The organism is Pedobacter sp. 22226 (genome assembly GCF_052045455.1).
Lineage (GTDB): Bacteria > Bacteroidota > Bacteroidia > Sphingobacteriales > Sphingobacteriaceae > Pedobacter > Pedobacter jeongneungensis.
The window spans coordinates 115,344-230,686 of sequence record NZ_JBQEPB010000012.1 but is presented as its reverse complement, the minus strand read 5'-3'; the positions used below and the strand labels follow the sequence as shown (position 1 = coordinate 230,686).

The following is a 115,343-nucleotide window of genomic DNA, read 5'->3' as shown; positions in this document are numbered from 1 at the left end:
AGGCTTATAATTATTTGGCTGTTTTTGAACGACCTAAATCACCTAAGTTCACCTGAGAAAATAACTGACGTTTATTACTAATGTGCTGCAACAGCCGAATCAGCTGAAGCTTCGATTTCAGTAGTGATAAACTTTCTGCCGATTAATAAACAAAATAAAGCGATAAATGCGGCCGCTGTCATAACCAAAGGCATAGGTACCACTGAATGTTCACTAAATAAACTTACCATTACTGAGGCCAATGCACCCAATCCCATTTGCAGGGCACCCATTAATGCAGATGCGCTACCTGCATTTTTGGTGAAAGGCGCAAGTGATAAAGCAGCAGCGTTTGGATTAATTAATCCTAAGCAGGCCAGAAATAATGCGATAAAACCAATGGTGGAATATAAGTTTAGCCAGTTATTTAATGCGAAAATTAAAAAGATCAGACTGAAAACACATTGTGCAATTAACGCCCAGGTTACGATTTTTTTGCTGGTAAACCATTTTAAAATGAGACTATTTACCTGACTGGAACCAATAAAAGCTACCGATAACAGGGCGAAGATCCATCCGTAACCTGTTTTGCTCACTTCGTAAATCTTCATAAATACCTGCGGAGAGGAAGATACATAGGCAAATAAACCAGAAAAAGTAACCGAGCTGATTAACGCATAAGTATAAAACTGAGGTTCTTTTAAAACCGTATAAAAATTGGTTAAAATTGGCTTTGGCTTTAAAGAATAATTCGGATCGGGTTTATAACTTTCCGGTAATTTGAATATAGAAGCCAATAACATTAAAATAGCCATTAAACCTAAAAATACGAATACATATTTCCAGCCTAATGCCGAAATTAAGTATCCGCCAGCTGTTGGGGCCAGCATTGGTGAAACGGCAATTACCAGCATTAAAGAGGCAAATACTTTCGGACTTTCTTCAACAGAGAACAAATCCCTAACCATCGCTACAGATGCTACGGCCGTGGCACAACTCCCGATGGCCTGTACAAAACGCAATACGATTAACTGATTTACATCCGTTACAGCCAGACACAAAAATGAGGCGAAAATATAAAGAGCCAGGCCAAAGTATAATGGTTTTTTTCGGCCAAATTTATCCAAAAGAGGACCATACAATAACTGGCCGGCAGAAATCCCGATAAAAAAGCTCGATAAAGAAAGTGCTACAGTAGATTCGGTGCTTTTTAAATCTTTTGCAATATCCACAAAACCAGGTAGATACATGTCGATTGAAAAGGGGCCAAGTGCAGCCAGCGAGCCCAAAATAAGGATCAGGAAAAAGTGTTGTTTTTTAGCCATGAAGTTTACCAGAATTTGATGGCGCAAAGATTGGGAGATTTAAGTTGTTAACCTATTTTTAGCGTCGAACGATTGTAAAAATCATCATTTTATGTTGAACTAATTTCGCAGTAGGGCACAAGCGTAATCTTTGTGTTATTAATGCTAAAAATAGAAGCCTCATCACGCTAAAATCTGTGATTTATTTATAGATTTATACTCTATGACTTTTAAGACAAAAGAAAGCCGTTTACTACTCATTCTGGGTAGCTTTTTCGTGGCAAATGCCATACTATCCGAATTTATAGGTGTTAAATTATTTAGTGTAGAGGAAACACTGGGCATTAAAAAGTTCGATATCAACTTGTTGGGCGTTCCCAATCTGTCATTTGTAATGTCAGCAGGCGTATTAACCTGGCCCATTATTTTCATCATGACTGATATTATAAATGAATATTTCGGTGTAAAACAGGTTCGTTTTTTATCTATTCTCACTTCCATTTTAATTGCATTTGCCTTTTTGGTGGTTTGGGGATCGATGCATTTAAGTGCGGCCGATTTTTGGGTGCATCAAAACATCAATGGCGAAGACCTCAATATGAATAATGCTTTTGCAGGGATTTTCGGTCAGGGGATGTGGATTATAGTAGGTTCCATTACCGCTTTCATCATCGGTCAGCTGGCAGACGTTTTAATTTTTCACCGGATTAAGAAAATCACCGGCGAACGCGCCTTATGGTTGCGTGCTACCGGATCAACACTGGTTTCTCAACTGATTGACAGTTTCGTGGTAATTTTTATTGCCTTTTATTTAAACCCTCAATACCATTATAGCTGGAAAATGGTTGCCGCTATTGGTCTGGTTAACTATACCTATAAGTTTGTAGTAGCAATTTTAATGACGCCGATTTTATATGTAGTACATACCATTATAGACGGATATTTAGGCAAAGATCTGGCCCACAAACTGATTAAAATGGCTGGCAGAGGGTAAAAATTTAACCAAATATGATAAATTATGAGATTAAAAATTTTAATGCTTTTTGCTGTGCTTTCGTTATGGTCTTGTGCCAATAAAAAAGAGAATAAAAAGGGACTGGCTATTCAGGGTACCTGGCAATTGATTTCGGCCACCACTATTGATAAAGGAAAAAGTGAAACCACTGACTATTCAGGAAAGCTAAAAATGATTAAGATGTTTAACGATAGCCATTTCGCTTTCCTGAAGCATAGCCTTGATCCCAAAGATACCACCAGTTTTGACGCAGGTGGAGGAACGTTTATTTTAAAAGGAGAGGATTACACCGAGCACCTGGAATATTATAAAAACAAAAACTGGGAGGGAAAAACATTTAATTTTAAATTAGCCATCCATCAGGATACCCTGATACAAAAAGGAATTGAAAAGGTTGAAGCAGCAGGGGTGGACCGCGTAATTATAGAGAAATATATCAGGGTAAAACCTTAACTTTTATAAGTTCTGAAGTTAAGATATTTTGTTTTAAAATCAATCATATTGTTGTTTGTTTTTAAAACATTTCCTATTTTTGTGTTATGGGAAATGAATTATCTAAAAAGGAAATAGGTGAGCGTATTGCCAATCTACGCTTAAAAAATGGCTTCTCTCAGGATGATCTTGCAAAAAGCATTGGCATTTCACGTCCATCACTAACCCAGATAGAGTTAGGTAACAGAAGTATAAGTTTTATAGAAATGCATAAACTATCGATGGTTATAGGCTTTTCTCTCGATGATTTTGCATCCGCCAATTTTTACCATAATCAACATTTAAAATTACCCAATCAACCGGAAGAAGCTATAATTGAAGAACGTATTTCTGTACCTACCTTAAATATAAATAAGTTTAAAAACGTGCTGCTTTATATCTTGGAACGTTGTTCTGGCAAACCCAATGTTGGCGAAACAGTGCTGAATAAATTATTATACTTTTCTGATTTTAATTATTACGAATTATACGAGGAGCATTTAACTGGTGCCAATTATAAAAAGCTTCCATACGGCCCTGTTCCGCAAAAATTAGATGCTGTCATTGAGCAGATGATTGATATGAAACAGGTCGAAATAATCAAAACCGATTACAGGGGCTTTCCTCAAAAACGCTTTGTACCCCTAGAGAAAGCAGATTTAACCAAACTTAAAGCAAGCGAAAAGGATGTGATAGATAAAGTAATCGATCAGATGAGCGATTGGTCGGCCAATGCCATAAGCGATTATTCACACAAAGATTTGCCTTGGGAAGTAACAGAAATTGGTAAGGATATTAGTTATGAACTGGCATTTTACAGAGAAGTACCTTATTCGGTTAGAGTTTACGATGAAGATGATAATTAGCCTATGCATTATGATTCGTTAACGGAATTTAACAGAGATTTAAAATTCCTCTTGAAAAAATACAGGACATTAAATGACGACCTTGAAATAGTAAAGGGGATTTTAAATACCCGACCAAATGAACAACCACCTTTCAGTTTCAATATCGATAATTTAGGCATAACAACTTGTGTCATTAAAATCAAAAAGATGGCTTGTAAATCATTGAAAGGAAAAGGAGTAAACTCAGGATTGAGATTGATCTATGCTTATTATGCTGAGGAAAAGAAAATCATATTTGTTGAGCTTTATCATAAAAATGATAAGGCAAATGAAGATAGGGATAGAATTTTAGCCCATTTTAAATAAAACGCAAAAGGTCAGAATCGCTCCGACCTTTATACTTAACAACAAAACAAATAAAAAAATTAACCCTAAAAATAAATTATAGGCTTGCCAGCTCTGCGGCAAAAACATTTTCACTCAATTGCTCTTGTTTATAAATCTGTCTTCCGGTATAAGCAACAAAAACAGATTGATCTAAAAGCAAATCGCGGTTTTTTATCAAACTTTCCAGTTTAACTGTTCCAACCACATATTTATAGCTGCTGGCCGAATAACGCTCGCTAATGTTATCAAATTCCAACAGCGTAATCAGATCTTCATCTGCGTAACGCAGATAAACTTCTAAAAGAATTTCTTCAGTATGTTTTACCCCATTTTCTGAATGGTATTTTTTATACTCATAACGATAATCGTAACGTAGTGCTGCAATATCAGATAATACTGCTGCACCAGTAGGGTGGCCACCTGCACCTTTTCCATAGAAAAACTGTTTATCTGCAAAAGCTGCCTGTACGGCAACTGCATTGTATTCGTTTTCTACATTATAAAGAAAATCATCTTTAGCTACCAGTTTTGGCAATACATAAGTCACAATATCTTTAGTATTTACCTTGCGTGCTGTTGGAACCAGCTTAATTTTGAAATTTTTCTCGCGGGCATATTTAATATCGTGCTGAGAAAGGTTCTGGATACCGATATTTAATATCGCATCAGGATTTACAAACAAACCGTAAGCATGTGCAGTAGCAATGGCCAGTTTATATTTCGGATCGTAACCTCCAACGTCCAAAATAGGGTCGGTTTCTGCAAAACCTAAATCCTGTGCCTCTTTTAATGCCGAATCGTAACTTTGGTTTTCGTTAAATATTTTCGACAAAATATAATTAGATGATCCGTTAAAAATACCGCTCAAGGCATGGAATAACTCATTGTCGTAATATTCCTCCAGGTTACGGATAATCGGAATACTGCCACAAACCGCACCTTCGTATAACAGGGAGGTGCCATATTCCTGCTGTAAATCTACCAGTTCTTTTAAATGTGTAGCGATCATCTTTTTATTTGCTGATACCACATTTTTACCATTTTTTAAAGCAGTAGTTACAATTTCGTATGCCGCATTAGCATCATTGATCAATTCTACAATAGTATTGATCTCTGTATTATTCAATATTTCGTTACGATCAGTAGTAAACAGATCTTTATTTAAGGTACGCTTCTTCCTTGGATCTTTTATCGCAATTTTAATGATCTCGAGGTTCAGGTTCTGACTTTGGATAATGTCCAATAAGCCCTGTCCCACAACCCCGAAACCAAATAAACCGATTTTTAAATTCTTACTCATTGTTATAAAGTGATTATACAGATAATTGGATTACACCGATTTTAGCTGTTGTTGTTATTTGTACCACAGATTCTGTTATGCTCGTCTATGGTTTTTTTTTATATTAATTCTTTAGTCTTTTAAACTTCGCCTTTTACCTTAAGCTGTATGCTGTAACTTAATAATTTTTTTATCCCGACTTTCCTTGATAAAATTTCCGATTACGTTGGTCAGGGCATCTGTTTCGATCAGGAAACCATCATGTCCATAGTCAGAATGTAATGCAGTAAATGCTGCTCCGGTAATATGATCAGCCAGATATTTTTGCTCAGAAATTGGGAACAGCACGTCATTTTCTATACCGATAACCAGAGTATTTGCGGTGATCAGTTTTAAGGCATCGGCAATGCTTTTGCGGTTGCGCCCAACATTATGGCTATCCATTGCTTTTGTTAAATAATAGTAGCTGTAAGCGTTAAAGCGGTTGATCAGCTTTTCCCCCTGATAATTCTGATAAGAAGATGACCTGAAATTGTCCGTTTTATCATTTACACTTTCCACCTGGGTACTGCCATAGGCGTTATACGTTCTGTAACTTAAAAGCGCAATACTACGGGCTGTTTTTAAACCTTTGCTACCGCCATTTGGTTGATTGGCATAGAAAGTCCTGTCGGTTGTAATGGCTAAACGCTGACTTTCGTTAAAAGCAATTCCCCATGGAGAATGAGCGGCATTTGTAGCAATTAAAATCAGGTTTTCAATTTTATTCGGCTCCGAAATGCTCCATTCCACAGCTTGTTGTCCGCCTAAAGAACCACCGATTAACAGTTTGATGTAACCGACACCCAAATGCGCAGCCAATAACTGATGTGCCGAAACCATATCGCGGATGGTAAACTGCGGAAAGGAAAGGTAATAAGGCAAACCATTTACCGGGTTGGTATTTAACGGGCTTGTAGTTCCGTAATGTGATCCTAAAACATTCGCGCAAACAATATAATGCTCTTCAGGATTAAACAAGGCATTTTGCCCGAATAATCCGTCCCACCATTCAAAAACATCCGCGTTAGCAGTAAGTGCATGGCAAACCCAAATCACGTTATCCTTATTTGCATTTAACTTACCATAAGTTTGATAGGCAATCTGCAGGTTGCGAATTTTTTTTCCACTTTCTAATTTAAACTGTTTATTATAATGATATGTAGACGCAAAATTCCCCGAAGTGGATTTTACGTTATCGTTTTTACTGTTATGCATTTTGTAATGTTGTTGTTAAAAAAGCGCTTTGAGGGCAAGAATCTAGGCTAATAAACTTTCTGTAGGAACCTTGGCGTTAATGGTTGCAAATGCCTGTTCGAAATCGGCTTTAATATCGTCGATATGTTCAATACCAACCGAAACCCTTAAAGCATTTGGTTTTACACCTGCCGCCAATTGTTCTGCATCGCTTAATTGCTGATGTGTGGTTGCAGAAGGTTGAATAATCAAGGTTTTGGCATCGCCCACATTGGCCAGGTGCGAAACCAGTTTTAAACTATCGATTATCTGTGAGGCATTTTCTTTACTTCCTTCTAATTCAAAAGATAAAACAGCTCCAAAACCGTTGCTTAAATATTTTTTAGCCAGGTTGTTGTATTTGCTGCTGGCTAAGCCCGGGTATTGCACTTCTTTAACCAGCGGATGGTTTTCTAACCAGGTGGCCAGTTCTAAAGCATTATCTACATGGCGTTGTACACGGAGCGATAACGTTTCTAATCCCTGTAATAAAAGGAATGAATTGAAAGGTGATAGGGCAGGACCTAAATCCCTCAGGCCTTCTACGCGGGCACGGATAATAAACTGGATGTTGCCGAATGGGCCACCGATGCCGAACACATCGCTGAAAACCAAGCCGTGATATCCTTCTGAAGGTTCAGAAAACTGAGGGAATTTTCCATTGCCCCAGTTATAATTTCCGCCATCTACAATAACACCGCCGATGCTTGTTCCATGTCCGCCAATCCATTTGGTTGCCGATTCTACTACAATATTAGCGCCGTGCTCCAATGGTTTAAACAAATACCCTCCTGCTCCGAAAGTATTGTCGACCACTAAAGGAAGGTCATATTTTTTAGCTATTGCTGCAATTTTCTCAAAATCGGGCACACTGAAAGCCGGGTTACCAATGGTTTCGAGATAAATGGCTTTTGTTCTATCGGTGATTTTACTTTCAAATTCCTCTGGCACATCCGGATTTGCGAAATCAACATGGATGCCCAGGCGCTTAAAAGCCACTTTAAACTGGTTGTAAGTTCCACCGTAAATGTGAGAAGAAGAAACAATACTGTCGCCAGCTTCTAAGATATTATTTAAGGCAATAAATTGCGCAGCCTGACCTGATGCAACCGCTAAAGCCGCTACACCACCTTCTAAAGCGGCAATTCGTTTTTCGAAAACATCATTTGTAGGATTCATAATCCTGGTGTAGATATTTCCAAACTCTTTTAAGGCAAATAAATTGGCGCCGTGCTCAGCGTTATTAAATCCATAAGAAGTTGTTTGGTAAATTGGTACAGCTCTTGAACCTGTAGTTGGATCTATTTCCTGACCTGCGTGTAATTGTAAAGTTTCAAATTTATATGATGTTGACATGATTGCTGTTTTATTTGTTGAACAATTAGATAGGGCGGTTTAGGCTGATCCTAAAACCTGGCAGGGCGTATCCCGATTTCCGGGACCTTCCAGTTTGAAAAAAACAAAAAAGGAAGATTTTTATATTACTGTATGCAACAGCACATACAGGTAACCATACGCATATCGCAACAAATAAAAGAAACAGAAGATTGTACTACTTTTTCTGGGTTTGCACTGGGCTCGCTTAGCGATTGAAGATTTAATGTTTTCATCAGTTCTAATTTATATCTCCGGATAACACCGTGTTATCCGGTCAGGAATTGGCACCTTCTCTTTCTGAGGGTTGCCAGTGGGTCATCGAGCCAGTCTCTCGCCACTTCTTTATAAATCAACCCGTGAAGATTGACTTTTATTCAGCTTTCCGCCAAATAATATTTCAAATGTCTGAATTTAATTTTAATCCACAAAATAAAATTTTGATTTTACATTAACAATCTAATAATGAGCTAATTATTTTTATGTTATGTTTGCGGTTTAAAACTTTTAATATAAATTAACACTTAATATTCTAAGTTTGTGCATCCTATCTAAATTGTAACTTCATGAAAAACACAAAATCCCTATGTTTAGGACTGTTATTTGTTGTAACAGGTTTAAGCAATGCCAGCGCTCAATTTGGCGGCCTGAAAGATAAATTATTAAAAGTAGGTACAGCCCAGGGCGCTAAAGCCTTAGGTATTGACAGGTTTTTAAAGCAGCCTGCCGCCATTACCACCAGTTTTGAAGATGTAAACAGGGAAGGCGAGAAAATGCCGGATTTTATTACTGCTTTAAAATTAAAAGCCCAGCCTTTATATTTATTGCCTAAAAATCCTGATGGTGGTTTTATACTTTGTGAAGGCTTGTACGAAATGACAAACAAAAGCTATTGTTTAAAAGCCGGAACCTTTGCGCCATCAAAGGGTGATGGTTACATGTTTGCCCCGGTTTTGGGTCCGAAAGAGGAAATTGTGGTTTCCATATTAAAAAGTGCAGAAAAACATCCCGAAGTAGAACAGCACGATATACAAGCGTTACTTTGGACGATTATTGCCAAAACAAAATTTGCTGATTATAACGGACAGGTTAAAGTAACCGCCATCAAACTATTAACAACCAAACAGCTTACTCAATTAGAAGGAGGTGCTTTGGGTGTTCTGCCTTTTGATGTAATGGAAAAAGCAAAAGATCAGTTGCCATCGGGTGTGAGGGCTGTTTTTGAGGCAGAAAACAATATACGCCAATTGGTAGCTTCAGGCAATTATACTTATGCTGATCTGGAGAAATATGCTATTGTTGCCGGCATGGCGCCACCAAGGAGCGATGTGCCAAGTGGCATCTGGACGAAACACCCTGACGGCTATTATGTGCGTTATTTCCCTTCAGGATATTCGATTACAAAAGTTCAGGTTTATGTGCCAAAAGAATTACTGGCTAATGGAACAAAACTGATTTATGATGCTGCAGGAGATATTGCCTGCCCGGCGAATACAGGTTCGCAACGTTTAGCGCAAACCAATGAGCCACTGGAGGCAAATTATTCTTTAAAGCTGATTACGGTTTGTAATCCAAAATAGATTTTAAAAATAATTAGTCATTGCGAGGCACGAAGCAATCTTACAACGATCGCTAGTTGCGGGTGCATTAAGATTGCTCCGTCGGCTGAAAAAGCCTTCCCGCAATGACGAAAAATTTTCCTTTCTACCCCAGCGCCTGTGCTAAATCCGCAATAATATCATCAACATGCTCTAATCCAACAGAAATACGGAGCAGGTTTTTAGGTGTTGTACTATCAGGTCCTTCTACCGAATAACGGTGTTCGATTAAACTTTCAACACCACCCAGGCTGGTGGCCTGCGCAAATAACTGAACTTTATTCACCACTTTGTGTGCGGCTTCAACATCTCCTTTAACCAGGAACGACATCATGCCGCTAAAATCTTTCATTTGTTTTTTTGCAATTTCGTGCTGAGGGTGACTTTCCAACCCGGGATAAAAAACAGCTTCTACATTTGGATGCTGGTTTAAATATTCGGCAACCTTTTTTCCATTTTCACAATGGCCTTTCATGCGGTAGGCCAGGGTTTTAATACTTCTTGTTAATAAAAAGCAATCGAAAGGGGCAGGAACTGCACCACCGGTTTGCTGTATATTTTTGATTCGTTCCCATAATTCATCTTTTTTTGCGGTTACTAAAATTCCACCAAGTACATCACTATGTCCGCCTAAATATTTGGTACTGCTGTGCATTACAATATCGGCGCCCAATAAAATCGGGTTTTGTAAAATAGGAGAGGCAAAAGTACTATCGCAAACCAAAGGAATATTTTTAGCTTTAGCTATTTTGGCAATTGCTTCTATATCCGTAACTTTTAATAAAGGATTTGAGGGTGTTTCGATCCAGATTAACTGCGTATTCGGTTTGATGCTGTTCTCGATCAGATTTAAGTCTGTTTGATCTACAAAATCAAATTCCAGGCTCTCGTTAAAAATAGTGAGCAACTGTTTTTTTATTCCCCAGTACATGTCATCGGGCGCAATAATGTGGCTGCCGGGTTTTAAAGCCTGAAACATGGCCAGTCCGCAGGTATTGCCGGAAGAAAAGGCTGCTGCATCTTCGCCATATTCTAATTTGGCTACAGTGTTTTCTAAAGCAGACCGGTTTGGATTACTTACCCTGCTATACATGTGTCCGCCCGGATAGCCACCATCTTCTCCACGAAAAAAAGTTGTGGTTAGATTAATGGGTGGGGTAACATCACCTGTAGCAGTTTTTAAAAGATTAGAGGCGTGAATAGCAAGGGTTTCAGGTTTCATGATAATTTATCGTGGTATGAATAATATTGGGATACAATTTAATAATTTGCCGCTAATTTAAGGTTCGTAATGGTTTTGGCAAGATTTATGTAACAAGTTTGTCGAAATTTAATTAAACAAAAAATGAAAAGATTATTTATAGCTATCGCAATAGCATGTTCTACTTTAGTAATGTTACAAAGTTGTAATACCGCAAAAAGGGTAACTGCTGGTGTTACGGGTAGCAGAGGTACAGTTGTTCGCGACTGGGTAGTTAGTAATGTAGCTTTAGAAGGTTTGCCTGATGGCGCTGTACAAGGCTTATTTGGCGAAAAATCTTACAAATGCTTTCAGGGAAGTACGTGGCATTTAACCAACAGCGGTAATGGCTCTTATACTTTACCGGCATCGAGCGCCTGTGGTTCTGTAATGCAAACTATTTTCTGGTCGGCAGCTCCTAAAGATCAGACTTTCCAGTTCAAAAAAATATTTGAAGGCGATAAAGCTAAAAACGTTGCCGAAGGTTACCGTTTAGTTTTAACCGATCTTTCGAGCACACAGATGATCTTAAAATCACCAATTGAATTTGGCGGCAGAACTGCAAATATCATTTTAACATTTGTGCCTGAAGCAAAATAATTTAATTTACCTGTGAAAAACATAACAGAGCACTTCTGAAAAGAGGTGCTTTTTTGTTATGCAAAGGCGTTTGCCACGGATGCTCAGATTTACACTGAGTTGTTTTTTTTCGAAGGTTTAGTTTCTATTGTACATATACAAAAATAAAATCCGTGCTTTTCCGTGTCTCCGTGGCCAAATGCAAAGTAAGGTACTTTATAAAAAACACAACATCTGTCTTTATCCGTGTTCATCAGTGGTTAATTAATATTGCCACTATTCAAAAATCGCGGTTTGTTACAAGAAAATGATTTTCAAATCGCCTCATTATTGTATTTTTGTTCAAAATAAATCAGGAATGAATACAACTGAGCAAGTTGAAAAAATATTAGCTGATACCAATTTATCAACTGAATTACAAAACATAGCACACAAAGTTCTTCATGGAGAGCGGATTACATTTGACGAAGGCGTATATCTTTACGAACATGCCGAACTGGGTTACCTCGGTATCCTGGCAAATTTTATCCGGGAGAAAAAACATGGCGATAAAACTTATTTCAATCGAAACTTCCATTTAGAGCCGACTAATCTTTGTGTTTACGACTGCAAATTCTGCTCTTATTCGCGTTTAATCAAACAAAAAGAAGAAGGCTGGGCTTTAACGATGGAGCAAATGCTTGATATTGTTAAAAAATACGATGGTGAGCCCGTAACCGAGGTACATATTGTTGGAGGCGTGCTTCCGCAGTATGATGTAGCTTTTTATTCCGCTTTGTTCACAGCGATTAAACAACATCGTCCTGATTTACACGTAAAAGCATTAACACCTGTAGAGTATCATTATATCTTTAAGAAGGCTAAAATCGATTACGCAACAGGTATGCGTTTGATGAAAGAAGCCGGACTGGAATCGATACCAGGTGGTGGCGCAGAAATTTTCCATCCGGAAATCAGAGAGCAGATAGCCAAAGATAAATGTACCGGTCAGCAATGGCTGGATATACATGAAGAGTGGCACAAACTGGGTATGAGAAGTAATGCGACTATGCTTTACGGACATATTGAAAAATTTTGGCACCGTGTAGATCACATGGAAAAACTCCGCGAACTGCAAGATCGTACTGGTGGTTTCCAGACGTTTATTCCTTTAAAATTCAGAAATCAACATAACCAGATGAGTAATGTGCCAGAATCATCAGTAATTGAAGATTTGAGGAATTACGCCATTGCCCGTATTTACATGGATAATTTTGATCACATTAAAGCTTATTGGGCAATGATCAGTCGCGAAACAGCACAGTTATCTTTAAATTATGGCGTTGATGATATCGACGGTACTTTAGACGATACCACCAAAATATACTCTATGGCTGGCGCAGAAGAGCAAACGCCTGCAATGAGTACTAAAGAACTGGTTAATCTGATTAAACAAGTAGATAGAAAAGCAATAGAACGCGATACTTTATATAATGTGGTGACCGATTTTGAAAACGTTGTTTTCGAAGAAGAGAAAAAGCCTCAATATTATAAGCTGCCAGTAGTGAATTAGTGATTGAATTAGAGAATGACTGAATGAGAATGAGGATATTGAGCGTTAAATTTAACATTCAATCACTCAAAAATCCCTCATTCAATAATTAGTTAGATGAAGGAAATATACATCATACGCCACGGCGAAACGGAACTTAACAGACAAGGCATAGTACAGGGCAGAGGTATAAATTCTGACTTAAATGATTTGGGCAGGGCACAGGCCGAAGCTTTCTACCAAACTTATAAAGACATTCCCTTTGATAAAATTTATACTTCCGATTTAAAACGTACCTGGCAAACCGTACAAAAGTTTATTGATTCGGAATTACCATGGGAAAAACTTTCGGGACTGGATGAACTGGCCTGGGGTGTTTGGGAAGGAAAACCCAATACTGAAGATGCCCGCGATGCTTTCCGTGAGATGTTGCAAAGTTGGGAGAATGGTGATTATACTGCACATTTTGAAGGTGGCGAAAGTGTTCAGGATGTGTACGAGCGTTTAAAACAGCCTATGGAAGTGTTAATGACCAGACCAGAGGAAAAAACAGTGCTTTTATGCATGCATGGCAGGGCAATGCGTGTTTTCCTTTGTTTATTATTAGACAGGCCATTAAGCCAGATGACCGAATTTCCACATCAAAATACAGTGCTGTATAAAATGGGTTTTGAAGATGGAAAATTTACCGTGCTTGAATTTAACAGTGCCGTGCATTTAGATGGCTTAGTAATTGAATAAATTTATGCTGTCATGCTGAGAAACGAAGCATCTGTTTGTTGATAGGAGATACCTGTAAGGAGCAGTAATAGTCGACAGGTATATCGCGACAAAGCTGCAGATTCTTTCTGCCGTCAGAATGACAATAAAACATAACACCTTGAATAAGATTAAAATATCGGCTGTTGCTTACACCAACACCAAAGCTTTTATATACGGATTAACACATTCGGACATTATAAATAAAATTGATTTAAGTTTAGATATCCCTTCAGATTGCGCAGCCAAAGTTATTAACGGTCAGGCCGATATTGGTTTGATGCCGGTTGCTGCCATTCCTTTAGTACCTAATGCAAATATTGTAGCCGATTACTGCATTGGTAGCGATGGAGGTGTTAATTCAGTATTTATTTTTAGCGATGTTTCTGCTGAAGAAATTAAGACGGTAAGACTGGATGCCCATTCGCGCACATCAAACAATTTAGCTAAAGTATTGCTTAAGTTTCATTGGAAAAAAGCAGTTGAGTTTACAACTGATCCTACTTCAAAAACAGATGCTTTTGTTTTAATTGGCGACAGAACTTTTGGTAAAAAAGATGATTTCGCCTACGCTTACGATATGGGCGAGGAGTGGAAAAACTTTACGGGATTACCTTTTATGTATGCTGCATGGGTGGCCAATAAAGAAATTTCACAGGAATTTAAAGATGAGTTTAATGCTGCTTTAAAATTTGGTTTAAATCATAGAAAGGAAGTTTTGCAGGAATTACCAGCATCACCAAACTTCGATCTGGAAGATTATCTGTACCACAGGCTTCAGTTTGATGTAACAGAGGACCGCAAAAAAGCATTGAATTTGTTTTTGGGGTATATTGAGCAGTTATAAAATAGAATCGCTTTTTACAGAATCAAATCCTAAATTAGCCTAAAATCCTTTTTACAATGTTTGATGAATTAGAGATTATTCCTGTTGATTTGTTAGAGGCCTATTCTTTACAGATTGACGATGATCTGCAGGAAAAATTCGATCGGTTAAAGGATGCAGAAATATCGACAAGTGAATTTAGCTTTTACACATCAGTATCGTCGGTATATTCGAGCAAAATAGAAGGGGAGAATATAGAACTTGATTCTTATATCAAACATAAAAGGTTTGGTATTGAATTTTTACCGGATTATACAAAGAAGATAGATGACTTATATTTTGCCTACGATTTTGCCAAAGATAATCAGATAAACGTTAATAATATTGCCAAGGCTCATCAGTTATTGAGTGAACATATTGTGGCCAAAAATTATCAGGGTAGGCTAAGAAACCACAATATGTATGTTTCTACTCCAGATGGACGCATAGAATATGTAGCTGTAGGTCCAATAAAACTTGCCGAAGAAATGGAAAAGTTATATCACGACTTAACTTTGTTGTTAGCGGTAAGATTAAACATTAAAGAAATCTTCTTTTTTGCCTCCTTGATTCATTTGGTATTTGTGAAAATCCATCCGTTTAACGATGGGAATGGTCGTACAGGTAGATTGTTGGAAAAATGGTTTCTTTCGCAAAAACTCGGTGAAAAAGCCTGGTTTGTTCAATCAGAGAAAATGTATTATGAAAATCATCAAACCTACTATCAAAATTTAAGGGTTTTAGGTTTAGAATATGAAGAATTAGATTATTCGGGAGCATTGCCATTTTTATTAATGCTGCCTAAAGCATTGTAATTGTCTATGCTTAAGTAAATTAATAGGAAGATATGTCAACATCGTTTTATAACAAAAAAGCAATCTAATCAGATTGCTTTTTTGTTACAATTTTTATTTAATTGATATTTTCGAAAAGGAGGGATTTGTTACATTAGATTTCCCGACTTCGCTTCACTTCGCTCGAAATGACGGTTTTGATTAGGTAGTCATCTTGGTAAGCCTGGCTGCAATTAATAAAGAATAAACTAATGGCTTTTCATCTTCCCGGCTACTTTTTCAAGCGTACTTTTTAATTTGCTAAGCGCACCTGTAATGGCTAAATCGTAAGTATTACCCAGGTTCGAAACTGCTATTGGTTCTTTACCGGTAATTCTGGCTTCTAATAAACATCTTTTATCATCCAATCCTTCTTTACTGCCATTTTCATCAGATAAATGAACTTCTAAGCGGGTAATTAAATCGCTATACCTGCTCAAACCTTCTGTTAACTGGCTTTGGATTTTTTCGTCGTATTCCTGGTGTATCGTTAAGTTTTTGTCGGTGTTAAGTTGGATCGTCATAATTAAAATATTAGGTTAAATTTATATTAAGTTAACAGTTCTAGGGTCAAAACGTTTTAAAAATACTGTGAATTTTAATTAAGGGGCTCGGCGTATAATTGTCTTCCCCAAAGTTGTATATCTGCAGCCAGCATATAAGGGTTTTCAAAAAGTAGGTCAATTTCCTTACTTATTTCTTTAATTGCATTTACATCTGTTGTTCTGATTCGAGTTTCATGATTAAATTGAGTACCACTCTGGGTAAAGTTTAGTGAGCCTATATATGCTATCTGGTCATCAATTAAGTAAATTTTACTATGAATTATAGATGTTTTTTCGTTCGCTATGTAAACTTTAAATGGAAATAGCTGTGTATAATAGTAAGTGTATATCCGCAGTTTTTTTATTTTGGTTTTATATAAGCTTTGGATTAAAAAAAGTATAATAATAGGCGTAAAACAAAAAAACACTTTAGTATCCCTGAAATAATAAGCCAAAACAATTAATAAAGCTATTAAACTAAAGCCAGCATAGGAAAGTTGGCTTGTAAAATTGATCCACTTATCTCTGATTTTTTGCTTCTCAATATTAGTATTTCGATTTTGAATAATCAGTTTGTAGATATTTTTTTCACGATAGCCATAAAAGTCTTCTATATTATTTGTTGTTATTAATTTGATGTCAATGTTGTTGTTTTTTAGGTAAATCAATTCTGAAATCAAATAAGGTGATAGAAAAGGGGAGACTATCTTAACTGAACGCTTTGCAGCTTTCATATCATTAATGAGCTTTTTGCCAGCTCCGCTTCCAATATAGATATCACAAAGAGCGTTATTGTAAAACATATTTAAAATAGGGGAATAGTTTGATTAGATTTATAAATTTTTATCCCTATTAAGATAAATTTAAGAAAATTTCCTTTATTTTTATTAAAGTCTAACTTTTGGGTTATTAAGGTTTTATTAGAAACATGCCATTGTTTATAAACCTGATTGAAATGAAAAGCCCGTAAGTGAGGAACGAACGCGGACTTGTAATGAAAAGCAGGACTGCAGCCTCCGAAATGAACAGAACCCCTCATTTTCTAATCGTGGTTAACTGTATAAATCGATTAATTGGTTATAAAACTATTGTTAATGTTTATTGAAAGATTAATCATTGATTATTAATTCTTAGGTTACTTGTTTAACTATATAAACAGGTTAACTGTGATATCCTACAATTAACTGATTAAACAACTCATTTTTTTTAACTTTTCAACAAAACAGCCGTAAAATGCATATTCGTGTTATCTTTATGGCTTTTGTAAATTAATTTCAGTTTTGGCTAAAGACACGAATAAAGAAACCCCTTTGATGCAGCAATACAACGCAATTAAAGCGAAGTATCCGGGCGCACTTTTACTATTTAGGGTTGGCGATTTTTATGAAACCTTTGGCGAAGATGCCATTAAAACGGCTCAGATTTTAGGTATTGTACTTACCAGAAGGGGCACGGGACCAAATGGCGGTGCTTTAGAACTGGCAGGCTTTCCGCACCATTCGCTGGATAATTATCTGTCTAAACTGGTTAGGGCAGGGCAGCGTGTAGCCATCTGCGATCAGCTTGAAGATCCTAAAACCACAAAAACCATTGTTAAACGTGGTGTAACAGAGCTGGTTACGCCAGGTGTAGCTTATGGTGATAACATTGTAAACCAAAAATCTAACAATTTCCTGGCCTGTGTTTACTTTGATAAAACACAACTGGGGATTTCATTTTTAGATATTTCTACCGGGGAATTTTTAATTGCACAGGGCAATAGCGACTATATAGATAAACTTTTGCAGGGCTTTAAACCTACGGAAGTAATTTTTCAAAAATCGAAGCGACAAGCCTTTACTGAGAACTTCGGCGATCGCTTTTATACTTTTGGTTTGGATGAATGGCCTTTCACCACCGATTTCGGTAATGAAACCCTGATGAAACACTTTGAAGTTTCTTCGCTTAAAGGTTTTGGTGTGGAGCGCCTGCAAAGCGGGATTGTAGCTGCTGGTGTGATTTTACATTATTTAGGTGAAACTGAGCATCGTAACTTGCAGCACATCAGTTCAATAGGTCGCATTGAGGAAGACCGTTACATGTGGTTAGATCGTTTCACGATCCGCAACCTGGAATTGGTGAATTCGCCGAATGATAATGCGGTAACACTTTTCGATATTCTGGATCATACCTGCACGCCAATGGGTGCACGTTTGCTGCAAAAGTGGATTATTATGCCTTTAAAAGAGCTCAAACCAATTCAGGAGCGCCTTGGAATGGTGGAGTATTTTGTTGGACATGAGGAGTTACAGGGTGAGTTTTTAAATAATATTAAACAGATTGGCGATTTAGAACGCTTGATCTCCAAAGTAGGTTTACAACGCGTTGGTCCGCGGGAATTGGTGGCTTTAAAAAGGGCTTTATACCACATCGAAGCGGTTAAAAAACTGGCTGCTGATTCTAAAAATCCTTTCCTGATTAAAATTGCGGATCAGTTGAATCCATGTTTAGCCATCAGGGATAGAATTGAAAGAGAGCTGCAACCTGAACCACCGGCATTACTGATTAAAGGAAATGTAATTGCAGATGGCATTGACGAAGATTTAGACCGCCTCCGTAAAATTGCTTTTGGCGGTAAAGATTACCTGGTGCAGATCCAGAAACGTGAGGCAGAAGCAACCGGCATTCCATCGTTAAAAATAGCGTTCAATAACGTTTTTGGTTATTATTTAGAAGTTACCCATACCCATAAGGATAAGGTGCCTGAAGGCTGGATCCGTAAACAAACGCTGGTAAATGCCGAGCGCTACATTACGCCTGAGCTTAAAGAATACGAAGACCAGATTTTGGGTGCTGAAGAAAAAATTCAGGCAATTGAAATCCGTTTGTATAACGAACTGATGTACGAAACCGCCAGTTACATTAAACCGATCCAGCTTGATTCTTTTTTAATTGCCCAATTGGATTGTTTGTTATGTTTTGCGCAACTGGCCGCCAAAAATCATTACAATAAGCCAAAAGTTACCGAAAATAAGGTGCTTGATATTAAAGGTGGCCGACACCCGGTAATTGAGAAGCAATTGCCTGTAGGACAGGAATATATCACCAATGATGTTTATCTGGATACTGATAGTCAGCAGATTATTATGATTACCGGACCAAACATGGCGGGTAAATCGGCTATTTTAAGGCAAACAGCCTTAATTGTGCTGATGGCGCAAATGGGGTCTTTCGTGCCTGCAAAAGATGCTGAAGTAGGTTTGGTAGATAAAATTTTCACGCGTGTGGGGGCTTCTGATAATATTTCTTCGGGAGAAAGTACATTCATGGTCGAAATGAATGAAACGGCCAGCATTTTGAATAACATTTCGGATAATAGCTTGATTTTACTGGATGAGATTGGCCGCGGGACAAGTACCTACGATGGTATTTCGATAGCCTGGGCCATTGCAGAGTTTTTGCATCAACACCCAACATCAAGGCCTAAAACGCTTTTTGCCACCCATTACCACGAATTAAATGAACTGGCGAATACCATGCCGCGCATTAAAAACTTTAATGTTTCGGTAAAGGAGATGACCAATAAAGTGATTTTTTTACGTAAACTGGTTCCGGGTGGAAGCGAGCACAGTTTTGGTATCCACGTGGCAAAAATGGCTGGTATGCCTCCAAAACTGATTGGGCGGGCAAATGAAATATTAAAAAAGCTGGAAATTGACCGTACTGAAGGACAGAGCATTAAAGACAGCATTAAAAAAGTGCAGAATCAGGCTTATCAGTTGCAGATGTTTGCCATAGATGATCCTGTTTTGGTTAAAATCCGCGATACCTTAAACAACCTAGATGTAAATGCCTTAACACCCGTAGAGGCTTTGCTAAAATTGGACGAAATACAAAGATTGATTAAGAATTAAGAACGGTATAGGGTTTAAGGCGAAAGGTGAAGAACCGTAAAGCTAAAAGAAATAACACAATAGAAATTACCTTAAACCTGAAAATTTAAGATAATACAGGATTATGAATGTAATGCGATAGCAATTACCTTATACCCTAAGCCTTATACCTTAAGCCCAAAAAGTTAATATAAGAATGGCAACACTATGGATATAACCTTAAACTTTACGCCCTATACCTTCCGCCTCAAAAACATTCTTTATTTAATAGCGCTGGTTGCCTTCTTCTCTTCTTGCGGTACGCGTAAATATACCGTTAAAAGCGATACCAAAGCTGCTAAAGCGGCTGATGCCATGGCCAATTTAAAAAGTAAGCAGCTTTATCGTTTCATAACCGACTGGACAGGAGTGAGGTACCGTTTTGGCGGGTTGGATAAAAGCGGGATCGATTGTTCCGGTTTTGCTTTTTTATTGGAGAAAGAAATTTATGGCATTATATTACCCAGAATTTCACGTGATCAGGCTAATGCAGTAAGAAGAAAAGATATTGATAATTTAAAAGAAGGCGATCTTGTGTTTTTCTCTTTTGGCGGCAATGATGTAGATCATGTAGGCGTGTACCTCAATAATGGTTTTTTCGTTCATGCCAGTACCACACGGGGTGTAATTGTTGATGATTTGACATTACCTGCTTACCAAAAGGTGTTGGTGAAATCAGGATCAGTGAATTAATTCTTGTCGTCATATCGCTGGAGTGCAACGGAATGGAGAAATCTATAATATAGATTTCTCCATTCCGCTCCCGATGAAAAATCGCGGAGCTACAGTCGAAATGACGAACTTGTTAATAAAAACAAAGTTTATCATTTTTCGTTATCAATTTATGCGTACACTTTTCATAATTTGCTTATCTTTAATTACTTATTCTGTTAATGCACAGGTAAAACTGCTCAAACTGGATGATTTAGACAAGCGCATTGCCAATGGAAAAGATACTACTTATGTGATCAATTTTTGGGCTACCTGGTGTTCGCCATGCGTGGCAGAGTTGCCAAATTTCGAGAAATTACGTTTAGCCAATTTAAAAAAGCCTGTTAAGGTTCTTTTAGTGAGTTTAGATTTTAAATCCAAACTGCAAAAGGACGTAATTCCATTTGTAGAACAGCATAAAATTAATGCGGAGGTATTTCTTTTAAACGAACCCGATCAGCAGCAATATATAGAAAGGATCGATAAAAAATGGTCTGGAGCTATACCGTCTACGCTGTTCGTAAACAAAAAAAACAGACGATTTTACGAAAAGGAATTTACTGAAACGGAACTGGAAAATACTTTGTTAAACTTAAAATAGATCGCGATGAAAAGATTGATTTTTATGGCTTTTGTGCTCATTTCAGAAGTTGCACTGGCCCAAACCGAAGGTTATAAAGTTGGTGATGTGGTTAAGGATTTCTCCTTAAAAAATGTAAATAACAAAAACGTTTCGCTCGCCGATTATAAAGACGCCAAAGGATATATTGTGGTTTTCACCTGTAACACTTGTCCGGTTGCCAAAGCTTACCAAGCCCGTGTAGCGGTATTAAACACCACTTATGCAGCCAAAGGTTATCCGGTTGTAGCCATCAATCCTAATGATGCAGGTGCCGTTCCGGATGAAAGTTTCGAAAAAATGCAGGCTTTGGCTTTCGAAAAGAAGTTCAATTTTCCATATCTGTCAGATCCTGATCATGTGGTTACCAAACAATTTGGGGCCACCAGAACACCGCATGTTTTTGTGCTCAACAAAACCGGTAAAGTAAATGTAGTAGAATACATCGGTGCCATTGATAATGATCCGGAAGAGGCCAATAGTACCAAAATCGACTATGTTAAAAATGCAGTAAACGAATTGTCGGTGGGTAAAAAGCCTGCAATTGCATCTACCAAGGCTGTTGGCTGCAGTATCAAATGGAAAAAGGGCTAAACATAGCTTAACCACCACTGCCGGTGCGTTTCCTTATATTTTTTAAACCAACGGCATGGCAAATAAAGCGAAGCCACCACACCAAACCATATTAAATAAACAATTGGCAAACTAAAACCAAAGGCTACAGGCCTGAATAAAAAGGGCACCTGTACAATTTCTTTGGCGCTATGCCCTGTAGCAAAAAATGCAATTACAAGGATGGTATGCAAAAGATAAAAATGGATAATGTAGTAAAAAAAGGGTACTGCACCATAAACAGAAGCTATTTTAGTAAACCGATTATTCAGTTTTTCAGTAAAAGCTAAAATTAGTACCGCCGGACCTAAAGTCATACATGTATATTGCAAGGAAGGTGGATATTTACTTACATTAAAAAATGACAGTACATTTTTAAACAGGTCATGATATTCTTTTCGCGGTGCGGGATCGCCGTAGCTATTGATTAACCTTAAAGCGATAAATAGTAATACGGTTAATGAGCCGGTAATGAGCAAATTCCGCTGTCTGCGTTCTATATTATAGTTTTTGTTAAACCAGACACCAATTCCATAGCCCAAAAACATAATGCCCGTCCATGGGAGGATGGCATAAAAAACACCCACCAAATGAGTGGCAGATAACGGTACAACCGTTCCGGCTGCAGTGAAGAATACTTTTAAAATTAACCCGGTCGTTTGGTTTTCTGGCGCAGGGAACAAGTTGAAAATATTGTGTCCAAATACCAAAGCAAAACCTGAAATCAGCACAATTTGATAAGAAATACGGCTCATAAGCGCCAAAAAGACCATACTCCAGCCAATAGCCCAAATTACCTGTAAAATGATGAAGTTGTACTGCAGGTTAAAAGTTAAACCGAGTGATACAACTGCAATTTCTATAAAAACCAACCATAATCCCCGCTTTAATAAAAACAAGCTTGCTTCTGCCCGGGTTTTATTCTGAGCAGATAAATAAGCAGATAAGCCGGAGAGAAAAACAAAAGTAGGTGCACAAAAATGTGTAATCCAGCGGGTAAAGAATAATATTCCGGTTGTGGTATCAGGATTTAGCGGATCTCCCGTCATCGCATCAATATGGAAAAAATCACGCGTATGGTCCAGTGCCATAATGATCATCACAAGTCCCCGCAATATATCTATAGATAAAATTCGTTTCGAGCGGTTAGGGAGTTCAGCATTCATGGTAATCGGTTTGGTTTCTTAAAGATAGGAATTCATAATAATTTTTAGCTACTTTATAGGCTTCAAATGAGTTAAGGTAATAACTAAACGTGTTCTGGTTTGATAGTCAGGAAAATCGATTTAGGAATAACCTAATTGACCTTAATGATTTTGATGTTCCAAAAATTATAATAATATTTGTTAAGCGCTAACCGAATAAAATCTTCTCTATATTATTGAGAGCAATCAATACAGACAGGTTTCGGTTATTAAAAAGAACCAAATTATCATAACACATCATAATGAAAAGAAGAACATTTATACAAAACACAGGCCTTTTAGGGGCAGGGGTTGTCGCATCGAAATTTTCTTTTGCGGCTAATCTCGCACCAGAATTCCCTGTGGTACGTGTGGCTGCAGCAAAAAGACATTTCCAGAGCAAAGCGGTTGATGCCGCCATTAAAACTTTCCAGGCGAACGTTAAAAACCCAGAACTGGCCTGGTTGTTCGAAAATTGTTTCCCCAATACTTTAGATACCACGGTTTATTATGCAGAAAAAAATGGCCGGCCAGATACTTATGTGATTACAGGTGATATTGATGCCATGTGGTTGCGCGACAGTTCGGCACAGGTTTGGCCTTACCTTCAGTTTGTAAATGAAGATGAACCGCTAAAAAAACTGATTGCCGGTGTAATTATCCACCAAACACAATGCGTGTTAAAAGATCCTTATGCCAATGCTTTTTATGGAGATGCCACAAAGGTAGGTGAGTGGAAAACCGATAAAACGGCCATGCAACCGGGCGTACACGAGCGTAAATGGGAAATTGATTCTTTATGTTATCCCATCCGTTTGGCTTACCACTACTGGAAAAAAACAGGCGATAAAACACCTTTCGATGCCGATTGGAAAAAAGGAATCGAAGCGACTTTAAAAACATTTAAAGAGCAGCAGCGCAAGTCCGATAAAGGTCCGTATCATTTCCAGAGGGAAACCACACAACCTACCGATTCGTTGCCAATGGCCGGCTATGGTTTTCCGGTAAACCCGGTTGGATTGATCTGTTCGGCCTTCCGTCCGAGTGATGATGCCACCATTTTCCCTTTCCTGGTACCATCTAACTTTTTTGCAGTTTCAAGTTTAAAGCAGGCGGCAGAAATGATTAAAGCTTTGCAAAGTGATAAAACTTTAGAAAGTAACCTGTTAAATCTGGCTGACGAGGTAAATGCGGCATTACAGAAACATGCCGTTGTTAACCACCCAAAATATGGTAAAATTTACGCTTTTGAGGTTGATGGTTTTGGAAGTTCGTACCTGATGGACGATTCAAACGTGCCAAGTTTACTGGGATTACCTTATTTGGGCGCCATGAAAGTTGACGATCCTATTTATCAGAATACGAGGAAATTTGCGCTTTCTAAAGATAATCCTTATTTCTTTAAAGGTACTGCAGCAGAAGGAATCGGCGGACCGCATGCCGGACAGGATATGATCTGGCCAATGAGCATAACCATGCGTGCTTTGACTTCTAAAGATGATGCAGAGATTAAATATTGTATCGATACATTGCGTAAAACACATGCCGGCAAAGGTTTTATGCACGAATCTTTTAATAAAGATAATCCCGCCAACTTTACAAGGGCCTGGTTTGCCTGGTCTAACACTTTATTTGGTGAGTTGCTTTGGCGTACCTACCATGAAAAACCTGCTTTATTAAAAGCATAATCAGCAACAGCCATATTGATCAGTATTTACACGGATGCTACGCACCACAACTGATCAATATGGTTTTTCACTTTACATCATCTTCCGAGATTTTTACCTGTACTAATACCCAATTTGTTGCCATTAAGCCCGTTTATGTAAAACATATGTTAGAACATTGGGCTAAGTTTTTTATCAGGCAAAATATTTTGTAATTTGCTGAAAAAATCATCCAATCTTGCAACATCCTAATAAAATCATCCTTACTGACATAGAAGCAATAAACAAAATCCCTGTTGTTACCCAAATTCTGGAAATTGTTTGCAGAACTACAGGAATGGGTTTTGCTGCAGTGGCCAGGGTAACAGAAGATAAATGGATTGCCTGCGCCATACATGATGAGATAAATTTTGGCTTAGCTGTTGGTGGAGAACTCAATCTGGAAACGACCATTTGTAACGAAATCAGACAGCATAAAAAGCCTGTGGTAATTGATCATGTTGCCGAAGATCCTGAATTTGCAAATCACCATACGCCTTTGCTTTATGGTTTTCAAAGTTATATTTCGGTACCTATTACTTTAAAGAACGGCAATTTTTTTGGAACATTATGCGCGATTGATCCTAAGCCGGCACAACTAAAAAATACCACCGTAATAGGTACTTTTACCATGTTTGCCGATTTAATTGCTTTTCATTTAGATGCATTGGAGCAAATTGCCATTACAGAACTGGAACTAAAGAAGCAGCAGGAAGTTGCCGTTTTAAGGGAACAGTTTATTGCTATTTTAGGCCACGATTTACGAAATCCTTTAAATGCAATATCAAGCAGTGCGCAGCTGTTATCGCGTTTAAATTTAGATGAACGTGGTATCCGGATTGCCAAAATTGTGAAAGATTCTTCATTCAGAATGAACGGACTGATTGAAAATATGCTCGATTTTGCCAGCGGGCGTTTAGGTGAAGGAATTACCATTAGCAGAACGCCTGATGAAGATCTGGAGAAATTACTGATCCAGGTGGTGGATGAGCTGAAAACCATCTGGCCAAGCCGGAGTATTGAGGTGAAATTTAATTTTGATCATCCGGTTAATGCTGATGGAAAACGTTTGGCCCAACTTTTTTCTAACCTCCTGGCCAATGCCTTAAATTATTCTCCGGCCGATTCTACTGTAGAAATCACAGCTTTTAGCACAGGTGAAGAGTTTAATCTTTGTGTGGCCAATAAAGGAAAACAGATTCCTGCTGCTGCCATGGAGCGTTTGTTTCAGCCTTTTTCGAGAGGGGAAGTAGAACCGAGTCAAAAAGGACTGGGTTTGGGTTTATACATTGCTTCTGAAATAGCCAATGCGCATGATGGCACTTTGGATGTATCTTCTACTCCTGAAAAAACCTGTTTTACCCTGCACATTCCGTATAAAAAATGATAGCTGTAAACGATCAGTTGCCTACTTCTACACTATTGGAATTGAAGGTTGGCGATACAATTACCAGTGGAAATCAATCGGGCATTATTCAAAAAGTGGAGATAAGCGAAACAGATGAATTTTTAATGTTTCTGTTTCAATTGGAAAGTAACCACATTATGGTGAGAAAACTAAAGCAGGTGTGTTAGTTATTTTCGTTCATCATTTTTACCAAAATACAATAGAGTGGATAAATCTACAGTTAAATTCTTGATATAGATTTCTCCACTGAGGTCGAAATAACGTAATCTTTAAGGATAAACATTGCATATAGAGCTATGTTATTTAATCTCATAAAATTGGTCTCGGATCGAACAATACCTGAAAAGATTGTATTTTTTCATCCACTAATTTATACCAGCCGCATGAAAAGATGGTTTTTGCTCCCATATTAATATCGTACCAAAGGCAAACCTCATCCAGATCTGCAAATACTTTTTTAACATCGTACTTGAATTTCATCTTTTTCATGTCTTCAATGTAAACATCGGCGCCGTTTCTTTCGCCCATTACGCCTTTAAAGGTAATATCATCCTGCAGTTGCTGCCTGGCCAGTTCAAAATCTTCTGCATTTAATGCATTGATGAAATCTTGCACAACCACTTTTGCATTATGTTCAGTCAGTATTTTATTTGAAGTACTCATTGCATTCCTTTTTAATAAAAACGGAAATGTAAAAGAAAATGTTTGAAGAATTAATATGGAATGAATGAGTTTTTAATGATTGAATGTTGAAAATATGTAATGTTCGTTCCTTAATTCTGTCATTCTCTCATTCAATTATTCTCTCATTCAATCATTCTCTCATTCACTAATTTTATCCTTCAAAGCTATACACTTTCCCAGCCTGCGTTTTAAAGTTGTATTTAAAATCCTTTCCTGATTTTTCTTCTTTAATTCCTTTTGCTTTTAAAGCATTCGGACTTCTAACCACACAATCTTCACCAGATAAGGACTTGATTGATAGTTTGCTGATCTTGCCTTCTTTCCATTGTAAATTGGTGATTTCGAAATTCCCCCTTGCTTTTAAACCCTGAATGCTTCCTGTTGACCACTGATCGGGCAGGGCGGGCAAGAACTGTAATTCTCCTGTCTGGCTTTGCAATAACATTTCTGAAATGCCGGCGGTATAACCGAAATTTCCGTCAATCTGAAAGGGTGGATGCGCACAAAAAAGGTTCGCATAAATTCCGCCCCTTTATTGTAATCGGTACCTGAACCACCAACGGGAGTAATAAAATTCTGCAGGATTTTGTACGCATGATTCCCATCCTGTAATCGTGCCCAGAAATTCATTTTCCAGGCCATAGACCATCCTGTCGATTCATCACCACGGGCAGTTAAAGTTATCCTTGCAGCTTTTGCCAACTCGGGGGTTGTAATGGTGCTGATTTCCCTGCCGGGATGTAAACCAAAAAGATGCGAAATATGTCTGTGCTGATCTTTTGGATCATCGCGGTCGGTTTCCCATTCCTGCAATTGCCCCCATTTACCGATTTTCGGCTTTAACAAATGTGCTTTTAAGTCGGCGATGTGGTTTTTATAATCCTGATCAATACCTAAAATTTCGGCAGCTTCTATATAGTTTGTAAACAAATCGAATACAATCTGCTGGTCGTGGGTTACGCCGTCTTCTGCAGGGCCATGCTCCGGCGACCAGCCCAATGGCGACACTAAAGTGCCATCAGGCCTCCGTTTTAAATGATCATCCCAAAATTCAGAAATTTCTTTAATAATCGGATAAGCGAAATTTTTCAGATAATCTTTGTCTTTCGTAAAAGCATAGTGTTCCCAAAGCGCTTGTGCGTACCAGGCACTTCCGGGCGTATTCCATAAATAACTCATGCCCCCGAAAATATTATTTTCCGTTCTAACCGTCCAACCGCGTGTGTTTGGGTATTGTTTACGTGTGGCAACTGCACTCACCTCACGCATGCTGTTGATGTAATCGAGGTATGGAATATGGCATTCAGAAAGGTTAGTCGGTTCAGCCAGCCAGTAATTCATCTGGATGTTAATGTTGGAGTGATAATCGCTTCCCCAGGGTGGGGTATTGCTTTCGTTCCAAAGCCCCTGCAAATTGGCCGGCAAACCTCCTTGTCTCGAAGAGCTGATCAATAAATACCTTCCATATTGGTATATTAATGCTTCCAGGTCGAGATCAGGTGTTTTTTTATAATTGATCAGTCTCTGGTAGGTTGGCAAACTGTTATTCTTAACGCCACCTAAATGAAGGCTTAAACGGCTGAATAATTGCTGGTAATCCTGAATGTGGTTTTTTAGTAAGGAAGCATAATTTTTTGATGTTGCGTTTTTAAGGATGCGATCAATTTTTGGTGCTGGTTCTTCACCTTTCCATTGCTGTTCGCGTTTATTGCTATAATTGGTTGCTGCAGTAAAAATAATGGTGATTGCGTCTGCCTGATCTATTTTCAATTTTTCACCATTGTCATCTTTTATGGGATAACTTTTGCCATTTTCAATTTTAACCAGCGCAGTGGCCTGATAAGGCATACCGTTTGATAATTTTCCTGTAAACTGAATCTTGTTGCCATCCACTGTAATTTTACCCTGATGTGCATTTTTCAATCTTATGGCAGCCGAATAACTATTTTTATGATCTGAAGTAAACCTTAAAACCATTACTTTATCCGGAAAACTGCAAAAATATTCGCGTTTATAATGCGCTCCATTTTGGGTATAGCTTACGGAATGTACCGCATTAGTAATATTTAGCTCACGTTTATAGCCGGTAAAATTCTGGTCTTTCTGATCGAAATCGATAAAGAGATCGCCAAAGGCCTGGTACATGCCGCGGTCGTTTTCATCACCCGTCCAAAGAGTATTATCGTTAAACTGAATATGCTCATTGTTTACCCCTCCAAAAATCATCCCGCCAATGCGTCCGTTACCAATGGGGTAGGCTTCTGTCATCCAGTCTTTTGCCGGTTTATTGTCCCAGAGCAATAATTGGTTAGTTTGTTTATTCTGCGCAAAAACGGTATTCGAAAAACTAAACGCTAAACTTGAAATTAGCATCAAGTATATAACTTGCCTAAGTTTAAAAAGCATGGGATATTTGATTAGTATGTTTTCAAAGATATAGATAATCAGAGTGCGATTGCATCTCGATTATTGGCATTTTATTCAATTATTTAAGCATTGGTTTATAACAGATTAAGGGTTAATACTTAGACCCGGTTAATTAAGTTACCATCCTTTCGAGCGGAGTGCAACGTAATCGGGGAATCTATCCGGATAAATCTCTTTCCTGAATATTCTGGACGTTTCAGTCGGGATAACGCGTTTTGCGAATGGTAACTATTATGATATTTAGCAGCTGAATTTAATAGAATTTATATATTTGGTATTGCACACTAAATCGTTTTATGAAAATGAAATCGCTAACCAAATTTCTCTTCTTTATTTTATTTATAAATGTACTGGGCAGTTACCAGGCACGTAGCCAAAGCAAAACGTCTTTCACTAAATACGTGAATACCTTTATTGGAACGGCACCGCTAACTGATCCTAAAATATTGGGGTACGAGCTTCCTCAAGGCTGGCGCTCGTGGGCTGGTTTAACTTTTCCGGGCAGTTCATTACCGAATGCCATGGTGCAGTTGAGTCCGATTACCGAGTTTGGTTCTGGTGCAGGTTATGAATATGAGGATGATACCATTTATGGTTTTGCACACACTAATAAAGGTCACTGGAACCTTTGCAATATTCCCATTTTACCGCTTTCCAATCCTGGCGATAAATTTGGCTCAAAGTTTTCGCATAAAAATGAAAGTTCGGCACCGGGGTATTATCAGGTTTATCTTAATGACTATAAGGTAAATGTAAAGCTCACTTCAACTTTGAGGACAGGATATCACCAATATGAATACAAAAATAAGCACGACAGGCAGGTGCTCTTTTTAATGGGGAAAGCAAACAGTGGCGTTTCTACCTGGAACATCGAACAGGTGGGTACATCGGCTATTCAGGGTTTTCAGGGCGGAGAGAACATTTATTTTTATGCCACTATGAATGGTAAAATTGATAAGATTGATCAAAAAGATGCAGGCAAACGTTCGGGTTACGCCGTTGTCCACCTTGCGGATGGAAGCAAGGGGCCTGTAGAATTAAAAATCGGGCTGTCGTTTGTAAGCACAGCCAACGCTAAAGAAAATTTAGAAAAGGAAATTGGCAATAAAACTTTTGAGCAGATCCGTAATGAAGCTACTGCTCAATGGGAATCCCTTTTATCGAACATCCAGGTTAAAGGCGGCACGGAGAAACAGAAACAGATGCTGTATTCTTGTTTGTACCGGTCTTTTTTATGGCCGGCCTTGCGCAGCGATGTAAATGGTGAGTTTAAAGATGCAAAACGCAACATCATTAAAGGCAATTTTAATTATTATACGGAACCTTCGCTTTGGGATACTTACCGCAATAAAGATGTGCTTTTAGGTCTCATTACACCAAAGGTTACTTTGGATGTGATAAAATCGATGAAAGATGTAGGCGATAAAACCGGCTTTATTCCAACTTTTTTTCATGGTGATCACGGCGCTTCCTCTATTGCAGGAGCTTATTTACGGGGAATTGATGCTTTTGATGTAAGGGGAACTTATGAGATTTTATTACGCAATGCGAATGTGGAGGGTGGTGCACGACCATTTATAAAAGAATATATTGAGAAAGGTTATATCTCAGATCCTGATGTGAAAAATCCACATGTTGAAACGAAAGCAAAAGCGGGCGTTTCTAAAACTTTGGAATATTCTTATGATGATTACTCACTGGCACAGATCGCTAAAAAACTGGGCGACAGTACCAATTATCGCATTTTAATGGCAAGATCAAAGAATTATAAAAATATGTTCGATCCCGGCACCCGTTTTATGAGGGGTAGGTTAGATAATGGCGACTGGATCAAGCCCTTTAATCCGCAATACCCATATTATGAGTACATGTACAGGGAAGCGAATGCCTGGCAGGTATCGTTTTACGCGCCACATGATATGAAAGGACTGATTGAACTGTATGGCGGTGCAGCTGGCTTTGAATCGAAATTGGATTCGTTATTTACCTTGCCATGGAACCCTAAATACATTGCACGCAATGTGGAAACCATGATCGGGCAATATTGCCAGGGTAATCAACCTGATCACGAAGCGCCCTTTGCCTATACGTTTATCGGTAAGCCGGAAAAATCGCAAAAGATAATTGATAAAATCTTAAACGAACTTTATGGAATAGGAAGTGATGGTTTGGCGCTTTCGGGAATGGATGATGCAGGGGAGATGTCGGCCTGGTATGTATTTACCGCTTTAGGCTTGTATCCCTTTTCTGCAACTGATCCAAATTATATTGTTACCGCACCGCTTTTTGATGAGGTAAAATGGAAAACGAATACCGGTAAATTATTAACGATTAGCAAACCAGGCAAGGGCAGGGGCATTACTGAAATTAAAGTAAACGGAAAAATAAATCAGGGGTATTTTATTTCTCATGATTTGTTTAAGAATGGAGGTAAGGTTGTGGTTGATACGAAGTAGGTAGGTTATTCTATTGCGTTTTCTCTATGATGTCATCCTGAGGTACGAAGGATTTTTAAGTGTTTAGCACTTTTTTTATTACCCATCACACGGTCTTGCCTCGGCTCACCACTGCCGAGAGGATCTTTCTTTTGGCTTGGCCCAAAAGAAACAAACCTGAGCGCAGCGAAAGCATGCCTACCATTAAAAACAACCAACACAAAGGCATAACTAAAAGGCTTGCACCGTTTTTTATATGATTATTTTATTTTTATAGGTATAAAAGATTGCTACGCAATTCTTGAACTAATCTATCGAAATTCCCATTGCGGCAATATGGAGTCCCCGATGAAAAATCGGGACTGTATATTACCCTGGCCAGTGAGGTATTGAGGGGCTGCAAAAATTTCAATGCTTATTCCGGCGAAAATCTGCGAGGCCGGTAGCAGGGAGCACATAGCTTGGTGTATAAAATAATTCTAACACGGCGTCATTCCCGCGCAGGCGGGAATCCTAATGCTCGTGCCATTTTGCTATCCTTCCTTGTAAAACCCTGATCTTTCTTGCTAAATTGCATTTCAAAAAAACATCAAAAATACCATGACAAAAGAAACCAGAAAACCAGAATTTTGGGAGAAAGCTTTTGATGAAAAACAAGAAATGTGGGGCCTTGAGCCGGCCAAATCGGCAATTTTGACTAAAGATTTTTTCGTTCGTGAAGCTGTAAAAAATATCCTGATACCCGGTATTGGTTATGGACGTAATGCACAAATTTTCAGGGAGAATGGAATCGAAGTTACAGGCATCGAGATTTCTAAAACGGCTATCGAAATGGCCAGAAAACACTATGGAGATGCTATGCTAATTTATCACGGTTCGGTAACGGAAATGCCATTTGATGATAGGCAATATGATGGGATATTTTGTTATGCCTTAATCCATCTGTTAGGTAGCGGGGAAAGAAAAAAACTGATTAATGATTGCTACAACCAGCTATCAAATGGCGGTTACATGGTTTTTACCGTCATTTCCAAAACAGCTAATACTTATGGAAAGGGGAGATTGATTAGCAAAGACCGCTACGAAATATTTGAAGGGGCTCAGTTATATTTTTATGATACGGAATCCATAAAAACCGAATTTGGTAAATACGGATTGTTTGAAATCGCTGAGGTTGAAGAAAATCAGCCTTTTTATTTAATAAAATGCAGGAAGAGTTTTAGTGACAAATAAATTAATTGACCAATTGCGAAACTTTCCGGGATTACACTCAAAAGGATTATAAAAACGAATTCAGCGGCTATCATCTCCATTAAATTAACTTAGACCTAATTTTAGGTTTTATAAAGAGAAATACATTGAGGTTTGATTCTGTTTTTTCTTAAAAATGATGTTATTGCTTAATATTTATACAAAAGTTGACAATACCACCATAACAATTTGAAATATCACATAGAAAATTGCAAATTGCGCTTAAAAATCATTCGATGGGCAGAAAAATAACCGACGGACCTTTAAGAAATAAAGAAAGAACGAAACAAAAACTGATAGATTCGCTTGGTGTCATTCTCATCGAAAATGGTTTTAAGGGTTTAAATGTAATGCAGGTGGCGGCCAAGGCTAATGTAGACAGAAAACTGGTTTACAAATATTTCGGAGGGCTGGAAGGATTGGTAAGAGAGTATCTTTTCACAAAAGATTACTGGAGATTTAGTGATGAACAGACTGCGCAGGTAATTGAATTAACTAAGGCTGATGCCGGAAAGAAAATGGCGTATCAGCTGCTTGAAGATCAGTTAAATGCTTTAATGGCAAATGAAGAGATGAGGAAAATTGTTACCTGGGGACTTTCTGAAGATTTTGAGCCATTGAAAGAGCTTAACCGTGAACGCGAAGAAGTAGGCGAAAAGCTCTTTGCAGCTGTGTATGATAGTCATTTTAAAGACAGCGATAAAAATATAAGGGCCATTGAGGCCATCCTGATTAGCGGAATATATTACCTTTCGCTGTATGCTCAAACCAACGGAACTTTTTGCGGCATTGATGTGAAGGCGGAACAAGGGCAGGAGGAAATAAAAAGATCACTTAAACAGATTATCGACTGGGCTTATTCTTAGGGCTAATCGAAATACATTAAGCCATTAAATTTGACCGGCTAAAAATATAAATATGTCTATCACTACTGAAAGCGAAAAAACAGGAATGGAACAGGCAAGCGCTGCTGTGGCCATTACCCTTAAAAAGATGCGTGAATTTGCCAAACCGGGCATTTCGACAAAAGAACTGGATGAGTATGGCGGCAAATTGCTGGCAGAGATGGGCGCACGCTCTGCACCCTTTTTAACTTATGGTTTCCCCGGATATACCTGTATCAGCATTAATGAAGAAGCTGCACATGGTGTTCCGTCAGCAGATAAAATCCTTAAAAACGGCGATCTGATCAATATTGATGTATCGGCAGAATTAAATGGATTTTGGGCTGATAATGGCGGTTCTTTTATTGTTGGCGAAGATATTTATGGTCATGGCCGGTTGGTAGAAACCTCAAAAGAGATATTGAAAAAAGCGATCAGTAACATTAAAGGCGGTGTGCGGATATCTGAAATCGGGAGATTGATCGAAACTGAAGCCAAAAAGGCAGGTTACACTGTAATCAAAAACCTCACAGGCCATGGCATTGGCCGCAATCTGCACGAAGCACCTCATGAGATTGCCAACTACTGCGACCGGTTTAACATTACCCGTTTTAAAAAGAATTCGGTGGTTGCGATAGAGACATTTATTTCCACCCAATCAACCATTGCAGATACACAGGCTGACGGCTGGACCTTATGCGGTAATAAAGGAGGCTTTGTTGCGCAACATGAACATACCATTATGGTAACAGGAGGCGAGCCCATAATATTTACAGCAGAAAACGGCATTTGGGATTAGTGGCTAATGCCTGAAGTAAAATTGTCATTTAAACCGCAGTGGAGAAATCTTTTAACATCGCTTAAGATTTTCTCCTGAGTTAACTTCGGCCTTTTTTGCCCAACGCGGGTGGCTTATCCTGCTTAACGCAGCCGAATAGCGCTTTCTTTAGAACCTACCGGCTCGCAATTTTTTTATTAAAGGTAGTGGAAAGGCACAGGCATTGCATTCCAGAAATTGACCTTACCGGCTTAAAAACTAAACGGAGAAACAGTGTTTGGGCCTGGCCGGAAACCAATTAAACTAATTCCTGCAGCAGGATCATAATGCTATACTTGATATTAATCACTAAGTTTTGCAGAAATTTCTTTCAGAACATTTATACTAAAAGTATGTCTGCCTTCAAGCCAGCGCTCAATTTCTAACGGATTAATATCTACCACAACAGAGAGGTCATTTTTGGTAAGTCCTTTGTCTGCAAGTGTTTTTGCCGTTTTATCTGCAATTTCAACATTCGCCCGTGCAAGTTCCTCAATGGCCGGATTTCCGGTTTCTTCCAGCCAGATGGATACAAAATCGTTTTCTTCCATTCGATGTTATTCCTTTAATATTAAGCAAATTCAACACGTTTAACACCGTCAAATTTATTTTCGGGCGAAAGTAAGCATATTCATCCTGAAAATCCAATCGGGATATAAATATTGTATTATAATCTTCCCTGGAAATAACAAAGTCCGGAAACCACTCCGGACCTTTTATTTTAACTCAATTGCTAACCAAATATATGATACCGCAAATACAGGAGGCCAGTGTTACGCCATTGTTATATGGTCATGAATTCATAAAAGGGTTGGCTAAAATCTTTGGATTTTTGTATGGCTGTACATTTCCCGAAAACTGACAATGATTTGTACCGGATCATGCGCATTTGATAACATAAACTAAGCGGTAAGTTAAAACAGGTTGTCTTGCTTTGCGCTCATTAGCAAGATTAGATTTAAATGGAAAAAATACAGACAAAGATCAGCTTGGATCTCCAGAAATTCATTGACAAATTTGAACCCAACAAATTTAAACTGATGTCGAACGGGATTGAAGTTAGGGGAGTAAACGACATTCACCGTGCCATCGCCGGGGCAAAAGACCTCATTACAAGGCTACAACTTAATTTAATTGTAGCCCACAATGCAGAAATGTTAAGTTATCGTGGATTCGAGGTGAATAACATATAGTAAGTATCCCGGTAGTGCAAATTTCATTTGGTTTATCGTCATTCCCGCGCAGTCTTCAATCTTAATTACATAAAGTTTTTAGATTTCCACTCAAGTTGGGAATGACGATACTCTTTTTTCAATCCTTAATGCATAGTGCTATTAACTATGCCCGGCTTCAGCAATATATTCGGGATCAACCGGTGTAGAATCATCCCCGGGTGTGTTTTCCAGATAAGACTGCTCCACATCATTAAGATATGCTTTCAGTTGGGTAATTCTTGCTATAACTCCGGCTTTTTCCTCCGCGGTATGTTCCGGGGCGCCATCCATCGCTTTAACTGTATCTATGGCATAATCCATAAAAATTTTTACGTTCTCTGATAATAGTTCCTTTTTCATATTAATTCGATTTATATATTAAACTGATGTACTGAGATTTCCGATCGGGTTAATCTGCTGTCCAGGCCGAAACCGATCCGGCAGCAACCAAAAATTCTCCCCAACCATTTTCATCAATAATTACTTCAGCTTCAATATTGTTTAACCTGTCGCGGAAAACCCTTCCTGCAAAATGCTGGCCCATTTCCATGGCTTTATATCCTTCATCACCGTTAGAAATTAACACTGCTATACCCGAATTTTCATGTTCTTCATCACCCGATAAAGTCCAGCCGATGCAGTTGGGGTGATCGAAATAATCGCGCTGGGTACCATGCACTACGTTTTTTCTTAGCCCGAGCATGCTCTGTATTTCTTTTACCGGTTCGAGCACAATTTCGTGTTCATTGCCATCATTTCCTTTATCGCAATATTTGGCGCCATAAAGATCAGGATAAAAAATGCATGGATATCCGGTGTTGCGCAACAAGATCAGTGCATAAGCCAGCGGGCGGAACCAATGGTCTACCGTTTGCTCTAACGATTGTAAAGGCTGTGTATCATGGTTTTCAACCAGGGTAACTGCAAGGTCGGGTCTGGTTTCTACCAAAGTATTCTGAAAGATTTCACTCATGTTAAAGGCATTGCCTTCTTTTGATGCACGCGAAAAATTTCCTTGTAAAGGCGCATCAAAAAGCGACATGCGGCCTTCGGTGATATCGATGTATTCGAACAATGAACCCAAATCACCCGGCGACCAATATTCACCTACGGTAAACAGTTCTTTACCTGTTTTTTCACGCATATTATCCAGCCATTCGTTATAGAATAAAGGATCCATATGTTTAATCGCATCCAGCCTGAAACCATCGAATTTAATCGTTTCGTGAAGCCACTCTCCCCATTTTTTAACTTCCTCGCGTACATGAGGGTTCCGGTAATCAATATCGGTAAGCATCAGGTAATCATAATTACCGTTTTCTTTGTCTAAAACTTCCTGCCAGCCTTCGCCATATTGGTTTTGAATACTGAAAATAGCTGTTTCACCGGTTTTATTGTCAAAATCTACACCTGCAAAACACTGAAAATCCCACTCAAAAGCCGAATATTTTTTAGCCCTTCCCGGATAGGTAAACCTGGTGTAGGCCTCAATTTCATAAGGTTCAGAAATGAAATTGTTCCTGTTTTCGGGATCAACTTTTCTTACGGTTACCGTTTCTGTTTCATCGGCACCACCGAGGTGGTTTAGCACAATGTCCATATATACCTGTAATCCTGCTTCCTGTGCGGTACGTACACCTTCCAGCAATTCAGCCTTGGTGCCATATTTGGTCCTCACACTTCCTTTCTGATCAAATTCACCCAGGTCGTAAAGGTCGTAAGAATCATAACCTGTTGATTTTTCGCCATCCATGCCTTTGTGTGCAGGAGGAAGCCATAATGTATCAATTCCGAAAGATTTGAGTTCTGTTGCTTCGTCCTTTAATTTTTTCCAGAGCGAACCATCAGAAGGATAGTACCACTGAAAGTATTGTAGCATGGTATAGTTTTCCATATATTATAATAAGTTTATGGGGATACAACAGTAACTACCGCTTAAGGTTTGAAGATTGTTTAATCTGTTTATAAAAACAAAGGAAAATGGCCGTGGATATACAAAAAACGTTATCAAGAAAATTTTAAATTGCTGGTCCCTGCAAAATCTGTCACAACCATTTAAGTAATTTGGTGCAGAAAATTAATTTTAATATGGAACTTCAATAGTTTAAAAAGATTTTTAGTTACAGCCGTATATATACGCGCGAACGCTGTAGCGTTAAAAATCTTATACCAAAAATAACAACTCAACGGTTTAATGTATTCTAATTGTGAGTTGCTAATCAGGGCTTTACAAAAACTTTAACGCCTTTAGCTTCGTTTCTTAAATAACCACGGCGATTAAAAGCCGGTTTATAAAAGGAGTAGCCGAAAACCTCAAATAGAGTAGGCATTATTAAAATTAGAAACGTTATGAAACTTCAAGAGTTAAATTTAAACGAAATGAAAGAAATCAACGGTGGTGGTTTATTTGGTGGTAATGATTCGTCAAATTCAGGCGGTCTGTTAGGATCGATCGGAATTGGTAACCTGTTATCATTTTCAAACGAAACCCAGGACGGAGATGAATCGAGTAAAACCTCGTTCTCTTTAGGGAATAACATTGGCGGAAGCCTGGAAGGTTTATTTAAAAGCTTAACCAGCTAATTTGAATTGACAATTCTTTTATAAAAAAGGGACTTCTCCGGAAGTCCTTTTTTTATGTGTCAACATTAACGTTTTAAATAAGGTAATTGTTTTAATTAATTGACAACCAAATAGTTTATTGTATTCGTTGGTGTTGTTTAAAACAGCGGTTTAAGAAAATCTGATCGTTAAACTAATGCGTTTATTTATTAAATGGCTATGAAAGCCGAAATCAGGGGATGCTGAAAACCTGTAACAGAGTAAGCTAATTAAATCTATTTATTATGAAAATGCAGGAATTGAATTTAACAGAAATGAAAGAGATTAATGGTGGTGGTTTATTTGGAAGCAACGATTCGTCGAATACCGGCGGCTTGTTAGGATCAATCGGGATCGGTAACTTATTATCATTCCAAACCGCCAGTAAAGATGGTGATGAAGCCAGTGCAAGTTCGTTGTCAATCGGTAATAATATCGGTGGTAGCTTAAGTGGCTTATTCGATAGTTTAAGTAAATAATATATTATAAGCGTTGAAAAAGGAGGATAATCATTTATCCTCCTTTTTCTGTTGAATTTAAATCAGAATCATGGAAAATTTATCAGAAAAAGAACTGACCGCCATAAATGGTGGTGGATTATTTGATGGAAATACAGGCACAATGGCCATATCACTTACAGCTACAACCGATAGTTTGCTGAGCATTTCCTTTACAAGAGTTGATGGTGATTATAAAAGCACTACCACACTTTCTGCAGGAAACAATATTGGCTTAAACCTGGGTTTATTAGGTCAAATGAAATAATTGTTGTGCATTGTAAAAGCTTTTCTGCTATGCAGAAAACTAAACCGGCTCAAATGCGTATATAATTTTAGATATGGATAGCGATAAATATATATTTCCGAAGGAAGTGATTGAAAATACGGCTGAATACCATTTTCACACCCATAACTCGTACACTAAAGTTATATATCAGGTTATACTTGTGGTATTAATTGCTGCTTTTCTGGCCATGTTTCTGATTAAGGTTGATGTTAATGTTAAAAGTACAGGACTATTCAGGCCAACTGCAGAACGGAATGAAATAAAACCTTTAATTGCCGGCCGTATAGATTCGCTGTTCATTAAAGAAAACATGCATGTTAAAGCCGGCCAGGTTTTACTGACCATTAAAAAAGAAAATATCGAAAGCCAGGATGCCCTGAACCAGTTTCAGCAAACGGATGTTGAGGATCAATTACATGATCTTGGCTTACTGATCAACGCCTATAAACGAAACGACTGGTCGAAAAAACTTCCTTTAAAATCTGGCGTTTATGGTCAGCAGTATAGCTTATTTATGCAGCGGGTTACCGAGGCTAAAGCCCGTTATCAGCTGGCTTATAAAAATTACGACCGTTATGCATATTTATATAAGAGAAGGGCGGTTTCTGCATTAGAATATGATGAGGTTAAGCTTAAAAAAGATAATGTATTTAACGAACTTTCTTTAATTGGGGAGGAGCAGGGCAGCAAATGGCAAACCGAACTTAATCAGTTAAATATCCAGCGCCAGCAACTGGGCTCCCGCGACCGGCAGTATGAGGAAGAAAAGGAATTTTATACCATTAAAGCTCCGCTTACCGGAACCGTACAGCAATTAAAAGGCATTCAGCCGGGAAGTTCCATTTCGGCAAACGAAATTTTGGGAGAAATTTCTCCTGATTCAGGCCTCATCGCCGAAACCTATGTGCAGCCGAAAGATATTGGATTATTACGCGTAGGTACAAAAGCCAGGTTTCAGATTGATGCCTATAACTACAACGAATGGGGCATGGCCACCGGAAAAGTGGTATCCATTTCGAGCGATGTTTTTATGCAGAATGGCGCGCAACCTTTTTTTAAAGTAAGGTGCCTGCTAGATAAAAACAGTTTAAAGCTCCGCAATGGTTATATCGGTAAAATTAAAAAGGGCATGACTTTACAGGCCCGTTTTTTTGTTACCCGGAGAACACTTTTCCAGTTGCTTTACGATAAAGCAGACGATTGGTTAAACCCAAATGTAATTCCTCAAAGTAAAGAAAACCAGGTAACCGGCCTATGAAAACCATTAAACAATTTTTTCAGGCTTTAAGATCGGATAAAAAAGCGAAGAAAACCATTATTAAGCAACATGACGTTACCGACTGTGGTGCAGCATGTCTGGCTTCAATTGCCATTCATTATGGTCTGGATATGCCCATTGCACGTATCCGTCAGTATGCCTCTACCGATAAAAAAGGCACCAATGTATTAGGGCTGATTGAGGCATCGGCCCGTTTAGGCTTTTCGGCTAAAGGAGTAAAAGCCAGTTACGATAATCTTTTTACCATTCCGCTGCCCGTTATTGCGCATGTAAACCACAATAATATTGCACACTATATTGTACTTTATAAGATTACTGAAGCACATGTAGAAGTAATGGATCCCGCCTATGGCGAAATGCAGAAATTAACGCCCGATGAGTTCAGGCAAAAATGGACGGGTGTTTTAATTATGCTTTTGCCCGGAGATGATTTTACGGCAGGTACGGAAAGAATTTCGCTTGAAAAACGATTCATTTATTTGCTGATGCCCCATAAATCGGTTTTAATCCAGGTGTTGGTCGGCGCTATTTTTTATACCATACTCGGTTTATCAACCTCTATATTTCTCCAGAAAATTGTAGATAACGTATTGCCCGAGGGAAACACTAATCTCCTTAATTTAATGGGTACAGTGATGATTATCATCATTTTACTGCAGATTTTTATCAATTACGCGAAAACCCTTTTAACCATTAAAACCGGACAACAGATTGATGCCAGGTTGATTTTGGGCTATTACAAACATCTGTTAAAACTGCCGCAGTCTTTCTTTGATACCATGCGTGTTGGGGAGATTATTTCGCGGATGAACGATGCAGTTAAAATCAGGGCATTTATAAACGATGTGCTGGTTGGTTTTGCGGTAAATGTTTTTATCCTGATTTTCTCTTTCGCTTTAATGTTTACCTATTATTGGAAACTGGCGTTGATTATGCTTACCGTGGTGCCTTTGTATGCGCTGGTGTATTATGTATCTAACCGGCTGAATAAAACCACGCAGCGCCAGTTAATGGAGAAAAGTGCAGAACTGGAAAACCAACTGGTAGAATCGGTAAACTCGGTCAGTACGATCAAACGTTTCGGGCTGGAAAATTTTTCGAACCTTAAAACGGAAATCAGGTTTATTAACCTTTTAAAAACGGTTTATACTTCGGGTACCAATTCACTTTTGGTAGGCAATGCGAGTGGCTTTATCTCGAGTATTTTTTCGGTGATATTGTTATGGGCAGGTGCAAGTTTTGTACTTCAGAACATGATTACACCAGGTGAGCTTTTATCATTTTACGCCATAATTGGTTATTTTACTGGTCCGGTAATTAGTTTGATCGGGATGAACAAGGTTTTTCAGGATGCGCGTATCGCTGCCGACAGGTTGTTCGAAATTATGGACCTTGAGCGCGAAAAAACAGAAAACAGAACTGATTTAACGCCAGATATGATCGGAGATATTGAATTCAGGGATGTAAATTTCAGGTATGGCACACGCGTAACCGTGTTCGATGGATTTAACCTGCATGTGCCCAAAGGGAAAATTACGGCTGTGGTAGGGGAAAGCGGATCGGGAAAAACGACATTATTGTCGCTGCTTCAAAATATTTATCCGCTACAATCCGGCAACATTATGATCGGGGAGTTCGATATTAATTACCTCACCAACGAAAGTTTAAGAAAACTGGTAGCGGTTGTTCCGCAGGATGTGCATCTTTTTGCGGGCAATGTAATCGATAACATTGCTGTCGGAGAAATGGAACCCGACATGAAAAAAATTATCCGCATCTGTGCGCAACTGCATATTATGGATTTTATCGAACGGCTCCCTAATGGATTTGATACTTATCTGGGCGAAAATGCCACTAATTTATCAGGCGGACAGCGGCAGCGTTTAGCCATTGCAAGGGCCTTATACCGCGATCCCGAAATTCTGATTCTCGATGAGGCTACTTCTTCACTTGATTCTTCTTCTGAAGAGCATATCCATCATGCCATTTCTTTACTCAGGGAAAATGGAAAAACCATTATTTTAATCGCCCATCGCTTAAGTACTGTGGTAAATGCGGATAAAATTGTTGTATTAAAAGAAGGAAAATTAATAGAAGAAGGAACGCATCAACAACTTGTAAAGTTAAAAGGGATGTACACAGGTATGTGGCAAAAACAGTTTCCTGCTGTGGTAAATGTTTAAGGGGTTGAAATCTATAGCCACTAATTCTGTTTTTCTTAATGGCGCATTAAAATTTTTACAGGGAACAGCAGAATGTTGCCCATCAGATGATTTGAAAATTCCGCTAAATTGCTGCATGGTTTGGAAGTGGATAATGGGAAAACACAATTTTCTTTTTCGCCTGCTTATTTCTTCCCGTAGGAGCGGTAACGTTTAGTACGGTAATAAATTTTGTAGGGTCGCCGGTTGATTCGTACACCACCACTTCAGCATAATTGGGCTCCATAATTGCCTCCGAACTGTTTTTCAATACATCAAAGTTCTTGTTTCTCAACTGATTCAACAGGTATTCTTTGTCATGTACAAAGGGAATAAGGAGATTTGGCGAACGGCGCTGCATCCACTGATCGTTCAGCTCTGAATAGGGAATTTTAACCTGGCCGTTCCAGGCAACCGCAAGGGTACCTCCCGTAATTACCAGGAATTCACCTGCCCAGATTGCCCAAAGCAGAAGTCCTGAAATATTATCGCTTCCCTGAATCCGGAAGGTGCCGACTTCATTCAGGGCTACGATTTCCTTAAATAATATCCCGGGGTGAACAAATAGGAACCCCATATCCAATGCAAGTTGTCTGAGATCCGCCGTACTCTGGTTAAAGGTAAAACCCTTGCGGCTATACATTACTGCATCAAAGAAAACCCACTGAATGTAAAATGCGAGTAAACTGCATCCCGCTGCAATGGCCAGAGCAACCTTAAGGTTTCTGATTTTACCAATCCTGATGCCCTGATCGATTGCCAGGCCCAGGAGCATGCCGAGTAAAAATGCGCAAATGGCGATGAACCATATGTTAGGGATTAACTGAGAAAGAATAATATAAAAAAGCGGCAGCAAAACAGAGGCAATAATGCCGATGGCTATAGTAGTCAGGATGCCGGAGCCAGAGGCATGACCTGCGGGAATATATTTTTCTTCCATGTGAGTGAGTAATCAGATTTAATCTCAAACAGCCCGTGGTGTAAATTTGTTTTTTGTAAGATCTGTTGTAATGGTTTTTTATAAATTTTTTCGGTATTTATTTTGCTGCAGGCAATTTTTGACTAATGTGGAGATAACCGGATATAGCCATTAAACGCTGAAAATATATTGGAATATTTTTCTTTTAGCGTATTTTTATAAAAAAATCACCCATGAAAAAAATAATACTGGCCTCATTTCTAGTGATCAGCTTTTTTGCGGTACAAGCACAGACTTATCAGCCGGTTACCAGTAAAAACAAAACCTACCTGGCCACAGTTAAGGGGCTTTCTTATACTTATAAAAATGGAGTTGTTACCTTAAAAAATAACGGAAATTACGATCTTGGTACGGTTAGCATCATTGCTTCTTCCAAAACAGATATAAGTTTATTCGGAATTGCACTTTTTGAAGACGGGCTTGAAAAGGGACAGACAGCGCAATCGACCGTTTATTTTACCACAGGTGAGGGGAAAGATAGCCACGAAATTCCATTAACTGCGGTAGACCAGAAAAACCTGGTGTTCTCTTTTGATAAAGCGGTTAGGGCTGTCCGTTAGTTGTTGTTAAGATTAATCTAATCCTTATTTTTGCATGAAATTAAATGGCTAATTTATGCTAATACATGGATAATATATTTTCTGATAATGATCAGGTTGAGGTGGTTTCTACTTTTTCTAAGCTTGTAGATACAAATTTTAAGGGCGATACGAATGCAATTTGCTGGTACAGAAACCTGGCCGGAGATTTTAAGGAAATTGTTTCTAAACTTCAATTGAAAGAAGACCTGACCGAAATTACTGTAGAAGATCTCCATGCGCTGCAACTATCCGAAAAAGGTAAAATGGCCAGGGAAATTATATTAAATGATTTTAAATTGCTGGCAGATTTCGGGGCATCACCCACACTCAATTTAATTAAAAGTTACCAGCGTGATGAGGAACTGGATTTTATTTCAACAGATGTGTATTCTTATCATGTAGACCGTTCGCCGATTGGTTCTGATACTTTTTTATGTACGTATTACGGTGCCGCCAGTGAAATTATAGCTAACAATGAGGTTGAACAAAAAATTCTGATTCCGGAAATCCGGCAAAAACTTAAAGAACTGCATAACGGTAGGGAAACAGATTTTGAAAGCTTTTTAACCGAACATTATTTTGATTTGCATTATCAGCCAAAACCTGGTGCAAGGCATGTTACTCTTGGATTGGGCCATATGTGGAGGTTAGCGGTAGATCATCCTGAAAAACAGACTTTACCTTGCGTACACCGTGCACCTGCCGAAAAAAATGGTGAATACAGATTGCTCCTGATCTGTTAAATATTACGTTAAATCCCTTGTTGCCATGCGGGTTTTTTCACTGGAAAGTAATTTGTAGGAGATTTTTCTACAAAGCTTGCAACCGTTATATAAATTTGGCTGCCCATCCCGTTATAGGATCATCCTGTCTGTGGAAATTACCGGCAGCCATTTAATTTTAAACCTCAAAATATGAATTTCAACAAATTGGTCAGAATAAGCCTGGCCTCGCTCTGCATTACGGTTCTTTTAGCACCATCTCAGGCCAATGCGCAGGATAAAGAGAAAAAAAGGTTACAGGCAGCGGGTATTGTGCTGGATGATTTTGGAAAAATGAAGGAGTCTATCCCATCTTCGCTCCTTAAAGTTACCGAAGGGATCATTATTGTGCCCAAACTAATCAATGCCGGCTTTGTAGTTGGCGGTAAACGTGGCAGGGGAATAGCAATGGTGAAAAGGGAAGACGGCAGCTGGAGCAATCCGGTATTTGTAACCCTAACCGGCGGAAGCGTTGGTTTACAGGCTGGAATACAATCTGTTGAGCTGGTATTGGTTTTTAAGCACAGCAGCAGTATTACCGCTATAAAGAAAAGCAGTTTTACGCTAGGTGGTGATCTTTCGATTGCAGCCGGTCCGATTGGACGTAATTCTACCGCCAATACCGATTATAAACTAGATGCCGAGGTATATTCCTATTCGCGCAGCAAGGGGCTTTTTGCCGGGATATCATTAAATGGAGCTTCGCTTGAGTTCGATACGGCTGCAGATGCACTTTTTTACGGAAAGGGGATGGGCCCGGCAGAGATATTTGCTTCACAGGGTGATCCGGATGATGCCGTTACTAAAATAAAAGCATCCCTAACTTCTTTAAAATAACATATCAGAAAACTTCTGCCCGGCGCCGGTTTTTGAGAACCTGCCGGGATACTACTCATATTAAATAAGCAAATCGATGAAGAAAATAGGTTTTTTATCATTCGGGCATTGGTCTGACCATCCCACCTACCAAACGCGTACCGGGGGCGATACCTTACTGCAATCCATTGATTTATCTGTGGCAGCAGAAGAAATAGGTTTGGATGGCGCGTATTTCCGTGTGCATCATTTTGCACGTCAGCTGGCATCGCCATTTCCCCTGCTTGCTGCAATCGGGGCAAAAACAACTAAAATAGAGATCGGAACAGGTGTTATCGATATGCGCTATGAAAATCCGCTTTATATGGCAGAAGATGCGGGCGCTGCTGACCTGATTTCAGAAGGTCGCCTGCAGCTTGGTATTAGCCGCGGATCGCCCGAGCAGGTAATCGAAGGCTGGCGTTACTTCGGTTATGCGCCTGAAGATGGTGAAACCGATGCAGATATGGGCCGTAAGAAAGCCCTGGTATTTTTGGATAAATTAAAAGGCGATGGGTTTGCCGAGCCAAATCCTTATCCCATGTTCCCGAACCCACCCGGCCTGCTACGCCTGGAGCCCTATTCGAATGGACTGCGTGAACGCATCTGGTGGGGTGCTGCCTCTAATGCAACTGCTGTATGGGCGGCAGAAAATGCCATGAACCTGCAAAGTTCTACCTTAAAGTTTGATGAAAGTGGTAAACCTTTTCATATCCAGCAGGCCGAACAAATTAGGTTGTACAAGGAAGCATGGAAAAACGCCGGTCACCAGCGCGAACCAAGGGTTTCGGTAAGCCGGTCGATTTTTGCACTGGTTAATGATCAGGACAGGTACTACTTCGGACAGCAGGGAAAAGGCGCCGATAGCTTTGGCTACATCGAAGCCGATAAACGTGCTGTTTTTGGCAAGAGTTATGCAGCTGAACCTGATCAGCTTATTAAAGAACTGAAAAACGATGAGGCTATACAGGAAGCAGATACGTTGTTGCTTACTATACCGAATACTTTAGGAGTAGATTACAATATCCATGTGCTATCGGCTATTTTAGAACATGTTGCTCCAGAATTGGGCTGGAGATAAAAGGTTTATTGCCATTGGTTTAAAAACAGCATCATTAACCGGGATTTTGAGGAGGCCTGTTTTGTATGAAACCGGTCCAATTGCAAGTCTCTTAAACAATAGTTTAAATGGATGATCCGAAGTGAAATCAGGATCATCCATTTTAGTTCTTCGCTTAAGCTACCTCAATATGCAACTTATTCAGCTTAAGGATATTATGGGTAATATGGCTTGAATGTCAATTCCAGCCAGAACCAGTAGGAGAAGCGTTCGGTAGCATCCCGGGCAGATCGTAAATTAGTGATCTCATAATTTGCCGGTATCTTAATTTCCTGGTATTTTAATACCTGTTTTTCTTTTAACATTGCAGTTTCACTTTCCGTCCCGTCGCTATAAACAAAGTTGATGGACTTTAAAGGGGCAAGGCCGATATAAGGCTGCGAATAATAAAACCGTAACGCAACAAGTTCTTTATCAGGATCAACCTTGATGGTTTTTGTTTTATCGCCACCAATTTTGGTTGCCCGCTGCCCGTCATGACTTTCAAAGTTCACCTGGAAACTGTCCATGCTGTCACCGAAATTGTAGATAATTTCCTTAATTTTTCCAGATTTCTGGCTCTCATTTGCCGGACGCAATGGGCGCAGTTCGTTTTCGTTGCCTGGTGAAAAGGGGCCTATGGTAATTTTATTAAAAGCCGGATCAATGGCCGGAGGTACTGATTCTGAACCGGGCATCAGGCGGTTGGTATAAAAAAAGGAGGCGTATGACTGCGCAAAATCGGCCATCCAGAAAGACATCCAGCCTTCTTTAATTTTTAGCAGTTCTTCCTTCCTGTAATCTTTGCCATCAACGAACCTGTAGCTCTTCTTAAATGACCTTTTCCCGAAGGTGTCGTTTATTTCGATATCGGTGTCTTTAATCAGTTTGCCTGTGGTAATACTTTCGTAAACAATCTGAGAAGCACGCCATTCTATCAGCGCAGGAATCTGTTCGTTAAAAAACGACTGGTAGTTTTCTATCTGCCGCTGCAGATCAATTACCCAGGCATCATCAAACTCTCCGTAAAGTGCTTCTCCTGAATCAACCCTTTCTTTAAGTATGGCCAGGTGCACCAGCGAAAATGCAACGGTAAAGGGGATAAGTTTATGTTTATTTTTGGATTTAATCAGCTTGAAATACATTTCGGTGCACTTGCTGATGAGTGTATTGAGCTGCATGGCCTGCTCTGATTTATTTTTGGCCACCACGTAGGAAACCATGTCGCTTTTAATCGCCATGAGTTCGCTTCCATCGCGGGTGATTTCAAATTCCAGGATAGCAAGTTCAACCATTCTTGAAACATTTTCACTAACCTGCGCCCAGATATCAGCTTTCGCTTCCTGCCAGAAACTTTTGATTACGTAACTGATGGTACCTCCGATATAGGGTGCTTTGGCTGCCAGGGAAATGACGACTGTTCTTGCTTTGGATTCTCAGCTTGATTTGGGCGAAGGCGGGGGAAAGGGAAAAAAATCTTTGCCGGATAAAATCAGGCGTTCATAATCGGTAGGGACGGGTTTGAGCGTTGTGGACATAGCTATAAATAATTAAAGTTTTGTATTAATTCAGGTCAGGAGTGATCCTGGATATCGTTAATACCGGAAGGGATTGAGCGTTACCCAAGGGCTCTTGCCTATTGGGAGCCTAAAATATGAAAAATATCATATTGACGAAACGGACGGTTAAAAAAATAACAGAGATAAATCAGCGCATAAACCCGGATAGAAACAAGTGCCTCGGATTGGTTAATTGAGCAGAATTTCTATACCGGGCTGCGGCAATGTTCCTATTTATCATCTCTTCGGAAGTATGCCGAAAGAAAAGGTGCTGTTTTGCTCTCTTTGCATTTGATCAGTCCTTCAACCGGACCGCTATATAAAATTTTCCCTCCATTTTCACCTGCTCCCGGACCAATATCAATAACCCAGTCGCTTTGCGCAATAACCTGCATATCATGTTCAACCACCACAACGGTATTTCCGGCATCAGCCAGTTTGTTGAGCTGCACTAACAACCGTTCAACATCGGAGGGGTGAAGCCCTGTGGTGGGCTCATCGAGGACATACAGCGATGAGCCTTTCTGGCTTTTTTGCAGTTCGGTGGCCAGTTTAATGCGCTGTGCTTCGCCACCTGAGAGTTCTGTTGCCGCCTGTCCAAGCCTGAGGTAACCAAGTCCTACCTCCCGCACAATATCAAGCGCCCGGTAAACCGCAGGATCCTCATCAAAAAAATCACAGGCCTCATCTACGGTCATTTCCAGGATCTGGGCAATGTTTTTATCCTTATAGGTAACTTCAAGGGTTGCAGGATTATATCGTGATCCATTGCAGGTAGGGCAAGGAGTATATACACTGGGCAAAAACAGGAGTTCTACCATTACAAAACCTTCGCCAAGGCAGTGCGGGCACCTTCCTTTAGCTACGTTGAAAGAAAAACGACCGGCATCATACCTGCGTTTTCTGGCGAGCGCGGTTTCGGCAAATCGCTTTCGTACCTGATCGAACAAACCTGTGTAGGTTGCGAGGTTTGATCGTGGCGTACGCCCTATAGGTCGTTGGTCAACCACAACCAACCGGGTGATTTCTGCCAGGCCGCCTGATATTTTCCCCTCAACCGGTGCAATGGCTGTTGATTCCGGTCCTTCAACACGTTCTTCTCCGCTATCTGTTTTCTGTCCCAGGCCATCTGCAACCAACTCAACAAGAACCTGGCTAACCAGGCTGCTTTTCCCGGATCCGGATATTCCGGTAACGCAGGTGAGCACGCCCAGCGGGAAATCAACATCCACATTTTTCAGGTTATGACGGCATGCCCCTGAAATGCTCAATTGGCTTGTGGCTTTTCTTGGGGTACGGATGCCGGGAGTTTGATCATCAAATAAAAATGAAGCTGTAGTTGAATTGGTTATATTTTTTAAACCGTCCGGCGGGCCGCTGTAAAGAATCTGCCCTCCGTTTCCGCCGGCACCTGGTCCCACATCAACAATCCAGTCGGCATGTTTAATCACCTCGATCTCATGCTCTACCACAAAAATACTGTTTCCTGCATTTTTCAGTTTGTCCAGAATGCCTAAAAGTGCCATTGTATCTGAAGGATGAAGGCCGGCCGAGGGTTCATCCAGAACATAGATGACGCCAAAAAGATTTGAATGGACCTGGGTGGCGAGTCTTAACCGCTGAAGTTCTCCCGGAGATAAAGTTGGCGTGGTACGTTCCAGGCTCAGGTAACCAAGCCCGAGCTCCAGCATCACTTCGATCCGGGAAAGTATGTCTGCGCAGATCCGTTGCATTACAATCTGTTTCTCCGGCTGCGGGCCTTTTTGAAGAACTGAATATTTTTTGAAAATGACCGACAGCTCGGATAGGGATAATCCTGAAAGTACCGCAATATCTTTTCCGTCAAAACCCACCGAAAGTGATTCTTTTCTTAGTTTCTTGCCATGGCATAAAGGGCAGGAAGCGCTGATCATGTACTGGCTTACCCTTTTCTTCATCAGTTCAGACTGGCTTGAAGAAAATGTTTTGAGCACATAGGGCTTCGCACCGATGAAAGTACCCATGTAGTCTGGTGTCCTTTTGTTTTTTATGGCATTTGCCGTTTCCTGCGGAGTTAAACCCGGATAAACAGGCACTGTTGGAGTTTCCTCCGTAAAAAGTATCCATTCACGGTCTTTTGCCGGAAGATCTCTCCATGGAATATCGACATTGTACCCCATCGATACCAGTATGTCCCGCTGGTTTTGACCCTGCCAGGCAAGCGGCCATGAGGCAACCGCCCGTTCTCGAATCGTGAGGCCGGGATCAGGAACCATGGTTTTTTCAGTTACTTCAAAAACACTGCCCAGTCCGTGACATTCAGGACATGCGCCTTCTGGCGTATTCGCAGAAAATCCCTCTGCATAAATGATGGACTGGCCTTTTGGATAATCGCCTGCCCTCGAATATAACATGCGCAAGAGGTTGGATAAGGTAGTTACGCTTCCCACAGAGGAGCGCGTACTTGTGCCACCGCGCTGCTGCTGGAGTGCTACAGCGGGCGGAAGCCCGTCAATTGAGTCGACCTCTGGTACGCTCATCTGATTGAACAGCCTGCGGGCATATGGTGATACCGATTCAAGATACCGGCGCTGTGCCTCGGCATACAGCGTTCCAAACGCAAGTGAAGATTTCCCCGATCCTGATACTCCGGTAAAAACCACGAGCTGATCTCTCGGGATATCGAGACTGATATCTTTAAGGTTATGTTCTCTTGCACCGCGGACCCTGATCATATTCCCATTTTCTTTCCCTGCCATATTTCAATCATTTTATTTTATGCAACACCCAGGTGGCTGACTAGGTTTTACTAAAATGGATTTTACTGGTGAGTACCTTCCTCAAATTTCACCATCGATGGTATTGTTTAATTTTGGTAAGCAGGAAAAATCACTAAATTATGATATGTAGTGTAATATTTACATTAATGTATTGGGTAAAAGTCTGGTTGAGAAAGAAACAGTTTGGATGTTATTGAATCAAAATATGATATTTTCTCTACCGGAGTGGTCAATAAAGGCGAATTATTAATTTTATATTACAAAAGACATTGCTTACCTTTCGCAACTAAAAATCCCGTATGGAAAGTCAAGTCTAAAACCTTAACCGTTCATCTAATATGTCATTTAATACGCTGAAATTGCTACAAAAACAAAAAAAGAACATCCTTGAAACCTGGATGAAAAACCAACTCTCAGATGAGGGGCTGAGAGAAGACCTGATCAGCAATGAAGATCTTAGAACTCAGTCAGAAGAACTGATTTCTGCCTTGGTTGCTAATCTTTCAGGAGAGGACCTGGTTGACCTTGAAGGGGACAGCTGGAACCCGGTTATAGAAATATTAGGCGGTATAGCCATTACACGTGCCCGCCAGGGATTTTCCCCACGCGAAACAGGGAGGTTTGTACACACGTTAAAAGAGGCTTTACTTGAGGTATTGCAGCACGAAGTTGAGGATCCAAAGCAATTATTCGAGGAAAGCCTTAAAATAAACAGGGTTATGGATAACCTCAGTATTGTTACCTTCGAAACATTTATCAAAGGCAGGGAAGAAGTAATCCTCCGTCAAACCGACGAGATTGCAGAAATTTCAACTCCTGTAATCCGCGTATGGGATGGCATTTTAGCACTTCCGATAATCGGCACCCTTGACAGTTCACGTACCCAGGTAGTTATGGAAAACCTGCTTCAGGAAATTGTGGAGACAGGCTCGAGCATTGCCATCCTTGATATTTCGGGCGTACCGGCTGTAGATTCGCTTGTGGCCCAGCACCTGATTAAAACCGTTAGCGCAACCCGTTTAATGGGTGCAGAATGTATAATTAGTGGTATCAGACCGGAAATCGCACAAACCGTTGTTCACCTTGGTATAGATTTATCCAATATTATAACCAAAGCAACCCTGGCAAGTGCATTATCTTATGCATTTAAAGTGTTAAGGCTGGAGGTTCGTAAAAGCAGTTCTGTTCAAAAATCTAATAATTTATAAAAAATGGATAAAATTCCTATTCTTAGGATGGGAAACTTTCTGCTGGTAACCATTCAGGTTGACCTTTATGACAGGCTTGCGCTTGATCTTGAGGCTGACCTGGTTCAAATGGTGAATAAAACCAGTTCGAAAGGTGTACTGATTGATATTTCGGCAGTGTCCATAGTCGATTCCTTTATGGGGCGTATTATCGGCAACATTGCAAGCATGTCCAAAATCCTGGATGCTGAAACTGTGGTGGTGGGAATGCAGCCTGCTGTAGCCATAACGCTGATTGAGTTAGGATTGCCACTAAAAGGTGTGCATACCGCGCTTGATGTTGAAAGAGGGATGAACCTGCTAAAGTCTATGATAGGGGATGATCACGGGGACGAAGACGAAACCGATGATGATGATACTTTCACTGAGTAAAGATACCGTTCAGGTGCAAAGGGAACAGGATGTGGTTCTTTTGCGCAACAGGATCCGCGAGGCTGCCGTAAAAATTAAGATGGGTTTGGTTAACCAGACCAAGCTTATTACCGCTGCAAGTGAGCTGCTCAGGAATATGCTGCGTTACGGCGGTGGTGGCAACTGCCTGATCGAAGTAGTAACACGCGGACGCGACAATGGCGTAAGACTTACCTTTTCGGACAAGGGGCCGGGTATTGAAGATATTGCTGCAGCCATGCGGGATGGTTTTTCTACAGGAAAGAGCCTCGGGCTCGGACTTCCCGGGGCAAAGAGATTATGTAACGAATTTGATTTAAAGAGCAAGCCCGGTGAGGGGACAGTTGTGATGATATTAAAATGGGCAAATGGTTGATGCTACACATGTAAGCCTTCAGGCTAACGACAGAAGTTATTTTTCACTGCTAAAAAAGGAAATCCATCAGCGCTTGATGGATGCCGGAATGGAAGCGGGCAGGATTGCAGAGGTAGATATTATCGTTGCAGAAATGACCAGCAACCTGTTTAAATATGCAGATGAAGGAGAAATCCTCTTTGGTAATTTTAGTGAAAACGGAGTGCCATATGTCGAACTTATCAGTATAGACAGCGGACCGGGGATGCAGAATCCGTCAAGAATGATGATGGATGGTATTTCGACCAGCAATACCCTTGGTGCTGGTTTGGGAAGCATTAAGAGGCTTTCGGACACTTTCGATATTTATTCGCTTGCCGGCTGGGGCACCATTTTGCTAAGCCGGATTTACATAGGCGAACTTCCCGCCAGAACTGGCTTAACTGTTAGACCGATAGTGGTTAGCAAACCCGGCGAGAAAGTTAGCGGCGACGGATTTCTGTTGAAAACCAATGGTCTGGACCTTAAGCTTATGCTGGGAGACGGTTTAGGCCATGGTCCTGAGGCCAATAAGGCGGTAAATGAAGCGGCTGCGGCGTTCAGGGTATTTCCCCACAGCAGTCCGGTTGAAACCCTTCGCTTTATTCATTCTTCCATCCGCAAAACCCGGGGTATGGTTGCCAATGTCACCCATTACAACAGCGAAAAACGGGAATGGTCTTCCTCAGGGATCGGAAATATTGCAGCAAAGTGGATCGGGCCATCGGCATCCAAAAACCACATGTCATATAACGGAATTGTCGGGCACAATATCCCAACAACGATGAATGATCAAATTTATAGCACGGCCGAGTATAACCAGCTGGTTTTATGTTCAGATGGGATAAAAACAAGGTGGGAAATCACCAAATATCCCGGAATTTTAAAACATGATCCATCCATTTTAGCCGCATGTATTTATAAAGACCATGCGCGTAGGACCGATGATATGTCAGTTATAATCATTAAAGTTCGTTAATATGAAAGAAATCCTTGATATTTCCCTTGAAAATGAAATGGACCTGGTATTGGCGCACCGCCGTTCAATGCAGGTAGGCGAACAGCTTGGATTAACCGTTGCTACGCGTACAACATTTGCTACTGCAGTATCGGAGGTGGCTAGAACAGCTATCGAATACACCGATAACGGAAGGGTAAACATCATTATTTCCGGAAAATTTCCGCGTTATTCATTATATGCACATATTGTTTTCGATTCGGATCAGGTTTTCAGGGCCAGCGACGAAGGCTTTTTTTATGCCAAAAAACTGCTTCCCGATTTTACCTTTAATTCATCGGGAAATGCTTATGTAATCGAAATGGGCCTCGGGCTTCCCCGTTCACTTAAACTTGACGAACCAAAACTCGTTCTTTTGAAGGCTTATTTCGAAAACGCAGAGCCTTTAAATGCATACGAGGAGATTAAAAACAAAAATAGCCACCTTAACAGGCTTACCGGTGAGCAGGAAGAAGAAATCCGCATGCGCCGTGAACTTGATGAAAAGAAGAAAGAATTTATTTCCATTGCCAGTCATGAACTAAAAACTCCAATAACCGTGGTAAAGGCATATACCCAGATGCTAAAAAACCTGAAGGGTGAATATTCCGAAAGAGTATCAGGGGTACTGGATAAGCTTGACCTGCAGACAAGTAAACTGTCGCTTCTTGCCCAGCAGTTAATGGATGTGTCAAAAATTGAGAATGGCAGTCTGCAGTATGACCTGGTAGAAGTCGATCTGAACTCCTTTATAAAAGAGGCACTCGAAATCCTGTCGAATGTTCATATTGGAAACAAAATTAAGTTAACACTTGGCGAAAACTGCCGGATAAAGGCAGATCCGCTGCGCTTAGAGCAGGTGCTCACCAATCTGCTGGGAAACGCCGTAAAATATTCACCAAAAAATTCTGCCATTGAGGTGTTAACCAAACTTTCTCCTGACGGGAAAAACATAACAGTTACAGTTACAGACAGTGGGCTTGGCATGTCAAAAGAGGGTATAGAACGTATATTTGATAAATTTTACCGTTTGGAAGAGGTGAGCAATTCTCATCCGGGTCTGGGTATGGGCCTTTATATTACTTCAAAGATTATATCCGATCATGGCGGACGAATCTGGGTTGAGAGCGTACCGAATGAAGGATCATCTTTTTCTTTCGCTTTTCCTGTTTGTTAATAAATTATAGATCACATTATGGGATTGCAAATAGCCGGTAATCAATTATTTATGAATTAATACCGGCAACAGCTTATTTTAGCCGGTTTTCTATCTCCCCGATAATTTCATTGATCAGTGCAGCATGAAGTTCAGGGCCGCCATGTTGTAGTTGAAGGTCAATTTCAAAAAGTGCTATTTCTTCAGAGAGCTGCTCATAAGGCAATAGTTGCCAATCTTCGCCCGGGGGCCTCAATGCTCCCAGCACACGTCCTTCATGAACAATCTCAAAAACACCGTTTTCGAACTGGATGCTGATGGTTTCAGTTAAATTGCCCTGTTGTACCTGCATGCTAAAGGGACGCAGGTTAATTTTATGATGGTTTTGCATATTTATTTTTGCGCCGGATCTATAAAAGCAGCATTAAATTCCGGGTCAAGCTTTTTGTATAGTGTACCGGGTTCTGTAGTTACTATCAGTTCCAGCGTCGGGCCAATAATAAGCTCGAGCAAATGGCCGCCATGTACAATGCCATCGCTGGTGGCGGCACTAAAATGAGTATGGGCAACCGGTTTTCCATTGTACATGGCAATATCTCCAATAAAAGAAGTTACTTCTGCAGTGTCAATCGGGATCACCTTAAATTCTTTTCTTTTATAATCATACCATCCTGCTTTTGCAGAAACCGCATCCCCAATAGCCGTATAATGGGCAGAGGTAACCTTATATTGTTTCGCAAAATCGGTCAGGCCCGATACCACTTCATCCCCTTTAGAAAAAACAATCAGATAGGTGCTGCTCTTTCCGTTAGTATTGAGGAGTTTAACTTTCATTTTAGGAGCCTTTCCCGTTTCAACCGCTTTGGTTGGAGAAACATATTCCTGACCAGATACTTCAAGGGCCGACAGACCAGTTACCATCATCAGACAAATTTTTAAGAAATTGTTTTTCATGTTCAAGGTTTTATTAATTAAACCCTGTCAGCAGGCCGATTGTTTGCACCTTTAGAACTGAAATATGAGAAACCGGCAGATTTTGCCAGCGCCTTAATAAAACACACCGGTTGTTAATTTTACTGAACAAATCTTCTGTTTTCGATGTTCAAATAACGGGACAAGGGTAATCTTTGTCCCGCAGATCAATGTCATGGGCCACGCTATGATCTGGATTGAACCGGCCCGAAAATGAAAAACATATGCTTGAACAAAATCAAAAACCTTTAGAAAATCCGGCAAAAAAATATCCGGGACCACCATTTGCTAAGCAGCCACAGGAAGTACCCGGACTGGCTTCAAAAATGGATCCTGTTCCCGACCATGGTGAAGAAAGTTACAAGGGGAGTGGCAGGCTTTTGGGGCGTAAAGCACTAATTACCGGCGGCGATTCTGGTATTGGCCGTGCTGCCGCAATTGCTTATGCAAGGGAAGGTGCCGATGTAGTGATTAATTACCTTCCTCAGGAACAATCGGATGCTGATGAGGTGCTTGCATTAATTGCTGCAGCAGGAAGAAAAGGGTTCGGTATCCCCGGCGATATTACCATTGAATCTTTTTGCGAATCACTGGTTAAACAGGCTGAAGAAAAACTCGGCGGCATTGACATTCTGGTAAACAATGCCGGTCACCAGCAGGCAGTAGATTCGCTTCTGGATATCAGCACGGCAGACTTTGATGCAACGATGAAAACCAATATATATGCGCCATTCTGGATTACCAAAGCCGCCCTGCCTATACTGCCTGCAGGTGCTGTGATTATTGCTACCAGCTCTGTACAGGCTTATGATCCTTCCGAAAACCTGTTTGATTATTCACAAACAAAAGCGGCAAACGTAGCCTTTGTAAAATCTTTAGCCAAGCAATTGGGGCCTAAAGGAATCAGGGTAAACGGAGTAGCCCCCGGGCCGATATGGACGCCCTTACAAACCAGCGGCGGGCAGCCACAGGAAGCTATTGTAAAGTTTGGCGAAGTAACGCCTTTGGGCCGTCCCGGTCAGCCCGCAGAACTCGCATCAATTTATGTTCAGCTTGCAGATAATAATGCGAGTTACGCAACCGGACAAATTTATGGTTCGGCAGGTGGCAGTGGCCATCCTTAATCATCTTAAATGCTTAAAAAAAGCTTCTTCGGGCAGAAGGAGCTTTTTTTTTGACCCAATTTTGAAGCGTTTTGCCTGCCATTTGTTTGGCTCTGCTAGGATTTTTATTTTCAGACTACCGGCTGCACAACACTTGCTTTCCTGCTAAGGCCTGCTATGTTTCAGGTAAAATTTGTCAGATTCTAAACTATTCCGGGTATTTAATGTTGTCCTGGAAAATAACCAAATGAAAAAATCCTTAATGCTGTCCGCATTTTTAGTATTGTCAATCTTATGCTCCTTCGGACAGGAGATACCAAAATATTCCATTTTTAATCCGGTTCCACGTGCAATGCTGAGGGATATGGAGACAGACAGGCCAGATGTAACCGAATCGGCCAGAACCATAGATGCCGGTCATTTTCAATATGAAAGCGATCTTTTCCGGTTGGAAAGGCAGCATGGCGAAGAAGGTATTAAGGAAAGTTATTTTTTCAATCAGGCCAACTTAAAGTTTGGACTGTTAAAATCTACCGCTTTGCAGTTTATTGTTCAAAGTTATCAGGTTGACCGGGAAGTTTCTGAAGATGGTGAGAAGCATTTGAAACATGGCTTCGGTGATATTACCATACGTATTAAGCAAAATATGCTTGGCAACGACAAGGGAGATTTTGCAATAGCACTGCTTCCGTATCTAAAGTTTCCTACATCCGCGGCAGATAAGGAAAGCCGTTACGAAGGAGGTCTTATCATCCCCATGAACCTTAAGCTGAAACATGGTTGGACAATCGGGATGCAGTTGGAAGCCGACCGGCTTCAGGACGAACAGGGCAATGCACACCACACCGAATTCTTACAGACACTCACGCTCTCGCACGCCCTTGCCAGGCACCTGGATGCGATAGGAGAAACTTATTACACTTATGATCTTAAAGAAAAACAGTGGAACAATTACCTGAACGCGGCCCTTCAGTTTGAGCTGGCAAAAGATGTTAAAATTGATGGTGGCCTAAATTATGGATTACAGGAAGAGGCAAAGAAAAGTTACTTCTTGGGCGTATCATTCAGGCTTTAAACTGCGCAGATTTTAGGGCTCATAAAATGGATTTAGCGGAGGATGGCATACCTGCATTTTCATCACGGGAAGTTTGATTTAACATAAATGAAAATTATACATAACAATTTAAAACCTTCTTAAAAGGATATTGTTATCGTAATTAAATAGTGCCGTCTATACCCGCTCAATTATGAAACTTTTAATCCCAAATGCCCTGGCCAGGGTTTTCCTATGTGCTGCCATATCGCTTTTATCTTTATTCAGTGCTTCTGCAGCAGATAATTTTCCTTATGGATGTATTGTTTTTTATGATGGTGCGGAACGCGTTTTTACTGATTTTCAGGGGATTGATCCGGTAGGGGGTGCCAGAACTTATTCATTGGCAACAAGTTATAAACAGGGAACCGGCAACTGCGAGGTAAGGGTCGAATTTTCCACCCCATATTCGGGCGGCTGCAGTGTTACCGGCGTAACAAATGGATCGAATGTTACCATTGCAGAGGTTTACAATTGTTCGATTGACCACGGGACGGCATTTTTTATGGTTTTATTAGGATTGACAGGGGTTGTTGCCATCCGCAAAACCGATAAAAAATGATTTTTAGGATTAAATGTACCAATTGTTATTCCTGCTCATTTACAGGACGATCTTGAAAGAATATATGTAAAAATAATCGCTGAGGTGATGCCGCCGATTACTTATTCTGCTACCGCACTATCGATGCAAAAAAGCAGTTGAAAGCGAAATCAACATTTTGGTGGTACTACGCAAAGATTTAAAGAAATTAAGGGATCAATGGAGATTTTGAAGTTATTAAGTAAAAGGTTAAGGTCAATTATATCAGACCATATGGGACAATATTCGAACGTATTTAAGGAAAACCTGATGGCTGGCTCAAAAACGGTAGTTCTTGATTACCTTTTCGGTGAAGGAGACGACATAAATGCCTATCAACTGGTACGGTTTGCAGAAAGTGAACCCTGGAATGTATTATGCAATGGCTATCTTCTGGGCCGCTTAAGTAAAGCGAACGGAGCATGGGTAGAGGTAAATAACGGAAGTTTAGGAGAAGAAAGGATCCTTTCAATCGGTAAGTTTATAGATAGTCAACATTTTAACCTGCTGCCCGATAAGATTAAAGCTCACTGGGAAGATTCTGTTCAAGAGGTGATCATGAACAATGATAGCAGTTACATGGTAGTTTGTAGGGCAGGTATAGAATTTGACCGCTTTAGGCTGATGTTTTGCTCATTTATCCCCGAACTTGTTAAAGATGAATGGGCTGTCACTTTCAAAGTTTATAACGCTGCATTCAGTGATGATTTTGAAATAGAAGTATTGTGAGGCAGATTGAATGAGGTTGTATTTGATTGATTAATCTTAGAATTTTTTTTCCAGGCTTAAATGCTATTAAACCAAAAAAGACGCAATTTCTTGCGTCTTTCTGTGATCCCGCTGGGATTCGAACCCAGGACCACTACATTAAAAGTGTAATGCTCTACCAGCTGAGCTACGGAATCATTCCTTTTGTTTAAGGAGGTGCAAATATAGAGATTTATCCTTTTCCTGCAAACATTTTTAGAAAATGTTTTTGATGTTTTTTATGCTTGCTAAAATTAGTATTGATAACTAACTGATTCTAAATTTTGTAAGGCTGAAAATAATTTTAAATTTTATTTTAAATCTCACAATAATTTCAAAAACCAGCCCTTATTTATTTGTTTTTGGAATAAAGTTTAAGAAAGACTGGAATTGTGCCTTATGTTTGTTCCTGTCGAGTTTAAAATAAAAAGCACCTCTTCTCGAACTCGATTTATCCTTATCCGTTTGTTTGATCAATAAACCACTGGCAGTAATTTTGCGGATGAAATTCCGGTTATCAATCGGAGAATCGTACACCTGTTCGTATAAAGCCTGCAATTGTGGGATCGTAAACCTCTTAGGCAAAAGTTCAAATAAAACAGGATGGAGAGCGGCCTGATAACGGATTTTATCCATTGCAGCCTTCACCATTACATTATGGTCGAAAATTAATTCGGGTACTTCTTTCAGCTTAAACCATTCTGCATGGTACTGATCATTGATCTGTTTGCTGTATTTATTAATATCGATTAACGCAAAATAAACCACAGAAACCGTACGCTCAATCGGGTCACGGTCTGGACGGCCGTAAGCATGCAACTGCTCCAGGTACACATCATGTAAACCCGTCAATTCCAGTAAGATCCGTTTGGCTGCCTCATCAAGATCTTCCTCTTCGCCAATAAAACCGCCCATTAAACTCCACTTATCCTTAACAGGTTCTATTGCCCTTTTAATTACCAAAAGTTTTAGCTGATCGCCGTCATAGCCAAAAATAATGCAGTCTACTGCAACAAGAACAGGTTTTTGATTTAAATATTTTCCCATTTTAAAATAGCGTATTTAGTTTGGTATCGTTGTAATCTTTAATATAACCTAAGATATTCGGATAACCTTCAAATTCTTCAATTGTATGTGTTGTAGTAAGTACAATACAGGAAATTCCTGCATTCAGTGCCGATTCTACACCTTTTGGTGCATCTTCAAAAACAAGGGAATCTGCAGGTGCAATACCTAAAGCTGAGGCTGCTTTTAAAAAAGTTTCAGGATCAGGTTTGCTGAGCGCTACATCATCGGCACTTATTATGGCATCCATATAATGACGGATGTTAAGCCCATCAACCACAAAGTCGATGTTAAAAGGTATTGCTGCAGAGCCAATGGCCATTCGGATATTGGCTGCTTTAGAGCGTTCTAAAAACCGACTTAATCCATCAATTAAAGCCAGATGTGGCATATAGCCTTGCTGGTAACGTTTCTCTTTATTTATCGATAGCCTTTCCACTTCTTCTGCTGTAAATCTGTTCTCGCCAAAAACACGGGCCAATACCTCATGATTTTTACCGTACATCTCTTTTTTTACACTTTCATAATCTAGTTTAGCACCTAAATCTTCTGTCATAATAGCATACCAAGCAAGCGTGTGGTATTCCATATCATTGATCATGGTGCCATTTAAATCAAAAAGAAAGGCTTTCGGCCTGAAATTCAACTCGTACATAAGGTTGCTAAATTATGTGATTTTTTTTACTGTTAATCATCATCATTAATATTAGCTTAACAATAATTATAATCGTTACGATAACGTTAATTATTTTTGTTACTTTAGCTTTAACCAAAAATAAATCTACGTGGAGTAAACACAGCTTTGCAGGCATTGCGAAATCTGTTATGCTCTTAAATTTTAACCAGATGAAAAAAATATTCTTTAAGGCTTTGCCCTTTGCCGCATTATGTGTAGCGGTTACTTTTACCTCCTGCCATTCCGGATCGGATAAAGGCACAGCGGCCACCGAACAGATCGATTCTTCAAAATACGCAAGCACCATTGATGGGAAAAGCGTTAAACTTTACACGCTGAAAAATAAAAAAGGGGCTTCAGTTTCTATCACAAATTATGGCGGAAGGATTGTTTCATTGCTGGTCCCCGATAAAAACAATAAATTAACTGATGTAGTATTGGGTTATGACAGCCTTGGTGCCTACCGTAAAAAAGGAGAGCCGTTTTTTGGTGCCCTGATTGGCAGGTACGGAAACCGCATAGGTAAAGGTAAATTTACTTTGGATGGAAAAGAATATCATTTACAGCTTAATGATGGCGTAAATACTTTGCATGGTGGTAACGATGGTTTTTTCTCGAAAGTTTGGGATGCGAAACAGGACGGACAAAAATTAGCACTGAGCTATGTTTCAAAGGATGGGGAAGCGGGTTATCCTGGAAAGCTTGATGTAAAAGTAATTTATACGCTCACAGACGACAATGCTTTACAGATTGATTATCTGGCCACAACCGATAAAGCAACCGTGGTGAATCTGACCAATCATGCTTACTTTAACCTGAACGGTGAAGGAAATAAGACCATTCTCGATCACGAATTAAAGATCGATGCCAATGCTTATACACCTGTCGATTCAACCTTAATTCCAACCGGGAAATTACAACCTGTAGCGGGAACGGCTTTTGATTTTAACAAAGCCAAAACCATAGGAAAATCAATAGAAGAAAACGACCAGCAATTAAAATTCGGGGAAGGTTACGATCATAATTTTGTCTTAGCCCATCATGATGGTAAAACGCCGGTGGCAGTTGTTAAAAGTCCGGTTACAGGTATCACGTTAGAAGTTTATACCACCGAGCCTGGATTACAGTTTTACAGTGGTAATTTTTTAACCGGTGCTGATAAGGATGGAAAAGGAGGGAAATCTTATCCTCACCGCTCTGCTTTTTGCCTGGAAACACAGCATTTTCCTGATGCGCCAAACCATGCGAACTTTGCTTCAACCGTGCTTAAACCAGGCGAAACATATAAAACGAGTACCACTTATAAGTTTTTGTAATAATACTCCAGATAATCAATCACATTTTAAACAAAAAAGCAAGACTTCTGATCTTGCTTTTTTTGTTTATTTGATTTTTAAGTCAGCTTTAAGGATTTAATAACCGGTCAGGAAATTGTGTAACATTCTCAATGGTAAGCTGTTGCATAATCTGGTATAAATGAGTTTTAAACATATTGATGGTATGATCGCCTCCTTCATTGCCCAAAGCGCCAACTCCATACATGAAAGGCCGGCCCATAAAGTTAAATTCAGATCCAACGGCATGTGCCCTTGCTAAATCAACACCCGAACGGATACCTCCATCTAACATGATCTTCAATTTTGATTTGTAAGCATCATTTCCCGCTAGTTTAATTAAAGAATTGATTGATGATTCACCTGCGTCAATTTGTCTGCCACCGTGATTGGAAACAATCACACCATCCACACCGATTTGGATGGCTGCCTGCATATCTTCATCCGTCGCGATTCCCTTCAGCACCAAAGGTCCTTTCCAGAGATCACGAATGGCAGCAACCTTTTCAATATCAACTTTACCGGTAAATGTTTTGTTCATGAATTGTCCCAGTTGCGACATGTCCATTCCTTTTTCCATATAGGGCTTTAAAGTAGCAAATGACGGAATTCCGTGCTGTAAGGTTTTTATTCCCCATAGCGGACGGGCGCAGGCCTGCAAAATATTATTGATTGACATTTTTGGGGGAATAGATAAGCCACTCTTAATCTCTTTGTAGCGCAAACCAAACGCAGGCACATCTACCAGCACAACCAATACCGGACATTCAACAGCTTTTAAGCGATTTAAGATATCATCTCTCAAACTATTCTCCGTAGGATGGTACAATTGAAACCATGCTTTTCCATCAGATACTTCGGCAATTCGTTCGATACTACTGGTAGATACGGTACTTAGGGTATAAGGGATATCCGCTTTAGCAGCAGCTTTGGCTAAAATTTCGGGTGCATTAGGCCACATTAAACCCTGCAGGCCAATCGGTGATATCCCAAATGGAGCACTGTAACGACGACCAAATAATTCAACCGACATGTCGATATCTCCGCCAACACGCAGGTAATTCGGTTTAAGATAAATATTATCGAAATCGTTCTCGTTACGCGATAAATTAAGTCCCTCATTACAACCGCCTTCCAGGTAGTCGAAAGCAAATTTAGGAATCCTGGATTTTGCCCTTTTTCTTAAGTCCGCTACAGAAGGGTATTGAGGATTGTAAGGGAATGTAATTTTTTTACTCATATTTCAATGTTGTATTGGTCAAATTTTATTTTAAAAAGCGAAAACTAATATTTTATATTATATTTTCCATCCTGCTCTATCTGCTGTTTTAAGTTTTATTTGCGGAGAACGTAAAAGAATATTTTTTAGGGTTGATCTGTCATGCTGATCACAAAGAACTCCTAGAAAAAATGCACTATCAAAAAGATTCTTCATTGCATTCAGGATGACAAACGCGGCAAAATGTGTCTTCAAACTCCATAAAACGCTTTCGCATTATCGCTGAAAAATAGTTGACGTTCTTCCGGAGAAAATTGCGCTATATATTGATGAACTAAATTAAACCAATCTTCATAAGGCCTGCTGATCAGCATTACTGGCCAATCGCTGCCATACATAATCCTTTTCACGCCGAAATGTTCAAATACCACATCAAAGCAATTAAAAATTTCTTTTTCTGTCCAGTTTTTCCAGTCGGCCTCAGCCAGTAAGCCCGATACTTTGCAACTTACATTTGAGTTTGAAGCCAATATTTTGATATTTTCAGCCCAGGCTTTCAAATCCTGGTTTTTAACATCCGGTTTGCCACAATGATCGAGTACAAATGGCTGATCAGGAAGCTGATCAACCATTTTAATAATATCCGGTAACTGATTGTGGTAGCACAATAAATCGTAGGTATAACTGTATTCTTTTAGAAGTTTAATGCCTTCAATAAAATTTGAATCAAGGATAAACGCACTGTTTTCGGCCTGTAAAATATGACGCCAGCCTTTAATGGTTTTAAAATTGCTCCAGTAGTTTAAGCGATCACCGAGATTTGGATCAAGCAGATTAACCCAGCCAACAATGCCTTTAATGATTTCATTTTTTTCAGCCAGACTTAACAGAAAATGGTTTTCTTCTTCCGATTGACTGGCCTGTACGGCAATACATCCGGTAATCTGGAGATCCTGATAAGCCCCTGACAGATTTTCGGGATGAAAATCCTGCCGGATAACCTTCATATCTTCATTGATCCAGCTATCCCTAACCGGATCAAAATTCCAAAAATGTACGTGGGTATCAATCATAAAAGCATTTAAAGTTTAAATATCTGGTCCATTAAAATCCATTTTTCACCCGGTTTGGCACCAGGCAATGCCTGCTGGAATTTCCACATTAAAGTTTCCCATTCCTGTACTTTTGGATTGGCCAGATCGGCTTTTGCCTTTTCTTCAAATGAGAAGCTTTCATTAACCTCCATAATCATAAATAACCGGTTCCCAAGCAGATATATCTCCAAATCTTCAATTCCTGAAGACGATATGCTCTCTTTAATCTCCGGCCAAACCGCTTGATGATATTGCTTATATTCTTCTATAAGCTTTTCATCATTGATCAGATCGAGTGTTAAGCAGTATCTTTTCATATTAATTTTCGCTGTAAGCTTTAACTGTTTGTTTGCTTGAGCCCAAACCATCAATACCCAGTTCTACCACGTCGCCGGCTTTTAAATACCATGGTTCAGGTTTTTGCCCCAAACCAACACCTGCCGGAGTACCTGTTGTAATCACATCACCTGGTAAAAGGGTCATAAACTGACTAATGTAAGAAATCATAAAAGGAACATTGAAAATCAGGTTTGAAGTATTTCCATCCTGTAATGTTTTGCCGTTTACGGTAAGCCAAAGGCGAAGATTGTGGACGTCAGCAATTTCATCCTGTGTAGCAATAAATGGGCCTATTGGCGCAAAAGTATCACAGCTTTTTCCTTTAACCCATTGTCCGTTTCTTTCAATCTGGAATTCGCGTTCACTATAATCGTTATGCAATACGTAACCCGCAATATGCTCCAAAGCGTTTTCTTCTGAAACATAACTGGCTTTTTTGCCTATAACAATGGCTAATTCTACTTCCCAATCCGTTTTTTTACTGTTTTTTGGGATAATCAGGTCATCATTTGGGCCAACTATGGCCGAAGTGGCTTTAAAAAATAATATCGGCTCAGAAGGAATAGGCGCATTGGTTTCTGCTGCGTGGTCTTTATAATTTAAGCCCACACATATAATCTTTGAAGGACGTGCCAGGGCAGTGCCTAAACGCACACCTTTATCCACCTGTGGTAAATCAGCGGTTTCTATATCTTTTTTTAACTTTTCAAGGCCATCTCCACCAAAAAATTCTTCGTTGTAATCTTTTACCAGGGCAGAAACATCGAAATAATTATCGTTTATAATAACTCCTGGTTTTTCGGCTCCGGCTTCGCCAAATCTTATTAACTTCATTATAATGTATTTAAATTATCTTATTAATTGTTTAAGGTAGTAAATCCGCCGTCAATCGGATAATCGCAGCCCGTAATAAACGAAGCTTCATCGCTGCAAAGGTATAGTGCCAGTGCACCAACTTCCTCCGGTTTTGCCATTCTGCCTATTGGTTGTGTTTTAGAAAGCTTTTCGAACATTTCGGGAATGTTATCCGGATAGTTTTTCTGTAAAAAGCCATCTACAAATGGCGTATGTACCCTGGCCGGAGAAATGGAATTACACCTGATGTTCTCGCCGATATAATCTTTGGCCACACTCATGGTAATGGCTTTTACCGCACCTTTTGCTGCGCTATATACAAAACGGTCGGGTAGGCCGATCAAAGCCGCAATAGAAGCCATATTAATGATTACACCTCCTCCAGCTAAACGAATCTGCGGAATAGCCGCGTGCAGACAATTGTACACACCTTTTACGTTTACACGCATTACACGGTCGAAATCTGATTCATCAGTAGTATCGGCCTTGCCAATGTGGGCGATACCTGCATTATTGATCAGGATATTAATTTGTCCGATTTGCTCAAAAACTTCGTGAACCGCTTTATGATCAGAAACATCGCAGCCATAACTATATGCAGTACCGCCGTTTTCCGTAATTTCTTTTAGTGTATCCTCAGCCTGTTCAGTGCCCAGTTCGATGATGTGAACTTCTGCGCCCTGTTTAGCTAAAATGGTTGCAATAGCCTTTCCAATGCCACTTCCTCCGCCTGTAACCACGGCTTTTTTGTTTTTTAGTGAAAACATGTATGGTTATAATTTATAATTGATTAGAATATTGAATACAAATAAAATAAATTTTGTTGGTTAAAAATTTTATCTTCTTGCCTAAATATTAACAGATATTGTCATAGTTCGTTTATAGCAATAACTACCACCTTACCTTGCATAAATTTTACAAATCCGAAAGGCTAATTTACTTATATTTGAATATTATTTTTATATTTAAATAATATTTTAACCAAATATCACATATCATTCCCTTAAAAAAGGAGTTGTAAGCGCCAAATTGAATGAGAAATTTTCTGCTTTTTATTTCCTGTTATTTTTTATCGATATCCTTATCTCAGGCAATTCAACCTGTACAAAAAAACATCGTAATTTCTAAAGAAAACCATGTTCGGGTACGTTTTGGCGCCGAAAGAATTTTAAAAGCCTTATCTAAATTAAATTATTCAATTAAAATAGAACAAAAAGACAAGCTCAGTAATTCGGGTAATTTAATTGCGATCGGTGTATTTTCTGATAAGCTTTTTACTAATCAGCTTCCTGCGGAAATTAAAAACCAGATTTCGGTTACAAAAAAAGAAGGTTTCCATATTTATTCGGCAAAAAATGGTAGCATTTTTATCATAGGTAATGATGCATCGGGCGCTTTATACGGCTGTATAGAACTTGCCGACCAAATTAAAAACAGTGGCAAATTACCAGCAGAGCTTAACTTTTCCGATCAACCCGAGATGGTATTACGTGGTACCTGTATCGGCTTACAAAAACCAGATTATTTGCCCGGGCACGATGTTTACGAATATCCCTACGAGCCCGAAACATTCCCGTGGTTGTACGATAAGGCCTTATGGATTAAATACCTTGATATGATGGTCGAGAACCGTTATAATTCGCTCTATTTGTGGAACGGTCATCCGTTTTCGTCTTTATTGAGGTTAAAAGACTATCCTTATGCGGTTGAAGTAGATGAAGCCACTTTAAAAAAGAACGAAGAAATTTTTCAGTTTTTAACTCAAGAGGCTGATAAACGGGGAATCTGGGTGATCCAGATGTTCTACAATATCATCATCCCGAAACCTTTTGCCGATAAACACGGCTTAAAAACCCAGGACAGGAACCGCCCGATTATTCCATTGATTGCCGATTATACCCGAAAATCAATCGCCGCGTTTGTAGAGAAATACCCTAATGTGGGTTTAATGGTAGCTTTGGGCGAGGCGATGGAAGGCGTTGGTCAGGATGATATTGATTGGTTCACCAAAACCATTATTCCGGGGGTGAAAGATGGACTAAAAGCTGCAGGAATTAAAGAAGAACCGCCTATTGTGTTGCGAGCTCACGATACTGATGCGCCAAGTGTAATGAAAGCCGCTTTACCACTTTATAAAAATCTTTACACCGAGAATAAATTTAATGGCGAAGCTTTAACCACTTATACACCACGCGGGGCCTGGGCAGATTTGAACCGAAAGTTAGCGGCTATTGGTACAGTTAACATTTCTAACGTTCATATTTTGGCCAATCTGGAGCCTTTTCGATATGGTTCAGCCGATTTTATCCAGAAATCGGTTCAGGCAATGAACAAAATTTATGGCGCTAAAGGTTTGCATTTATATCCTCAGGCAAGCTACTGGGACTGGCCTTACTCGGCCGACGAGGTGAAAGGCAGATTGCTGGAAGTAGACCGCGATTGGATCTGGTACAAAGAATGGGCAAGATATTCATGGAATTCGCAGCGCGACCGTGCAAAGGAAATTAATTATTGGGGAAAAGAACTTGCCAATAAGTATGGTACTGACTTGAATAGTGGTAAAGCCATTTTAAATGCTTACGAAGAATCGGGAGAGATATCACCAAAGCTTTTACGCAGGTACGGCATTACCGACGGAAACCGGCAAACGCTGACCTTAGGCATGTTGATGACGCAATTGATCAACCCATATCGTTACGGACTTTTTACTTTATTATACGAATCGGAAGCGCCAGAAGGTGAAATGATTATAGATTACGCAGAAAAGGAATGGAAAAAGCAGGGTCATGTAGGCGAAACCCCGATTCAGGTAGCAAAGGAAGTGGTTGAGCACGGTAAAAAAGCCATCCAATTTATAAATAAAGCTGATGCAAAAGTAAAAAAAGATACTGCAGAGTTTAAAAGGCTTAAAAATGATATCTATTGTTATGATGCAATGGCCAATTTTTATGCAGAAAAGGTAAAGGCTGCGCTTTGGATATTGCGGTATAAATATTCGAATCAGGTAAGCGATTTAGAACAAGCCCTGCCTTTCCTACAGAAAAGTGTAAATCATTATGCAGTATTAGTTAAGCTAACGGATCATAATTACCTGTATGCAAATAGTATGCAAACCAAACAACGCAAAATCCCGATGCGTGGTGTTGATAAAACCTTTATCCATTGGAGAGAAATGTTACCGGTTTTTACCAAAGAACTGAATCATTTTAAAAAAAGTATAGATTCATTAAAATCAATTAAACAGGGATCGATTGCTGCTATCGTACCTTATAAAGCTGCTGATGTAAAATTGCTCAACACAACTGAAGCGTACACCATTGCTAAAGATGTACAGCTTTTTAGCGACACAACTGTTAAAATCAAAGAAGTTGCCGCGCAGTTAACCGGCTTAAAAGGCATTAGACTGAGCAAAGCGCAACAAATTAAAAACGGGACAGAAATTAAGTTCAGCACTAATTCTCCTGTAAAATTATTGGTTGGTTTTTTTAACCAGAAAGATTCTCAATACCTCGCTCCGCCACAATTGGAAACCGATGCCAGTGCCAACAATTATGGTCAGTCGGAAATTAAAATTTCAAATGCATTGGTACCTTATGGCTTTCCGCCGGTAAACGTACACGCCTATGCTTTTCCGGCAGGAACACATACTTTAAACTTAGGTAAAGGTGCTTGTTTGATATTGGGTTTTATTGATGATAAGCAGGAACTGCGCATTTTTAATGCGGGTTTAGACGGCAGGGGAAAAGATATAGATTGGTTATTCGAATAATGGGAAAAACAAGAAATTTTATAGCCACGGCAACATTGTCGATATTGACAATTACGGGCTATGCGCAACAAAAAACTATCCTCGGTACGGAAAAGCTGAAGAAATATGTGGATTATTTTAATTCAACAGATACTGAAGCTGTAAAGAATTATATTCCAAATAGTGAGGCTTTTAAATGGCTTGCTGATCAGGCTCCTTTATTCGAATGCCCGGATGAGATACTGGAACAAAATTACTACTACCGCTGGTGGACATACCGCAAACACCTGGTTAAAACGCCGGATGGTTTCATCTTTACCGAGTTTATTGAGCCGGTTAAACATGCAGGCAAATATAATTCGATCAGTTGCGCCTTGGGACACCATATTTATGAAGGACGCTGGTTTAAAGATAACAGTTACCTCAAAGATTACATCAGATTCTGGCTCTACAAAGCCGATGTTGGCGAAACGAAACAACGGTTCCATCAGTTTAGCAGCTGGGTGGATGATGCTGTTTATCAGAATTACCTGGTAAAACCGGATCAGGCATTTTTAAAGGAAATCTTACCGGCACTTGATAAAGATTATACCAAATGGGAAACCGAACGGCAGCTTAAAAACGGCCTCTTCTGGCAAAATGATGTGAAAGATGGCATGGAAGAATCGATCAGCGGTTCGCGTAAAGACCAGAATCAGCGCCCAACCATTAACAGTTATATGTATGGTAATGCAACGGCTTTAGATAAAATTGCCACACTTTTAAATGAAACAGCAACGGCAGAAAAGTATAAAAACAAAGCAACTACAATAAAAAAACTGGTTCAGGATAGCTTGTGGAATACTTCTTCTTCGTTTTTCGAAACGAGAAAAGCCAAAGGTGGCGCTGCAAATGTTCGCGAAGCCATTGGTTTTACACCCTGGGATTTCAATCTGCCGGATGATAAAGCCATCTATGCAAAAGCCTGGGACCAATTGTTGGATACGGCAGGTTTTAAAGCACCCTGGGGCTTAACTACTGCTGAAAGGAGAAACCCAACATTCAGAACAAGGGGAACAGGCCATAGCTGCGAATGGGACGGCGCATTGTGGCCATTTGCCAGCTCGCAAACTTTAAAAGGATTGGCAAACCTGTTAACCAATTACAAAAAACATGGCAATATGAAACCTGAAGTTTTTTATCAGGAACTGCATCAGTATGCTGCATCACATATCAAAAACGGAAAACCATACATTGGAGAATATCAGGATGAAAAAACCGGTGAGTGGTTAAAGGGCGATAATCCGCGAAGCAGTTTTTATAATCATTCTACTTTTAATGATTTAATTATCAATGATTTGGTAGGTATAAAGCCCCGTCAGGATAATGTGCTGGAATTATTTCCATTAATCCCGAAAAATCAATGGGATTGGTTTATACTCGATAATGTTTCCTATCATGGTAAAATAGTGACGATTCTATGGGATAAAACCGGTACAAAATATAACAAAGGTAAAGGTTTACTGATTTTTGCAGACGGAAAAGAAATTTATAAAGGCAAAGATTTGAAGCCGGTTAAGGTTAAGATGGATTAAAATGATACGTCATTGCGAACTGAAGCGCTGGGAAAAGAGGGAGCGTGAAGCAATCTTTCATGTATAAAATAACTACCTAGGCCTGTGTTAGTACAGCTCAAACATCGTTAAAAAGTGATAAAAGCGCTAATCTCACTCATCCTTGTTATAAACGAGGACGATAAATTATAAAAAAAAAATCGTCATTGCGAACGGAAGCGTTGGAATGTGCGGGGGAGTGAAGCAATCTTTGAAGCCTGGAAAAACTAAAAAGATTGCTTCGTCCCGATGAAAAATCGGAACTCGCAATGACGAGGCATTTAAATAAAAAACCTATGAAATACATTTTCAAAACCTTATTTTTTATAATTGCAATAATCACTTGCTTAAACGCCAACGCCCAATCATATTACAACGTCATTAAATATGGCGCAAAAAACGACAGCAGTAAACTGGCTACAACCGCCATCAAAAATGCGATTGATGCGGCGTCAAAAGCCGGAGGCGGTACCGTTTATTTCCCTGCCGGAAAATATTTAACAGGCGCAATTCACCTAAAGAGTAACATCACCATATTGATTGATGCCGGAGCAGAACTGCATTTCAGCGATAATTTTGACGATTACCTGCCCATGGTGAAAAGTCGATATGAGGGCGTAGATGTAACCAGTTTCTCGCCGTTATTTTATGCCTATAAAGCAGAAAATATTTCCATTATTGGTCGCGGAATTATCGACGGACATGGCAAAAAATGGTGGGATTTTGTAGAGGGATACAAAGAAGGACAGCCACGATCGAAATGGCAGACCACATTTGATGGATTAAATAAAGACATTATTTTGCCTGACGATCCGAAACAGATGAAAAGAGGTTTTCTCCGTCCGCCGTTTATACAGCCTATGTTCTGCAAAAATGTGCTGATTGATGGAATTACCATCCGGAATTCACCTTTCTGGACCATCAATCCGGAGTTTTGCGAAAATGTTAAGGTACATGCCGTTACCATCAACAATCCTCATTCACCAAATACAGACGGGATCAATCCCGAATCATGTAAAAATGTACACATTTCAGATTGCCATATCAGCGTTGGCGACGACTGCATTACTATTAAATCGGGCAAAGATGCTCCCGGCCGGAAAATGGCTGTTCCCGCAGAAAATTATGTCATTACCAATTGTACAATGTTATCCGGCCATGGTGGGGTAGTAATCGGCAGTGAAATGTCTGGAGATGTACGTAAAATAGCCATCTCCAATTGTGTTTTCGACGGAACAGATAGGGGCATCCGCGTTAAAACAGCCCGTGGAAGGGGTGGTGTGGTTGAAGAGATCAGGGTGAGCAACATCATCATGAAAAACATAAAAGATCAGGCCATTGTGCTTGATATGCAATACGCAAAAACCAATGTCGAAGCTGTTTCGGAGCGTACACCCGTTTTCAGGAATATCCATTTCAGCAACATTACCGGGCAGGTTAACCAGGCTGGTTATCTGAATGGTTTGGAAGAGATGCCGATCGACAATATCAGTTTCAACGACATTAATTTTGAAGCTAAAAAAGGTTTTTCGATCAGCAATTCCAATAACATCGAGTTTCATAATATAACGGTAAATACAGAATTGGGCCCGTCATTAAAAGCTTTAAAAGTTAATAACCTGATTATAAACGGCTTAAATAATAATCAACCACTGCCGAACGCGCCAGTAATCGACCTTACAAACGTATCCGATCTGTTTTTATACAATGCTTTTCCGGTAAAAGAAACGGTTACCTATCTTAAATTAAATGGCGCCGAAACTAAAAATATCTTCCTCGGAAACAATAACTTTAGGAGAATGAAAGAAGCTGTTAAAAAGGAAAAAGATGTAAAGGCTGAGATCGAAATTATTTCGGGCGATAAAGGACAATAGTATGAAGGTTAAATTTTTATGGGCGATTTTATTATTCGCTGCACATTTTAACGGTTTTGCACAGGAAAACAACCATACTTTATGGTACACTAAACCTGCCGAAAAGTGGACAGATGCTTTGCCTATTGGCAACGGACGATTAGGCGCCATGATTTTTGCCGGAACTGCAGTTGATCACATCCAGTTTAACGAAGAAACCGTCTGGACAGGCAAACCGCGTGATTACAACCGCAAAGGTGCTTACCAATACTTACCGGAAATCAGGAAATTACTTTTCGACGGCAAACAGAGAGAGGCTGAAGCTTTGGCGCAGGAACAGTTTATGGGACTTCAAAGTAGCTCCGGCGATCGCAAAGTTTGGGTTAACGAAATGAAAGCGGGCAAAGGTATTCAGGGTAATCCGGCATTAAGCAATTTTGATGATAAACTTTGGAAAAGCATTAAAGTACCTTCTTATGAAGGATGGGAAGCGGTAGGTTTGGCCAATTTAGATGGCGCAGTGTGGTTTAGAACAACTTTTGATGTACCGGAGAATTGGCTCGGAAAAGACCTTATACTTGATCTTAACCGCATCCGCGACCAGGATTTCTCCTATATTAATGGTCAGCTGGTTGGCAATACCGATAGTACAGACCCTCGGAAATATACCATTCCGGCTAAGCTAATCAAAAAGGGCATAAATGTGATCGCCATACAAGTGCTCAATTACTTTGATAAAGGCGGATTGGCGGGTTATAAAGACACTTCAAAAAAAATCGGCATTTATCCTGTAGGAAGTAATGTAGAACAAGGAATTTCATTGGTAAAAGAATGGAAGTATAAAATTCAGGATGAAGATCCGCCTGCTGTTCCGCAATACCAGGCCAGTTACCAGCCTTTTGGCGACCTGAATTTGTATTTTAAGCAAACTAAATCGCTGGTTTCCAATTATAAAAGATCTTTGGATATCAGTAACGCTGTTGCTAAAACCACTTATACTTTAAATGGTGTAAATTACACACGTGAATATTTTGCCAGTCAACCAGATCAGGCCTTGGTGATTCATTTAACGGCTGATAAAAAAGCATCTATAACTTTTGATGCAGAACTTTCCAGTGCCCACCGAAAATCGTCGGTAAAAACTTTAGGAAATAATGTAATTGCCTTGTCCATACAGGTAAAAGATGGCGCCATTAAGGGCGAAAGCCGGTTAACTGCCTTAATAAAAAATGGAACTGTAAAAACTGCAAATGGCAAAATCAGTATCAACCAGGCCGACGAAGTAACGCTTTATTTAACTGCAGGAACTAATTTTATCAACGCTCAGGATGTTTCGGGAAATCCTGCAACGGCTAATGTTAAAGCATTAAACGGCTTAAAAGGAAAATCTTATGTTGCAATTAAGCAAAATCATATCAAAGAATACCAAAGTTATTACAAAAGTTTTAGTGTCGATTTTGGCCGTTCAGAGAATGAGAAACTGCCTACAGAGGAAAGACTGGAAAAATTCGCCAGTGCAAACGATCCTGCTTTTGCTGCTTTGTACATGCAGTATGGTCGTTATTTATTGATTTCGAGCTCCAGGCCGGGTACACAACCCGCTAATCTTCAGGGAATCTGGAACGACCTGCTCACTCCGCCATGGGGCAGCAAGTACACTACCAATATTAACCTCGAAATGAATTACTGGCCAACAGAAATCCTTAATTTATCAGCTTTAAACGAACCATTGTTTAACAAAATTAAAGGATTGTCGAAAACAGGTGCCGAAACAGCAAAACAATATTATAATGCGCGTGGCTGGGTTTTACACCACAATACCGATTTATGGAACGGTACAGCACCCATTAATGCCTCTAACCATGGTATTTGGGTAAGTGGTGGTGCCTGGCTAAGTCAGCATTTATGGGAGCATTATCAATTCAGTAAAGACCGTAAATTCCTGGAAACCGAAGCTTATCCCTTAATGAAACAGGCCGCTTTATTTTTTGAAGATTTTTTAGTGGAAGATCCGAAAACAGGCTGGCTGATTAGCACACCATCTAATTCGCCTGAAAACGGAGGTTTGGTTGCAGGGCCCACAATGGATCACCAGATTATCCGTTCGCTCTTTAAAAACTGTATTGCAGCTGCTGAGGAATTGAATATTGATGAAGATTTCAGGAAATCGTTAAGCGAGAAAGTTAAACAAATTGCACCCAACCAGATTGGCAAATATGGTCAGCTGCAGGAATGGTTAACCGATATTGATGATACAGCAAGTAAACACCGCCATGTTTCGCATTTGTGGGGCGTTTACCCTGGAAATGACATAACCTGGGATAGCAACAAAAAAATGATGCAGGCTGCAAAACAATCTTTACTTTACCGCGGAGATGAGGCTACAGGCTGGAGTTTAGCCTGGAAAATCAACTTTTGGGCAAGGTTTAAAGATGGCGATCATGCCATGAAACTGGTTAAAATGTTAATGAAACCTGCCAATAATGGCGCCGGATCTTATGTAAATCTTTTTGATGCGCATCCACCATTCCAGATTGATGGAAACTTTGGTGGTGCTGCCGGAATGGCCGAAATGATCGTTCAGAGTCATCAGGGTTATCTTGATATTTTACCGGCATTACCATCTGAAATCCCTAACGGAGAAATTAAAGGTTTACAGGCACGTGGTGGATTTGTACTGGATTTAGCCTGGGCAAATGGATTGCTGACCTCACTTACCGTGAAATCAAAAACTGGGGGAAATTGTAAAATCCACTACAAAAATAATAGCGTCAGCATCGAAACTAAAGCGGGTGAAACGTATAAACTGAATGGAGATTTGAAATGACAAGAGACTTTAAAGGCATTTTAAAAAGTATTTTGAACGTAATGAGGTCCGTGAGGACACGTACCTCGGCTAGGGATGGAGGTTTAAAAGGCATTTTAAAAAGTATTTTGAACGTAATAAGGTCCGTGGGGACACGTACCTCGGCTAGAGGGAATATAGCCTTCCAGAATTTCAAACACCTTAGTCTTTGTTTACACATACGAAAATTGAAACATTTCGCGCACCATGGTTCATGTCTCCACGAACCAATAGCGCTAACGCCATTAATTGTTATTTTCCATTCCCCTGGCTTGTGTCCTCAAAGACCAGTTAAATGCATAAATTTTAAGCAAATACTTCTATTTATTACTTTTCTATTTGCTATCAATTTAGCTCACGCACAAAATCAAATAAGAAAAGATATCTCCCTAAACACCAACTGGCAAACCATTGCTGATGAGAAAAACCAGAATGCTTATGATGGTTTTCAAGAGGTAAGCTATAAAATCCAGAACTGGAAAAATGTAAATGTTCCACATAACTGGGACGAGTATGAAGGGTACCAGCGTAAACTTCATGGCAATAAACATGGCTACGCCTGGTACCGCAAAACATTCAAAACTAACAACATCAAAAACGGTAAACGTTTCTTTTTATATTTCGAAGGAGTAGGATCTTATGCTACAGTTTGGCTAAATGGTAAAAATGTAGGTTATCATGCCGGCGGAAGAACAACTTTTACCCTTGATGTAACATCAGCCATTAAACTTAATAACCAGGAAAATATTTTGGCTGTGCGTGCCGATCATCCTGCAAATATCCAGGATTTACCCTGGGTTGATGGTGGTTGCTCAACAGAGCGGGGTTTTTCCGAAGGTTCACAGCCTATGGGAATTTTCCGTCCTGTGCATTTAATTGTAACCAATGATATCCGCGTTGAACCCTTTGGCATCCACATCTGGAACGACAATAAAATTTCTGAAAAATCAGCTATTTTAAACTTAAGCAGTACCTTAAAAAACTATACTTTAAAAGTTAAAAATATAACGCTGATTAACCGTTTGCTTGATGCAAATGGAATGCAGGTTAAAGAACTCAAAAAAACAGTTTCAGTTGCAGGTGGGAAAGAAATCCAGATCGATCAGCAAACGGATAAAATCATCAATCCAAAGCTTTGGTCATTGGAAAATCCCTATCTATATACGTTACAAACTTCTATTATTGAAAATGGAAAAGTTGTAGATGAAATTAAAACACCTTATGGTATCCGGTGGATCAGCTGGCCTATAGGCGATCAGGCTAATCAAAAACAATTTTTATTAAACGGAAAACCTGTATTTATCAATGGCATTGCTGAATATGAGCATTTAATCGGTCAGAGTCATGCTTTTAGTAGCGAACAGATCAGATCGAGGGTGATGCAAATTAAAGTGGCAGGTTTCAATGCTTTCCGCGATGCGCACCAACCACACAACTTACTTTATTCCGATTACTGGGACAAAGAAGGGATTTTATGCTGGACACAAATGGCTGCGCACATCTGGTACGATACACCTGAATTCAGGAAGAACTTTAAAACGCTCATAACGGATTGGGTAAAAGAAAGAAGGAACAGTCCTGCGGTAGTTTTATGGGGATTGGAAAACGAAAGTACGCTGCCCGAAGATTTTGCAAAAGAATGTACCGAACTCATCAGGAAACTGGATCCAACCGCTTCCTCACAACGGAAAGTAACCACCTGTAATGGCGGTAAAGGAACAGATTGGGATGTGCCACAAAACTGGACCGGCACTTATGGCGGCAATCCGCTAACTTATGGCGAAGACCTCAAAAGGCAGGTTTTAGTAGGCGAATATGGTGCCTGGAGAACCATCGATCTTCATGATACCGATGCAAACGGTAAAGGTTATACCGAAAACAAAATGACCGATTTAATGGAAACGAAAGTACGCCTGGCCGAATCAGTGAAAGCTGAAACTGCTGGTCATTTTTTCTGGTTATATAGCTCGCACGATAACCCGGGCAGGGTACAGGGAGGCGAGGGTTTAAGGGATCTGGATCGGGTTGGTCCTGTAAATTACAAGGGCATGTTTACTCCCTGGGAAGAACCAACAGATGTTTTTTATATGTTCAGAGCCAATTATGCCTCGAAACAGACCAATCCTATGGTATATATTGTTTCGCATACCTGGCCAAACCGATGGACAAAACCGGGAATAAAAGATAGCATTGTGGTTTATTCCAACTGTGATGAAGTAGAATTATTTAACGATATAAGCAGACAGTCTTTAGGAAAAAAGAAACGTGGCGGAATTGGAACTCATTTCCAATGGAATAAGCCTGAAATTAAATATAACGTGCTTTATGCAATAGGTTATGTTAACGGGAAAGCAGTTGCCAAAGATCAGATTGTGCTGCAGAATTTACCTCAAAGTCCAAATTTTATTGGTTTAATTTCGGATAAACAATTAATCGATCCTGTACAGGACTACAACTACGTTTATCGTGTAAATTGTGGCGGAGGGAATTATACGGATACTAATGGCAACCAATGGTTTGCAGACAGAAACCTAAGTTCTGCTGATCGTTTTGGTTCTACCTCATGGACCGCTAATTTTAAAGGTATTCCTGATTTTTTTGCCAGTCAAAGGCGTACTTTTCAACCCGTTAATGGCACTAAAGACTGGAAGCTTTTTCAGACATTCAGATATGGCAGAGAGCAGTTAAAATATCATTTCCCGTTACCCGATGGAGAATACCTGGTTGAACTCTATTTTATCGAACCCTGGCTGGGCATAGGTGGTGGTTACAATGCCCAGTCCATGCGTTTATTCGATATAGCCTTTAACGGCAAAACATTAATTAAAGATTTAGATATCTGGAAAGAAGCCGGCAGTAACACCTTATTGAAGAAAACAATCAAAACTACCGTTAAAGGTGGCTTTTTGGATATTAACTTTCCCGAGGTGAAAGTGGGGCAGGCAGTGATTTCGGCTATTGCCATCGCCAGTTTAAAGCAAAATATTCAAGTTGCGCCGGTAAGCAATTCGCTTCTAAGTAAAATTAAAAATGCTGAATTAAACAGCTGGCTGGATATCGGGGACGAACAATTTAAAGGAGAAAAATCAGCATTTACCGAACTGCCATCGAATTTATATGGCGCGGAATGGTTAAAAGCTTCCCGCGGACAAGAAAGTATCGAATTTACCGCTACTGACAGCGTTGATGCCTTTATTGCGATAAATAAAAACAGCAGTATCCCTCAAGGTTTTGTAAATACGAAAACCACTTTGAGCAATAGTAATGAAGAAACCTTTGCACTTTACCGTAAAAGACTTGATCCTAACGAAAGAATGATATTCGACAGCAGAACTGCTACGGTTTTTGTTTTGCCTGTTACCCATTTACAGCCTGCATACGATTTAAAAACCACCACAAGCTACAAAGCTACTGACGGCATTTTAGAGGGCAAGGAGGTTACAAAAGCAGTGTTGATGGAGAAACAGCGGGTAATTTTTAATGCTGCCGGTCTGGGTAGTTTAACCTGGAATATCTCAGTTGGCGTTGCCGATACCTATTCTTTAACCATTAAGTACCATAATCCATTCAGTCAACCATTAAAGGCCAGACTGGAATTTTTATCGGCAGACGGAACCTTAATGAAAACAGAAATAGCCGAATTTGCCCCTACAAAAGAGGGGAAATGGAATTACCTGAGCACCAATACCGGCAGCATGATTAACGCCGGAAGTTATAAAGTGCGTTTAATTGCAACCGAAACCAAAGGACTTGCAGTTGATGCTTTAGATGTTCAATAAGATAAGATGGTATAATATGTGGCCAAAATCTTATATTAATGATGATATTTAGCGATGCATATTTGTTTTAACCAAATTAATAAACGAGCCAACAAGTAATGAAAGGTCTTCCTATAACCGATCTTGCGATCATCTTCATTTACCTTGTTGGGATGATATTAGTTGGAGTTTATTTTTCGCGAAAAAATAAAAATTCCGAGCAATTTACAAAAGCTTCGGGCCTGATCCCCGGATGGGCGATAGGTTTATCTATTTATGCAACATTTTTAAGTAGCAATACCTTTTTGGGGGTACCGGGTAAATCTTTTGGCGGAAACTGGAATGCATTTGTATTTAGCATTTCGATGCCTCTGGCAGCATGGGTAGCATCTAAATATTTTGTGCCTTTTTACCGCAATACGGGAGAGATTTCGGCTTATACCCATTTAGAAAAACGTTTCGGTGCGTGGGCGAGGGTTTATGCCGTAGTTTGTTTCTTATTGACGCAGCTGGCCAGGATGGGATCGATATTTTTCGGAATCGCATTGAGTTTACAGGCACTTACAGGTTATTCCATGCAGGTGATTATGATCGTTATGGGGATTTGTATCATCTTTTATACCGTTTTAGGAGGAATTGAAGCGGTAATATGGACGGAAGTTGTGCAAGCGATTGTAAAAACCTTAGGTGCACTGCTCATTTTATACCTGATCATCACAAACATGCCGGGCGGCGCATCAAAGATTGTAGAAATTGGAAAATCGGCTGATAAATTTAGTCTGGGCAGTTTTAAATTTGATTTCGTAGGATCCTCATTTTGGGTGGTTTTGCTTTATGGTTTTTTTATCAACCTGAACAATTTTGGGATGGACCAGAATTATATTCAGCGTTACCATACTGCATCATCAGGTAAAGCCGCGTCGAAATCTATCTGGTTGTGCGTTTGGTTATACATCCCGGCCTCATTGTTGTTTTTTATTATAGGATCTTGCTTGTTTGCTTATTATGAGGTTAATCCCGAACTGGTGCAATCGATAAAACACCAGGTAGCCGTTGAGCGCTTGCCTTTACATGCATCAGCAGCAGAAATATTGAAAGTACAAAATGCTTTGGTGCCGGCAGATTATGGCGATAAAATAATGCCGCATTTTATGGTCACTAAGATTCCGGTAGGTTTGGTCGGACTAATTGTTTCAGCAATTCTATCTGCTGCAATGAGTACCATCAGTTCGGGGATGAATGCTTCAGCGACTGTGTTTTCGGTAGATATTTATAAAAGATATTTCAAGCCTGGTATTACCGAAAAACAGAATTTATCGCTGTTACATTTAGCGACGGTAGGATTTGGACTGCTGGGCATGATCGCCGGGATTGCTATGATCGGCGTCAAAAGCATTTTAGATGTTTGGTGGGAACTATCAGGCATTTTTGCAGCCGGAATGCTGGGCCTATTCCTGCTCGGCATCATTAGCCGGCAAAGTAAAAACCACGAAGCCATCACCGCAACCATTATTGGTATCGCTGTAATTATATGGATGACATTTTCTTCCCTTCTTCCTCCGGAATACGAAGTTTTTAGAAATCCTTTACATAAAAACATGATTATCGTTATCGGTACTTTAACCATTTTTTTAACAGGACTTTTCCTGACAAAAATTAAAAATAAAAAGACAAAAACAGTCCTTTAAGCTCATTCCGACCTTATCCGGGCAAAACTACATAGAACATTTACCATATCATACTATAATGGAAAACTCACAAAAAGGGTTCATCCCGGTTATGCTCACGCCATTTTTGAGCAACGGTAACATCGATTTCCCTGCTTTAACTCAACTAACAGAAATTTACTTACAGGCCGGGGCATCAGGTTTATTTGCCAATTGCCTCTCGAGCGAAATGTTCGAATTAACCGATAAGGAAAGGATCCAGGCCATAAAACACGTAATAAAAGTGGCCAATGGTGCAGTACCTGTTGTTGCCACCGGAACTTTTGGAGGTGAAATTGCCAAACAGGCTGATTTTGTAAAGGAAGTGAGCGATGCCGGCGTAGAAGCGGTAATTGCCATTACCAGCTTATTGGCCAATGAAAATGAAACCGATGAAATATTTAACGAGCGTATTTTTCAGCTGCTTAGCCAGACAGGAGATATCCCAATGGGTTTTTACGAATGTCCGGTACCTTATAAAAGGGTGTTAAAACCAAAACAATTAGCTGATTTTGTAGCAACAGGGAGGGTAGTTTACCATAAAGATACCTGCCTGGATCTTGTGCAGATTAAAGAAAAGCTTAAACTTACTGATGGGAATGCTTTTGGTTTGTATGATGCTTATATGGGGCATGCAGTAGAATCCTTAAAGGCCGGTGCTTCAGGCTTATCCTGTATCCAGGGTAATTATTTTCCGGAGTTAATTGTTTGGTTATGTGATCATTATAGTGACGAATCGCTAAATGATGAGGTGCAGGCTGTGCAACAGTTTTTGATTGATAATATGGAGGTAATGCACCATGTTTATCCTGTGGTTTCAAAATATTTCCTTCAAAAACGGGGATTAAACATTTCAACTTTTACACGCAGAAACGTTGGTGCATTTACAACAAGTGAGGTAAAAGGCATGGAAACTTTATTTGATGACTACACTTCTCTACGCAACAATCTGAATATTAAGGTTTTTATATAATATTTTTTTTAAACCTCGCAGGTTTAAACATGAAAGACGTCTGCACTTGTTTCCAAACGAGCGCAAAATGAAATTTAATTCAAATACTTCCTTTTATAGTCCAGTGGCGTCATTCCGGTTACCTTTTTAAAGTGCCGGTAGAAATTCGATACATTGTTAAATCCGCAATCAAAACAGATCATCTCGGTGGGTAACTTATTCTCAATCAGAAACCTGCAGGCATGACTTACCCTGATCTCGATCAAAAAATCGTAAAAGGTTTTTTTAGTCATCAATTTAAAATAACGGCAGAAAGAAGTCACGCTTAAATTGCTTAATGAGGCCACTTCCTCTAAAGTAATGTCCTTTTTATAATTGCTGAGGGTATAATTGCAGATTTTATTAATGCGTAAAGTTTCCGATTCGTTCGATTGATAGAAAGTGTTTTTACTGGTTACAATTGTAGAATATTCATCCGTTTCGGCTAATGTTTTTAATATCGAAAGCAAAATAATTATCCGGTCTAAATTGGTTGCATCAACAGCAGCCCGCATTAAATCAACCAGTTTATCTTTGGCTTTTCCTTTAATCACCATCCCGCTTTTGGCTTTTTCGAACAATTTAGGGATCAGGTAAGCTTCCGGTAAAGTAAGCATGTATTTGCCCAAACAATCAGGCAGAAAATGAATCACCATGGCTTCCGTTGTCAGATCGGGATTATTCTGAAAGTACTCATCTTTACAGCGCCAGGTATGCGGGAGATTTTCGCCCAAAAGTACCATCTCATCAGGCACAAAATTGCTGATGTTGTCGCCAATAAAACGGACGCCCTCACCTTTAATTACATAATGAAGTTCAAGCTCGGGATGGTAATGCCAGATGTTTCCAAAATCGGGTTTAATGTCATGGCGGATACTGAAGGAGCTTTGTAAAGTAATGGGAACTTTATGAAAATGGGGTTTCATCTTTGTGTTAAAATATTTGGTTAACGCTGCAATAACCAATGCGGTAAAATTTTTGCAGCAGGCCTAAAGTTAAAGAGTTAAATGATAATATCCTATATTAATTTGCTAAAAACCATTAGAAAATAGTGTTTTTCTATGTTGAGTTTTGTATATAGCCGCAAAGGCGTAACCAAATTATAAACCGACAAATTATTTTTATATAAATTTTTTGTTTATTAATAAATGATGAGACAAGGAGAAACTACCAAAAATTCTACTAATTTAGGCTGGAAATTTAATTATCCATCTAACCAAAATTATGGTTACGCAACGTTTTCTCTTTAAATTTTTTACGCTATAAAAAAGAGCAGATTCCATTAAAAATAAATTCTATTTAAAATATCATAAACATGAAATCATCCATTTTGTCCCTGTTGTTAACATTTGCAGGTATTACAACCATTTTCGCGCAAAATAATGCTGCTGGCGATAAAGAAGCCTATACAAAAATGATTACCGACCGCGCTGCTAAAATTGTGGCTAATCTCGGCATTAGTGACGCTAAAAAAACAGAAAAAGTTACGGCAATTGTGCGCGATCAGTACAGCGATTTGAATGATATCTACGCTGCGCGTGACGGCAGAGTTAAAGAAATTAAAGAAAAAAACAAAGATAACAAGACAGAGCGAGATTCTGCATTGGCAAAAGATAGCCGTATGGTTGATGCCTCATTGGCTAAACTTCATAAAAAGTACATTAGCAAACTTTCTGCGCAACTTACTAATGAGCAGGTAGAACTGGTAAAAAATGGCATGACATATAATGTATTGCCCATCACTTACAAAGCTTATCAGGAAGAAATTTTAACATTAACGGACGATCAGAAAAAACAGATCCTTACCTGGTTAACCGAGGCCAGGGAGCATGCCATGGATGCAGAATCGTCAGATAAGAAACATGCCTGGTTTGGTAAATACAAAGGCCGCATCAACAATTATCTTTCGGCTGCCGGATACGACTTAAAGAAAGAAGGAATAGAGTGGGAGAAGCGTAGAAAAGCGAAAGAACAATCAAATTAGTATGTATAATGGAGCCTGTTTAGCACTCCATTATTTTTTTGTTTTTTTATTTAAGAATATTTCATTTATATATGAATTTAATTGTATATTGTATGAGTATTAAAATTACCTAAATAGCTTAAAATTAAATTGTTAACCAGTTTGATAAATAAGACAATTTGTACCCTTTGATTTGTTAATATCCCATATTTCACCCTATTTATTTATTGTGAAATATACTTTCTAACCAAAATAAGTTTTACTAAAAGAACAGAGATGAGAAATCTAAATTAAAATTATCCTAACCGAAATTTACAACGCTATCTAATCCCTTGCCTGACTAGCAAGCTGAAAAACAAACCAGAACAACACCTCCTTAACCGGAAAATTTATTAGATAACCAATAAAGCAACATACGCTTGCTTTGTGTGGATATGTTGCACCTTAATCATGGCATTTTATGGCATGCATAAGGAGAATTGAATCTAATTACTATTAAAAAACTAACCAAATAACAAATATGAACTCAAAATTTTTACGAAAAACCACGTGGGTTTTAGTGCTCATGCTGTCTACATGTGCCGCTGTTTTTGCCCAGCAAAAACAGATTACGGGTAAGGTTGTAGACAAAAAAGACGGGCAGCCTGTTCCTGGCGTAACTGTAGGGATCCGCGGTAAAACTAATAACGTAAGCACTAATGATAAAGGAGAATTTGCGCTGATTGCCGATCCGGCAACTGATGCTTTGGTTTTTTCTTTCGTTGGCTATATCAGACAGACCATTCCTTTAGCCGGAAAAACAAATTTAACTGTAAATTTTACAGAAGATACTCAGTCTTTGGATGAAGATGCTGTGGTGGTTATTGGTTACGGAACCAAAAAAAAATCAGAAATTCTTGGTGCTGTAGCAACCATTAGCGGTGCCGAAATTCAGGATGTTCCTGCACCTAACCTGGCAGGTGCATTAAGGAATAGGGTTGCTGGTGTTGGAGTGAGCCAGTCATCAGGCAGGCCAGGCTCTCCAATTACCTTAAATATCAGAAATTCTACCACTACCACTGCCGCGGCTGGTACCACAGATGAACCGCTTTATGTTGTCGATAATATTACCGTAACCAGAGAAGCTTTTGATAATATAGATGCTTCTATGATCGAAAATTTAACTTTCTTAAAAGATGCTTCTGCTGCAATTTATGGTGCTGCCGGTGCTAAAGGTGTTATCCTCGTTACTACAAAAAAAGGTAGAATAGGCAGGCCAAGTATCACATACAATGGTTACCTGGGCATTTCTGACGCGATTAAGGTGCCAAAAATGTTATCAGGATATGAGCATGCATTATTGTTAAATGATACCTTCCGTTCTCAGGGTGCTGCTGCATCGGATTATTTCGCTCCGGAAGATTTAGAGTATATCAAAACGCTGGATTATAAAAGCTGGTACGATGAAGTTTGGCAAGCGGCTGCTACTCAAAGACATAACATAGGTATTTCTGGGGGGAGTGATAAAATTACCTTTTTCGCAGGAGGAAGTTACCAGGGCGAAAACGGAAACTATGCAGGAATGAAATTTAATAAATATTCATTCCGAAGTGGTGTGGTTGCTACGGTAGCGAACGGCTTAAAAGCAGATGTGAATTTTAACGTAGATTATGGTACAAAAGAACTGCACCATAATGCTCAGGATAATGATGCAGCCTTTTTTGAAAGACTGATAACAGTTCCAAGATGGGTTCCAATTGCTATCGATGGAAAATTTGTTAATTATAACGTTAGCGGAGTAAATCCTGCTAATATAAATCCGTTAGCCATTTCAGAATCTGGTTACTATAATAATGGCTCCAATAAATCATACCGTATTAATGCGGCATTAACTTACGAACCAACCTTTTTAAAAGGACTTGTAATAAAAGGTCAGGTTTCGCAATCAAGCGGATCTTCGAAAAACACACAATATATACCACCATTTACGCTGTATAATTTTGTGAAAAGAGGTAATAACCAGGAATTATTTACCAATCAGTTACCAACGGCAACTGCCGCAACTTTTCAGCCAACAAGTGCAGCAAACTCATCGTTCACGCCGGGTTTAAGTGATAATAACAGCTATCAGTTTTTTCTAACGCTTCAATATAACAAGACAATCGCAAAGCACACATTTGGCATATTGGCGGGTGCTGAGCAGAGTGAAGGCAATACACAAAATTCAACTGTGCGCTACACCAATCAGCTTATTCCCGGTGCAGATCAATTCTGGGCCTATGATATCAATACATTGGTGGCATCAAATTTAGAAAGGACAGCTGTTTCAAAGCGATCTGGTTTTGCCCGTTTTAGTTATGATTTTGATAAAAAGTACCTGGTTGAAGGTATTGCCCGTATCGACGCATCATCTAACTTCGCTTTAGGCAACCGATGGGGTGTTTCGCCAAATATTGGAATAGGGTGGGTAGTGAGTCAGGAAAAGTTCTTTAAAAACAGCAAAGTGCTTGGCTTCATCAATTTCCTAAAATTAAAGGCAAATGTTGGTACCACCGGAGATGACAGGGTTGGGGTGCGTTTATGGCAAGACAGGTTCCAGATTGATGTAACCAATGGATACATTTATGGTAATGCCAATTCAAACAGTTTAAACCGTTCGCGTTTAGCCAATCCAGATATTACCTGGGAAAAGAAAAGAACAATTAACGTGGGTTTAGAATCTTCGATGTTTAACAACAAGCTGGATATTAGTATTGAGGCTTTCCAAAACTATACTTATGATGGTTTCGAATTGGGCGCAAATAATCAATATCCACAATATTTTGGTACGCAGGCGCCGGTATTAAATTACAGACAACTTTATAACTGGGGCTCCGAATTCAGTATAGGCTATAAAGCAAAACTTGCAACAGACCTGAATCTTAGTGCGAGCATCAATTTCTCATACGGTAACTCCGTTACAGACAGAATTCTTTATACACCTGGAAACCTGATCAACAATACATTTCCTAACTTACAATTATTCGGTACTGACCCGCGTAAATACAATACCAGCAATTATGGTTTAAGAAACCTGGGCATGTTCAGAACGCAGGGCGAGGTTGATAGCTGGATGGCGAAATACCCCAATTACAGGATCTACGATAAAATTCCGCAACCCGGTTGGTTGTATTATGAAGATACCAATGCCGACGGCGTGATATCTGATAGCGATTTAGCGCCTTTATATAACAACACAAATGCATTTTTTGCATCTGGTATCTCATTAAATTTAACCTATAAAAACTTCAGTTTAAATACAAATATCAATGCAAGATTTGGTGGTAAAATTTTCTACGACAGCAGGGCGAGAACAGCTCCGTCGAAAACCAGAAATACCTTATCAATCTGGACTGATCGCTGGACGTTAGATAATCCAATGGAAGGCAAATACCCCAGGTTTGATGATCCATCATTAGGAATCAACTCAGATTTTTGGGCTGTTGACGGAACGATGATCCGCATCAATACCATGACTTTAAGTTATAAAGCACCTACGGCTTTTGCAAACAAATTAGGAATCGGCGGAGCCCGGATTCTACTCACCGGAAATAATCTTTGGACAATTGTAAATCCTTTACCATATAAAGATCCGTACACTTCCAGTGCATGGGATTATCCAATGTTGAGAACGATATCTTTAGGATTAAGTGTTAACCTGTAATTTTTTTGAGCAATGATTAATCAAATAAAAAACAATATAAAAAAGGCAGTAGCTGTTTTAATGCTAGCTGCACTTTTGCCTGCTTGTGTAAATAAAGATGAATTTTTCTTGTTACCGGATACTGGCGGTATCGATCAGGCCATTTGGGATAACGAGGGTTCAGTACAGTTGCACCTCAACAGGGTGTATGATGTAGCCATGTACCAGTTTCCATTACAGCTTGTTCCTGATCGCTATGGTGTTCACTATGCAAGTGATGAGAACTATTTTCCAGATGGTGATGCAAATGCAAAAGCAGCACTTGGATTACAAGGTGTGTTGGGAAACAACGATGTAAGGTACACTGGTAACACTTATGGTGGTAACCCGGGACAGAATAAATACTGGGACATTGCAAGATGTAATGATGCTATCGCCAATCTTCCAGGAAGTAATATGGTTGCCGCTAAGAAAAATGAATTGCTTGGGCAATATTATGCACTAAGGGCAATAACCTATTTCGAATTGGTTAAAGTTTACGGTGGTGTTCCTCTGCCATTAACGCCACAGGGAGGAGAAAGTATATACGATGAAGGCAGAAGACCGGCTAAAGAATGTTTTGCGGCCATATTAAGCGATCTGAATAATGCTATTGTATTATTAGATGGCTTCGCACCAAATGATGCCGACGGAAGAGGTAAAATTACAAAGCTGATTGCCACATGCTTAAAAGCAAAAGTATTATTGTATTGGGCCAGTCCCCAGTTTAACCCTACCAACGATGCAAAACATCCTTTTCAGGCTTCGAGATGGGCCGACGCTTTAACCATTAATAAAGAAGCTTATGATATGTGTGTTGCGGCGGGAAAAAAATTAATGCCAAATTATTTGGATATTTTTCGTGTAGAAGGCACGGCCAATACCGAAGCAATCCTTGTCAGAACTTATTCAAATACAGTACCCAACAGAGGGAACGGAACTGAGCAGCGTGTCAGACCAACATCTGAAGGTGGAAGCACTGGTTTTCCGAATACTTACTTTATGCCTACCACAAAAATGCTGGATGCCTATCCGATGAAGGATGGAAAGCCATTAAATACATCTACGGCTTTTCCATACGATGCAACCATGTTCTGGCAAAACAGAGATCCGAGATTTGAAGCCACTTTTGCTACAAACGGTTCGGTATATCCTTTAAGCGGAAATGCAAACAGAAAACAGTGGACATATAACCTTGCCGTTGGAGAGAGCAGCGGAGTGGCAGTATATGTAAAGCGTTTTTCTACACCTGCTTTAACAGCAAGCGCCTCTGTTTACAATAGTTCTGTTGGTGGTGGAAGTGGTATGGACTGGATTGAACTTAGGTTTGCAGAAGTAATGCTGAATTATGCTGACTGTTTGAATGAAACTGGAAATATTGCAGGTGCAAAAGATTTAATAAGACAAATTCGGGTGAGAGCCGGGGTAGTGGCCGGGGATGCAGATTATGGGCTTGCACTGGCTGGCAGCACTGCCCAGTTGCGTAACTTAATTCTTAACGAAAGACAAATTGAATTCGCTTTTGAAAACAAACGTAATTCAGATTTGAGAAGATCACGTACCATGCACCTGTTAACCGGAAATATGTCTAAACTGGAAGTGCAGCTGGTGAATCCTCCCGTAGGATCCGACCAGAAAGACAAAAAAGTGCTAGAAGACCCAACAGTTCCGGGAGGTACAACATTGTTCAGAGAAACCTTAAATATCAATGATAAAGCAACTTATACGAAGTATTTTAAAAATGTTATCATCACAAACACCACATATTTACCGTATAACGTACCCGAATTTCATTACTTCTACACCTTTCATAATGATTTTGTGAGTTTTGGTAACAAAATTCTGCCAACAATTGGATGGGCTGGTGGCACATTCGACCCTCTTGATTAATATTTAAAGAATAAATGTTTCAGTTGATCTGACTAAAAATTAAAATAATGAAAACTAAATATATTAACAAGTTACTCATCGGATTATGCCTGTTTCTTTTCTCTTCGTGTAAAAAGGAGTCGGCAAACATATTTAATATGTTCGAAGATGTTACCGTAACATTCAACAACAGCGATCCCCGCTGCGTTACCGATTATAAAGTAATTAATGATAAAGAAGAGGTGTGGATTGATTTTACCATAAACTCTGCTAAAGAAGACATGTATTCTTACGTGTTTGAGGTTTCTGCAGGTACACAACAGTCTACACGTTATACCATCGCAATTACCGATCCTGCCAAGCGCAGAAGTTTTTCAACCATTATTAAACTTCCCAATAGCGCTTTTCCGGCAGCTGCACTTCGTGATGGTAAACAGAGTTATCGTATTTGTGCGTTAAATGAAAAAGGAGTGTACATTGGCGACGGATACAAAAAAGTAACCGTTGATGTAAATCCAAGTTTCATGATTTACGCCAACAGAGATATTTATTTGCCTGATACCGTGGCGAAATCTTTACCAAGCTTTTTATCACTTACAGATGCTACTGGTTTTAGTTATACCACTGCTTCAGCTAACGCTGCGAAGATAGATTTCGGTATATATAGAAAGCCCGGCTCAAATTCTACAGTTCAGACGCCAACCTGGGTGGTAAATTTATATTCGTTAAGTGTAACTACTAATCCATTAACCGTTTATGATATTAGTGGCTTTAGTCCGAAGAGAGCCACTAAGTTTAGTCAGCCGGTTACCGGTCAGGCTACTGCATTTCTGACCACGGCAATTTCCGGCTCATCGATAGAAACCCTGGCTAAAGCAAGGGCAATTACTTTTAACGAAACTACTCAAACTGTTCCGGCTAATGGTTTGGCGCCAGGTAATGCAATATTTTTCCTTACTCCGGAAGGTAAATATGGGATGTTATATATTAATGCAGTTACATCCGACTTGCAGAAAAGACCTTATATTAATGTCAGCATTAAAGTGCAGCGTTAAATGTTTTGTCCGGCGGCTGGTACCGCCATATATTTGGTTTGATCAAAAGGGAGCAGCGATTGCTCCCTTTTCTATTTACTGCCATTTAAATTAAGAGGCAGATAATGGAATTCTGACTGCTTCTTTTTCTTCCTTTTTAAAGAAAATGATATCAATATTCTAGAACTACACTTCAATTTCTTATAGCAATAGCATCGTTTTTAAGCCTAAATTTAAGGGAGCATTTATTTTGCTTCCTTTTCTTTTGTAAATATTTTTTTACCAAAACTTTAAAATAAGCGTTAAAACAACGTTTTTAACTTCCGTTACGGTTAAAATTTAATATTAAAATATTTTTTATTTAAATATTGTATTTATATATGAATTTATTATCTACCTTGTATGATGCTAACTGTACCATGTTTTATTAGTTAACTGAGAACTCTTTAAATGATAAAATGGTATAATAGCTGGAGAAAATTATACAAAAAATAGCCATATTTTGCATGCAATTTTGAATTATAATATACTTTCTAACCAAATAATTATCGACACCAAAATAAAAAATGAGCCAAATCACTGCATTCCATTTAAGTTATTCTTATCTACGAAACACCGTTTAATCCTGACTTAACCGATCCGAAAAAAATCATTCTTGATATCGCTAAATTAATGCTCTCCGCTTGCAAAGTTTAAAATAACACTATATAACAGAAATAACTCAGGTTAAAACCTAGGTTATTAAGAAAAAGAACGACAATAAAACTTGTCGAAATTAGATTAAAAACTAACCAAATAACAAGATGAACTTAAAATTTTTACGCAAAATTTCTTTGTCCTTGCTTTTTATGCTGCTGGCAAGTACAATCCTCTTTGCCCAGGACCGAAAGGTGACCGGAAAGGTTGTCGATCAGGCCGATGGACAGGGGATACCCGGTGTAAATGTAAGCTTAAAGGGGATTCCGAGTAATGTAAGTACAAATTCGGATGGAAATTTTACCATTCAGGTAAAATCTGATGCTGATGTGCTGGTATTTTCTTTTATCGGATACGTTAGGCAGCAAATTACTGTAGGTAAACAAACCAACATTGCTATACGCCTGGTATCCGAAAACAAGAGCCTTGAAGATGTAGTGGTAGTCGGTTACGGCACGCAGAAAAGAAGTCATTTAACAGGCGCCGTGGTTGATATTAAAGCGGCAGAAGTAGAAGATCTTCCTGCAAGTAACATCGGTGCTTCACTGGCCGGAAAAATATTGGGTGTTGGGGTAAGCGGGGGTATTTCCAGACCAGGTTCTACAGCAAAGCTTACCATCAGAAATCCGAATACCATATTTTCTAAAGATGGCGGTTCTACCGATCCACTTTATGTTATCGATGATGTTATCCAGATTAACCCCTCAAACGGACAACCGGATGCAACACTTTTCAATAACCTTGATCCTTCTGAGATTGAGAGTTTATCTTTCTTAAAAGATGCATCAGCCGCAATTTATGGTACAAGAGCAGGTAACGGAGTCGTATTGGTAAAAACTAAACGAGGTAAAATTGGTCCGCCTCGCATCAGTTATAGCGGCTCGTACGCATTTAACGATGAAGCTTACAGAACGAAAATGTTGAGTGCTTATCAGTTTGGCATGTATTATAATATTATGAACGGACCTAACGGCGCTAATGTAAATCCGACTGGTCCTTCAGCAGCAGATAGTTTCTTTAGCCAGGATGAGCTTGAACATTTTAAAAACATTAATTACGACTGGCTGGAAGATGCATGGAAATCCTCCTACAACATGAAACATACCCTAAGTGTTTCGGGAGGCTCAGACCGCGCAACTTATTTTGGCGATATTGCTTACTATAAGCAGGATGGAAACCTTTCGAGTCTTGATTTTAAACGCTGGAATTTCAGGTCGGGTGCAGATATTAAAGTTGCAACAAATCTGAAAGTAGGTTTACAGGTTTCAGGAAACAACAGCGAACTGATTAAAACTTTTAATAAAATTGGTAGTGAGCTGGATGACAACGATTACCGTAACCTGATTCTTGCACCACGTTATGTTCCAATGTACATTAACGGATACCCTGTTAAATTACCAGGAACAACCAACGATTTTTCTACCTATCATTTTTACGAAATTGAAAAATTGGGTAACCTTGCCAACACCAGAAACAACAATTTTACAGTTAACCTGAATGCACAATACGATATTCCATTTGTAAAAGGTTTGAGTGCAAGGGCTGCTTATTCAAGAAATATGGGCAGTAGTAATGGTTCCCAGATTGGTACAAAGTATAATATATATACCTTTACTACACTGGGCACAAACAAACATATTTATGACGGCGCTACAACTCCTGTAGCACTTACCGCATCGAATGGAAACAGGCTCTATTATTCGAATACCACACAGAGCTCAACGCAATCCAACTTTGTGCTTACCTACAACCGCTCATTCGGGAAACATACGATTGGTGCTTTGGCAACAGTCGAAAAATCGGAACAGGCTTATAATAACGAGGTGGTATTTAAAGCAGATCCTATACAGCAAACAAATGGTCAGTTTAACTCCGCAACAGGTGCTATTGATGGAAGCACCACAAAATCAGAAGGTGGATCGCTATCTTATGTGGCAAGAGCCAATTATAGTTATGCAGATAAATACCTTGCTGAATTTATGTTCAGGAGTGATGCTTCTACCAAATTTGCACCAGGTAACTATTGGGGCAATTTTTATTCAGGTTCATTAGGCTGGGTAATTTCGGAAGAAGACTTTTTTAAAGTGCCGGGTATTGATTTCTTAAAATTAAGATACTCAATAGGTTTATTAGGAAATGACCAAACCAAAGCATGGCTGTGGAGACAGCGTTATACCTTCCAGGATGGTAAGGGCGGAGTATTCGGAGCTGATTTAGGTGCAACTGCAGGCTACAAAATGGAGGCTTCGCCAAATCCGGATGCAACATGGAGCGACGAGTTGAAAAACAACGTGGGTATTGATGCCAAGTTTCTTAAAAACCGCCTTACTTTCTCTGCTGATGGCTACTATAACCATGCTACAAATATCTTAACAGAGGTAACATCCAACATTCCAATTACCATTGGTGGCTCGGTAGCTTCACAAAACTATGCAACTGCCGATTATTTTGGTTACGAAATAGGTATTGGCTGGAATGATAAAATTGGAAAAGATTTCAGCTATGGTGTCGATTTCAGATTTGCCTGGTCGGATAACAAAGTTATTAAAGCAGATTATAATGCCAATGATGTTTTATACCCCTGGAATCCCCGAAACGGAACCTCATCTGATGTAGGCAAATGGGGCTATGATTATTTAGGGATGTTTAAGGATCAGGCAGAAATTGATGCCTATGTAAGCACATACAAAATTACGGCCGTTAGTCCTGGCAATGCCGGAAGTGCAACTACCGTGCTGGCAAAAGATTTAAAACCAGGTATGCTCTATTACAGAGATGTGAGAGGTCCGCTACAGCCCGATGGAAGCTTTGCTGGTCCCGATGGTATTATTGACTTTAATGATCAGGTACAATTATCGAAAAAAGCCACCAACCACTATGGTTACGGTACAACATTGAAAGCCAGTTATAAAGGAATTGGGATAGAAGCCGTAATTTCAGGTTCGTTTGGTGGATGGTCGGAAATTGATGCCCGTAAAAAAATGAACAATTCAATCTCTCGTACTTTTGCAAGTGTACCCGAAATCTGGGGAGATATTTATGATCCTATCCTTAATCCGACAGGTACCATGCCAAACCCTAACTGGGAATCAACAAGTTTAAGTCCAACATCAAATTTCTGGAAAGTTTCTTCTTTCAGGATGCGTTTAGCCAGCTTACAGCTAAATTATTCTCTTCCAAAACGCTGGCTTGAAAAAGTTAAATTAAATAATGTACGCGTTTACGCAACAGCCTTAAACCCATACAATTTTTATAACCCATATTCTTATAGAGACAGTGATACGGCATACGACGTGTTTCCAAACCTGAAAACATTCTCTTTTGGATTAAACGTAACGTTTTAATAATTAAAGTAGTTATACTATTAAATTTTAAAGACATGAAAAAGAATAAAATAATATATGTTTTGGTTTCGCTGGTTATTTTAAGTGCCAGTTGCAAAGACAGTTTTTTAGAAGAGAAAAAAGATTATGCAGGCTTTAATGAGCAGGTTTTTCAGGAAGCATCACTGGCTTCGGGTTATGTAGATTATGTATATGGGTTATTTTTGCCTGCAAATAACGGCACGCCAAATGTGCAGGTACAAAGTGCTACCGAGAACGGAGCCTACAGTTCGGCCTTTACACAAACTACAGATGAGCTGGCCGGTGAAACGGATTGGAATAAAGAATGGGCACAGATTTCTTATGTAAATTCAAATGCTTTGAAATACTTTGGCCAGCGTTTGCCAAGCAGTGTAGCCAACAACACCTGGACACGTATGAAAGAGATCAATTTATTTCTACAGGAAATTGATAAACACGGCCTTCCTTCTGATGTAACAGCAAAATTTAAAGGACAGATGTATTTTTGGAGAGCCTGGCAATATTTTGAACTGGTTAAACTTTACGGCGGTGTGCCTTTGGTTTTGCTGCCGCAGGACCCAATTGTTTCATCGGCAAGCTCCAATGAAATCCAAAGAAGTTCTACATCGGCCTGCATTGAGCAAATAACCAAAGATTTAGATCTGGCGATATCTTTGCTACCCGGAAGATGGTCGGGGAATGATAATGGCAGGATTACTTCCGGTGCAGCAGCAGCATTAAAGGGTAGGGTATTACTTACCTGGGCAAGTCCGCTTTTTAACCGCACTGATGACCGGGTACGCTGGGAAAAAGCCTACCAGGCCAATTTAGCAGCAAAAACCTTATTAGAATCGAATGGATTTGGCCTATTTAAAGAAGGTGGAACGGCAAACGGTGTAGCCTGGGGCGCTATGTTTGTAAAAGACCACAGTATAGAAGCGGTATTCGAATTTGGTTTTAATGCCTTATCTACCGGCAATACACAAAGGAACAATGGATGGGAACAGGCTACCAGATCAAGAGAAATTAATGGGGCGGGTTCCATTTCTCCCACTAAACAAATTGTAGATGCTTTTCCGATGCGCGATGGAAAGCCCATAAATGCATCGTCTGCTGCATATCCTTATACGGAAGGTAAATTCTATAAAAACAGAGATCCCCGCTTTTATAAAACCTTTGTTTATAATGGCGCAACCTGGCCTTATGGAGGAAATGCAAATTACAAACAGTGGACATACGTTTGGAAAAAAGCAGCAAATACCGGTTATAATGCAACTACCGAAACAAAAGGTGCTAATGGCAGCGGTATATACTTATGTAAAGCAAACAATCCAACAGCGAGCAATACCATAGGTAATTTTAGTAATAGTGCAACCGATTATATGGAAATAAGATTTGCGGAAGTTGTACTTAATCTTGCCGAATCGGCTATAGGTGCAGATAAAACCCCTGAAGGTTTTGAAGGCATAAAATCAATAAGAGAACGTGCCGGAATTTTACCAGGAACAGACGGATCTTATGGTTTGGGCGTAGGCTTAAGCCGCGACCAATTATTTGCGGCAGTACTGAATGAAAGAAAAGTAGAGTTTGCATACGAAAGTAAACGATTCTGGGACTTAAGAAGATGGATGCTTTTTGAATCGGGCCCAACAACTTCGAGATTAGGATTTGCACCATTGAATGGAACACGAAGAACCGGTTTTTACATCAGTGTAAAAAACCAGGCGGGTGATGACTATGTTGCACCAACACCTACCTCAACAATTGATCCGCTGATCAAACAATCTAACGGTACTGTTGCGGTAATTGACAGAGATGCTACCACTTATCCAGCTGGTATTACCACAGCTGATCAATATCTTGATTACCTTTACGATAAATACTTTAAAGTAGGCGTAAGAGACGACCTTGACAAAACAAGTCCGGCGAATTGGAAATTCACCTGGTACCCTCAATATTATTTCTTTGGAATCAATCAAACCGTATTATCCGCAAGCCCTTATCTGCAACAAACAACAGGATGGGATAGCATGAATGGTGCCGGTACATTCGATCCGCTGAAGTAAACACGATCTTAGGGCGGTTTGCTCACCGCCCTGGTTTTTTATATTTGGTTTTTAGAAAAAGGGAACATTAATTTGTTTCCTTTTTTTTCATTTAAGAATGTTACATTTATATATGAATATTATTTCTATCTTGTAACACGGTTGTGAAAATGAATTTGATTTGTTACAGCCATTTTAGCCAAATGAAAAGATGATACAATACCTAGCCAAAATTATACAGTAAACAGCCAATTTTTGCATGCAAATTTGAAATATAATATACTTTCTAACCAAAACTTATAACCAAAGACATCAACAGAAATGAGCCGATTTTTATAAATTTCATGATCGATAATTCCATCAGTCAAAAATTTCAGCTAAATTTCTTTTGCTTCTTTAACGGGTAAAACACAAATGAAAAAGAACTTTTTAAATCTGTTGTTTACAACAGCATTAATGCTCTCCGCAAATTATACTTTTGCTCAATATCCCAATATCCCGGCCGACGTAAAAAAAGCATCCGATTCGATGCTTAAAGAAGCCTATCATCAGTCGGATATTGCCTGGGAAAAAGCTAAACCAATTATGGCTAAAGAGGCTGCAGAGGGCAAACCTTATATCCCCTGGGCAGGCAGGCCGAACGATTTGCCTCAATCTAAATTACTGGCCTTTCCAGGTGCTGAGGGTGGCGGTGCTTATAGCTTCGGCGGGCACGGCGGCAGGGTAATCGTGGTAAAAAACTTAAATGATAGTGGTCCGGGCTCATTACGCGATGCCTGCGAACAGGGCGGGGCAAGGATTGTGGTTTTCAATGTAGCCGGAATCATCAGGTTAAAAACCCCTTTAATTATCCGCGCACCCTATATTACCATTGCCGGACAAACCGCCCCTGGTGACGGGGTATGTGTAGCCGGCGAATCGGTTTGGTTAAACACCCATGATGTGATTGTACGTTTTATGCGTTTTAGAAGGGGCGAAACTTTTGTAGGCCGCAGGGATGATGCCATTGGCGGAAATCCGGTAGGAAATATCATGATCGACCACGTTTCTGCAAGCTGGGGACTGGATGAAAACATGTCGATGTATCGCCACATGTATAACGATAGTACCGGAAAAACCGAAGAAAAACTGGGAACGGTAAATATCACCATCCAAAACTCAATTTTTTCTGAAGCATTGGATTATTGGAACCATGCCTTTGGTTCAACTTTAGGCGGCGAAAACTGCGCTTTTGTACGCAACCTTTGGGCCGATAACGGCGCACGTAACCCATCAATTGGCTGGAATGGTATTTTTAATTTCGCGAACAATGTGGTTTTCAACTGGAACAACCGCTCTACAGATGGTGGCGATTATACTGCTCAATACAATATTATTAACAACTTTTATAAGCCAGGACCGGTTACTGAACTGAAAGATCCGATCAGTTACCGCATTTTAAAGCCTGAATCTGGTCGTAGTAAATTGCCTTATGTCGTTTTTGGTCGCGCTTATGTAGCCGGAAATATCATTGATGGTAATGAAAAAATAACCAGGGATAACTGGGCAGGAGGGGTGCAGATGGAAGATAAAAAAGGTAACTTAATGTCTTTCGAACAGGCCAGCAAATATTTCCCTGCCATGAAAGCAAAAGATCCGTTCCCGATGCCAAAAATCAGCATTATTCCTACTTTACAGGCAAAAAATTATGTACTGGCAAATGCCGGAGCTACCTTACCAAAAAGAGATCCGGTTGATACCCGTGTAGTTAAACAGGTTACAACAGGTAAAATCGAAGTACATCCAAATGCAAAACCATCTGCTTTTCAGTTCGAACACCGCAGGTTACCGGGCGATTCTTACAAACAGGGAATTATTACCGAAGTTTCGCAGGTTGGCGGTTATCCTGAATATAAAGGCACACCTTACAAAGATTCAGACGATGATGGTATGCCTGATGCTTACGAACTCAAAAATGGTTTAAACCCTAAAGATGCTTCTGATGCTTCAAAAATCACCAAAAGTGGTTATTCGAACATTGAGGTATATTTAAATAGCGTTGTTCCTCTTACCATTGTAAAACCGAACTAACATGCGCACCTGGAATTCAATTTTGAGCATTATCGCACTTTGTGGCGTCGGAAACATGGCTTTTGCACAGTATCCCGTTATTCCGGAAGCGATGGAAAAGAAAGCCGATTCGCTCCTGAAAAGCATTGAAGATAAATCGGAACAGCAGTTTTTAAAAGTAAAACCCATTGTGGATGAAGAAGCCAGACATGGTAAACCCTATATTCCATGGGCAGCCAAACCCGGTGATTTGCCACAATCTAAAATGGTGGCCTTTCCTGGTGCCGAAGGCGGTGGAGCTTATTCTTTTGGTGGTCGCGGAGGCAAAGTTTATGTAGTAACCAGCCTTGAAGATGCCGGTAAAGGTACACTTCGTGAGGCCTGCGAGCAGGGTGGCGCAAGAATTATCGTGTTTAATGTTTCCGGTATCATCAGGTTAAAAACACCTTTGATTATTCGTGCACCTTATGTTACCATTGCCGGCCAGAGTGCACCGGGTGATGGCGTTTGTATCGCTGGCGAATCGGTATGGATCAATACACATGATGTGGTAATCCGTTACATGCGTTTCCGTCGCGGGCAAACCGACGTTACCCGTCGTGATGATGCCATTGGCGGCAATCCGGTTGGAAATATCATTATCGATCATGTTTCTGCTAGCTGGGGTTTAGATGAAAATATGTCGATTTACCGCCATGTTTACGATCCGAAAGATGGTTCTAAACCTGTTAAATTGCCTACTGTAAACGTCACCATTCAAAATTCAATTTTTTCTGAAGCATTAGATACCTATAATCATGCCTTCGGAAGTACTATTGGTGGATTAAACTCTACTTTTATGCGCAATCTTTGGGCATCGAATATCAGCAGAAACCCATCTGTAGGCATGTACGGCGATTTTGGTTTCGCCAATAATGTAATTTTTAACTGGTGGAACAGAAGTGCCGATGGCGGCGATAACGCCTCATTTTACAGTTTTATCAATAACTATTACAAACCAGGGCCGATTACACCTGCCGGAGAACCCATTTCTTATCGTATTTTAAAGCCTGAATCGGGTAGAGATAAAAAGTTCGCCAACGAATTCGGTAAAGCTTATGTCACCGGAAACATTATCGAAGGGAACGAAAAAGTAACCAAAAATAACTGGGACGGTGGTGTTCAGCCAGAAAGTAAAAGAGATAAACAGAAACTGCTGGACTCCATGAAAGTGGATAAACCTTTGCCTATGGCAAAAATCTCCATTATGGATACCAAAAAGGCTTACGATTATGTTTTGGCCAATGCCGGGGCTGCTTTGCCAATTCGCGATGCAGTAGATCAGCGGATTATTAAACAGGTAAGTACGGGTAAGATAGAACATGTTGAAGACGGTAAATTGCCAGCCAAACAAAGTTATGTAAAGCGCCGTTTGCCTGCTAATTCTTACAAACAGGGCATTATTTCAGATATCGCACAGGTTGGTGGTTACCCGGAATATAAAGGAAAACCTTATCTTGATTCTGATAATGATGGCATTCCTGATGCATGGGAAACAAAAAACGGACTGAATCCTAAAGATGCAAAAGACGCTGCTAAAATATCAAAATCAGGTTATTCGAACATTGAAGTGTATCTAAATAGCCTGGTGGATGTAAATAAAGTGAGGCCTTAGCGCAATTACTGTCATTCTGAACGCAGTGAAGAATCTCTAAGCGATGAAAGTGAAACTTTAATAACCCACTTCCATAACGGCAGTGGGTTAGGCAAAATCAGAAAAATTAAGTTGCAGATGCTTCGTGCCTCAGCATGACAAATACAAATAATCAATGCCAAAAACTAACCATATATCAAAAGCAGCACAACTAAAAACCTTAGCGCTTATGCTAATTGGTCTTTTAGTTGCAAACTTATCTTTTGCGCAAAAAACAAAACCTGTTGAGCCACCTAAGCCAATTTTTAAGGGCAAGGATGGTAAAATGGCTTATACGCTGGATGAACAGGGAAACCGCATTCCCGATTTTTCTTATGCAGGTTACATGGCAGGCGAAAAAGCCATACCAACTGCAACCCTAAAAGTTGTTGTTCCCGTTGCACAAGGCGATGCAACTTTAAGGATTCAATCGGCTATTAATTATGTTTCGAAACTACCTGTTGGGAAAGATGGTCTGCGCGGTGCAGTTTTATTGGAAAAAGGAACCTATGAGGTTGCCGGAACTTTAAAATTAACCACCTCTGGTGTGGTACTCCGTGGGAGTGGTTTTGGTGAAAACGGTACAAGGATTTTCGCCACTGGCTTGGATCGCATTGGTGTGATCAGGATTTTGGGTAAAAAGAACAAAATTGTAGAAAAACCCATTGCCATCACAGATGTCTATGTTCCTGTAAATTCCAATAAAATTACGCTGGCAAATACTGCAGGATTTAAAGTTGGCGATAAAATCATCATCAACCGCCCTTCTACTAAAGAATGGATTGAAACCCTAAAAACCGTAGAATTTGGTGGCGGCGAAAGTGCTTTAGGCTGGAAACCAGGAACCAGAGACCTCCATTGGGACCGTAAAATTACCGCTATAAACGGCTCAATCATTACTTTTGATGCACCCATCACTACTGCTTTAGATGCAAAATTTGGTGGAGGAACCATTTCAAAATACGAATGGGAGGGCAGAATCGCTCAATCAGGCATAGAAAACCTGAAAATCGAATCAGATTATCATAAAGAAAATATTAAAGACGAATACCACCGCTGGACAGCCATCTGCTTGGAAAATGTAGAAGATGCGTGGGTACGTCAGGTGGTTTTTGAACATTTTGCAGGCTCAGCCGTGAATGTACTCGAAACTGCTAAAAGAATTACCGTTGAAGACTGTAAATCATTGGCTCCTGTTTCCGAAATAGGTGGCGAACGCCGTTTTACTTTTTTAACTACTGGTCAGCAAACGCTTTTCCAGAGGTTGTATTCAGAATATGGTTACCACGATTTTGCTGTAGGTTTCTGTGCTCCCGGACCAAACGTTTTCGTTCAATGTCAGTCTTATCTGCCATTTAGTTTTAGCGGTGCAATTGATAGCTGGGCATCTGGTGTATTATTCGATATCGTTAATATTGATGGACAGGCCTTAAGTTATTTAAACCGCGGACAGGATGGACAAGGTGCTGGCTGGAGTGCTGCAAACAGTGTTTTTTGGCAGTGTAGCGCGGCAAGAGTTGATAATTTCCAACCGCCAACCGCTCAAAACTGGGCATTTGGTACCTGGTCGCAATTTGCCGGAAACGGTTATTGGGACATGTCAAACGAGCAGATTCAACCCCGCAGTTTATATTACGCGCAGTTAAAAGACCGGATTGGTAACGATGCAGAAGCAAGAAATTTTGTCCTTCCGGTAGAAACCGAAGCATCAAGCAGTCCGCCGGTTGATGTGGCCCAAAAACTCACAAAACTGGCTTACAAACCTGCTTTAACCGTTTCAGAATATATTGATGGGGCATCCGATCGCAGCAAAATCCCGACAGAAACCGGGCTGGCAAAAAATATCGATAAAATTGGTTTGGATAAGGTGCTTCAGCCAACGCTTGCTAACGCGATGACAATCAAAAATGGCTGGCTGGTACGAGGCAATGAAATTGTAGTGGGCGATCGTCAGGATGTACCCTGGTGGAACGGCAGTGCCCGTCCGTATGGATTAAAAAACACTAAATTCCACATTACCCGTTTTGTTCCTGGTCGCTCAGGAAACGGTTTAACCGATGACCTGGATGAAATTACCGATTCCATGAAAAATGGTTCTGTTAAAGTATTAGATCACAACTATGGCCTTTGGTACGATAGGAGAAGGGATGATCACGAACGCATCCGCCGTATGGACGGCGAGGTTTGGGCACCTTTTTACGAATTGCCTTATGCCCGTAGCGGACAGGATAAAGCCTGGGATGGATTGAGCAAATACGACATCACCAAATACAACCTCTGGTATTGGGACAGGTTAAAACAATTTGCTAACCTTGCTGATCAGAAAGGATTGGTATTAATCCACGAAAATTATTTTCAGCACAATATTATCGAAGCTGGTGCACATTATGCCGATTTTCCATGGCGTACCGCAAATAACATCAATAATACTGGTTTCCCTGAACCTGTGCCTTATGCCGGCGATAAACGCATTTTCATGGCCGAACAGTTTTATGATATCACAAATGAGCACCGCAGGGCCATTCATAAGGCTTATATCCGCAAATGCCTGGAAAATTTTAACGGAAATACAGGTGTAATCCAGCTAATCGGTGCCGAATTTACTGGTCCTTTGCATTTCGTTCAGTTCTGGATCGATACCATTAACGAATGGGAAAAAGAAACCGGTAAACATCCGGTTATCGGTTTAAGCGTAACCAAAGATGTTCAGGATGCAATTTTGGCCGATCCAAAGCGTGCTTCAGTAGTAGACCTGATCGATATCCGTTACTGGCATTACCAGGCAGATGGAACCGCTTATGCACCACAGGGTGGGTTAAGTTTGGCCCCCCGTCAACATGCACGTTTATTAAAGCCTAAAAAAACATCTTTCGAAGAAGTTTATCATGCGGTATCGGAATACAAAAATAAATTCCCTGAAAAAGCAGTGATTTATTCAGGAGATAGTTTCGACACTTTCGGATGGGCAATTTTAATGGCAGGAGGTTCACTTTCCAATGTGGAAGGTATCGATGCTTCGGTTTTAAGCCTTGCATCTTCAATGAAACCATTTCTTCCGGCAGGCAAATCAGCAAAACAGTATGGACTGGAAAATGCAGGCAAAGCTTACATTTTGTACAATTCATCGGCAGAAGCTTTTAACCTTGATTTAAGTAAATCAGCTGGAAAATTCCATGTAAAAGTGTTGAACAGCAAAACCGGAAAATCGCTTAAAGAAGAAAAAATAAACGGCGGAGCCATTGTGAAATTAAATAAAGTAGCATCAAGCGACGAAGTCATCATCATCAATAAAATTTAACATGAACTTTAAAACCAAAATATTTTTATTCCTTGCTGTTTCCTGCCTCGCGTTTGGGTGCAAAGAAAAACCACATTTTGGCGATAAAAGCCTTCTGGTTTCCGAAAATGGCAGATTCCTCACCACAGGCGATGGAAAACCTTTCTTTTGGTTGGGTGATACCGGCTGGTTATTATTCAGCAGGTTAACCCGCGAAGAATCGAATATTTACCTCGAAGACCGTAAACAAAAAGGTTTTAATGTGATCCAGGTAATGTTATTGCACGATGTTCCCTCACGGAATGTGTATTTGGATTCATCAGTTGTTCATGCTGATGTTTCAAAACCCATGCTTACCCCCGGCAACAACCCCAAAGATTCTTTGGCTTACGATTACTGGGACCATGTAGATTACATTATCGATCAGGCTGCAGAAAAAGGCCTTTACATGGCTTTGGTTCCGGTTTGGGGCACCAATGTGAAAAACAAAAAAGTAAATAAATCGCAGGCAAAGGTGTATTCGGAGTTTCTGGCAAAACGTTATAAAGATAAATGGAACATCATCTGGTTAAATGGTGGCGACATTAAAGGAAGCGATGGTGCTGATGTTTGGAATACCATTGGCGAAACTTTGAGGGCAAATGATCCAAATCACCTCATTACTTTTCACCCCAGGGGAAGAACGGCCTCATCACAATGGTTCCATAATGTCAAATGGTGCGATTTTGATATGATACAATCCGGTCATCGCCGCTACGATCAGGATACTTCTAAAAACGAAAAACTGCATTACGGAGAAGACAACTGGAAATACATTGAAGCCGATTATAAATTAAAACCTATTAAACCAACAATCGACGGTGAACCATCTTACGAGGATATTCCGCAAGGTTTGCATGATACTACACAGCCCCGCTGGACGGATGCCGATGTAAGAAGATATGGTTACTGGTCGGTTTTTGCAGGTGCTTTTGGTTACACTTACGGTCATAATTCGGTGATGCAGATGTACAAAAAGACAGATTTAAAACCTGCTTATGGTCCCAAAGACCAATGGATTACGGCAATTAATGCGCCGGGAGCAAAACAGATGCAGTATTTAAAAGATTTAATGCTGGCACATCCATATTTCGATCGCGTACCCGACCAAACTTTGGTTGCAGGTAAAAACGGCGAAAAGTATGACCGGATTCTCGCTACAAGAGGAGAAGAATACGCGATGCTCTATACTTATACCGGTCGCAATTTTAGCGTTCAGCTTGGCAAAATTGACGGCGACGAAGTAAAAGCATCCTGGTTTGATCCAAGAACAGGCAAAACCACAAAAATCGGTGAATTTGAAAATAAAGGAATTAAAGAATTTAACCCGCCCGGCGAACCTGCAAATGGAAACGATTGGGTATTGGTGCTGGAGGAGATATAGAAGCAGCGTTAAGGCCAAGCATAATCATTAGAGAAATCGTCATTTCAACTGGAGCGCAGTCCGGAACGTTCGGGGATAGAAATCTAGTGAGCAGCTTTAACAGATTTCTTCACTTCGGTCGAAATGACGACCAAACTATAATATTAAAAAACAGTGTTTAAAACAAATTTCACATCATTTTTTCGCTTAGCCATTATTGGCCTGCTTTTGTGCGGATTAAGCTCCTGCACCAAACAAGCCTATTTGTTTACTTCCTTTCACGAACCGGCAAATGAAGGTTTAAGGCTTTTATACAGTTATGATGCTTACCATTGGACAGATTTAAATAAAACTTTTTTAAAACCCGAAGTAGGCACACAAAAAGTGTTGCGCGATCCATCCATCGTGCAAGGGCCTGATGGTACTTTTCACCTCGTTTGGACCTGCAGCTGGAAAGGTGATAAAGGCTTCGGTTATGCCAGTTCAAAAGATTTAATCCACTGGAGCGAACAAAAATTTCTTCCTGTAATGGAAAAAGAGCCAAAAACCGTGAATGTTTGGGCACCTGAAATCTTTTACGATGATGAGAAAAAGGAATATGTAATCATTTGGGCATCAACCATTCCATTCCGTTTTGCTAAAGGGATTGAAGAGGAAGAAAACAACCACCGTATGTACAGCATCACCACTAAAGATTTTATAACTTTTTCTGAACCCAAACTCTTTTTAGATCCCGGTTTCAGCGTTATTGATGCAGTAATTGTAAAAAGAAAAACTAAAGATTACGTATTGGTTTTGAAAGACAATACCCGTCCGAACAGGAACTTAAAAGTGGCTTTCGCAAAAGATGCCTTAGGTCCTTATGAAAACATTTCCAAAACTTTTAGCCCGAAATTAACGGAAGGACCAACGGTTGTAAATGTAAAAAACAACTGGCTGATCTATTTCGATGCTTACGGACAAAAGATTTATTCGGCTTATAAAACCGCTGATTTTAAAAATTTTAAAGATGTAACAGTAGAAGTTTCAGTACCAGAAGGACATAAACACGGAACGATTATAAAAGTAAAAAAGAGCGTGATAGAAGGATTGATAGGGAACACACGTTAATACCGCTGTCATCCTGAGGCACGAAGGAACCGCAAGCGATGGAAAACTTGCTTTTAACAAATCACTAAACCATTGGTGGTATGTCAAATTCAGGTAGTGCTAGTCGGTTAGAGATTCTTCGCTGCGCTCAGAATGACAGGAATAAAATTAGAACATGAATACATTTAAAATACTTTGTTTAACCCTGCCATTTGCACTTGCGCTTTCAACCTCGCAGGCGCAGGATACCGTGCGATACACAGGGAAAACCCTGGTTAATGCCGATTATCATCATGGACAGCTTTCGCCGGTGATGGGCGTACATAGCATCCAGACGTTCAGGGCAAACCGTGAGCATCCTGAACTGGCAGAAAATTTCGGCTGGACTTATAACCATGCGCCGATGCTGGCTTACTGGAATAATAAATTTTATATCGAATATTTAAGTGATAAAGTAGGTGAAAGCATCCCGCCCGGACAAACTTTGGTGCAATCTTCAACAGATGGTTACACCTGGACCACACCTGAAGTGGTTTTTCCGATTTACCGCATTCCTGATGGCACTAAAAAAGAGGGCAGAACTGATGTAGCAAAAGACCTGGATGCCGTGATGCACCAGCGTATGGGCTTTTATGTTTCTACCAAAAACATATTTCTTGTTTTAGGTTTTTATGCCATTAGTTTCGATGCCAAAGACGATCCAAACGATGGTCATGGAATTGGCCGGGCAGTAAGGGAAATTCTACCCGAAGGAAAATACGGTCCGATCTATTTTATCCATTACAATCCGGGTTATTCAGAGAAAAACACCAAATATCCGCTTTATACCAGGAGCAAAAGTAAAGCTTTTATTGAAGCCTGTAATGAATTGTTATCAAATAAGTTAATGACACAACAATGGAATGAAGAAGCAGATAGAAAAGATCCTTTAATTACTTTACAGAAACAATATAAAGCATTCAGTTACTACCATTTACCTGATGGCAGAGTGGTGGGCTTATGGAAAAATGCCCTAACGGCAATCAGTACCGACAATGGCAAAAGCTGGCCTGAAAGTGCGTTCCGGGCGCCTGGTTTTGTAAACAGCAATGCTAAAATCTGGGGGCAAAAAACTGCTGATGGAAATTATGCAACCGTTTATAATCCTTCAGAATATAGATGGCCTTTAGCCATATCAACCAGTAAAAACGGCCTGGATTATACCAATTTATTGTTGGTAAATGGCGAAATCACACCCATGCGTTATGGCGGTAATTACAAATCCTACGGTCCTCAATATGTACGTGGCATTGAAGAAGGAAACGGAAAACCGAAAGACGGTAAATTATGGGTAACCTATAGTATGAACAAAGAAGATATCTGGATTTCTTCGGTTCCTGTGCCGGTTAATGATAGGGCAACGCAGCATGTAAATGATGATTTCGGCAAATTATCAAAAGATAAAGCGCTCGAAATGTGGAACATATACAGTCCGCTTTGGGCACCTGTAAAAGTTGAGGATGGAGCTTTAATCTTAAAAGATAAAGATCCCTTTGATTATGCAAAAGCCGAAAGATTGTTCCCTGCATCGAAGAAAATCGTTACTTCTTTTTCGGTTACACCAAAGCAAAATAACTTCGGTTTGCTTGAAATTGAATTACAGGATGCAAAAGGAACCGCTACAGTGCGTTTAACCTTTGATACCGCAGGAACGCTTAGTGCAAAGGCCGGAGCGCGTTATAAAAACTTCATGAAATACGAAGCCGGCAAAAATTACGACATCAAAGTAAAACTGGATGCCTTAACCCGTTTCTACACCATTACAGTGAATGGAAAAGAAGCATTGACAAGTTTGGCTTTCCAGCCTGTTGCTGATGTTTCACGCATTGTTTTCCGTACCGGCGATGTCCGCCGCTTTCCTGATGTAGATACACCCGCTGATCAGACTTACGATTTAAAAAATGCTGGTGAATCAACAAAAGAAGCAGTTTATTCAGTTAAATATTTAAAAACGGAGGGATTTTAGATGCAGTTATCAGTTTTCAGTTTAGGGTTTTCAGTTTTTAGAGCATCCGTTATTGCGAGTCTTCGATTTTTCATCGAAGCGAAGCAATTTATGTGTAAGGCAAAAAAGATTGCTTCGTCGTGCCTCCTCGCAATGACGATAATGACGGGTTTGATCACTTTATTTTCCCTCTCCGCCAATGCCAAAATTCTGTTGCCACAAATCTTATCAAGCAATATGGTTTTACAACGTGATAAACCTCTAAGTATCTGGGGTTATGCTGCCCCGGGGGAGAAAATAAAGGTTGTTTTTGCCAGTCAGAAAAAAGAAACCATAACCGATAAAAATGGAAACTGGTCAGTTGTACTGTCGCCTTTAAAAACGTCATCGAAAGCACAAACCATGACTATTTCAGGTACAAATAAAATTGAATTAACCAATATTTTGGTGGGCGAAGTTTGGTTATGTTCAGGTCAGTCTAACATGGAATATCAAATGCGTAAGCTGGCTAAAATCCCTAAGCCTAAAAATGAAAAACTGGGTTTCCCTTCTGATGCGGTAGAAAAAGCTAAAAATTCACAAATCAGGATTTTCCTCGTAAACCGCAAGCAGCTAAACAAACCAGATTCGATTCATAAAAGTTGGGCATTAGCAGAAGATTCAGCATTACGTGCCTTTTCGGCTGTAGGCTATTTTTATGCGAAGGAAATTCAGGAGAAATTGGGTGTACCTATGGGCATGATTTCTTCTTCCGTTTCAGGTAGCGCCATTGAGCCCTGGGTAGCTCCCGAGGCTTTTGCGCAGGAAACCTATTTTACAAATCAGAAAGTAAGCAACGATCCCGGAAAATTTTATACCACCATGATTGAGCCGCTTGCGAAATTCAAAATCCGTGGATTTTTATGGTATCAGGGCGAAACCAACTGCTTTTTGAATGAAACCATCAGTTATTCCTATAAATTAAAAACATTAGTAAACCTTTGGCGCAAAGCCTGGGGCGAGCAGTTGCCTTTTTATTACGTACAAATTGCACCTTACGATTACAGTAAGCAAAAAAGCGATAAGGTGGTATTATCGGCTGATACCGAACCTAACTTTTGGGAGGCTCAGCAACAAGTTTTACGCTTGCCAAATACCGGCATGATTTCCACTTCAGATTTGAACGATAACGGAGGGGATTTGCACCCAACCTATAAATGGGAAGTAGGCAGAAGACTAGCGTTATTGGCTTTGGGTAAAACCTACAACCAAAAAATAGATTTTTCTGGCCCGGTTTACAAAAGTGTTTCTTTTGTTGGGGGCAAGGCAATCCTGGATTTTGATTATTTAAAAACTGATCATTTATCGTCCATCACTGGATTTACAATTGCTGGAAATGATGGTAAATTCACTAATGCAGAGGCCACTGTGAAAGATGGAAAAGTTGTTGTTTCAGCAAAAGAGATCGAAAACCCGGTGGCTTTACGTTACAACTGGACCGAAAATCCAACCGGAAATTTTTACAGTAACGGTTTGCCCGCATTACCTTTCCGAACCGATAATCCTTTAACCAAACAATTTAAAACCAATTAATGAAGCGCAGATTTATACTTTTCTGGTGTTTAATAATAATGATCTGTAGCGTAAAGGCACAGCAAACAGAGAAATTATACCTGTCCGGAACTGGAAACGACAATACCGTTAACTGGGATTTCTTTTGTACAGCAGGAGCGAATTCGGGCAAGTGGACCACTATTCCGGTGCCTTCAAACTGGGAGTTACAGGGTTTTGGTAAATACAATTACGGCTTCAATAAAGAAGAAAATAAAGGGAAGGAGCAAGGACTTTATAAATACACTTTTAAAGTTCCTGCCGGATGGAAAAACAGGAAAATCAATATTGTTTTCGAAGGGTCGATGACTGATACTGAGGTGAAAATTAATGGAAAATCAGCTGGAGAAACGCATCAGGGCTCTTTTTATGTTTTCAGGTACGACATTTCTAAATTAATTAAACTGGGCGCTGATAATCTACTGGAAGTTACCGTTTCAAAACATTCTGCTAATCAATCCGTTAATGAAGCCGAACGTAAAGCCGATTTCTGGATTTTCGGAGGTATTTTCAGACCGGTTTACCTCGAATCTTTACCTCAAACACATATAGATAGGGTACAAATAGATGCTAAAGGCAATGGAAATTTCGACGCAAAAATCGCTTACACAGGCGATGCCGATAAACTTGAAGTAGAACTTTTTACAAAAGATGGAAAACGTTTTGGCGATCGGTTTAACACTTCAATAAAAAAAGGAACTCAAAATATCACACTTGGCCACCAATTTTCTAATCCTGAATTATGGTCAACGGAATTTCCAAATCTTTATACGGCTCAATTTACTTTGATCAAAAATGGAAAGGAAATTCATCAGCTTTCTAAAAAAATAGGTTTCAGAACGGTAGAAGTAAAAGAACGCGATGGGGTTTACATTAACGGTGTAAAAATGAAATTTAAAGGCGTAAACCGTCATTCTTTTTACCCATCATCAGGTCGTACCACAAGTAAAAAAATCAGTATTGCCGATGTGTTATTGATGAAGGAAATGAACATGAATGCCGTTCGGATGTCGCATTACCCTCCTGATGGTCACTTTTTGGATGTTTGTGATTCACTCGGACTATTTGTAATGGACGAACTGGCTGGCTGGCATGGCACTTACGATACACCAACAGGCACCAAATTAATGAAAGAGATGATGGTAAATGATGAAAATCATCCATCGATTATCTTTTGGGCCAATGGAAATGAAGGCGGACATAACCGCGAACTCGATCATCTGTTCGCTGAAGAAGATATACAAAATCGTCCGTTAATCCACCCATGGGAGGTTTTTGGCGGTTTCGAAACCACACATTACCGCGAGTTTAACTACGGAATTGGTAATTACGATCACGGACATAATATTTTAATGCCAACCGAATTTTTACATGGCATGTGGGATGGCGGTCATGGTGCAGGCATAGAAGATTACTGGAATGCCATGTGGAACAATCCGCTTTCTGCAGGTGGTTTTCTTTGGGATTTCGCCGATCAGGGGGTAGTGCGTACTGATAAAAACGGCGAACTGGATACCGATGGTAATCATGGTCCCGACGGGATTGTGGGCCCATATCACGAAAAAGAAGGCAGTTTTTACACCATTAAAGAGGTTTGGAGCCCGGTTTTTGTAGAAAAACGAGAAATGACTGCTGGCTTTGACGATTCATTCCTGCTCGAAAACCGTTATGCTTTCACCAATCTTAACCAGTGTACTTTCAGCTGGAAACTCAAAAAACTAAAAGCAGGTGAGGATGCTGAATTTAAAAGTGGAAAAGCAGATGCGCCTAATATTAAACCTCTCGAAAAAGGAAAATTAAAAATCAATCTTCCTGCTGATTGGAGAAATTTTGATGCACTTTATCTTACTGCAAACGGACCTAATGGCAAAGAATTATTTACCTGGAGTTTCCCCATTGCTTTGCCAAAAGATGATGCAGAGCAATTGGTGGTTAAAACGGGTTCTTCTAAAATAGCTTTAAAAGAAGATGCCAAAACATACCAGGTTTCTTCAAACGGTATTGATTTAACATTTGATAAAACCACCGGATTATTACAACAGGCCAAAAATGCAAAAGGTATCATTCCGTTTTCAAATGGTCCGGTTTTACAGGAAGGAGAAAACAATTTTAAAAATTTCGCTACTAAAATGGAAGATGGAAATCTGGTGATTTCATCCAAATTTGATAAAAAAGAGAGTTTCAATACCTTAAAATGGACCATTTATCCTTCAGGCTGGTTAAAAATGGAGGTAAATTATTTTCCATCGGCTTACTTTACCACTTTCGTGGGTTTGAATTTTTCTTATCCTGAAACTGACATTAAAGCTGTAGAATATAAAGGCAACGGTCCGTACCGTGTTTGGAAAAACCGGATGAAAGGCACTCAATTTGGTATTTGGAAAAAGGATTATAACAACTCCGCAACCGGTGAAGCACCCTGGCAATATCCTGAATTTAAAGGCTACTATTCGAACATGTATTGGTGCGAATTTATTGGCAAACAGCAATCTTTTAAAGTGATAACCGATCGCGAAGATGTGTTTTTGAGGTTATTTACGCCAAAAAAATCAAAAGATACCGAATATGATAACATGAGTCCGACCTTTCCGAAAGGTGATATTTCCTTTATGAATGGCATTTCGGCAATCGGCACTAAAACACAAAAACCAGAAACTACAGGACCAATGGGAATGAAACATGTATTTTATGATTTTGATAAAGATCCGACAAGGACATTAAATATGACGTTGTATTTTGATTTTTCTATCGACGCGTCGTCATTGCGAGGAGGCACGACGAAGCAATCTCAATAAAAGAATGACGTAAAAAACAAGAAACTTAGCAAAAAAGATTGCTTCAGCTCGCGCAAATCCAGCTTCGCAATGACGAACTAATCTTTAAAGAAAATAGAATGAACATTAAAGCCTATATATCGATCATCTGCATTTGCTTACTGCCATTTTCAAAAGTGGTGGCGCAAATCGTTTTGCAGCATACCACCTGCGAGATGCTCGAAAATCCTTTGGGAATCGACGTTCAAAGACCAAGGTTCGCCTGGCATATCATTTCCAAAGAGCGTAATGTAATGCAAACCGCTTATCAGATCTTAGTTGCTTCATCAGAAGAAAAGTTAAAGGCAAATGATGGCGATTTATGGGATTCAGGAAAAGTTAATTCATCAGAATCGATTCACGTAATTTATAGTGGAAAACCACTCAATAGCAGGCTAAAAGCGTATTGGAAAGTAAAAACCTGGACAACTGCCGGACAAAGCGAGTGGTCGGCAAATAACTATTTTACAATGGGTTTGCTTTATTATAAAGACTGGCCAAAGGGTTGGATTGGTTTCGACAGGGCTTTCCCCTGGGATAATATCAAAACTGATTCGCGTTTATCGGCAAGGTATTTCAGGAAGGAATTTCAGAGTACCAAACAGATTAAATCAGCAGCAGCCTCAATCATTGGTTTGGGCTTATACCAGCTATTTATCAATGGAAAAAAAGTAGGGGAAGATGTGTTATCTCCATCCCCAACCGATTACACCAAAAATATAAAGTATAACACCTACGATGTAACCAGTTATATCCAAAACGGTAAAAATGCCGTGGGTACAATTTTAGGTAATGGTCGTTTTTTCGCGATGCGCCAAAATGAAAAGCCTTATAAAATTAAAACATTCGGTTTTCCGAAAATGCTGATGAACATCAATATTGTGTACACCGATGGAACAACCGCCAACATTGATACCGATGATAGCTGGAAAGGTACGGCAGATGGACCAATCAGGGCCAATAACGAATACGATGGCGAAGAATATGATGCCACAAAAGAAGCTACTGGCTGGAACAAAATTGGTTTTGACGATAGTAAATGGGCAAAAGCCGAATTTGTACAGGAACCGACCGGAACCATCGAAGCGCAAATGAACGAAAATATGCGGGTGATGAATACACTAAAACCCGTCTCCATTTCAAAATTAGCTGGCGGAAGGTTTATCCTCGACATGGGACAAAATATGGTAGGCTGGTTGCAGATCAAGGTAAAAGGTGCAAAAGGAAAACAGGTTAAATTGCGTTTTGCAGAATCGTTACAGGAAAACGGAGAGCTTTTTACCGCAAACCTCCGCAATGCCAAATGTACTGATCTCTACACCCTAAAAGGCGGAGAAATGGAAACCTGGGAACCTGCTTTTAGTTATCGGGGATTCAGGTATGTTGAGCTTTCAGGGTATGATTACGAGCCAACTGTAAATGATTTCGTGGGGAAAATGATTTACGATAACATCAAAACGGTAGGCACATTCGAAACTTCGGATGCTTTAACCAACCAGATTTTTAAAAATGCCTGGTGGGGAATCGCAGGCAGTTACAAAGGCATTCCGGTCGATTGTCCGCAACGTAATGAGCGCATGCCATGGCTGGGCGATAGGGGCGCAGTAGCTTACGGAGAAAATTTCCTATTTGATAATGGCAGGTTTTATGCAAAATGGTTGCAGGATATCCGCAACTCGCAAAAAGAGGATGGCGCCATCCCCGATGTTGCTCCTGCATTCTGGCGGTACTACAGTGATAACATGACCTGGCCCGGGGCGATGCTTTTGGTTACAGAAATGCTTTACAAACAAACCGGCGATATTACTGCGGTGCGTGATAATTACCCGGCAATGAAAAAGTGGCTGGGCTACATGC

89 protein-coding genes, 1 tRNA gene, 1 pseudogene and 1 riboswitch (1 of these 92 only partly in view) are annotated in these 115,343 nt (G+C 39.8%); of the genes and pseudogenes, 63 read left to right on the top strand and 28 right to left on the bottom strand.

Features of this window, described 5'->3' with window-relative positions:
• Window positions 1-77: 77 nt before the first annotated feature.
• Entirely contained in the window at window positions 78-1,304 is a 1,227-nt protein-coding gene (locus tag ACTJKC_RS23995) for a multidrug effflux MFS transporter (RefSeq protein ID WP_440796014.1), read from the bottom strand.
• A 202-nt stretch (window positions 1,305-1,506) separates the two neighbouring features.
• On the opposite strand from ACTJKC_RS23995, the gene ACTJKC_RS23990 reads away from it, so the two are divergent.
• The 4 genes from ACTJKC_RS23990 (at window position 1,507) to ACTJKC_RS23975 (ending at window position 3,983) form a co-directional block, all read left to right on the top strand.
• The gene (locus tag ACTJKC_RS23990; RefSeq protein ID WP_344851903.1) at window positions 1,507-2,277 is read left to right on the top strand and encodes a queuosine precursor transporter; all 771 of its coding nucleotides are present in this window, start codon (window positions 1,507-1,509) and stop codon (window positions 2,275-2,277) included.
• A 24-nt stretch (window positions 2,278-2,301) separates the two neighbouring features.
• Window positions 2,302-2,751: a hypothetical protein gene (locus ACTJKC_RS23985; protein ID WP_440796012.1), complete on the top strand. Its 450-nt coding sequence runs from the start codon at window positions 2,302-2,304 to the stop codon at window positions 2,749-2,751.
• 86 nt (window positions 2,752-2,837) lie between these two features.
• Window positions 2,838-3,635, top strand: a complete 798-nt coding sequence (locus ACTJKC_RS23980; protein WP_344851905.1) for a type II toxin-antitoxin system antitoxin SocA domain-containing protein — start codon at window positions 2,838-2,840, stop codon at window positions 3,633-3,635.
• A gap of 51 nt (window positions 3,636-3,686) precedes the next feature.
• The gene (locus tag ACTJKC_RS23975; RefSeq protein WP_440796010.1) at window positions 3,687-3,983 is read left to right on the top strand and encodes a hypothetical protein; all 297 of its coding nucleotides are present in this window, start codon (window positions 3,687-3,689) and stop codon (window positions 3,981-3,983) included.
• Window positions 3,984-4,059: 76 nt separating this feature from the next.
• Here the strand turns inward: ACTJKC_RS23975 and ACTJKC_RS23970 are convergent, their stop codons facing one another.
• The 3 genes from ACTJKC_RS23970 to ACTJKC_RS23960 form a co-directional block, all read right to left on the bottom strand.
• Entirely contained in the window at window positions 4,060-5,304 is a 1,245-nt protein-coding gene (locus ACTJKC_RS23970) for a homoserine dehydrogenase (RefSeq protein ID WP_440796008.1), read from the bottom strand.
• A gap of 138 nt (window positions 5,305-5,442) precedes the next feature.
• On the bottom strand, window positions 5,443-6,540 hold the full coding sequence (locus tag ACTJKC_RS23965; protein WP_440796006.1) for a homoserine O-acetyltransferase family protein: 1,098 nt from the start codon (window positions 6,538-6,540) through the stop codon (window positions 5,443-5,445).
• 42 nt (window positions 6,541-6,582) lie between these two features.
• Entirely contained in the window at window positions 6,583-7,914 is a 1,332-nt protein-coding gene (locus ACTJKC_RS23960; protein ID WP_440796004.1) for an O-acetylhomoserine aminocarboxypropyltransferase/cysteine synthase family protein, read from the bottom strand.
• A 261-nt stretch (window positions 7,915-8,175) separates the two neighbouring features.
• Window positions 8,176-8,286: riboswitch (SAM riboswitch) on the bottom strand.
• Window positions 8,287-8,498: 212 nt separating this feature from the next.
• Between ACTJKC_RS23960 and ACTJKC_RS23955 the strand changes: the two genes are divergently transcribed.
• Window positions 8,499-9,512: a hypothetical protein gene (locus tag ACTJKC_RS23955; RefSeq protein WP_440796002.1), complete on the top strand. Its 1,014-nt coding sequence runs from the start codon at window positions 8,499-8,501 to the stop codon at window positions 9,510-9,512.
• 124 nt (window positions 9,513-9,636) lie between these two features.
• On the opposite strand, the gene ACTJKC_RS23950 is transcribed toward ACTJKC_RS23955, so the two are convergent.
• Complete coding sequence (locus ACTJKC_RS23950; protein WP_440796000.1) at window positions 9,637-10,752, bottom strand: trans-sulfuration enzyme family protein; 1,116 nt, start codon at window positions 10,750-10,752, stop codon at window positions 9,637-9,639.
• A gap of 123 nt (window positions 10,753-10,875) precedes the next feature.
• Here ACTJKC_RS23950 and ACTJKC_RS23945 point away from each other — a divergent pair, with 123 nt between their 5' ends.
• The 5 genes from ACTJKC_RS23945 to ACTJKC_RS23925 all read left to right on the top strand — a co-directional run bounded on the left by ACTJKC_RS23945 (window position 10,876) and on the right by ACTJKC_RS23925 (window position 15,319).
• Complete coding sequence (locus ACTJKC_RS23945) at window positions 10,876-11,370, top strand: hypothetical protein (protein WP_344851913.1); 495 nt, start codon at window positions 10,876-10,878, stop codon at window positions 11,368-11,370.
• A 337-nt stretch (window positions 11,371-11,707) separates the two neighbouring features.
• A complete protein-coding gene (mqnE, locus tag ACTJKC_RS23940) occupies window positions 11,708-12,901 on the top strand; it encodes an aminofutalosine synthase MqnE (RefSeq protein ID WP_440795998.1) in 1,194 nt (397 codons plus the stop codon).
• Between the two features lie 96 nt (window positions 12,902-12,997).
• A complete protein-coding gene (locus ACTJKC_RS23935; RefSeq protein ID WP_440795996.1) occupies window positions 12,998-13,621 on the top strand; it encodes a histidine phosphatase family protein in 624 nt (207 codons plus the stop codon).
• Between the two features lie 139 nt (window positions 13,622-13,760).
• A complete protein-coding gene (locus tag ACTJKC_RS23930) occupies window positions 13,761-14,486 on the top strand; it encodes a menaquinone biosynthetic enzyme MqnA/MqnD family protein (RefSeq protein WP_440795995.1) in 726 nt (241 codons plus the stop codon).
• A 56-nt stretch (window positions 14,487-14,542) separates the two neighbouring features.
• Window positions 14,543-15,319 carry a Fic family protein gene (locus ACTJKC_RS23925; protein ID WP_440795993.1) on the top strand — a complete coding sequence of 259 codons (777 nt, stop codon included), beginning with the start codon at window positions 14,543-14,545 and terminating at the stop codon, window positions 15,317-15,319.
• A gap of 227 nt (window positions 15,320-15,546) precedes the next feature.
• On the opposite strand, the gene ACTJKC_RS23920 is transcribed toward ACTJKC_RS23925, so the two are convergent.
• On the bottom strand, window positions 15,547-15,861 hold the full coding sequence (locus tag ACTJKC_RS23920) for an HPF/RaiA family ribosome-associated protein (protein WP_440795991.1): 315 nt from the start codon (window positions 15,859-15,861) through the stop codon (window positions 15,547-15,549).
• A gap of 74 nt (window positions 15,862-15,935) precedes the next feature.
• Window positions 15,936-16,685, bottom strand: a complete 750-nt coding sequence (locus tag ACTJKC_RS23915) for a phospholipase D-like domain-containing protein (RefSeq protein WP_440795989.1) — start codon at window positions 16,683-16,685, stop codon at window positions 15,936-15,938.
• Window positions 16,686-17,162: 477 nt separating this feature from the next.
• On the opposite strand from ACTJKC_RS23915, the gene mutS reads away from it, so the two are divergent.
• The 4 genes from mutS (at window position 17,163) to ACTJKC_RS23895 (ending at window position 21,717) form a co-directional block, all read left to right on the top strand.
• The gene (gene mutS, locus ACTJKC_RS23910) at window positions 17,163-19,775 is read left to right on the top strand and encodes a DNA mismatch repair protein MutS (RefSeq protein ID WP_440795987.1); all 2,613 of its coding nucleotides are present in this window, start codon (window positions 17,163-17,165) and stop codon (window positions 19,773-19,775) included.
• 186 nt (window positions 19,776-19,961) lie between these two features.
• Window positions 19,962-20,486, top strand: coding sequence for a C40 family peptidase (locus ACTJKC_RS23905; RefSeq protein WP_440795985.1), 525 nt, complete (start codon window positions 19,962-19,964; stop codon window positions 20,484-20,486).
• Window positions 20,487-20,637: 151 nt separating this feature from the next.
• Window positions 20,638-21,105, top strand: coding sequence for a TlpA disulfide reductase family protein (locus ACTJKC_RS23900; protein WP_440795983.1), 468 nt, complete (start codon window positions 20,638-20,640; stop codon window positions 21,103-21,105).
• 6 nt (window positions 21,106-21,111) lie between these two features.
• Window positions 21,112-21,717 (top strand): thioredoxin family protein, encoded by a 606-nt coding sequence (locus tag ACTJKC_RS23895; RefSeq protein ID WP_440795981.1) that lies wholly within the window; start codon window positions 21,112-21,114, stop codon window positions 21,715-21,717.
• On the opposite strand, the gene ACTJKC_RS23890 is transcribed toward ACTJKC_RS23895, so the two are convergent.
• Complete coding sequence (locus tag ACTJKC_RS23890) at window positions 21,714-22,901, bottom strand: DUF1624 domain-containing protein (protein WP_440795979.1); 1,188 nt, start codon at window positions 22,899-22,901, stop codon at window positions 21,714-21,716. The two genes, ACTJKC_RS23895 and ACTJKC_RS23890, sit on opposite strands and share 4 nt — an antisense overlap.
• A 281-nt stretch (window positions 22,902-23,182) precedes the next feature.
• On the opposite strand from ACTJKC_RS23890, the gene ACTJKC_RS23885 reads away from it, so the two are divergent.
• From ACTJKC_RS23885 to ACTJKC_RS23875, 3 genes are all read left to right on the top strand, one after another.
• On the top strand, window positions 23,183-24,607 hold the full coding sequence (locus ACTJKC_RS23885) for a glycoside hydrolase family 125 protein (protein ID WP_440795977.1): 1,425 nt from the start codon (window positions 23,183-23,185) through the stop codon (window positions 24,605-24,607).
• Between the two features lie 217 nt (window positions 24,608-24,824).
• Complete coding sequence (locus tag ACTJKC_RS23880; protein ID WP_440795975.1) at window positions 24,825-26,012, top strand: GAF domain-containing sensor histidine kinase; 1,188 nt, start codon at window positions 24,825-24,827, stop codon at window positions 26,010-26,012.
• A complete protein-coding gene (locus ACTJKC_RS23875; protein ID WP_440795973.1) occupies window positions 26,009-26,200 on the top strand; it encodes a hypothetical protein in 192 nt (63 codons plus the stop codon). Before ACTJKC_RS23880 ends, ACTJKC_RS23875 begins: the two co-directional genes overlap by 4 nt.
• A gap of 142 nt (window positions 26,201-26,342) precedes the next feature.
• On the opposite strand, the gene ACTJKC_RS23870 is transcribed toward ACTJKC_RS23875, so the two are convergent.
• From ACTJKC_RS23870 to ACTJKC_RS23860, 3 genes and pseudogenes are all read right to left on the bottom strand, one after another.
• Complete coding sequence (locus tag ACTJKC_RS23870) at window positions 26,343-26,696, bottom strand: nuclear transport factor 2 family protein (protein WP_440795971.1); 354 nt, start codon at window positions 26,694-26,696, stop codon at window positions 26,343-26,345.
• A gap of 172 nt (window positions 26,697-26,868) precedes the next feature.
• Window positions 26,869-27,126: a glycoside hydrolase family 95-like protein gene (locus ACTJKC_RS23865; RefSeq protein WP_440796035.1), complete on the bottom strand. Its 258-nt coding sequence runs from the start codon at window positions 27,124-27,126 to the stop codon at window positions 26,869-26,871.
• Between the two features lie 90 nt (window positions 27,127-27,216).
• Window positions 27,217-29,090, bottom strand: a pseudogene (locus ACTJKC_RS23860) (glycosyl hydrolase family 95 catalytic domain-containing protein); the annotation flags it as partial.
• A 356-nt stretch (window positions 29,091-29,446) separates the two neighbouring features.
• Here ACTJKC_RS23860 and ACTJKC_RS23855 point away from each other — a divergent pair.
• The 4 genes from ACTJKC_RS23855 to map all read left to right on the top strand — a co-directional run bounded on the left by ACTJKC_RS23855 (window position 29,447) and on the right by map (window position 34,513).
• Complete coding sequence (locus ACTJKC_RS23855) at window positions 29,447-31,600, top strand: GH92 family glycosyl hydrolase (RefSeq protein WP_440795969.1); 2,154 nt, start codon at window positions 29,447-29,449, stop codon at window positions 31,598-31,600.
• A gap of 579 nt (window positions 31,601-32,179) precedes the next feature.
• A complete protein-coding gene (locus ACTJKC_RS23850; protein ID WP_440795967.1) occupies window positions 32,180-32,812 on the top strand; it encodes a class I SAM-dependent methyltransferase in 633 nt (210 codons plus the stop codon).
• A gap of 254 nt (window positions 32,813-33,066) precedes the next feature.
• Entirely contained in the window at window positions 33,067-33,696 is a 630-nt protein-coding gene (locus tag ACTJKC_RS23845) for a TetR/AcrR family transcriptional regulator (RefSeq protein ID WP_344851930.1), read from the top strand.
• A 52-nt stretch (window positions 33,697-33,748) separates the two neighbouring features.
• Window positions 33,749-34,513 carry a type I methionyl aminopeptidase gene (gene map, locus ACTJKC_RS23840; RefSeq protein ID WP_440795965.1) on the top strand — a complete coding sequence of 255 codons (765 nt, stop codon included), beginning with the start codon at window positions 33,749-33,751 and terminating at the stop codon, window positions 34,511-34,513.
• Between the two features lie 320 nt (window positions 34,514-34,833).
• On the opposite strand, the gene ACTJKC_RS23835 is transcribed toward map, so the two are convergent.
• Window positions 34,834-35,082 carry a hypothetical protein gene (locus tag ACTJKC_RS23835; protein WP_440795963.1) on the bottom strand — a complete coding sequence of 83 codons (249 nt, stop codon included), beginning with the start codon at window positions 35,080-35,082 and terminating at the stop codon, window positions 34,834-34,836.
• Window positions 35,083-35,493: 411 nt separating this feature from the next.
• Between ACTJKC_RS23835 and ACTJKC_RS23830 the strand changes: the two genes are divergently transcribed.
• Window positions 35,494-35,724 carry a hypothetical protein gene (locus ACTJKC_RS23830; RefSeq protein ID WP_344851933.1) on the top strand — a complete coding sequence of 77 codons (231 nt, stop codon included), beginning with the start codon at window positions 35,494-35,496 and terminating at the stop codon, window positions 35,722-35,724.
• 141 nt (window positions 35,725-35,865) lie between these two features.
• Here ACTJKC_RS23830 and ACTJKC_RS23825 read toward each other — a convergent pair whose 3' ends face one another.
• Together ACTJKC_RS23825 and ACTJKC_RS23820 are read right to left on the bottom strand one after the other, a co-directional pair.
• Window positions 35,866-36,105 (bottom strand): hypothetical protein, encoded by a 240-nt coding sequence (locus ACTJKC_RS23825; RefSeq protein ID WP_440795961.1) that lies wholly within the window; start codon window positions 36,103-36,105, stop codon window positions 35,866-35,868.
• Window positions 36,106-36,154: 49 nt separating this feature from the next.
• Window positions 36,155-37,639: an alpha-amylase gene (locus tag ACTJKC_RS23820; RefSeq protein ID WP_440795959.1), complete on the bottom strand. Its 1,485-nt coding sequence runs from the start codon at window positions 37,637-37,639 to the stop codon at window positions 36,155-36,157.
• A 455-nt stretch (window positions 37,640-38,094) separates the two neighbouring features.
• On the opposite strand from ACTJKC_RS23820, the gene ACTJKC_RS23815 reads away from it, so the two are divergent.
• From ACTJKC_RS23815 to ACTJKC_RS23795, 5 genes are all read left to right on the top strand, one after another.
• Entirely contained in the window at window positions 38,095-38,328 is a 234-nt protein-coding gene (locus tag ACTJKC_RS23815; protein ID WP_025143589.1) for a hypothetical protein, read from the top strand.
• A gap of 263 nt (window positions 38,329-38,591) precedes the next feature.
• Entirely contained in the window at window positions 38,592-38,825 is a 234-nt protein-coding gene (locus ACTJKC_RS23810) for a hypothetical protein (RefSeq protein ID WP_113951768.1), read from the top strand.
• A gap of 70 nt (window positions 38,826-38,895) precedes the next feature.
• The gene (locus tag ACTJKC_RS23805) at window positions 38,896-39,111 is read left to right on the top strand and encodes a bacteriocin (RefSeq protein ID WP_440795957.1); all 216 of its coding nucleotides are present in this window, start codon (window positions 38,896-38,898) and stop codon (window positions 39,109-39,111) included.
• 73 nt (window positions 39,112-39,184) lie between these two features.
• On the top strand, window positions 39,185-40,390 hold the full coding sequence (locus tag ACTJKC_RS23800) for an HlyD family secretion protein (RefSeq protein ID WP_440795955.1): 1,206 nt from the start codon (window positions 39,185-39,187) through the stop codon (window positions 40,388-40,390).
• Entirely contained in the window at window positions 40,387-42,594 is a 2,208-nt protein-coding gene (locus tag ACTJKC_RS23795) for a peptidase domain-containing ABC transporter (RefSeq protein ID WP_440795953.1), read from the top strand. Before ACTJKC_RS23800 ends, ACTJKC_RS23795 begins: the two co-directional genes overlap by 4 nt.
• Window positions 42,595-42,697: 103 nt before the next feature.
• On the opposite strand, the gene ACTJKC_RS23790 is transcribed toward ACTJKC_RS23795, so the two are convergent.
• Window positions 42,698-43,552, bottom strand: coding sequence for a hypothetical protein (locus ACTJKC_RS23790; RefSeq protein ID WP_440795951.1), 855 nt, complete (start codon window positions 43,550-43,552; stop codon window positions 42,698-42,700).
• A gap of 212 nt (window positions 43,553-43,764) precedes the next feature.
• On the opposite strand from ACTJKC_RS23790, the gene ACTJKC_RS23785 reads away from it, so the two are divergent.
• The 4 genes from ACTJKC_RS23785 (at window position 43,765) to ACTJKC_RS23770 (ending at window position 46,869) form a co-directional block, all read left to right on the top strand.
• Window positions 43,765-44,151 carry a hypothetical protein gene (locus ACTJKC_RS23785; RefSeq protein WP_440795949.1) on the top strand — a complete coding sequence of 129 codons (387 nt, stop codon included), beginning with the start codon at window positions 43,765-43,767 and terminating at the stop codon, window positions 44,149-44,151.
• Window positions 44,152-44,216: 65 nt separating this feature from the next.
• On the top strand, window positions 44,217-44,915 hold the full coding sequence (locus tag ACTJKC_RS23780) for a DUF1826 domain-containing protein (RefSeq protein ID WP_440795947.1): 699 nt from the start codon (window positions 44,217-44,219) through the stop codon (window positions 44,913-44,915).
• Between the two features lie 171 nt (window positions 44,916-45,086).
• Window positions 45,087-45,770 carry a lipid-binding SYLF domain-containing protein gene (locus ACTJKC_RS23775; RefSeq protein WP_440795945.1) on the top strand — a complete coding sequence of 228 codons (684 nt, stop codon included), beginning with the start codon at window positions 45,087-45,089 and terminating at the stop codon, window positions 45,768-45,770.
• Between the two features lie 76 nt (window positions 45,771-45,846).
• Window positions 45,847-46,869 carry an LLM class flavin-dependent oxidoreductase gene (locus tag ACTJKC_RS23770; protein WP_440795944.1) on the top strand — a complete coding sequence of 341 codons (1,023 nt, stop codon included), beginning with the start codon at window positions 45,847-45,849 and terminating at the stop codon, window positions 46,867-46,869.
• Window positions 46,870-47,063: 194 nt separating this feature from the next.
• On the opposite strand, the gene ACTJKC_RS23765 is transcribed toward ACTJKC_RS23770, so the two are convergent.
• Window positions 47,064-48,182: a hypothetical protein gene (locus tag ACTJKC_RS23765; RefSeq protein ID WP_440795942.1), complete on the bottom strand. Its 1,119-nt coding sequence runs from the start codon at window positions 48,180-48,182 to the stop codon at window positions 47,064-47,066.
• A gap of 494 nt (window positions 48,183-48,676) precedes the next feature.
• A complete protein-coding gene (locus ACTJKC_RS23760) occupies window positions 48,677-51,184 on the bottom strand; it encodes an excinuclease ABC subunit A (protein ID WP_440795940.1) in 2,508 nt (835 codons plus the stop codon).
• A 359-nt stretch (window positions 51,185-51,543) separates the two neighbouring features.
• Between ACTJKC_RS23760 and ACTJKC_RS23755 the strand changes: the two genes are divergently transcribed.
• From ACTJKC_RS23755 to ACTJKC_RS23735, 5 genes are read left to right on the top strand one after another with little or no spacing between them, the layout of a single operon-like run.
• Window positions 51,544-52,413: an STAS domain-containing protein gene (locus tag ACTJKC_RS23755; protein WP_344851948.1), complete on the top strand. Its 870-nt coding sequence runs from the start codon at window positions 51,544-51,546 to the stop codon at window positions 52,411-52,413.
• Between the two features lie 3 nt (window positions 52,414-52,416).
• Window positions 52,417-52,824, top strand: coding sequence for an STAS domain-containing protein (locus ACTJKC_RS23750; RefSeq protein ID WP_025143602.1), 408 nt, complete (start codon window positions 52,417-52,419; stop codon window positions 52,822-52,824).
• Window positions 52,799-53,218, top strand: a complete 420-nt coding sequence (locus ACTJKC_RS23745; RefSeq protein ID WP_240183039.1) for an anti-sigma regulatory factor — start codon at window positions 52,799-52,801, stop codon at window positions 53,216-53,218. Before ACTJKC_RS23750 ends, ACTJKC_RS23745 begins: the two co-directional genes overlap by 26 nt.
• Window positions 53,211-54,215 carry a serine/threonine protein kinase gene (locus tag ACTJKC_RS23740; protein ID WP_440795937.1) on the top strand — a complete coding sequence of 335 codons (1,005 nt, stop codon included), beginning with the start codon at window positions 53,211-53,213 and terminating at the stop codon, window positions 54,213-54,215. Before ACTJKC_RS23745 ends, ACTJKC_RS23740 begins: the two co-directional genes overlap by 8 nt.
• A gap of 1 nt (window position 54,216) precedes the next feature.
• Window positions 54,217-55,410 carry an ATP-binding protein gene (locus tag ACTJKC_RS23735; RefSeq protein ID WP_344851950.1) on the top strand — a complete coding sequence of 398 codons (1,194 nt, stop codon included), beginning with the start codon at window positions 54,217-54,219 and terminating at the stop codon, window positions 55,408-55,410.
• Between the two features lie 73 nt (window positions 55,411-55,483).
• Here the strand turns inward: ACTJKC_RS23735 and ACTJKC_RS23730 are convergent, their stop codons facing one another.
• Entirely contained in the window at window positions 55,484-55,780 is a 297-nt protein-coding gene (locus ACTJKC_RS23730; protein WP_440795935.1) for a hypothetical protein, read from the bottom strand.
• Window positions 55,781-55,782: 2 nt separating this feature from the next.
• Window positions 55,783-56,343 carry a PPC domain-containing DNA-binding protein gene (locus tag ACTJKC_RS23725; protein WP_440795933.1) on the bottom strand — a complete coding sequence of 187 codons (561 nt, stop codon included), beginning with the start codon at window positions 56,341-56,343 and terminating at the stop codon, window positions 55,783-55,785.
• A 242-nt stretch (window positions 56,344-56,585) separates the two neighbouring features.
• On the opposite strand from ACTJKC_RS23725, the gene ACTJKC_RS23720 reads away from it, so the two are divergent.
• The 4 genes from ACTJKC_RS23720 to ACTJKC_RS23705 all read left to right on the top strand — a co-directional run bounded on the left by ACTJKC_RS23720 (window position 56,586) and on the right by ACTJKC_RS23705 (window position 59,866).
• On the top strand, window positions 56,586-57,485 hold the full coding sequence (locus ACTJKC_RS23720; RefSeq protein WP_440795931.1) for an SDR family oxidoreductase: 900 nt from the start codon (window positions 56,586-56,588) through the stop codon (window positions 57,483-57,485).
• 226 nt (window positions 57,486-57,711) lie between these two features.
• A complete protein-coding gene (locus ACTJKC_RS23715) occupies window positions 57,712-58,539 on the top strand; it encodes a transporter (protein WP_440795929.1) in 828 nt (275 codons plus the stop codon).
• A gap of 172 nt (window positions 58,540-58,711) precedes the next feature.
• Window positions 58,712-59,119: a hypothetical protein gene (locus ACTJKC_RS23710; RefSeq protein WP_440795927.1), complete on the top strand. Its 408-nt coding sequence runs from the start codon at window positions 58,712-58,714 to the stop codon at window positions 59,117-59,119.
• A gap of 252 nt (window positions 59,120-59,371) precedes the next feature.
• Window positions 59,372-59,866, top strand: coding sequence for a hypothetical protein (locus tag ACTJKC_RS23705; protein WP_440795926.1), 495 nt, complete (start codon window positions 59,372-59,374; stop codon window positions 59,864-59,866).
• 103 nt (window positions 59,867-59,969) lie between these two features.
• Here ACTJKC_RS23705 and ACTJKC_RS23700 read toward each other — a convergent pair.
• The 3 genes from ACTJKC_RS23700 to ACTJKC_RS23690 form a co-directional block, all read right to left on the bottom strand.
• Window positions 59,970-60,042: transfer RNA gene (locus ACTJKC_RS23700), tRNA-Lys, on the bottom strand.
• Window positions 60,043-60,232: 190 nt separating this feature from the next.
• Entirely contained in the window at window positions 60,233-60,931 is a 699-nt protein-coding gene (locus ACTJKC_RS23695; protein WP_440795924.1) for an NUDIX hydrolase, read from the bottom strand.
• A 1-nt stretch (window position 60,932) separates the two neighbouring features.
• Window positions 60,933-61,604 carry an HAD family hydrolase gene (locus tag ACTJKC_RS23690; protein ID WP_440795922.1) on the bottom strand — a complete coding sequence of 224 codons (672 nt, stop codon included), beginning with the start codon at window positions 61,602-61,604 and terminating at the stop codon, window positions 60,933-60,935.
• Window positions 61,605-61,795: 191 nt separating this feature from the next.
• Here ACTJKC_RS23690 and ACTJKC_RS23685 point away from each other — a divergent pair, with 191 nt between their 5' ends.
• Window positions 61,796-62,941, top strand: coding sequence for an aldose epimerase family protein (locus ACTJKC_RS23685; RefSeq protein ID WP_440795920.1), 1,146 nt, complete (start codon window positions 61,796-61,798; stop codon window positions 62,939-62,941).
• 88 nt (window positions 62,942-63,029) lie between these two features.
• Here ACTJKC_RS23685 and ACTJKC_RS23680 read toward each other — a convergent pair whose 3' ends face one another.
• The 5 genes from ACTJKC_RS23680 to ACTJKC_RS23660 form a co-directional block, all read right to left on the bottom strand.
• On the bottom strand, window positions 63,030-64,199 hold the full coding sequence (locus ACTJKC_RS23680; RefSeq protein ID WP_440795918.1) for an alpha-hydroxy acid oxidase: 1,170 nt from the start codon (window positions 64,197-64,199) through the stop codon (window positions 63,030-63,032).
• A gap of 230 nt (window positions 64,200-64,429) precedes the next feature.
• Window positions 64,430-65,251 (bottom strand): amidohydrolase family protein, encoded by an 822-nt coding sequence (locus tag ACTJKC_RS23675; protein WP_440795916.1) that lies wholly within the window; start codon window positions 65,249-65,251, stop codon window positions 64,430-64,432.
• An 8-nt stretch (window positions 65,252-65,259) separates the two neighbouring features.
• Window positions 65,260-65,589, bottom strand: a complete 330-nt coding sequence (locus tag ACTJKC_RS23670; protein WP_440795914.1) for an L-rhamnose mutarotase — start codon at window positions 65,587-65,589, stop codon at window positions 65,260-65,262.
• A 1-nt stretch (window position 65,590) separates the two neighbouring features.
• Window positions 65,591-66,445 (bottom strand): fumarylacetoacetate hydrolase family protein, encoded by an 855-nt coding sequence (locus ACTJKC_RS23665; protein ID WP_440795912.1) that lies wholly within the window; start codon window positions 66,443-66,445, stop codon window positions 65,591-65,593.
• A gap of 23 nt (window positions 66,446-66,468) precedes the next feature.
• On the bottom strand, window positions 66,469-67,233 hold the full coding sequence (locus ACTJKC_RS23660; protein WP_440795910.1) for an SDR family NAD(P)-dependent oxidoreductase: 765 nt from the start codon (window positions 67,231-67,233) through the stop codon (window positions 66,469-66,471).
• Between the two features lie 266 nt (window positions 67,234-67,499).
• Between ACTJKC_RS23660 and ACTJKC_RS23655 the strand changes: the two genes are divergently transcribed.
• From ACTJKC_RS23655 to ACTJKC_RS23625, 7 genes are all read left to right on the top strand, one after another.
• Window positions 67,500-70,235, top strand: a complete 2,736-nt coding sequence (locus ACTJKC_RS23655; protein ID WP_440795908.1) for an alpha-d-galacturonidase — start codon at window positions 67,500-67,502, stop codon at window positions 70,233-70,235.
• Window positions 70,235-71,788: an MGH1-like glycoside hydrolase domain-containing protein gene (locus tag ACTJKC_RS23650; protein ID WP_440795906.1), complete on the top strand. Its 1,554-nt coding sequence runs from the start codon at window positions 70,235-70,237 to the stop codon at window positions 71,786-71,788. The genes ACTJKC_RS23655 and ACTJKC_RS23650 overlap by 1 nt, the downstream gene beginning before the upstream one ends.
• 314 nt (window positions 71,789-72,102) lie before the next feature.
• Window positions 72,103-73,680, top strand: a complete 1,578-nt coding sequence (locus ACTJKC_RS23645) for a glycoside hydrolase family 28 protein (protein WP_440795903.1) — start codon at window positions 72,103-72,105, stop codon at window positions 73,678-73,680.
• Between the two features lies 1 nt (window position 73,681).
• Window positions 73,682-76,486 (top strand): glycosyl hydrolase family 95 catalytic domain-containing protein, encoded by a 2,805-nt coding sequence (locus ACTJKC_RS23640; RefSeq protein ID WP_440795901.1) that lies wholly within the window; start codon window positions 73,682-73,684, stop codon window positions 76,484-76,486.
• A gap of 206 nt (window positions 76,487-76,692) precedes the next feature.
• Window positions 76,693-80,283: a malectin domain-containing carbohydrate-binding protein gene (locus tag ACTJKC_RS23635; RefSeq protein ID WP_440795899.1), complete on the top strand. Its 3,591-nt coding sequence runs from the start codon at window positions 76,693-76,695 to the stop codon at window positions 80,281-80,283.
• Window positions 80,284-80,435: 152 nt separating this feature from the next.
• Window positions 80,436-81,950 (top strand): sodium:solute symporter, encoded by a 1,515-nt coding sequence (locus tag ACTJKC_RS23630; protein ID WP_440795897.1) that lies wholly within the window; start codon window positions 80,436-80,438, stop codon window positions 81,948-81,950.
• A 58-nt stretch (window positions 81,951-82,008) separates the two neighbouring features.
• Window positions 82,009-82,941, top strand: a complete 933-nt coding sequence (locus ACTJKC_RS23625; protein ID WP_440795896.1) for a dihydrodipicolinate synthase family protein — start codon at window positions 82,009-82,011, stop codon at window positions 82,939-82,941.
• 74 nt (window positions 82,942-83,015) lie between these two features.
• On the opposite strand, the gene ACTJKC_RS23620 is transcribed toward ACTJKC_RS23625, so the two are convergent.
• The gene (locus ACTJKC_RS23620; RefSeq protein WP_025143623.1) at window positions 83,016-83,885 is read right to left on the bottom strand and encodes an AraC family transcriptional regulator; all 870 of its coding nucleotides are present in this window, start codon (window positions 83,883-83,885) and stop codon (window positions 83,016-83,018) included.
• A gap of 389 nt (window positions 83,886-84,274) precedes the next feature.
• Here ACTJKC_RS23620 and ACTJKC_RS23615 point away from each other — a divergent pair, with 389 nt between their 5' ends.
• The 15 genes from ACTJKC_RS23615 to ACTJKC_RS23545 all read left to right on the top strand — a co-directional run.
• Window positions 84,275-84,943 (top strand): DUF3826 domain-containing protein, encoded by a 669-nt coding sequence (locus ACTJKC_RS23615; protein WP_440795893.1) that lies wholly within the window; start codon window positions 84,275-84,277, stop codon window positions 84,941-84,943.
• 544 nt (window positions 84,944-85,487) lie between these two features.
• Window positions 85,488-88,604, top strand: a complete 3,117-nt coding sequence (locus ACTJKC_RS23610; RefSeq protein WP_440795891.1) for a SusC/RagA family TonB-linked outer membrane protein — start codon at window positions 85,488-85,490, stop codon at window positions 88,602-88,604.
• Window positions 88,605-88,616: 12 nt separating this feature from the next.
• Window positions 88,617-90,512 (top strand): RagB/SusD family nutrient uptake outer membrane protein, encoded by a 1,896-nt coding sequence (locus tag ACTJKC_RS23605; protein ID WP_440795889.1) that lies wholly within the window; start codon window positions 88,617-88,619, stop codon window positions 90,510-90,512.
• A 47-nt stretch (window positions 90,513-90,559) separates the two neighbouring features.
• The gene (locus ACTJKC_RS23600) at window positions 90,560-91,546 is read left to right on the top strand and encodes a hypothetical protein (protein WP_440795887.1); all 987 of its coding nucleotides are present in this window, start codon (window positions 90,560-90,562) and stop codon (window positions 91,544-91,546) included.
• A gap of 782 nt (window positions 91,547-92,328) precedes the next feature.
• The gene (locus tag ACTJKC_RS23595) at window positions 92,329-95,565 is read left to right on the top strand and encodes a SusC/RagA family TonB-linked outer membrane protein (protein ID WP_440795885.1); all 3,237 of its coding nucleotides are present in this window, start codon (window positions 92,329-92,331) and stop codon (window positions 95,563-95,565) included.
• Between the two features lie 35 nt (window positions 95,566-95,600).
• Entirely contained in the window at window positions 95,601-97,631 is a 2,031-nt protein-coding gene (locus tag ACTJKC_RS23590; RefSeq protein ID WP_440795883.1) for a RagB/SusD family nutrient uptake outer membrane protein, read from the top strand.
• Between the two features lie 393 nt (window positions 97,632-98,024).
• Window positions 98,025-99,680 (top strand): pectate lyase family protein, encoded by a 1,656-nt coding sequence (locus ACTJKC_RS23585; protein WP_440795881.1) that lies wholly within the window; start codon window positions 98,025-98,027, stop codon window positions 99,678-99,680.
• A 1-nt stretch (window position 99,681) separates the two neighbouring features.
• Window positions 99,682-101,313, top strand: a complete 1,632-nt coding sequence (locus ACTJKC_RS23580) for a polysaccharide lyase (protein WP_440795879.1) — start codon at window positions 99,682-99,684, stop codon at window positions 101,311-101,313.
• 154 nt (window positions 101,314-101,467) lie between these two features.
• Window positions 101,468-104,629 (top strand): DUF6298 domain-containing protein, encoded by a 3,162-nt coding sequence (locus ACTJKC_RS23575; protein ID WP_440795877.1) that lies wholly within the window; start codon window positions 101,468-101,470, stop codon window positions 104,627-104,629.
• A 1-nt stretch (window position 104,630) separates the two neighbouring features.
• Complete coding sequence (locus ACTJKC_RS23570; protein WP_440795875.1) at window positions 104,631-106,031, top strand: glycoside hydrolase family 140 protein; 1,401 nt, start codon at window positions 104,631-104,633, stop codon at window positions 106,029-106,031.
• A gap of 153 nt (window positions 106,032-106,184) precedes the next feature.
• Entirely contained in the window at window positions 106,185-107,120 is a 936-nt protein-coding gene (locus ACTJKC_RS23565) for a glycoside hydrolase family 43 protein (protein WP_440795873.1), read from the top strand.
• Window positions 107,121-107,274: 154 nt separating this feature from the next.
• Window positions 107,275-109,104, top strand: coding sequence for a six-hairpin glycosidase (locus ACTJKC_RS23560; protein WP_440795871.1), 1,830 nt, complete (start codon window positions 107,275-107,277; stop codon window positions 109,102-109,104).
• A gap of 216 nt (window positions 109,105-109,320) precedes the next feature.
• Window positions 109,321-110,655 carry a sialate O-acetylesterase gene (locus ACTJKC_RS23555; protein ID WP_440795869.1) on the top strand — a complete coding sequence of 445 codons (1,335 nt, stop codon included), beginning with the start codon at window positions 109,321-109,323 and terminating at the stop codon, window positions 110,653-110,655.
• Window positions 110,655-113,468 (top strand): glycoside hydrolase family 2 TIM barrel-domain containing protein, encoded by a 2,814-nt coding sequence (locus ACTJKC_RS23550; RefSeq protein ID WP_440795867.1) that lies wholly within the window; start codon window positions 110,655-110,657, stop codon window positions 113,466-113,468. The genes ACTJKC_RS23555 and ACTJKC_RS23550 overlap by 1 nt, the downstream gene beginning before the upstream one ends.
• A 98-nt stretch (window positions 113,469-113,566) precedes the next feature.
• A protein-coding gene (locus ACTJKC_RS23545) for a family 78 glycoside hydrolase catalytic domain (protein WP_440795865.1) crosses the window boundary here: on the top strand, window positions 113,567-115,343 show its 5' portion. Its footprint extends 962 nt past the window's final position; only the first 1,777 of its 2,739 coding nucleotides appear in the window; it begins with the start codon at window positions 113,567-113,569; its stop codon lies off the right edge, out of view.

Excerpts from the sequence above, each read along its gene's own strand:
- ACTJKC_RS23995 (WP_440796014.1), bottom strand. The coding sequence starts at position 1,304 with ATGGCTAAAAAACAACACTTTTTCCTGATCCTTATTTTGGGCTCGCTG.
- ACTJKC_RS23990 (WP_344851903.1), top strand. The coding sequence starts at position 1,507 with ATGACTTTTAAGACAAAAGAAAGCCGTTTACTACTCATTCTGGGTAGC.
- ACTJKC_RS23985 (WP_440796012.1), top strand. The coding sequence starts at position 2,302 with ATGAGATTAAAAATTTTAATGCTTTTTGCTGTGCTTTCGTTATGGTCT.
- ACTJKC_RS23980 (WP_344851905.1), top strand. The coding sequence starts at position 2,838 with ATGGGAAATGAATTATCTAAAAAGGAAATAGGTGAGCGTATTGCCAAT.
- ACTJKC_RS23970 (WP_440796008.1), bottom strand. The coding sequence starts at position 5,304 with ATGAGTAAGAATTTAAAAATCGGTTTATTTGGTTTCGGGGTTGTGGGA.
- ACTJKC_RS23965 (WP_440796006.1), bottom strand. The coding sequence starts at position 6,540 with ATGCATAACAGTAAAAACGATAACGTAAAATCCACTTCGGGGAATTTT.
- ACTJKC_RS23960 (WP_440796004.1), bottom strand. The coding sequence starts at position 7,914 with ATGTCAACATCATATAAATTTGAAACTTTACAATTACACGCAGGTCAG.
- ACTJKC_RS23955 (WP_440796002.1), top strand. The coding sequence starts at position 8,499 with ATGAAAAACACAAAATCCCTATGTTTAGGACTGTTATTTGTTGTAACA.
- ACTJKC_RS23950 (WP_440796000.1), bottom strand. The coding sequence starts at position 10,752 with ATGAAACCTGAAACCCTTGCTATTCACGCCTCTAATCTTTTAAAAACT.
- ACTJKC_RS23945 (WP_344851913.1), top strand. The coding sequence starts at position 10,876 with ATGAAAAGATTATTTATAGCTATCGCAATAGCATGTTCTACTTTAGTA.
- mqnE (WP_440795998.1), top strand. The coding sequence starts at position 11,708 with ATGAATACAACTGAGCAAGTTGAAAAAATATTAGCTGATACCAATTTA.
- ACTJKC_RS23935 (WP_440795996.1), top strand. The coding sequence starts at position 12,998 with ATGAAGGAAATATACATCATACGCCACGGCGAAACGGAACTTAACAGA.
- ACTJKC_RS23925 (WP_440795993.1), top strand. The coding sequence starts at position 14,543 with ATGTTTGATGAATTAGAGATTATTCCTGTTGATTTGTTAGAGGCCTAT.
- ACTJKC_RS23920 (WP_440795991.1), bottom strand. The coding sequence starts at position 15,861 with ATGACGATCCAACTTAACACCGACAAAAACTTAACGATACACCAGGAA.
- ACTJKC_RS23915 (WP_440795989.1), bottom strand. The coding sequence starts at position 16,685 with ATGTTTTACAATAACGCTCTTTGTGATATCTATATTGGAAGCGGAGCT.
- ACTJKC_RS23905 (WP_440795985.1), top strand. The coding sequence starts at position 19,962 with ATGGATATAACCTTAAACTTTACGCCCTATACCTTCCGCCTCAAAAAC.
- ACTJKC_RS23900 (WP_440795983.1), top strand. The coding sequence starts at position 20,638 with ATGCGTACACTTTTCATAATTTGCTTATCTTTAATTACTTATTCTGTT.
- ACTJKC_RS23895 (WP_440795981.1), top strand. The coding sequence starts at position 21,112 with ATGAAAAGATTGATTTTTATGGCTTTTGTGCTCATTTCAGAAGTTGCA.
- ACTJKC_RS23890 (WP_440795979.1), bottom strand. The coding sequence starts at position 22,901 with ATGAATGCTGAACTCCCTAACCGCTCGAAACGAATTTTATCTATAGAT.
- ACTJKC_RS23885 (WP_440795977.1), top strand. The coding sequence starts at position 23,183 with ATGAAAAGAAGAACATTTATACAAAACACAGGCCTTTTAGGGGCAGGG.
- ACTJKC_RS23875 (WP_440795973.1), top strand. The coding sequence starts at position 26,009 with ATGATAGCTGTAAACGATCAGTTGCCTACTTCTACACTATTGGAATTG.
- ACTJKC_RS23870 (WP_440795971.1), bottom strand. The coding sequence starts at position 26,696 with ATGAGTACTTCAAATAAAATACTGACTGAACATAATGCAAAAGTGGTT.
- ACTJKC_RS23855 (WP_440795969.1), top strand. The coding sequence starts at position 29,447 with ATGAAATCGCTAACCAAATTTCTCTTCTTTATTTTATTTATAAATGTA.
- ACTJKC_RS23850 (WP_440795967.1), top strand. The coding sequence starts at position 32,180 with ATGACAAAAGAAACCAGAAAACCAGAATTTTGGGAGAAAGCTTTTGAT.
- ACTJKC_RS23845 (WP_344851930.1), top strand. The coding sequence starts at position 33,067 with ATGGGCAGAAAAATAACCGACGGACCTTTAAGAAATAAAGAAAGAACG.
- map (WP_440795965.1), top strand. The coding sequence starts at position 33,749 with ATGTCTATCACTACTGAAAGCGAAAAAACAGGAATGGAACAGGCAAGC.
- ACTJKC_RS23835 (WP_440795963.1), bottom strand. The coding sequence starts at position 35,082 with ATGGAAGAAAACGATTTTGTATCCATCTGGCTGGAAGAAACCGGAAAT.
- ACTJKC_RS23830 (WP_344851933.1), top strand. The coding sequence starts at position 35,494 with ATGGAAAAAATACAGACAAAGATCAGCTTGGATCTCCAGAAATTCATT.
- ACTJKC_RS23825 (WP_440795961.1), bottom strand. The coding sequence starts at position 36,105 with ATGAAAAAGGAACTATTATCAGAGAACGTAAAAATTTTTATGGATTAT.
- ACTJKC_RS23820 (WP_440795959.1), bottom strand. The coding sequence starts at position 37,639 with ATGGAAAACTATACCATGCTACAATACTTTCAGTGGTACTATCCTTCT.
- ACTJKC_RS23815 (WP_025143589.1), top strand. The coding sequence starts at position 38,095 with ATGAAACTTCAAGAGTTAAATTTAAACGAAATGAAAGAAATCAACGGT.
- ACTJKC_RS23810 (WP_113951768.1), top strand. The coding sequence starts at position 38,592 with ATGAAAATGCAGGAATTGAATTTAACAGAAATGAAAGAGATTAATGGT.
- ACTJKC_RS23805 (WP_440795957.1), top strand. The coding sequence starts at position 38,896 with ATGGAAAATTTATCAGAAAAAGAACTGACCGCCATAAATGGTGGTGGA.
- ACTJKC_RS23800 (WP_440795955.1), top strand. The coding sequence starts at position 39,185 with ATGGATAGCGATAAATATATATTTCCGAAGGAAGTGATTGAAAATACG.
- ACTJKC_RS23795 (WP_440795953.1), top strand. The coding sequence starts at position 40,387 with ATGAAAACCATTAAACAATTTTTTCAGGCTTTAAGATCGGATAAAAAA.
- ACTJKC_RS23790 (WP_440795951.1), bottom strand. The coding sequence starts at position 43,552 with ATGGAAGAAAAATATATTCCCGCAGGTCATGCCTCTGGCTCCGGCATC.
- ACTJKC_RS23785 (WP_440795949.1), top strand. The coding sequence starts at position 43,765 with ATGAAAAAAATAATACTGGCCTCATTTCTAGTGATCAGCTTTTTTGCG.
- ACTJKC_RS23780 (WP_440795947.1), top strand. The coding sequence starts at position 44,217 with ATGGATAATATATTTTCTGATAATGATCAGGTTGAGGTGGTTTCTACT.
- ACTJKC_RS23775 (WP_440795945.1), top strand. The coding sequence starts at position 45,087 with ATGAATTTCAACAAATTGGTCAGAATAAGCCTGGCCTCGCTCTGCATT.
- ACTJKC_RS23770 (WP_440795944.1), top strand. The coding sequence starts at position 45,847 with ATGAAGAAAATAGGTTTTTTATCATTCGGGCATTGGTCTGACCATCCC.
- ACTJKC_RS23765 (WP_440795942.1), bottom strand. The coding sequence starts at position 48,182 with ATGGTTGAACTTGCTATCCTGGAATTTGAAATCACCCGCGATGGAAGC.
- ACTJKC_RS23760 (WP_440795940.1), bottom strand. The coding sequence starts at position 51,184 with ATGGCAGGGAAAGAAAATGGGAATATGATCAGGGTCCGCGGTGCAAGA.
- ACTJKC_RS23755 (WP_344851948.1), top strand. The coding sequence starts at position 51,544 with ATGTCATTTAATACGCTGAAATTGCTACAAAAACAAAAAAAGAACATC.
- ACTJKC_RS23750 (WP_025143602.1), top strand. The coding sequence starts at position 52,417 with ATGGATAAAATTCCTATTCTTAGGATGGGAAACTTTCTGCTGGTAACC.
- ACTJKC_RS23745 (WP_240183039.1), top strand. The coding sequence starts at position 52,799 with ATGATGATGATACTTTCACTGAGTAAAGATACCGTTCAGGTGCAAAGG.
- ACTJKC_RS23740 (WP_440795937.1), top strand. The coding sequence starts at position 53,211 with ATGGTTGATGCTACACATGTAAGCCTTCAGGCTAACGACAGAAGTTAT.
- ACTJKC_RS23735 (WP_344851950.1), top strand. The coding sequence starts at position 54,217 with ATGAAAGAAATCCTTGATATTTCCCTTGAAAATGAAATGGACCTGGTA.
- ACTJKC_RS23730 (WP_440795935.1), bottom strand. The coding sequence starts at position 55,780 with ATGCAAAACCATCATAAAATTAACCTGCGTCCCTTTAGCATGCAGGTA.
- ACTJKC_RS23725 (WP_440795933.1), bottom strand. The coding sequence starts at position 56,343 with ATGAAAAACAATTTCTTAAAAATTTGTCTGATGATGGTAACTGGTCTG.
- ACTJKC_RS23720 (WP_440795931.1), top strand. The coding sequence starts at position 56,586 with ATGCTTGAACAAAATCAAAAACCTTTAGAAAATCCGGCAAAAAAATAT.
- ACTJKC_RS23715 (WP_440795929.1), top strand. The coding sequence starts at position 57,712 with ATGAAAAAATCCTTAATGCTGTCCGCATTTTTAGTATTGTCAATCTTA.
- ACTJKC_RS23710 (WP_440795927.1), top strand. The coding sequence starts at position 58,712 with ATGAAACTTTTAATCCCAAATGCCCTGGCCAGGGTTTTCCTATGTGCT.
- ACTJKC_RS23705 (WP_440795926.1), top strand. The coding sequence starts at position 59,372 with ATGGGACAATATTCGAACGTATTTAAGGAAAACCTGATGGCTGGCTCA.
- ACTJKC_RS23695 (WP_440795924.1), bottom strand. The coding sequence starts at position 60,931 with ATGGGAAAATATTTAAATCAAAAACCTGTTCTTGTTGCAGTAGACTGC.
- ACTJKC_RS23690 (WP_440795922.1), bottom strand. The coding sequence starts at position 61,604 with ATGTACGAGTTGAATTTCAGGCCGAAAGCCTTTCTTTTTGATTTAAAT.
- ACTJKC_RS23685 (WP_440795920.1), top strand. The coding sequence starts at position 61,796 with ATGAAAAAAATATTCTTTAAGGCTTTGCCCTTTGCCGCATTATGTGTA.
- ACTJKC_RS23680 (WP_440795918.1), bottom strand. The coding sequence starts at position 64,199 with ATGAGTAAAAAAATTACATTCCCTTACAATCCTCAATACCCTTCTGTA.
- ACTJKC_RS23675 (WP_440795916.1), bottom strand. The coding sequence starts at position 65,251 with ATGATTGATACCCACGTACATTTTTGGAATTTTGATCCGGTTAGGGAT.
- ACTJKC_RS23670 (WP_440795914.1), bottom strand. The coding sequence starts at position 65,589 with ATGAAAAGATACTGCTTAACACTCGATCTGATCAATGATGAAAAGCTT.
- ACTJKC_RS23665 (WP_440795912.1), bottom strand. The coding sequence starts at position 66,445 with ATGAAGTTAATAAGATTTGGCGAAGCCGGAGCCGAAAAACCAGGAGTT.
- ACTJKC_RS23660 (WP_440795910.1), bottom strand. The coding sequence starts at position 67,233 with ATGTTTTCACTAAAAAACAAAAAAGCCGTGGTTACAGGCGGAGGAAGT.
- ACTJKC_RS23655 (WP_440795908.1), top strand. The coding sequence starts at position 67,500 with ATGAGAAATTTTCTGCTTTTTATTTCCTGTTATTTTTTATCGATATCC.
- ACTJKC_RS23650 (WP_440795906.1), top strand. The coding sequence starts at position 70,235 with ATGGGAAAAACAAGAAATTTTATAGCCACGGCAACATTGTCGATATTG.
- ACTJKC_RS23645 (WP_440795903.1), top strand. The coding sequence starts at position 72,103 with ATGAAATACATTTTCAAAACCTTATTTTTTATAATTGCAATAATCACT.
- ACTJKC_RS23640 (WP_440795901.1), top strand. The coding sequence starts at position 73,682 with ATGAAGGTTAAATTTTTATGGGCGATTTTATTATTCGCTGCACATTTT.
- ACTJKC_RS23630 (WP_440795897.1), top strand. The coding sequence starts at position 80,436 with ATGATATTAGTTGGAGTTTATTTTTCGCGAAAAAATAAAAATTCCGAG.
- ACTJKC_RS23625 (WP_440795896.1), top strand. The coding sequence starts at position 82,009 with ATGGAAAACTCACAAAAAGGGTTCATCCCGGTTATGCTCACGCCATTT.
- ACTJKC_RS23620 (WP_025143623.1), bottom strand. The coding sequence starts at position 83,885 with ATGAAACCCCATTTTCATAAAGTTCCCATTACTTTACAAAGCTCCTTC.
- ACTJKC_RS23615 (WP_440795893.1), top strand. The coding sequence starts at position 84,275 with ATGAAATCATCCATTTTGTCCCTGTTGTTAACATTTGCAGGTATTACA.
- ACTJKC_RS23610 (WP_440795891.1), top strand. The coding sequence starts at position 85,488 with ATGCTGTCTACATGTGCCGCTGTTTTTGCCCAGCAAAAACAGATTACG.
- ACTJKC_RS23605 (WP_440795889.1), top strand. The coding sequence starts at position 88,617 with ATGATTAATCAAATAAAAAACAATATAAAAAAGGCAGTAGCTGTTTTA.
- ACTJKC_RS23600 (WP_440795887.1), top strand. The coding sequence starts at position 90,560 with ATGAAAACTAAATATATTAACAAGTTACTCATCGGATTATGCCTGTTT.
- ACTJKC_RS23595 (WP_440795885.1), top strand. The coding sequence starts at position 92,329 with ATGAACTTAAAATTTTTACGCAAAATTTCTTTGTCCTTGCTTTTTATG.
- ACTJKC_RS23590 (WP_440795883.1), top strand. The coding sequence starts at position 95,601 with ATGAAAAAGAATAAAATAATATATGTTTTGGTTTCGCTGGTTATTTTA.
- ACTJKC_RS23585 (WP_440795881.1), top strand. The coding sequence starts at position 98,025 with ATGAAAAAGAACTTTTTAAATCTGTTGTTTACAACAGCATTAATGCTC.
- ACTJKC_RS23580 (WP_440795879.1), top strand. The coding sequence starts at position 99,682 with ATGCGCACCTGGAATTCAATTTTGAGCATTATCGCACTTTGTGGCGTC.
- ACTJKC_RS23575 (WP_440795877.1), top strand. The coding sequence starts at position 101,468 with ATGCCAAAAACTAACCATATATCAAAAGCAGCACAACTAAAAACCTTA.
- ACTJKC_RS23570 (WP_440795875.1), top strand. The coding sequence starts at position 104,631 with ATGAACTTTAAAACCAAAATATTTTTATTCCTTGCTGTTTCCTGCCTC.
- ACTJKC_RS23560 (WP_440795871.1), top strand. The coding sequence starts at position 107,275 with ATGAATACATTTAAAATACTTTGTTTAACCCTGCCATTTGCACTTGCG.
- ACTJKC_RS23555 (WP_440795869.1), top strand. The coding sequence starts at position 109,321 with ATGGTTTTACAACGTGATAAACCTCTAAGTATCTGGGGTTATGCTGCC.
- ACTJKC_RS23550 (WP_440795867.1), top strand. The coding sequence starts at position 110,655 with ATGAAGCGCAGATTTATACTTTTCTGGTGTTTAATAATAATGATCTGT.